The organism is Spirosoma koreense (genome assembly GCF_054777875.1).
On sequence record NZ_BAAHAC010000003.1, the window covers coordinates 57672 to 173014 of the forward strand.

A 115343-nucleotide genomic window follows, 5' to 3' on the forward strand; every position below is an offset into this window, starting at 1 on the left:
GCCCAAAAGAATGCCGAAGCGGAGCTGGGCGGGGGGCAGAAACGCATTGACGCACAGCACGCTAAAGGAAAACTGACCGCCCGAGAGCGGATTGCCCTGCTGGTTGATGAAGGGTCGTTTGAGGAAACGGGAAAGTTCGTTATGCACCGTACCCGCGACTTTGGCCTCGACAAAGAACATTACCTGGGCGACGGAGTCGTAACCGGCTACGGTACGGTCGACGGTCGACTGGTGTATGTATTTGCGCAGGATTTTACCGTTTTCGGCGGAGCGCTTTCAGAAACCCACGCCGAAAAAATCTGCAAGCTGATGGACCTGGCGATGCAGAACGGGGCACCTCTCATCGGGCTGAACGATTCGGGGGGAGCCCGGATTCAGGAAGGGGTATTGTCGCTGGCGGGTTATGCCGATATTTTTTACCGAAATACGAAAGCCTCAGGGGTTATTCCGCAACTGTCGGCCATCATGGGACCCTGCGCGGGGGGAGCCGTATACAGTCCGGCCATTACGGATTTTATTTTCATGGTCGAGAATACGAGCTACATGTTCGTGACCGGCCCCAACGTGGTCAAGACTGTTACGCACGAAACCGTTACGGCCGAAGAACTCGGTGGTGCCAGCACACACAGCACCAAGTCGGGCGTCACGCACTTTGCCTGCGCCAACGAACTGGTCTGTATTCAGCACATCAAGCAGTTGCTCAGTTACATTCCACAGAACTGCGAAGACGAACCGCCGATGCTGGCCTATGAATCCGCTGATGAAAATCGCCCGGCCCTGAATACGATTATACCGGATAATCCCAACCAGCCGTACGACATGCGGGAGGTGATCGAGGAACTGGTCGATGCGGGTAGTTTTCTGGAAGTGCACAAGGCTTTCGCCGAAAATATTGTCGTGGGATTTGCCCGAATCGGTGGCCGAAGCATCGGGGTCGTGGGTAACCAGCCGGCTGTGCTGGCCGGGGTGTTGGATATCCACGCCAGCACGAAAGCTGCTCGGTTCGTGCGGTTCTGCGATTGTTTCAACGTGCCGCTGCTGGTGCTCGAAGACGTTCCCGGTTTTTTGCCTGGCACCGACCAGGAGTGGAATGGCATCATCACCAACGGAGCCAAGCTTCTGTTCGCCTTTTGTGAAGCAACGGTGCCGCGCGTAACGGTCATCACCCGAAAAGCTTACGGGGGTGCTTACGACGTCATGAATTCGAAACACATCGGTGCCGACCTGAACTACGCTTGGCCATCGGCCGAGATTGCTGTGATGGGAGCCAGTGGAGCCGCCGAGATCATTTTCAAGCGCGAAATTGCCGAAGCCGACGACCCCCAGGCGAAGCTACAGGAGAAAGTGCAGGAATATACCGAGAAGTTTGCCAATCCCTACCGGGCCGCGCACCGGGGCTACATCGACGAAGTGATCATGCCCGACCAGACCCGTCAGAAACTCATCCGGGCTTTCCGGATGCTGGAAAACAAAGTTGCCAGTATGCCGAAGAAAAAGCACGGAAATATTCCGTTATAGGTTAATGGAGGAGTTATTACAATTTGTTAGTGAATCGCTGGACAAACATGGAATCGAGTACATGCTTTCTGGTAGCGTGGCCCTGAACGCCTATTCCATTCCACGTTATACACGTGATATTGACATTGTCATTGAACTCCGTTCGGAGAATTTTCCGGTTTTTGCTGACATATTTTTGGAAAGGGAGTGTTACTTCCATCGGGAAAGCGCCGAAGAGGAAGTTCGTCGGCGTGGGATGTTTAATATTATTGATTGGAAGTCTGGAATGAAAATTGATTTTATCATTCGAAAAAATGATGATTTTCAACAGACCGAGTTCGAACGGCGACAACGGAAAACGGTATTGGCTAATGTAGACTGCTGGATTATCTCACCGGAAGACTTGATTATCGCTAAACTCATGTGGATACAGGAACTTCAGAGTCAACAACAGCTAGATGATATTAAAAATCTACTGTACGATTACCCGTTGTTGGATAAATCCTATGTGACAGGCTGGGTTAAGAAAATGCAACTGAATGATTTTGGCCTTTTTGATCAATGAATGATACTCCCGATCATATCAGACGACTTTATTCGGATTTCATAATGAAAAAGTCTGATGAAGAACGTTTTCGAATGGGCTTTGAAATGGCTGATCTCGGACAACGAATGGTTGAAGAGCAGTTCCGGCAGCAATGTCCTGACTGGTCCATTGGGCAGCGTAAAGCCGCTGTTTTTGAGCGAATTTATCGAAATGATTTTTCCGTTGCTGAAATGATACGTATTAAGGCTGCCATTATGAATTTTTATCAGAACGTAAAAAAAGCCTGAACGTTATGGCAAACCAAGTCCCTAAAAAACCAGGTAGTTTATTGCGAACCATCCTAATCGGCCTGTTGATTATTTTCAGTCTGGCACTGCTGGTCGGAACGCTTACGGTCCTGTTTCCGTAATTAACCCACCGAAATGGCCTCTAAAATCACCGAACAGGCTTCCCGTATCTGGTTCTCCGTGATAATCAGGGGCGGGGCAATCCGCATCGAATTGTCGCAGAATAAAAACCAGTCCGTTATAACCCCGCGTTCGATGGCCCGGTCGATCACCGGTTTTAGGACCGCGAAGGACTCGAACTCGACAGCCAGCATCAGCCCCTTGCCGCGAACTTCCCGAATAGCCGGGTGTTTCAATAGGGCTTTAAACAACTGACCTTTGGCTTCGGCCTGCTCATGCAGGTTTTGCTCCCGGATGACCTGCAGCGTCGCCAACGAGGCCGCGCACGAAACCGGATGGCCACCAAAGGTCGTAATGTGGCCTAGAATTGGGTTGTGCCTGAATACGCTCATGATCTCCGTTGAGCTGATGAACGCGCCGATGGGCATGCCTCCGCCCATTCCCTTAGCGCACAGCAGCACATCCGGTACGACCGAAACCCCCTCGAATGCCCAGAACGTGCCGGTCCGACCAAAGCCCGTCTGAATTTCGTCGAAAACCAGCAGCGCACCCACCTCCGAACACCGCTGCCGAACGGCTTGCAGATAAGCCGCATCGGGTACGCGAACGCCCGCTTCGCCCGCTACGACTTCCATAATCACCGCAGCCGTGCGGGAGCTGATCTGCCCGATATCGTCCCAGTTTTGGTAGTGAATATGCCGGATATCGGGGAGGAGAGGGCGGTAATTTTGTTTGAACCGCTCGTCGCCCGAGAGCGACAAAGCACCCTGTGTAGAGCCGTGGTAAGCGTTGAAACAGCTAATGATTTCAGACCGGCCCGTATAGCGTTTCGCCAGCTTCATGGCACCCTCTACCGCTTCGGTGCCCGAATTCGTAAAGTAGACATTGTTCAGGCTAGTTGGCAGCGTACTGGCCAGCGCGTGGGCCAGTTGGGTCTGGGACGTCTGAACGTATTCGCCGTAGACCATCAGGTGCAGGTACTTGTCTAGTTGGGCCTGTATACCCTCCAGCACCTGCGGATGCCGATGGCCGACGTTGCTCACGCCAATGCCGGAGATAAGGTCCATATAACGCTGGCCCTCAGTCCCGAAAAGATAGACACCCTCCGCCCGTTTAATTTCCAACCCTAACGGGAAATCGGAGGTCTGAGCAATATGCTGAAAAAACAACTGGCGATGGGTAATCGTCTGCATTTGTTACTTATAGTACTGATTTCTGAAACCTAACACCCTCAACCATGAAAACAGTTCTTTGGCTGCTGCTTCTTGTGCCAGCGCTTCTACGTGCCCAGATGATCAAAATCTCTCCGGAAGATACCTACCGTAAGCATTCCTTCCTGCTGATGCGGGATGGTTCGGTGGTTCGGGGGCAGATCATCCGGCAGGATAGTTCCTTGGTCACGGTCAGGGTGCGGGGCGAACTGTCGTTTATCGAAGCGGATCAAATCCTTCGGATTTCTGCCAACCGGCCCGGAGATATTCCGCTCCCGGCCGATGCACAAACAACGCCAATAACCTATACGGTGTTTGTGTTTAAAGATGGGACGCAGGTAGAAGGGAAGTACGTTCGGCGCGACAGTACGATGATCACAGTCCGGAAGCGAAACGGGCAGCTGACGTATTTTGAGCCCGAACTGCTCCAGCGGATCGACACCATCCGCACTACATATTCTGGTGTGTCGGCCAGCAGCGGGCTGGGGTTTACGAATCGGTTTTCGCCCTGGCTGCTGACCGGGCTAACCGCCTACACGGCCGAAAAAGGACGGTTCTATTACCGCAACACCCTTGGGCTGATCAATGAATTCGACTTCGGTATCACTCGCCACTGGAGCGTTGGGGCTAGCTTCGTTACGCCCGTACCATATTTGGTGTATACGGATCTTTTTGTTTTCAACGGGTTTCTGGCAAACACGACTAAGCTGTTCTCGACCTTTAGCGTACCCATCGGCGATCGGTTTCGGTTCGGGCTGAATGCGCAATATCAGGATCTGCCCTTTACTGGCAATTTTAGGCGGGGGCCGCTGACATTTCAGGCGCTCGCATCTATTGGAACCCCGCAACGAAACGTAACGCTTGGCTACGGATTGGTCAATCGGGGAGCGCTACGCATCATGCAGAATTATGGACCGTATGGATATACTTATACGGACGTTCCAACCACTAGCCAGTCGTTCCTGACGCTCGGTATTATGCAGAAGGTAGGCCCTTTGCTGACGCTCATCAGTGATAACCGGATCAACCTGGGGAAATTTCTGTATTACGACAGCGACAGGATCGAGCGGGCGTCCGTATCTTTTGCGCTCCGGCTCGACCGGCGTCGGCACGCTTTCGATCTGGGCGCATATGGCCTAATTTATCGGGATAAGTATACATGGAATGATCACCAGGTGCGGGTTCTGCCGTATATTGGGTACAACCTGATTATCGGTCGCGATTAACCCAAACCTCTATGCACCACGTTCTACTGATTGGTCTACTGTTATTTCCGCTGCTGTCGTTCGCGCAGGACGATTATTACCAGCCGAAATCAACGACTGCTCCGCCCAGGCCGACCTATTCCATTCTGCTCAAAGACGGTACCCAACTCCGGGGCGAACTCATCCGTCAGGACAGTACGGAAGCGGTTATCCGGACTCCGAACCTGGGTGAAGTCCACTTGAGAAGCGATCAGATTGTCAGGCTGGAGCAGGTTGGCGCACAGGCCACCGGCGTTTACTTTCCGAATCTGTTTCCGCAAACGATGCGGCTGGCCCCAACGGCTTATTCTGCCGAACGGAATCGGTTCTATTACCGAAACTACCTTTTATATATGAGTCAGTTCGAGTACGGCATCACCGACAACTGGAGCGTCGGCACGACGTTTTACTCGTTTCTGCCGACAGCGCTGTTTAGCCTCAATACCAAAGTAACGGTGCCAGTAAGCAGTCGGGTTCGGGTGGGACTCAGTGCTCAATACGCGGCTGTTCGCCTGCCCGACATCTTTTCAGGACGGGTGCTGGCCGACATCGGGTACGTGCAGGCCCTGGCCACAACCGGCGACCGGCGGAACAATACGACCTTTGGACTCGGCTGGAGTATTGCCAATGGCGATGTGTCTGGCAATGTTATCGCCACCGTTGGCCTGGTTCGGAAAGTGAGCCCAAAACTGACCTTTATCAGTGAGAATTTTGTGCTCCTGGGCGGAAACGCGGTTGGCTTCGCGAGTATTCTATCGGCTGGCCTGCGCTTCGATCGGCAACGGCATGCGTTCGATTTGGCGGCTTACGTACCCGTCCTGGTGGGTTCGCGTAATGCGGTCTTAATTACGCTCATTCCGTTCGGAAGTTACCACCTGCGTATCGGGAAATAAAATCGTTCGTGTCGATTATCCGACGCGATACACGGATTTGCGCTACTTTTGCCGTTATAGTCAGACAATGCCTTCCTGTATGCCCGAACCACCGACCGATCTGCCACCATTTGTCCGCTCCTGGCCCCAGCTCTATGCCATTGTGATGGGGTGCCTGGTTGCCGAAATTGCCTTGTTTTATGGACTAATGGTCTGGCTATCATGAGCGTTCTGGACTGGGCTGTACTGGCGCTGGCGTTGTCGGGAATTGTGGTGTACGGCGTCGTGCGAAGCCGCGGAAATCAGAGCATGAATGATTTTCTGCTGGCGGGTCAATCGCTGCCCTGGTATCACGTCGGCCTGTCGGTGATGGCGACGCAGGCCAGCGCCGTCACGTTTCTGTCGGCACCGGGGCAGGGGTTTGCCGACGGCATGCGCTTCGTGCAGTTTTATTTCGGCCTGCCATTGGCCATGGTGGTGCTGTCGATTACGTTCGTTCCTATTTTCCACCGGCTAAAGATTTTTACGGCCTACGAATTTCTCGAAGATCGCTTCGATACGCGGGTCCGTACCCTGACGGCGGGCCTTTTTCTGCTCCAGCGGGGGCTATCGACCGGCCTGTCGATCTACGCCCCTGCCATCATCCTCTCCACGATTCTGGGTTGGAACATCTACTGGACCAATCTGCTGATGGGAGGAATTGTGCTCGTTTACACCGTAACCGGCGGCACAAAAGCCATATCGTACACCCACCTGCAACAGATGGCCATTGTGACGTTTGCGATGGCGCTGGCGGGTTACCTGACGGTTCGGATGCTACCCGATGGCGTCGGGTTCGTCGATGCGCTGCACGTGGCAGGCAAAGCCGGTCGCATGAACCTGATTGACCTCAAGTTTGACCCAAACAGCCGGTATAATCTGTGGTCAGGTCTGATCGGGGGCTTCTTTTTGCAGTTATCTTACTTTGGCACCGACCAGTCGCAGGTAGGGCGTTACCTGACCGGGCAATCGGTGGGGCAAAGTCGGCTGGGGCTGCTGATGAACGGGTTGCTCAAGGTACCCATGCAGTTTCTGATTTTGCTGGTAGGGGTGCTGGTGTTCGTGTTTTACCAGTTCAATCCGTCGCCGGTTTTCTTCAATAAGCAGGAAACGGAAGGACTGAAGCAGAGTCCATACGCCCGCGACTATCAGCTGGCCGAAATCAAACACCAGAACCTGACGGCGCAGCGGCAGCGGGCGGTGGCCGATATGCAGGCCGCCTTTCAGGCTGGTGACGAAGCCCGGCAGGAAACCGCCGGAACGGTGCTGCGCCAAACCGACGAAGCGCTGAAAGCGGTTAAAGACGATGTGACGAAACTGATCAAAAAAAATAATCCGGCCGCCGATACCAGCGATGTGAATTACGTTTTTCTGCGGTTTGTACTGGACTACCTGCCGCACGGCATGATTGGACTGCTGATTGCCGTCATTTTCAGCGCGTCGATGGGGTCGATTGCATCGGCTTATAGCTCGCTGGCGTCGACAACGGTGGTCGATGTGTACAAACGACTCATTCGAAAGGAGGGAAGCGACGCGCATTACCTGCACGCATCACGCTGGGCAACGATCGGCTGGGGCGTGTTCTGTATCATTGTCGCTCAGTTTGCCAACCAGTTCGGTAGTATGATCGAAGCGGTCAATATTCTCGGTTCTCTGTTCTACGGGGTTATTCTGGGAGTTTTTGTGGTTGCGTTCTACGTAAAACCCATCGGTGGGCGGGCGACGTTCTGGGCTGCAGTTGTCGCCGAAGGGCTGGTCTTTGCCAGTTGGTACCTGGACCTGACCGCATTTCTCTGGCTGAACGCAATTGGCTGTCTGCTGGTGGTTGGGATCGCCTGGCTCCTGCAGCGCACGGTATTCCGATAAAAGGAGTTGTTTAGGCTTTTGAACAAAAATGGCTTTGTCATTCCGACGAAGGAGGAATCTTAGAATAAATCAATCCTCAAGATTCCTCCTTCGTCGGAATGACAACGTTAGCCTCTGAATACTGATTGAGTACATGCCGAATGTAAAAGCTTAAACAGCCTAAAAATAAGAAAGCAGATCGAAGAGTCGATCTGCTTTCTTATACCGTAGCACCATTAGTTACGCTTTCGCTTTTTTCTTTCCAGCCTTCGGTGCTGGGGCTGCCGGTAACTTGGCCGTATATTCCGTGAGGCTTTTCTGGATGCCATCCTTAAAAAAGGCAAAGGCGGGATCGTTCGACGATTGTCCCAGCGTCAGCGCTTTCTGGGCCAGGGGAGCAGCTTCCGCGTAGTTGCCCATTTTGGCCAGAATCTGCGATTTGGTGTACAGATTCCGGAAGGTCTCTTTGGCGGCAATCGCCTTGTCGACCCAGGTCAGTGACTGCTCCAGATTTCGCCCTTTAGACACGTTATAGCTGGCAGCCGCCATAAGAACGTCCGGATCGTTGGGCTTCTCGGCAACGGCTTTATCGACATTGGCGGCTGCGTTGGCATTAACGTCGACTTTCAGGTCTGCATCGGCTTTGGCGTTGGCCCAGCGGAAATTCATTTTCGCCGTACTATCGGTCAGGTCGCTGAAGCCGATGGTGAATGTTTCAACCATTTCGCTGTTTTCAGCGGGCGTCAGACTGACTCGCAACGCATCTTCTTCCTGCTTGTAGGTTGCTTCCGTGCTGGTCTTGTTCTTGCTGAAAATGACGGTATAGCTACCGTCTTCGGGGATCGATAAAAGTGCATAACTGCCCGCGGGTAGCATCTTGCCGTTGACTTTCAGATCGGTCGTAGACGTAAACAGAGTCGGTCCGTTGGCACCCGTACGCCATACTTTTCCGGTAGGTACAAAATTGTCGGTAAAGGGTTGGCGACCTTTCAGACCAGGGCGCGAGTAGGATACGGTCACATCTGTGGTGCCAATCGTCTGCATAACAGTAGCACCAGGACTGGGCGAAGGCAGTTTGATCTGGGCAATAGCCAGTTTTGTGATCAGGCAAAGCACACTGGCGGTGAGCAAAGGTTTGTACATGTCGATGGGGTATTGAAAATTCGGCACCAAATTGCGGCTTTTTATGAACAAACCCAAGTATGCACCGCCAATCCCTGCTCCAGCTTCTTCGCCAGCACCAGCCTCTCGACGCCAACGAATGGGCCATGACCCAAGCCACGATCGCGTTTGTAGAAGCTAATCCAGCCGCTTTCGAACGTTCGTTACCGAGCGGGCACATTACGGGTTCGGCCTGGGTGGTCAGCCCCGATCGGCAGCAGGTTTTGTTGATTCACCACCGCAAACTCGACCGGTGGTTGCAGCCGGGTGGCCATGCCGACGGCGATCCTGACGTGGCAGCTGTGGCCTTACGCGAAGCGCAGGAAGAAACCGGGGTGACTTCGTTACGGCTAATTTTTCTCACCAGCGAACCGGTTCCGGCCGGGGAGTCACCTGCCATTTTCGATGTCGATATTCACCCGATTCCTGCCCGAAACGGGGTGCCCGAGCATCTGCATTATGACATCCGCTTTCTGTTGGAAGCTGACCCGGATGAGCCATTAGGTTATTCTGATGAAATTAAGAATATTCGGTGGGTTTCTGTCGAAAAGCTTAATATTTATACTAGTTCAACGTCTATTTTCAGACTTGCCCGTAAAATTATTGAAAAACTATAAATATAGTAGCTGTTTTTATTGTTTTATGTAGAACAGATTGTATAGATTTGTTTTACAACAAAACCTCAGAAACGGCCATGAAAATGTTAACCATTGTGCTCCTCGGCGCGAGCTTATTAGCGCTGTCAGGGCACGCCTACTCACAGGATCAACGAAGCGACGGGACGAACAAGCCGCTCAATAACCCGATGTATTCGACCAGTAACTATAAACACCCTAATATGGCAGCTGCGGCTCGTCGCTGGGAGAAGAAGGAAGGCGTACCGGTTCGGAAACCGTCGCCTAACGATGCGCAACTGGCTAATTACAAAAACCAGATGCCCGTTGCGCAGCCAGCTGGTGGCGTTACGGTCGATCATACGCCCTCGGCCAGTCTGGCCGACCGAAACTATAAAATCCAGCGGGTAAGCGAACCGGCTTCGTCCAGCGCTGGGAATGAGTATCTGGTTAAAAAGCAGAAGCGTAAAGCCGACTCGACTACCATCGGTGAATAATAATGTGTCGCGCCCAGCCGTGATTCATTAAAGACGATCCTGATAGAGCTGCAAGTTCTCAGCATCAAAACATACGAATCGAATCTCCTGAATGGAGGACGGTTGTTCCAGAAAGCGGTCGACAGTAGCCATGGCTACGTCGGCCGCTTTGCCTTTTGGATAGCCGTAAATACCGGTGCTGATGTTTGGAAAGGCAATACTTGCCAACCCTTGGCCAGCAGCAATTTCCAGTGCCCGGCGATAGCAGCTCGCCAGTAGGTCTGGCTCACCGTGGGAACCGCCCCGCCAGACCGGACCTACGGCATGGATCACGTAGTTGGCGGGTAACCGATACCCTTTCGTAATCTTTGCATCGCCGGTTTTGCAGCCGTGCAGCATCCGGCACTCGAATACCAAATCGGGACCGGCAGCGCGATGAATAGCGCCATCGACACCGCCACCCCCGAGCAAACTGGTATTGGCCGCGTTGACAATGGCGTCGATCGCCTGTTTGGTAATATCCCCCTGGATTATCTGAATCGTTGCCATGGCTCAAGGGTTTACGGCAGGACTGATGAAAGCTGCGGCATCCGGCCAATCCTGTACCCGAAACCGCGAACCATCGTCTACTGTTTTATTACTTTCAGGGTCCGTTTTCGGTCGCCGGAAACAAGCGTCATGACGTAAACGCCGGCCGATAATCCGAGGTTCGGTACCGCAACGGATGTCTGACTGGGCGTCGTATAGCGTTTTTGCCAGAGCACCCGCCCGGTTAAGTCGGTCAGCGAAGCATCGACTGGCGCACCGGTCGAGAGCCCCTCCAACTGGATGCTCAACGGTGCGTTGTCGCTGAACGGATTCGAGAAAATAAGCAGCGGTATCGACGCCGGATCGGTGGCTAACGGAGCCAGCGTCTGAGCTATGGTGGAAGCCCGCTCGAAATTCGGAATGCCATAGCCTAACTCGTTGTTGGGCGTGGCAAACTGGCTACCCGACCGACGCATAACCTCGGTAACCTGGGCGGCCGTCAGCTTCGGATACGCCTGCCAGAAACCCGCTACCAGCCCCGCTACCAATGGCGTAGCGTAGGAAGTTCCATTCCCTAGTCCTATAGTATTGGTGGCTAGCCCAATCACGACGCCCTGCCCACGAGCCGCCAGGTCGGGCTTTATTCGTCCATCCGCCGAGGGGCCGAACGAACTGAACGATGCCTGAATGCCCGTCTGGGTAACGGCACCGATAGCCAGCACGGAGGCCGCGTCGGATGGCACAGAGAGGTAATGCCAGGGCTTACTGCCATCGTTTCCAACGGCCACCACCACTACTATGCCGGTTTCGGTCGCAATCTGAGCCGCTCGGGTGCAAAGGGCGGTTTTTCCATCCAGGTTCTGATACGTATAACTGGCAGCCGTATTATCGAACTCGGTATAACCCAGCGATGAACTGATGACATCGACGCCCGCGCTGTCGGCATATTCAGCCCCCAACAGCCAGTTGGCTTCTTCAATCTGTTTCTCCGTGGGATCATCTTCCGTGCGAAGCAGAATGAACGACGCTTTATAGGCTGTACCGTACAGTTGTTTATCGGCTGTGGCGGCTATGGTCGATAGCACTTCCATACCGTGGGAGGCATCTTCGTAAACGCTGGTTTCCTTCGCCACAAAATCGTAGGTGGCCAGTACGCGTTTTTCGTCGAAGACCGGTTTCAGGAAACTCACGGTATTGGCATTTTGAAAGCCGGCATCCAGTATGCCGATCAGCATGCCTTCGCCGTGGTAACCCTGCTGGTGCATTTTATCGACCCCAATCTGGGTAATCTGATTGGTCGAGGTGCCGTAGTCCAGCGGGGTATCGGCAGCCCGTCGGGCCGAATTGGTCGCTTCGACGGATTTGATCCGGGGCTGATCGATGGGCCGTACGGCATTCAGCGCCCGCCCAAACTCCAGTCCTTTCACAAACGGTAAAGCCTGCACCGCGGCAATCGTCGCGTCGTTGGCTTCGACCAGCACGGCATTGAGCCAGCGCGAGGTAAACCAGACCGTAGCACCTGCCTGCCGAATCTGCGTGACGTAGGCTGGGTTGACGGGAAAGTCGCGCTCCTGCACCGCAATACTCTGTTTCTGACGACGCTGTATGGATCGGGTCGACAGAAACTGTTCCGGTTTGCCGACGCTATAGGGCGAGTTGGCTTTGTCGCGCAGTAAAACCAGGTACTTGCTTCCCTGCCCATACCCCACGCTCTGAACCAACAGCCACAGCCCGAGAATATAGCCGATCTTATTCTTTTCCATACGTCCGAATGCGGTACACTTGTCGAATCCCATAATCAATTTGTGAATGCCCCAGACAGGCTGGCGTAGCGGTGCAAAACTGGAGCTGTGTGCGTTCTTTGTAAATAAGCCCAATCTGACGGGCATAAACTTCAAGCCGTCTATCCTGCGCAGTCAGTGTCGAATCGTCCTGCGCCACGACCGTAGCGGTTTGGTCGAATGGTTTATCCAGTACGTAATAAACCTGCCCAACGTTGCGCAGTTCATAGTCGTCACGATCGGCTCCGTTTCGCTGGTTGCCGTTCCAGCTAAGCCGGTTCATGACAGGAAACACCAGTTTGACAAAATCCTTTCCGTTTTCGGCGCGGATCGCTTCGTCGTGAAAAAGCCGGACCGACCAGACCGAATCGGCCTGCCAGGGCTCTGTTTCTTTGGCTCGGCGGTAGCGCATCAGCCGATATGACTGCTGTCCCTCCACATCGCTGTACGCTTCGCCGATCTGCTCTTTCAACTGATAAGTTCGCTCGGTAGGCGCTGCGTTCAGGCGGTATTGCTGCTCCTGCACGTCGTAAATAATGTATCGGCCTGTTTCCAGCGGAAAATAGCTGCTATCGATCGTAACTGGTTCGGTTGTTGACGACTGACATCGAAAACAAACGAAAGCGACAACCAGAAGTGAGCCAATACGAACCGGCATAAGCTGAGAGGATATAAACGTTTGAAGATAATGGGTTTATACCGTGCGGACAAATTCCACGTCGTTCTGCAGAAAAGTACGCCACGGGGCGCCCTGATAATTCGCCGTTTGTGTCATCGGTGTATAAAGACGTCTCAGGAATATGAGCGTTTGAGGAGACGAAGGGTAGATAAGGATTTAGCTCGTACTTTGGCCGACATATAACGGATTATAGAACAGAAAAAAGGGGCTTTTTAATATTATGAATAGTAGTGCTCGTCTGATTAATTATGGGATATTGCCAGTGGCTGTTGCAACACCCAGAACTGGCCAGAATTTAGGTCTTTAAACGGCCGTCTTCTGACTCAAAAGAATCAAAAATATGAATTGATTTCCGGCTCCCTGAGCGACTTATTTACTTTTGCAACCGCCACCTGAATTATGTCAATACGGTAACTCTGTATAAGCCGGTTCCTGCTATCAAGCCAATCAATGCCCCTACCAGGATCTCCAGTAAGGTATGTCTTCCTAACACCAGTCTGGAGACTCCAATTAAGATCGAGAACCCCCCCATCACTAATCCCAAAGGTTGATTGATACTATAAATCGCCCAAGTCAGGAAAAAGGAAAGTGAGGTATGTAAAGACACTTTTAAATACTTATTTACCCCGTACGAACTAACAACCAACAGCAGGCCGCAGGCTGTTCCATAGGAAATGGGGCGGGGTTGATGAGTAGCAAACAAAAGTACTGTCATCAGAGCTATTGACCCAATCAGGACTGGATAGAATTGAGCGCGTTGTCTTTGATCGGACACATCAAAATCAGTGTACTGACCCCGCTTTACTTGTTGGTAATTATACCATGAGATCGGTATCACCACACCACCAAGTAGCAGTGCGGAGATGACCATGGCATTTCCGATAGGTAACCGTTGGAACGTTAGACAGAGGGCAAATAAGGAAATTGTAAGCAGAGGATGTCCTAGAATGGAGAGGGCTTTTGCTATGCGGTAGATAAAGGGGGAAACAGGTTTCATAAGTAAGCACGTTGGAGGACTACTAAACAGTAGGGGGCGAGTTACTGCTCATAAGTTTATCTTCAGGATCTTTTGTTATACTGTTACTAGTATGTTAATCATCCAATTGATTTACTTTTTTTCTTCGATGAGCCGCAGCCCCGATTTCGTATCTAGAAAGTAATGTCTATAAGTGCCCATTCCTGAAAAATAGGTGCTAAGCCAAAAGGCCTCTTCTGTTGAAGAAATTAGAGCACCTGTTGACCGTATATTGTTCAAACTGCTGAGAATGCGCTGATAATAGTAGCTCTTACCTAATTCAAAATGCAGATAAACTATTTTCCCTCTGGTCAGCTCAATGCCTATGCTGTCGATATTTGTTTCCAGTAATGTGCAGTTGCCAATTTTAATTTTTTTATCGGGGGCCTGCGTAATGATTAACGAATTGGATGGTAAGCAGTAAAAATAAACTTTGGCAGTCGGTTGACTTTGCCCAGCTATCTGATGAGTGTACGATACCAACAAATACAACACTATAGCTACTACCTTCATACTTACTTGTATAATTTATTATATGTTAGCCAAAGTACGGTAGTACGAGCTACATACTGTTTCGGTAAACGCCCGTTTCAAGGGATGGTTGCCGAACTTCTGCCAATGGCGTGAATTCGAGCTATCTCGATCTGAACTTGTTATCCGCACAGGCGGCTCTGGCTCCGCCCAACCGCAGTCGCAGACGGTCGTTACGGCGGACTATGTCCAATTTTCAGTGATACGCCTGAGTTTGTAAGGCGGATTTCTCTCAAATGACGGTAGCGGCCAAACGTGAATTATTGGATGACAGAAACAACTGACCACCCGTGTCGTACTTTTTGCAGAATTCCCCGATTCAGTGCAACGGCGATGGACATGATTAAAGCAGGCGTGTCCCGGTTCCAAATCGTGGCACGCTTGCCGGTAGCCTTTATTTTTCTTCACGCAAAAAGCTATATAATGAACAGAGGTTGCGGGGCAGGGCAGTTTGAAACCGCGCCATTCCCGCAACCCCTGCCCTTACCTTTCTGCCCGCTGCTATTTAAGCGTCAGCAAGTACCCGATGGTGAAGTTAGCGTCCCAATCGAAGACGAACTGGTTGCAGCCGGTCGCGTCGGCAATGGACTTGTAGATGTTCAGCCCGGCCTTCGACTTGGCATTGTCGAGTTTATAGGCCGATGGAGCGTCCAGAACAGTATACCGCTCTTTGCCTTTCCGGACTGACTTGGCCAGTTCGAACGGCACCCCGCCAATGATGAAACAGGTTTTGCGGTGATCGGAAGGGATTTGTTTGGCTTTTGCTTTGACTTCGTCATAAACGGTGCCATCGCTGGTGCCGCTTTCGAAATATTTCGCTCCATAGGTTTCCAGCGCCTTCGTCGAGCTACCTTCTTTCCACGAAATCTTGGTGTTCCCCGAACCGATGTCTGTTACGAACGAGTTGTCGTAAAATTCGGTCGGCAGTACTGCCCGCAAGCCCAGCGAGCCTTCCTGTTCCGGCGTAACGGTATTAACGACGTAGTTCAGTGATTTGAGCGCCTTGATAATCTTTTGCGTGACTTCGGCCTTGACGGCACCTGAACTTACCACAAACTGAATATTACGTCCGCTGACGCCAAAATCGAGCATTTTACCGATGTAGCTTTTCAGTCCCGACCGAATATCGGTATCGGTAGCCATGTTTTCCAGCACCAGGCTGTTGCCGAACTCAGCTTTTTCGAGCTTCCAGCGCTTCTGGTCGTCGATGCGAACGATGAATGAGTTGAACCCACTGGCTCCCAGCTCGACGACGCCTTTCAGTTGACCATTTTCTGGCTCCGGAGCCGTGTATGTAAACGCCGGCCCCGACTGGCTGCTGGAGGCTTCATCGGACGAGCCCGACGATGAAGACGACGCACTGGATTCATCGACGGATTCTTTGGCCGTTTCGTTGTCGGTCCGTGGCATGGTTTGCGACTCCGAATATTCTTTGTCTTTCGGCTGAAGCTTGCGGAGGGCTTCGTTGCCGCCGAAATAACGGAACGCGAAGAAAATGGCGGCCAGAATCAGGCCCGTGATAAGCAGCCGGCCGGCTACGGTTAAACGTTGCATGGAGTTATAATTTTGAATGAGTGAATGAGCGAATGTATCAATAAAAGCGGACGAGTGATTATTCGCTCATGCACTCATGCGCTCATTGTAAATTAATCGAGCAGGTTCCGGTAACCCGCGTCTTTGGCCGGATTGGGGCCGGTAATGACGGGTTGCGCAGGCGCGTCCAACTGGACCATCCTGAACTCACCTTTGTTGTAGGCTTCGAGCAGCGCTTCGCCCTTGTCGGACAAAATCCCGTTCTGAATATCGACGCCGTTGATGAAGTCCATCGATAAATCCATCGCCCGCTTCATCTCACCCAGCTTCATGCTCATATCGTCCTGAATGTATTCCATCGACTGGTCGAAATAAAACCGTTTGTCGGGGTCGCCTTTAAAAATGCTGACGGCCGTCTTAAGCGCACTGGAGCTTTCCTTGACGATCTGGTATTCGGTTTCTTTCAGGCGCACCTTAATTTCGGTTTCCTTGATGATGTAGTCGGCGCTCTGGTTTACTTTTTCCATGAATGCCAGCACCTGCTTCATATTCCGCTGCAATGGCAGCAGCTTCTCGTTCATTTCCTGCAGACCCGCGCCTTCGATGGTGGCCAGTTGGGCGGCTTCGCGCATGCCCGGCCGGTCGGTCAGCGAGTTAGCCTTGTTGGCTTCGGCAAATTTCTGCTTGATGGTTTCGTTGTTCTCGTTGATTTTCTTGTTCAGCTTCACCAGTTGCCCAGCCAGCGTGTTGATCTGGCCCTGCATCTTCTCGCGTTTCTCTTTCAGATCCTGAATGTAGATTTTCATAATCGCGATCGGGTTTAGTTGAATGACGGTTCCGGTGATACTCCGCATCAGCGATTTGAACAGGAAGAATATCGCCGTGCGAACATCTTTGCTCGTAAACAGAAAGATCAGCACACCCAGCGCGCCCAGCAGCAGCGCCAGTTCGAGAATGTTCGACGTAGCGCGAATCAGAAACTCGATGATTCGGTTGAAATAGACCAGGCCAAAGCCCGCTACGCCCGCTAGTACGATCATGCCCAGTACCCCTTCGGGGCGGCTCCAGAACGAACGCTTCTCGGGTTCTGCACCACCACCAAGTTGAGAAAAATCAGGAGTTGCCATTGTTTCGTTTTCGGTTTAAGGTTTTTGATGGTTCGTAGTTGGCTTACCTGTCGGTGTTGGCCAACCACGTAAAACTTATTTTAAGTAATGAGTCATTTTAGCGATGTCATCCTTGATCTGGCCCAGAAAGTGTGCGAAAGTCGTTTCGTAATTTTGCTGATTCTGCGTAATCTTCGCACTCTGCTGGCCGATGTCGCCGGTTATAGCCGACAACCGGTTGGTATTGGCGTCGATTTGTTTCTGAATCTCGACCAACTGCTTCGCCAGCGATTCGTTTTCCGCCTGAAGCCGCTTCTGTTCGTTCTGTAAGCCACCGACCCGTTCGGTTAAGGTCGCTTCCACGCTTTTTCCGAACGCATCGCGGTCTTTGTTCAGGGCTGCAATATACCCATTTGCCGTATTTGTCAAAGCGGTAACATCGGCCGGTCCACCCAGGGCTTTAAAACTAGCCCAGGCCGCCTGAAATTGTTTGTCTTCGGGCAAGCCCAGGTTCGTCAGGCTCCGCAGTGTTTCCCGAAACTCAAAATAATCAGGACCGGGTGGGTTATTCTGCGCCAGCACGTTCGCCAGATGTTCGGCAAACTTCGGGTCCACGGTTCCTGCCGGACTGCTGGTAGCGCCTTCTGCCGGGCGACCGGTCCCTGTTGGACTGACGGGTTGATCCGGTGCAGCAGCGGCTGGTCGGGGAACCACGGGGGCCGATGCGGCTGGTGGCGTGCCGGTTGAGACGGTTCCGGTTTCGTCGTCTTTGATGAAGAAACTCAGGATTTTACGACCGATTGATTTATCAGGTTCTGGCATAATTGTCTGTCGATTGGTGAAAGACGAAGCAATGTTACAAGGTTCTGTTCGATCCGACCGCATGGGTTTAAGCCGAACGGTTGCGGGACTTGACAAAATGTCGCAGGACAGGCCGAATGTTAACCAGTACAAACTTATTCAGCCTGCAGGTGGCCTGCCATCCGCTCCCGGAATTTTTCCACTTTCGGCTCGGAAACAAGATGGATATACAGGTTATACGGGTTATGGCGGTAATAGTCCTGGTGGTACATTTCGGCGGGATAAAAAGCCACGAATGGAACAACCTGCGTAACAATCGGCGCTTTGTGGTGCTGCTGTTCACGTCGAATGGCGGCTTCGATCCGGGCTTTCTCGTCGGGAGTTCGGTAAAAAACGACTGAGCGGTAATGCTTGCCCACGTCGGGCCCCTGCCGATTCAACTGCGTGGCGTCGTGACCGGCAAAAAAAGCGTCTAAAAGCACATCGTAGGAGATCACCGCCGGATCGTAATAGACCTGCACACTTTCGGCATGGCCCGTCTGATCCGTACTCACCTGTTCGTAGGTAGGGTACTCCAGGTCGCTACCCGCATAACCGGAAATGGCCGCATGCACACCTTTCAGCGACTTCATTTCTTCCTGCACCGCCCAGAAACAGCCACCCGCCACCGTAGCCACCGCTTCGCCCGGCCGCAAGGCTGGTAATGTGGCCGGATTGATGTCGATAACCGTACTGGTTTTGGTTTCCGGCTGCTGATTGCAGCGGCTGAAACCGACGAGTAGGGCCAGCAGGAGAACGGTACGGGCGAGTAATTTCATAGGAGCGGACTGTTCGTCAACAACAAAAAAACACCCGTCGATGTTGCGGCTTCAGCAATCCAGCCGTAAGTCCTTACCTTTGTCTAACCATTGCTTATCGACCAACGACTTATGACGTTAACGACGCTCGGTCTCGAACTGCCCACCGATCCGCGCTGGGTCAACATTGCCGAAATGAACATCGGCGAAATTCTGATCGACCATGCTTACTGCGAGCAGAAAGCCGCTTCGTCCTGCATTTCGCTGATTGTACAATACTCCGACAAAGCCGAACTGGTGGAGGTATTGACGCCCGTTGTGGCCGAAGAATGGGGGCATTTTCAGCGGGTACTCAAGGAACTGCGCAAGCGGAACATCCCGCTCGGCCGTCAGCGAAAGGATGAGTACGTCAATCAGTTGCGTACGCGCCTGCGCCGGTCCATCGGCGATCAGCAGGAACAATTGATGGATAACCTGCTGATGAACGCGCTGATCGAAGCCCGGAGCTGCGAGCGCTTCAAGCTACTGTCTGAGCACATCGCCGACGAAGGTCTGCAGAAGTTTTACCGCGAGTTGATGATCTCGGAAGCCGGACATTACCGCAATTTTATCGAACTGGCGGAGACGTATTTACCCGCCGAACGCGTTCGGGCGCGCTGGAAGGAGTTCCTGGCCGTCGAAGCCGACATCATGGCGAATCTGGAAGTACGGGGCGACCGGATGCACTGATCAACCGATTGACTTTTTTCGTTACATTTGAGGAAAAGGCTTACAAAACGACTCGTATGATGGAAATGCAGGTATTACCCTGGATACAGGATGACATAGCGATCGAAATCATTGGAAAGATGATTGCTGATCAGAATCGGTCACTTATAGCTGTGCTGGATGCATTTGAGAGCGTTGGTCTTGATGAGAAGAGCCACGAAGTGCAGGCCAATGCTGACTACCAGTTCCATAGCGGGCGAATTGCAGCACTTCAAGCCGAAATACGTCAAATCTATCGTGGAGACAACAAAGCTGAATTGATAGAGAAAGTGACGAATCAATATGCTCCTTACATCAAAGGACGATTGAAAACGCTTAAGTCGTTTGCATAATTGGCTATGCTATTGCACGAATTTTCTCCAAAAGAATTAGAAAGAGCAAAAAGACGGCTGACTGGACAACATCTCTTATCTAAGCCTATTTTCAACCAAACTCCGCTTGGAGTCCTTTTGGGTGGTCAGCCTGCTTCGGGAAAGACTCGTCTGTTTGAGTATATTCAACGAGCTAATCCTAAAATTGACTTTACTCCTATTAACGGAGATGAATATCGTCAATACCATCCCCGGGCGCAGGAGATAGAAGAAGAGTATGGCCAGGAGGCTCCCAAATATACTCAGGCATTTTCTAACACCTTAGTCGACTATCTGAAAGCAGAGTGTCTACGATTACGCTGTAATTTCATTATTGAAGGCACGATGCGTACCTATGCCGTCATCGAACGAACGGCATCTGAACTGAAAAAAGCTGGTTTTCAATGCGAGGCTCATGTGCTCGCTGTTGCGCGTGAGGATAGCCTGCTCGGCATATTTCAGCGATTTGAAGGTGATAAACAACGAACCGGCGTGGGGCGATTCTCGCCGATTGAAGTTCACGATGAAGCATACCGGCAAATTCCAATAAACTTGACCCGGGCGGACGCCAATCGGCTCATTGATCGTATTGTTGTTTACAGCCGCCAGTCTGATGGCCAGTTACAGGTTGGTCTGGATCATACCTACGTTCCTGCAAAACCTATTGATTTCGTACTTGAATTTGAGCGCCTTCGCCAGCCGGTTTTTGATCGGCAATTTTACCATCAACAATGGGTTGTGCTCAATGAATTAGCCCGTCGGCGGGGCGAAACAAATCTCGATTATCTGAGCCAAATCACCACGTTTATTGAACAGTTCAGGCAATAGTTCGTCGTCGTCAGGCGAAAGAATGACCCGGATGTGCTAAATTTGATGAACGACTAATGATACACAACGGTTGACTTTTCTTCAACAAACGGCCCAGCGTATTTTCGACACCCACGGCCCCAGCCTGAGCGACGTCTGGGTGATTTTGCCGACGCGCCGGGCCGTATCCGTTTTTCTTGACGAGCTGGCCGCACTCTCCGACCGCCCTTTTCTGGCTCCCCACACGCTGGCTGTCGATGATTTCATTACCCAGGCGGCTGATGTGCAACTGATCGATTCGGTCAGCCTGCTGTTCGAGTTATATGATGTCTTCCGGGAAATTGACCCGCTGGTTGAGTTCGAGCAGTTTATCGGCTGGGCTCCTATACTGCTGGCTGATTTCGACCGCATCGATCAGTATATGGTCAGCCCCAATGAACTGTTCAGTTATCTGACCGCTGCCAAAGCCCTCGAACGTTGGGAGGTAGATCGGCCCGCAACGGCGCAGCCCATCGTCGAAACGCCCGGTACCGCCCGGTATTTCAAACTGTTCGAAAACCTGCATACAGCGTACAATGCCCTACATCAGCGCCTGACAGAACAAGGGCTGGCGTATCGGGGGATGGCCTACCGGCTACTGGCGCAGAACGTCGAAACCCTGATCCGGGATAATCTGGCGTATGAGCGGGTTTATTTTGTGGGCTTCAACGCCCTCAGTCGTGCGGAAGAACAAATCATTCGCGTGTTGGTCGACGCGCAGAAAGCCGAACTGATCTGGGATGCCGACCGATATTACATAACTGACCCTCGACAGGAAGCGGGCGAGTTTTTACGGCAGTACCAAAAAAATGGCTGGTTTTTCTCGAAACAAAACCGGGAAGATCTGGCTCAACTGTCCAACAACCTGCTGGGCACCGAAAAAAATATCCGAATCGTTGGTGTACCCAACGCCAGCATGCAGGCTAAGGTAGCTGGTAAGCTGTACAGCGACTGGGGTGGGGTAGAGGGGAAAGGGCAGAGGGCGGAGGAGTATTCTACAGCCCATACGCTTACCCCTCTGCCCTCTGCCCCGCGCCTTAAAACCGCCATCGTACTGGCCGACGAAACCCTGCTGGTGCCGGTGCTGTACGCGCTCGACGAAAGTGTAACCGACCTGAACGTGACGATGGGGTTGTCGCTGCGGTCGTCGTTGTTGTTTACCCTGATCGATACTCTGTTTGAGATGCAGCGGACGGTGCACGAATTTCGGACCCGCGACGGCCGCGACCTGAAGATTCCCAAATTTCACCACCGTCACGTCGCCAAGGTGCTCAATCACCCGTTTGTCAAGCAGTATGAGCGCATCCGGGCATTGCAATGGCCAGGCAGCGTGTCGGAGTCAGGCGAGGTATTTCCGCCGGAGCCGCTGTTTCAGTGGATGGCAAAAGTGATCGTAAAAGACCAGCGCGTTTACCTGACTGAGCACGAACTGCTGGAACTAGGCCAGCATGATCCGCTGGTGCAGGTGCTGTTTGCCCGCTGGCCTAACGAGGATCCCATGAAGGCCATTCAGACCTTTTATAACCTGATCGAGCTGTTGCGCGATGTTTACCGCACCAGCCAGGATGCCATCGAGATTGAATACCTGTATTTGTTTTTTACCCTGCTCCGGCAACTGGAAGCCACGCTGGACCGGCAGGGGAGTGAGGGCATAAAGCGCAGGGCAGAGAGCATAGGGCAGAGGGCAGCTAACACATCAAATTCGTCTGCCTATGCCCTTTCCCCTCTGCCCCCGTCAACGCCCGTCACCGTACGCAGCTTTCGGCAGTTTCTGTACGAGCTGATTCGGCAGACGAGCATTCCGTTTACGAGCGAAGGGAAGAGTCCGCTTCAGATCATGGGCATGCTCGAAACGCGGGCGCTGGATTTTGACCGGGTCATCATACTGTCGGTGAATGAGGGCGTATTGCCCCAGGCGCGCCGACAAAACTCGCTGATCCCCTTCGACATTGCCGCTGAACTGAAGCTGCCCACCTATCGCGATCAGGAAGCGGTGATGGCGTATCACTTCTACCGACTCCTACAACGGGCCAGCGATATCGTGCTGCTGCACACCACGTCGACCGATGCCTATGGGAACAGCAAGGGCGAACCCAGCCGGTTTATCCGGCAGATCGAACACGAGCTGGTGCCCCAGGCTAAAGGCCGAATCCGGGTCAGCTACCCAACCGTACGTTTTGGGCAGCCTGGAGCCGCGCGCGTGGCCGACCTGACCGGGCTGACTGTGCCCAAAACGCAGGACATTCGCGAAAAACTGATCACTCTGCTGACTACGCGGGGCCTGTACCCCTCTTACCTGAACCAGTTTGTCAGCTGTTCCATGCGGTTTTATTTCAGTCGGGTCGTCAGCATCAGTGAGGAAGAAGACATTGAGGAGAAAATGGGCGCGGCCGAGTTCGGGAGCTGGCTGCATAAGGTTATGGAACGACTCGATGAAGACTACCGGCTGAAGAACCGGCCTATCGACGAGTCGATCATCAAGCAACTGCTGGAGGAAGAATTTGCCCGCTCGATGAAAGGGCGGGTCATTGAGTCGGGGATGAATCTGCTGTTGTATGAATTGGCGCAAAAACTCATGCTCGATTTTCAGCAAAAGCAGAATGCGTTGCAGGGCCTGGTGGTGATCAGTACGGAACAGACGCTGGAAACCACGCTGGATGTGCCCCTCGATGGGCATAAAACCCTCCACGTCCGGATCGCCGGGAAGATTGACCGGATCGAGAAGTATGGTGATCAGATTCGGATCGTGGACTACAAAACGGGTAAAGTCGATCTGTCGGACAAAACGCCCAAAGATTTACCGGAGAAACTGCTGAGCGATGGTCGGGAGGATAAAATGCGGCAGTTATGGCTCTATCGATACCTGACACTCAAGAACATCCGCGACTACGGAGGTCTGCCACGCGATAAGGCAAAGCAGGATATTTTTCCGGCGCAGGGACTCCCGGTCGAAGCGGGTTTTTATTCGTTTCGTGATATTTCGGGAGGCTTTAAAACCAACCCTGTACGCTTCGGCGATAACGACGATCCGGCTCAGTACATTCACGATTCGGAGGTATTGCTGCGGCAACTGGTTCGGCAGATTCTTGACCCGAACCAACCCTTTACGAAGACCGATCAGCTCGAAACCTGCCAATACTGTGATTTTAAGGGCATTTGCGGTCGGTGAGGTAGCGTAGGGTATAGGGGTAAGGGCATAGGGAATAGTCACTCCACCCTATGCCCTTACCCCTATACCCTTTCCCATACCCTACGCCAGCCCATAAAAAAAGGCTGATCGTAGCGCGATCAGCCTTTCCCGTTTGAATACAACCTGAATTGAAAAAAGTAATAATGCTTGCTACTCTGCCTTGGTAATAACGCACCAAAATTGGTAAATAAAAAGAATTAATACAACTATTTTACTAAAAAGATTGTGGCTGAATTAGACTTGTCCAGTGCACTGATAAATGTTTATTTAAAAACAAAGTTATAAGCCAGCGAGGCAATCGGGCTCGCAAAAATCTGCAGCTTATAGGCATTGGTTTTTCCGGCCTCGGTTTTAAAGAAAATCGAATAAGCGTTTTTATGGCCGTAGAGATTATAGATGGTAAAGGCCCAGCGCCCCTCCCAGCGCCGATGATGCATACTCGGATTGTAAATATTCCACGTAAAATCGAGTCGATGGTAGTCGGGTAACCGCTCGTTATTCCGCTGGCCATAGTAAGGATACTGACTGCCGTCGATAGTTACGTAACCCGTGGGGGCTGAGTAGGGGCGACCAGTGCTGTAGGCAAACGTGAGCCCAAAACTATTATGCCGGTCAACATCGATGGTCATGCTGGCATTGAGCGTATGCGGGCGGTCATAATTGGCCCGATACCAGGCTCCATTATTGACGCTCTGTTCAATGGTGGGTCCTTCATAAACCTGATTGAGCGTTCGGGCGTAGGTATAATTTATCCAGCCGGTCAGCTCGCCTTTTTTCTTGGAAATCATCGTTTCAATACCATACGCTTTGCTGCGGCCCTGGAGCAACTGCGTCTCGGGGTAGGGCTGGAGCAGAAAATCGGCGCCGGGCCGATAATCGATGATATGCTCGGTCGATCGCCAGTAGCCTTCGAGGGTCAGCTCGTAAATGTTTTCTTTGAAATTCAGAAAATAACCCGCCGTCAGTAACTGACTGACCTGGGGCCGTATGGTCGCGTCGGAGGTCTTCCAGCGCGAGGTGGGCAACGGCGTGGTCGTGTTGGTTACGACCTGCAGATACTGCCGCATCAGGTTGTAGCCAAACTTGAGCGACGAGTTCGGACCGAGCGTATAGCGGATGCCCAGCCGGGGCTCAGGCCCTCCGTACTGCCGGACAATCTGGCCGCTCCCATACCGTACTGAATCCGTTACCGAGAAATCGTCGCGGGTTTCGCCGGGCGCATAGTGCCGGACCAGCGCCGGACCCATCGACAAGAATTGCGAATACCGTAGCCCGACCGAAACCGCCAGCCGATCGCCCAGGCTGCGTTCGTAGTCGGCGTGCAAAGCTAGTTCGAGTGCGTTTTCGGTGGGTGTCGTTACGGGATTGACGCTGTCGCTGTGGCCCGGCAGCAACGAACCGGGCTCGATGCGGTAGTGCGTACCGGTCAGCCCAAGCTCCAGCTTCTGATTGGTTAACTGGTAGTTCAAATTGGACTTGATCTGTCGCTGCAGGACCGACGACCGCAGGGTGACCAGGTTACCGCTCAATTCCGATGACAGAATCTGCGGAACGTAGTGGACGTACACGCCCGTCGTTTGCATCGTCAGTCGGGAAGATAGGGTACGGAACCAGCGAGCCATGACATTGACGGTCTGGTGATCATACCGGGTGCTGATGCCGTTTACGTTGGGTAAGTTGGCCAGCAAATCGGTTTGGAACAAATCTTTGCTGGCGTAGCCCGTAACGGTCAGTGTATTGCGGTTGTCGATTCGCCAGAATGTCTTCAGCACAAGGTCGCCAAATTTGGCCCGGATATTCGCCAGCCGGTCAGACACGATGGGCAATAGAAAATCGTTGAAGGCTCCCCGTCCGGAAATGACAATACCGAACTTGCCTTTCACGATGGGAATATCGGCCGTCAGCTTGTTCGACACGATGCTTACTCCCCCCGATAAATTGAACTGATCCAGGTTTGGGTTGCGAAGCGATACATCCAGCACGGAGGCCGCCCGTCCGCCGAACCGGGCTGGTACGTTGCCTTTGTAGAGATCGACGGTGCTCAGTACATCGGGTGGAAACACCGAGAACAGGCCGAACATATGCGTTGGGTTGAAGATCGGCGTATCGTCGAGGAGAATCAGATTCTGATCGGTAGTCCCCCCGCGAATGTTGACCCCGTTGCTGGCTTCCCCCACACTCGACACACCGGGCAACATCTGTAACCCACGCAACAGATCGACCTCACCCAGCACCGCAGGAAGCTTTTTCAAGGCGGTTACATTCAACTGATTGACGCCCAGCAGCGGCTGCCGTACCGTCTGATCGAACCCTTTGGTCGTGACCACCACTTCTTCTAGCTGGCTTTCGACCGTAATCATCTTTACGTTTACGACCAGGTCTTCGGTGAGCCTGAATGCTTTTCGGACGGGCGTATAGCCAACCAGTCGGGCTATCAGGATATGGTCGCCGGATGGTAAATTGATTTCATAATGGCCCTGTTCATCGGTACTCGTTCCGGTTATATTTTTCCGGTAGTCGATCACGATCGTAACCCCGGCCAGGGGTCGTCCCGTGGCTGAATCGCGCACCGTACCACTCAGGTGCAGCATGAGCCCGGAACGGATCAGGGGGGCCTTCCGGATGCGGATAGCGTCGGTTTTTGGCGAATCTGCGGGCGTCGGCCTGCGAAAAGCTGCATCTTCCTTCGACTTCTGATCTGTTGTTCCGAGAGCCGGCCGGAGACTGCCCGCGTCCGAACCAGCCCTGGCGGTCAACCGATTCACTAGCTCTGAAGAAAATTTGGTCAAATAGCCCTGAGCGTCCAGCCAGGCGCTCAGGGAAGCCATCCAGACGGGAGTCGGATCTGATTGCGTGACGATGGCTGGCTTTGGTTTCGCATGCAGGTGCAGTTCCGCCGACCTACCGGCGGCTAACCAGTTGGTGCATAAACGGGCCAACCGAATGGCGGAGGAGTCACCGGTGGTCGTGTACCCAAAAACCGGCGGGGCGTCTGCAGGTACGTCGTTGGTGAGCGCTGATTCCAGATGCGGGTAGATGGACATCAGAAAATCGGGTCGGTAGGCTGCGGAATACTGTTGACCAATCCGTAAGACCATAGCTCCTCCCGTCGAAAAACCCAGCAGGCCAATTCGATCGGGGCGAATACGGAACTCGGAAGCATGTTGCCGAACGTAGTCGATGGCCTTCATGCCATCGGCCGTAGCCATTGGAAGAACCGCTGATAAATCCGTTCGGCTGGTATCGGACTGACTGGTTAAATTAGACGATTCCAGGCTATGAACCAGCCTGTACGTCAGGACAAAAGCGGCTATGCCTCTGCGGGTAAACTGGCTGGCGATATCGGTTCCGTCGGTATCCAGCAGAAGCGTACGGCCGTTTCCCCCCGGACAGATAATGACGGCAGTGCCAAGCGCCACGTCGGGCAAAAAAACCGTTATGGTTGGGGTTGTAACGTTTGAAAGAACGCGCTTATGGGTCAGGCTATCGGTGCGGACGATCGCTTTCCAGGTCCAGTTTTCGGAACCCGGAGCCTGGTCCGCGTAGAGTGGAATGACCGTCTGGCCGCAGACGAACCGACAGGGAATCAACCCCAAAAAAAGTAAAAAAAGAAATCGGCTCATTTCGTGGAGTAGGAAAAAGAGTACGGGTATGGCAATGGTTCGGTTCGTCCAGCTCTGAATAGGTTTTCGGGTAAACTGGCCGCTGCGTATCGATACCTTTCTAGCGATTCCAGCCCGGCGGCAACTGATCGGTTCGGGTGCGGCTTGGAATGCAGACCGACGAGGCCGAACTGGTTCCGAACGGGCTGGGATTACCCGGTAAAGACGATTCCAGCCGCGGATACCGGCCATTAATGGCGTAAAACAATCCCTGGAAAATGCCCGTAGTTACATCCTGTCGGTTGATCTTGTGGCTGCTCGCGGCTACCGATGCAGCTGAGAAATACCCCACTACATTCTCTGAGTTGTTGGCCGTATTTTTTACATTGCCGGAGATCGGGGCAGGGGGAGAATCGGCCAGCGTGCCGGTGTTCTGAACCTGGTCGGCAAACAGTTTATAGTACCGGTAAGCATTGGCCGACAACGACAACTGCTCCACCACGATCAGGGCCGGATCGCGCTGGTAGATCGGGATACTGGCGACTTTGTGGCCGGTCTGCACTTGCCCGTTGGTGTATATATCCGAAAAAACGTTGACGTCGGTGTTGTAGAAGATGTCCCAGCAAAGGCTGCGGCATGGATAATCGAGCAATAGTGTCGAACTCAGAGTTGTGTCACGCACGCAGCCCAGCACATCGATCGGCCCGGCTCCCACCGGACCCACGTCGACGATAACATATCGTCCCTGCTGGCAGGTAGCACACCAGAGTTGCTGTTCGTACAGCCGCCACCGCCACAGGTAAAAATTCCGTTCGCCGGCCGGGTCCTGAAAGTCGATGTAAATATCATTGGCCGGTACACTGGTGCCGTCGGCTGTTTTCTTCGGCCCCTGCGGGTTGAACTGATCGTATATTTTTGTGAGAGGAGGCACCGACGCCATCGTTTCGACCGACGATTCATACCGGACGCCTTCCTGGGTCTGGAAGCGAAGCTGATAGGTGTTGCCCACCTGGCCCCGAAAATCGGCCGGACAGCTGTAAACCCCCGGCTGGGTTTCGAGTAACGATACTGGAGTAGTTCCGTTGACCACGACGGAGACGCTGGCATGCTGAATAGGAATACTCACATTGGCGCTATCGGCAGAAGACCGCGACCGGCTGAGGCTAACCGTCTGAACTTCGTTGAGGTCGGTGATGATGCCGCTGACAACGACTAAGTTAGCATTGAGGGTAAGGCTGGGATCGTAGGCATCGATGCATTGGTGAAACCCGACCAGCAGTCCGAGCAGCGCGACATAGTGACTAATCCGGGACGTGAGAGATATGCGCATAAATCGATATAAGGCTTACTTTCTTCCACCACTGATGGTCGGGTAGCTTCCGGTTATGACGTTTCGCTGGGCCACGACGGGGCTGGATACTACCACGTCGCCCGTGGCGAAACTCCAGCGTTTTCGGCCCGTAGCCGCGTCGACAGCGTAAATATTTGTGTCGTTGCTGCCGATATATACCGTTCCGGCCGTAACCACCGGCGTCGAATAAATGTCGAAGTCTGTATTGAATCGCCAGCGCTGCTTACCCGTCAGCGCATCGAGCGCATAGAGGGCATGGTCGCGACTGCCGAAATAAACGACCCCACCAGCGACCACCGGGCTTCCGTACACAACTCCATTGGTCTGGAACGACCACCGGGCCTTTCCGGATGACTCCTCCAGCGCATACAGTTTGGTGTCGGCGCTCCCCACATAAACCAGTCCATTGGCCACGACTGGACTCGAATCGACTACGCTTCCGGCCTGAAAACGCCATTTCAGCTTACCCGTCAGCGCATCGAGCGCATACAGGCTGGCATCCTGGCTGCCGATGTATAAAGTTCCATTAGCGATTGCTGGACTGGAGAGAATGAAATATTGGGTGCTGAACCGCCAGCGTAGCCGACCCGTAGTGGCCTCCACTGCATACACCTGGTTATCCTGACAGCCGACATACACCATATCGTTGGCAACGGCCGGACTGGAATAGAGCCCCAGTGGGGCCGTGAAGACCCAGAGAAGGCTACCGATGGTGGCATCCAGGGCGTAGAGTCGGCCGTCCTGGCTGCCTACGTAGACAATCCCATTCGCTACGGCAGGGCTGGAATAAATGATACCACCCGTTTTGAAGGCCCACCGTTTCTGACCCGTCGTAGCGTCGAGGGCGTAGAGATTGTAGTCGTTGCTACCCACATACACCATGCCGTAAGCCACAATTGGGCTGGACTGAATGGAGGTGTCGGCCCGGAAGGTCCAGCGCCGGGTGCCGGTGGTCGTATCCAGCGCATACAGGGTATTATCGAAACTGGCTGCATATACCAGCGGAGCTGTCACCGTAGCAGAAGGGGGTGTTGTGACGGTGCCTGCCAGGGGGATAGTGGTTATCGGGGTCGTATCTATGGTAGACGGCCTGTCGCAGCCTGCCAGCGATAAGCTCAGCAAACTTATAGCGGCCCAAACGACCCGAAGTTCATAGAAACAACCTTTCATACGAAGAGTAAGTACTTTCCGCGGAAAAGATAGTATAAAAAGTGGATAAATAAGCGGTTAACCAGCGCTTAACGGCACAAAATGCTTCTGATTGAGCGGGAGATTTTCGGCGGTCCACTCGACGTCGCGGATAAAGGCCGAAGCCCGCACCGGGCAGTTGGCCACGCGGCAGTAATGGCAGCAGGCTTTTTCACAGGGGTCGGTATGTACAAAAATTTCGACCTCAGCCGCAAAGCCTTCTTTCAGGGTATCTTCAAAATGATGGACCTCGCTGTGCACCTGATTGAGGCCCCAGTAATATGGTAGGGTCAGGTGGCAGTCGATGTGGAGATCGGCACCGTATTTCTGTACCCGGAGATTATGCACGTCGATCCAGTTGCGGTCTTTTCGCGTGTTCAGAATGCCGACCACCCGATGGAGCGTCGGCACGTCGGTTTCGTCCATCAGCCGGGCTACCGACTGGCGGGCAATCTGAAAGCCGTTGTAAATAATCACCAGCGCCAGTAGAACCGAGAGCGTGCTGTCGATCCAGTGTTTGCCGGTCAGGTAGACAAGGGCTATGCCGATCATCACTACCACACTGCTGAAAGTATCGGTCAGCAGGTGTTTGCCGTCGGCGGTCAGCGCTGCGGAGTCGGTTTGCTGCCCCGAGCGAACGAGCCGCCAGCCCACGAAGGCGTTTGCGGCCGCCGTCAGGCCGATCAGCGCAAAACCCCAGTCGAGGTGACTGAGCACTTTAGGTTCAAAAAAGCTCAGGATGGCCTGCCAGATGATCACCAGCCCTGCCGACAAGATCATGGCTCCCTCGAAGCCCGATGAAAGAAATTCAATTTTGCCGTGCCCGTAAGGGTGATTCTGGTCGGGCGGGAGACCGGCTAGGTAGATGCTGTAAAAGGCAAACCCACTGGCAATGACGTTGACGATGGATTCGACCGCATCCGACAGAATCGCGGTTGAGTAGGTTAGAAAATAAGCCGTGAATTTCAGTGCCAGCAGCGCAATACTCAACCCTAGTGAGATGCCCATCCAGCGGTATTTCGTTTGTTGACTGGCACTCATGCGGCCCGATGAAGTAGCGTTGAATGCCGTAAAGGTAGTGATTTGACCGCGTATTTCTTCCCCGATGGCCAGTGAAAGCGTTTGCCGCCTGTGAGCTTGAAGGAAGTAAGCAGGAAGAAATTTAGTACAATGGTATGACCCCTTCAGGGTCACGTATCTATAGAACATTGACTTTGCTATAAATAGGTGACCCCGAAGGGGTCATACCAATAGTAAGAAAATAGGCCCAACGAATAACCTATTGCAACGCCATATCGGCCAGCTTATGGTCGCGGGCTGCGTAGCGTTCGCGGGCTTTGATGATCTGGTCGCTGTGGTCGCTGGCCCACTGACCCAGTTCGATCATCTGGCCCAGTAAACTACGGCCCAGCTCCGTTAACTCGTACTCCACGCGGGGCGGAATTTCGGCGTAGACCCGACGCTTAACAAGTCCGTCGCGCTCCAGCGTTCGGAGAGTAACGGTCAGCATACGCTGCGAAACGCCGTCGATCCGTTTTTTTAGTTCATTGAACCGCAGTGTTCCGGCATCGCCCAGGTGAAAGAGCGATAAGGTTGTCCATTTGTCGCTGAACCGGTCCAGAATAGTCCGGATGGGACACGAAGACATGGCATTTCCGGTATTCTGTAAAATAGTTGTCAATTTTTTTCGCAGGTCATCCTGCTGATCGTCAACAATAGTTCTGTCCATGTGCCTGACTTACACCCACATGCCTTCTTGTGGGCGGTTGCTTTACTAAATACCTTTGGGTTACCAAAAGTAACTAACAAATCATTAATAACCAGCTTACACGATGATTGCAATTACCGGAGCCTCTGGCCATTTAGGAAAAGCCACACTCGAATTTTTATTGACAAAGACAAGCCCGGAAACACTGGTTGCGCTGGTCCGGGATCCCCAGAAAGTGAGCGATCTGGCAGCCAAAGGCGTACAGGTCCGCGCGGGCGATTACAACGATCCCGCATCACTGGTGGAGAGCCTGGCCGGCGTTGATAAACTCGTGTTGATTTCCAGTAGCGAACTCGGCGAGGAACGCGTTCGTCAGCACGCCAACGTTATCAATGCCGCTAAAGAAGCCGGGGTGAAACAAATTTTTTATACCAGTGCGCCTAACCCATCGGCTGAAGCGCTCTTTACGCCCGCCATCGACCATTTTCGGACCGAAGCGCTGTTAACCGAATCGGGAGTTCCTTTCACCATCTTCCGCAATAATCTTTACCTGGAAGTACTACCCGGTATCATTGGCGACGCGGCCCAGTCGGGTAAGCTTTATTTTCCGGCTGGAGCAGGGAAAGTCAGCTTTGTTTCCCGAACCGATATTGCCGAAGCGCTGGCCAACGCGCTCACCAGCGACGGGCACGAAAACAAAATTTATGACATCGGCGCACCGGTTGCCTGGTCGTTCGACGATATTGTGGCCGCCCTCAGTCAGGATGGCCATCCGGTCGAATACATCGATATCCCGACGAGCGCCTATGAAGCGGAACTAGCGAAACACCTGCCTGCGCCGTTCGTGAAGATGTATTCAGGTATGGCCGAAGCCGTAAAGCACGATGATTTTAACGTACCGGATACGACGCTGGAAACCCTGCTGGGGCATGCCCCGATCAGCCTGCCAGATTTTCTGCAGAAGTAGACTGTATCCCGGACTTTAGTCGGGCCTGGCTAATAAAGAGCCGGACTAAAGTCCGGGATACAGTCTGTTGCTGTTACTTAACCGCTTTCGGATTCAGCCAGTTATTGCGGAACTGCTGCATGGCGGGGGTGACGGGCAAGCCCGAATTTTCATTCAGTTGAACCATCGTCGCGGGATTTTCGGCCAGCGTGACCGTTGCTGTTTTGGTGACTCCCCGGTGCAGATAGGCCAGTTGTACTCCGTCGCCGGGTTTGTGCTGGGCTAGCGCTGTCTGGAGCGCCTGGGTCGTCGTGGTGGCCTGACCATCTACTGCCGTAATCACATCATCGATGTCCAGACCGGCTTTGTACAGGGGTGTGTCGCGTACGGTTCCGGAGCCGACTACCAGGCCGTTTGTGGTTTCCGAATACCGGACATTCCCCATCCAGGCTTTTCCTTCCTGGGCTTTCTTCAGCGATAGGCCCGCCTTGGCTAGCAGTGAAACATAATCGATTGCTTCGTGACCGTAGATGTATTTGCTGAAGAAGGATTTAGCAAAGTCTGAACTCGTCATACCCGCCAGAACGGTCTGCAAACCATCGATCGTATAAGGCTGTTCCGGTTTGCCAAAGCGTTTCCAGACGGCCTGCATATAGGCATCGAGCGACAGGTTCCGCTGCCGTAATTCGAGGTCCAGCGCCAGGGCCACAGCCGCTCCGTAGAAATAATACGACGTAAACATATTGGCGTAGTTCGTTCGGTCGACCGATACCCCGGCATCGACAAAAACGGCATGGCAGCTCGCATCGATAGGCGAATAGTAGGTGCCGCCGGGCGTGTGCAGTTTGGCATTGATGATACCCGACAGGGTATTTGTATACTCGGCAACCGGCGTAAAGCCCGCCCGTACCAGCAGCAGCTCCCCGTAATACTGCGTGAATCCTTCGGCAAACCAGAGTTCATAACTCATGTTGCTCTTCTCGAAATTGAACGGTTCAAGGGTTTTGGGGCGGATGCGTTCGACGTTCCAGCAGTGAAAAAACTCGTGCGCAAACACGCCCAGCACGTGCTCCGGCCCCGTAAAGGCAATCGGTACGGCAATCATGGTCGAGTTGCGATGTTCCATGCCGTCGCCCCGTACGTACGGATTCAGGTTCGCCAGAAACGTATACGTGCCGAAGTCGTAGGTTGGAAATTCGCCGTAGACTGCGCCCGCCTGATCGACAATCCGGGCTATTTTCTTCGCGAATGAGTCGGCGGTCGAATCGGCTATGGCGGCTTCGAGTGCCACCCGGAACGTAATCGGCTTGTTGTCGGTATTGGTGCGCTTCCATTCCTTTATGGCCAGCTTGCCAATTTTGGTGGGCGAATCCATGAAGTACTGCAGGCCGGGCGCGGTAAACGTAAACCGATCGGCGGTCGGCACCAGCTGCGTGGCTACCACCCCCATGTTTTCACTCGGCAGGTTGAATTTTACCTCGATGGGCCGCTGATCGAAGCCTTTGACCCACATGAACGTAGCGGGCATATTCAGGTGAATGCTCTCCGGATCGATACCCATGTAGGTACCATCGGGGTAGTTTCCGAAGAGCGTATAGCGGATCGTTACGGTACCCTTGTGCGTCGGAACGGTGTACACGTCGCCTTCCGTCCGAACGACCGTCAGGGGCTGGTTCTGCTCGTTGACAGCCTGCACGTTATAGACGTTCTTGCCGAACTCGTGGGTCGCGTACCGACCCGGCGAGGAGCGGCTCATGCGGAAGGTGGCCGTTTGTTTCGGCAGTTGCGATACCGTCAGGCTGATCTGGGCTTCGTGGTGAGTGGCGTTCGGGAAAGAAACGTCGTACCGGATCGTTTGGGCATAACCGGCCTGAATCAGTAAACCGGAAAAGAGGAGTAGACCAGCGATTTTCATACCGGCGAAGGTAAGAAGATATTCCACGCGACGCCAATGGCCCATCCGCCGGAATCGTTTACAGGGCCGGGTGGTTTTTGGCTGGGTCGTCCAGCACCAGCACCCAATCCTGGCCATATCCCTGCGACGGTGGCGTAAATTGCTGCGGTTTCTGATTCGTGAACGTACCCGCCGACTGGGTTTTGCCGTGCGTGGGTCGAACCAGGTTGCTTTGACTGACTGGCCTGAAATCTTTCCCGGATTAACCGTCAGGGGGCGGGACGTCTCAGGTGCTTTACGTGGGTCATCTGATTGGCACTGGGCAGGTCGAGCGCTTCCTGCCAGTATATGTGTGGCCCATTGACCGACGGCCGTTTGGTGCTGTACATCTGCCAGATGTCATAACAGCCGTAAGTATGTCCGTGCGCGCCCGCAAACAGGTCCAGGTAGTCATACAGCCGCACGTCGTAGGCATTGGATGTGCCCAGGTCCTTCGCGTTGAAACAAACCGGATGGTCTTCGTAAATCAGCTCGGCATCTATCGTGGGCCTGGCTGGCTGCCGGTTATACGACACGGCGATGTTGGTACATGGTCGTAAACCGGCAGTGCCCGTTCTGGTGCATATTGAAGTCGAATCAGTCGTCGTCCTGAAACCATTTGGAAGCGCCCCCGTCCCGGCCATTGGGCTGCGGATGATACGACAGCAGCGCTTTCGCGGCTCCACCTAAGCCTTCCTGAATGCCCTGTGCCATGGCCCGCCAGATTGCCAGGTCCGTCGACCCGTCGCGCGGATTTCGGTCGCCACCCAGAATCCAGACGATGTTCTCGAGGTTTTTGTAGCGGTTGCCGACGTACTGGCCGTACGTCTTCGTATTGTCCGGGTTGAAAATTTCCGGCCCCTGGCCCCAGGTGCTTTTAAATACTTTATCCCCCAGGTCGGCAGAAACGCAATCACAATCCCGTACTGAGCCGCTTTGTCGACGATGTAGTCGACGTGCCTGAAATAGGCATCGTTAGGCGTGGTAGGGTTATCATTCAGGAGGGGCGTGTCGCCGTAGGGGTTGGGTTCTTTGAGTCCGTCGAACTCGGCCAGCGCAACGGCCTGCACCACTGTATAGCCCTGCTCGGCTCGGCGTTTGAGGTACTGGTCGGCTTCTTCGCGGGTGAGCCGGTGGAACAGCTCCCAGGTCGTATCGCCCAGCCAGAAAAACGGTGTCCCATCCTGGTGCACCAGGTATCGTTTGTTGTCGGAAACTTTTAGCCGCCCGTGAGCAAACGGTTGCTGCGCCAGCATCAGTACCGGCAGGCAGACGGGCAGGAATAAAAAATACGGTCTTCTGGTAACAGGCCTTTGTGAATTGGCCGTAAGCGTATATGTCTTCATCTTCATCAGAAGAGACATCTGGTTATGAATGGGTGAGGAGAGTTATCGAAGCAGTTCGGCGGGCAACTGACTGATTTTTCGAACCTGAATGTTACGGTAAAACACCTCGGCTCCTTCCGACTGGATCTGGATTTTTCCCCTGGTGAGTGGTTCCGCCTGCCCGTTGACCAGATGGCGCGTGTGAGTCAGCATCATATTGACCTTTCCGTTCAGGACGTGCAGGCAGGTGTCGCCGAAACAGTACAAATCCAGCGTATTCCACTGACCCGATGGTAATTCATTATCCAGGCTTTTCAGACAGGACCGACCAACGGGCGTTTTGTCCTGAAACGTAAGGAGTTGGCTGTCGGCCTGGTACACGTACTTGCCTTTTTCGTTCTGGCGCGCCGGAATGTCGGCCAGTACATTCATGACACCCCAATAGTCGCCCGTATCGCCTTCCTGAATCTGGTACTCGAACGATTCCATCCAGAGCATGGATGTGCCGTGCGCTCCTACACTGTGGTAGAGCAAACCGCTGTCGCGGGGCTGGTCGAGCTTCGGTGGCCATTTTTGCTTGCCCCATTTAAATTCCAGCCGTAGCTGATAATTCTCAAAGTCGGCCAGCGTGTTGATACCACCGAACGTTTCACCCGAAATCCGCAGGGCCGGTTTGCCATCCTCCGTTACGACCGAAAAGACATGCTTCGGGTCTTTGTTCAGGCCAATCGGGGCTTCCTGCTTATCCGCCTGGTTCGGGCGGTCGAGGTACGTTTCCCAGCCTGCCAGGTTTTTGCCGTTGAAGAGCGACTGCCAGGCAGCGGCTTTCGAGCCGGAGGGCTCAGTCAGAAAAGCCTCTGAAACGATGGCCAGCCAAAGGGTCAGGAAAAATAGCTTCATCGAGCGTAGGTATCGGTTGAGTTGCGTAAGACAAAGCCGGATAAGCGCCGTTAATACCCATCCATACGTGATAAGAGCGATGTCGACAACGCTTTTTAATTGCTGGTCAGTCGGTCGCGCTAAAATCGCAGAATGCTGAAAAAATAGAGTCGATGAACTGGCGAATGGCATTGAATTAAGGCAGAAAAGCTGAAATTTACCCCCGCTACGTCGGTTGGATACCCGTAACGCATTGATCGGTCAGATGCCTGTCCTGCTCCCATGGCGCTAGCACAACGACCTTAGCCACGTATAACAATATGCCCCATTTCTTACAGGCTGGCCCCGTGCGGGTTCGCTACGAAAACGGTTTCCTGCGGTACTTTTCTCACGGCGAGAACGAAATCCTGCGCATGATTTACTTTGCCATCCGCGATCATAATTGGCTTACGGCCCGTATTACGCTCACCGATGAAACCATAGAACAACACCCGGATTCGTTCCGGGTTCACTACAACTGGGCGACCGACGACCTGGGGATTCAGATGGCCGGACAGGTGACGATCCTGGGAAATTCGGCGGGGACGATAACGGTCGATTTTTACGGGAAAGCCCTGAATGCGTTTCAGAAAAACCGGATTGGCCTGTGCGTGCTGCACCCGCTGGAAGGTGTTCTGGGACAACCGGCAGAGTTGATTTCGCCCGACGGCCAGCTAACCAGTAGCCAGTTTCCGGTGTACATCAACCCGCATCAGCCGTTTCTGAACCTGCAGTCGATGCGCTGGCGACCGGCGTCCGGCCTGACCTGGCAACTCGATTTTTCGGGGGATATTTTCGAAACGGAAGACCAGCGCAACTGGACCGACGCATCGTTTAAAACCTATTCGACGCCGAATAACCTGCCCAAGCCCGTAGCCGTTTCGCCGGGCGATGAGTTTCGCCAGCGTGTTGATTTTCGCATTGCCGATCAAACCATTACCGACCCGGCTGCGGAAGCGCTGGTAAATATGCCAGAACGTATCGGCCCAGGCAAAACCAGATCGGCCCGGCCGCTGATTGGAGTCGGGCAGCGGACCGACGGGCCACCGCTGACCGATGCCGAAGCGGCTTTGCTGAGGCCGCTGAACCTGGCACACCTGCGCGCTGACGTGTTTTTCAGCCTGCCCGACTGGCAAATGCTGCTAACAAACGCCATTGCCGATGCCGAGCAACTGAGCATTCCGCTCGAACTGGCCGTTTTTTTTGGGAAGGAGCCGATTGTGGAATTAAGTACGCTACAGAATTTTCTGCGGGACAGCGCGGTGGCAGTACGCTCCGTGATCCTCTATGAAGCGGCTACGCTCACCACGTCCGACGCGCTGCTTCAGCAGCTTGTGCCCGTTCTGCGTACCGATTGGCCGACGGTGGCCATTGGTGGGGGAACCGATGACAATTTTGCGGAACTGAACCGCAACCCGTTCGATTTTGAGCAGGTCGATTTCATTACCTATTCGATTAACCCGCAGGTGCACGCCGTCGACGACCTGACGCTGCTGGAAAACATTGCTGGCCAGGTCGAGACCGTCCGAACGGCGCAACACATTAGCGGGAACAAGCCGGTGCATATTTCCCCCGTCACCCTGCGCCCGCGCTTCATAACCGTGGCCGGTACCGCTACCGAACGCCTGACCGTCCAGGCCGATCCACGCCAGACAACCGAGTTCGGGGCCGACTGGACTCGGCGAAGCCTGAATGCACTGACCGATGCGGGTGTAGCTTCGATCACTTACTATCAGTCGCACGGGCCGGGTGGTTTAGTTGATGGTGAAATTACCTTCCCGGTGTTTTCGGTGTTTGAGGAGCACCAGCGCAGCAACGTAGTAACGAACGATAATTGATATCTTAGGGACTCCCTACGCTTGTCGGTATCGGCCCCTGTTTTTGCCGGATTTACCCACCCGATGCTGCCAGAATCGGGTGTAGTTTTGCCTTGCCATCAATTAGAAACGGTAAACGACATGCAAAAAATCACCACGTTCCTGACGTTCGATAACCAGGCCGAAGAAGCCGCGAATCTGTACACGTCGATCTTTAAACACTCGAAAATCAACCGCATCAGCCGCTATGGTGATGCGGGTCCTGCCTCGGCGAGCCCCGTCATATCGGTTACGTTCGAACTGGATGGACAGGAATTCATGGCACTGAACGGGGGGCCTCATTTCCGGTTCGCGGAAGGTATTTCACTGTTCGTTAGCTGTGAGACGCAGGAAGAAGTCGATATGTTCTGGGAAAAGCTGTCGGCTGGTGGCGAACCCGGCCGGTGCGGCTGGCTGAAAGACAAATTCGGCGTATCGTGGCAAATCGTACCAACAGCATTAGGCCGGTTACTGGGCGACAAAGACCCCGGGAAAGCCCGGCGGGTCATGGAGGCCATGATGCAAATGAATAAGTTCGATATCAGGGCGCTGGAGCAGGCATAGTTTTATCGCCATTTGTAGTCATTGATTGAGCAACGGCGTCGGGTTGTTGCCTGGCTTGAGGTATCGCGGGTTAAACCCGCGATACTTTTAGTCACTCTTGAGTACGCTGGCTGGATTACTGCGGGCTGCTTTCAGGGTTTGCGAACCGATCAGCAGGGCGGCAATGACCATGACCACAAGGGCCCCTGTCAGCAACTCAGGCAAACGAATCGGCTGATGGTAGGCAAAATTAGTCAGCACTACTTTGTCGAAGAAGAAGTAGGTCGTCGGTAGGGCAACCAGCGTGGACATCGTCAGTAGCAACAGAAAATTCCGGCTCAGCAGGAAAATCAGTCCGCCATCGGTCGCGCCCAGCACTTTTCGGATGCTGATTTCTTTCAGGCGCGTTTCGGTGGTAAACACCACCATGCCAAATAAGCCCAGCGACGCGATGCAGATCGCCAGGAAGGTGATGAAGCCAATCACCTGCACCATAACCGAAAATTGTTTGTAGGCCTGCTCGATCTGGTCGTCGTAGAATTTGGCTTCGAGGGGGTGTATCTTATCGAATTTTCGCCAGGCACTCTCGATAGTCGCCAGGGTAGCCGGGTAGTCCGTCGATTTGATACCGACGTTCAGATAACTTTCTTCGGGCGAGTAGCGGAACGCCATCGGCTCGATCTTGTTTTCCATGGTTCCGTAATGAAAATCCCTAAGCACGCCCACGATGGCTAATTTCTTGTTGTCCATGGTGATAATTTCGCCCAGTGCTTTGATTGGATTCCGGTGCGCAATATCGAATCGTTTGAGTACCTGTTCGTTTACAATCACTTCGGTTTCGTCGCTTTTATCGGTGCGGGGTATAAAATTCCGGCCGGCGATGAACTTGTGATGATGCAACGGTAAATACTGTTCATCGACCGCATTGAGCCAGACCAGCGTCGAATCGTCCGGCTTTTTGTATTTCATCGACGTTCCATACAGGCTCCCCAGGCTAGTCACCAGCCGCGAGGTCGATATGGCGCTGATAGCTGGCATCCCGGCCAGCTCTTTTCGGAGCAGATTCGCTTTGTTGCCCTGCATCGAGATGTTCAGAATATTTTCGGTCGTAAAACCCAGATCGAACGAGAGGAACCCTTTATACTGGTTGTACCCGATAACAGTGGTGGTAATGAAAATTAGCGAAAAAGTATACTGGATGACAATCAGTGCTTTACGCATGCTGACATGCCGAAATACTTTGAGTGAAGACGAGTCTTTCAGAACCTGAATGGCTCGAATGCGGGAGAAAAACAGCGCTGGCAGGAAACCGGCGGTGATGCCGACTACCACGGCCAGCGCCAGAAAATACAGAAAAATCTGGGGCGACAGTTCCAGGGAAACCAATTGGCTTAACTCGGGCGCCAGACCCAGAAACTGACTTCTCAGGATCAGAAACAGACCGAACGAAAATACCAGCGCCAGCAAGGCAATGATAACGGATTCCATGATAAACTGCCCCAGCACGTGGCCTTTCAACGCTCCGACGATCTTTCGGATACCCACCTCACGTGAGCGCCGTAACGACCGGGCAATCGACAGATTGGTGTAATTGAAACAGGCCGACAGAATCACCACCAGGGCCAGCCCCGCCAGAATCCACACAACCACACCCGGTACGTTCGTGCCGAACTCATTGGAGTAGTGTTTACTCAGCGTGATCGCTGTCAACGGCTGCAACGACAGGGTAATCTTCTGATTCTTAATTCCTTTATTCTCAGCAGCGCTAAGCTGGTCCAGGTTTGCCTGTATGGTTTGCAGGTTGGCCCGGTCGGGCAAAAGCAGATACACATAGTTGGCATAAATGCTGTTCCAGGTCTGGAGCCCACCATCGGCATCGGCCGTTTGCCGCTCGGCCGTGGCGAGCGAAACCAGCGCGTCGAACCGCAGGTGCGACAGCCTGGGAATGTCTTTCAGAACCCCCGTCACGGTATAGGTCAGGGTATCGAACTGAACCGACTTGCCGAGCGCCTGGCTGTCGCCAAACAGTTTTTTCGCTGTCTTTTCGGTCAGTACCAGCGAGAACGGTTCGCGCAGGGCCGTAACCGGGTCACCCGCCACCATCGGGAACGTAAACACACGAAACAGCGATGGATCGGCCCACAGGGCTTTCAACGGAATGATCGTTTCATCATTGACTTTGGCGTCGCCGGAAAATTCCCGGCGCAGGATCGTGACGGCTTCGACACCCGGCACCGTTTCCCGGATTTTTTTGCCCGCTTTGATCGACGTAGACGCCAGCTCCATGACCGATTTATCGGCTGATTCTGTTCGGGTCAGGATCCGGTATATCCGGTGGCGTTTTTCGTGAAAGGTATCGTAGGAGAGCAAATCGACCAGAAACGCAATGACGAGTAACCCGACCGACATGCTGACGGCCAGACCGAAGACATTGATGAACGAAAAAAGCTTGTTGCGCACCAGGCTGCGCCGGGAGGTTTTAAAATAGCTGCCAATCATGATCCAGTGTATGAACAGGTGAAGGGGTTCGGGTTTGCGAAGGGTATAAAGCCGGAAAAATTTGAGCACATCCAGAATGTAAATCAGCCGGGCTTGCCGGAGGCCTTTCGTGTGCAGGTTCCGCTCAAAATATTCGGCCAGGTCGCCCTGCAGATCTTCTAGCAGCTCGGGGCGACAATACCAGCGGAGCAACCGTTGCGCCCAGCGGGGCGGACCGGGTGGGTCGGGCGGGGTGATCTTTCGATCCGTCGGCGCGTTCATAATGAGCCCTCCAGATTGAAGCCGGGAATGATTCGCCAGAGTCCTTCACGCACCTCTCGCGACTGTGTGAGGGCGACCTTGCCGGCATGCGTCACTTCGTAATAGCGCTTGCGTTTACCGCCCCGGGCGCTGGTCGCTTCGCCCATTCGGCTTGTCAACAGGCCCTTGTCTTCGAGCCGGTTCAGCACCGCATGAACGACTCCTAGTTTGGCCGTTCGGCCCGTATGCTTGCTCAACTCATCGCAGATCGCGACGCTGTAGGCATCGCTCACCAGGGCCGCAATGGTCAGCAACACTAGTTCTTCAAATTCGCCTAAGTTGGTTCCTTTCATGGGTAGTATGCCGTTGAGACGGTATTAACTCTGTAAATGTATGTAAAATGAATTGATTAATTCAGTATTTGTATGTAAAAAATAATGGTACGCTTTTTACCATTCTTAGATAAGAAGAAAAAGAGAATCCTCCCTGATGCCAGAAAACAGGCGAAATGCCGGTCCTTCAGCATCGGGGAGGATTTACCCCGCCATTTCAGCGCAGATTAACCGAAGACAGCGATGTGTTTCTGGAAAATAGCTTCGTATTTCGTAGCCAACGCGGTCTGGTTCGCGGCCTGGCAGGCTTCCACCACCGTCTGCAGTACGTATAGGTCCCCCGCCACATAGCGGCCCTGCCCGGCCCGGCTGCGGGCATACGTCAGATTCTGGTCGGCGCGGGTAACCAGCGTATCGGCAATGGTCAGGGCTTTCCGGGGCTCATTCACCGCAAACAGGAAGCGCACGTAGTTCGACGATATCTGGTCGTAGGGAATGCTCTTGTCGGGCATCACTTTCAGCGAATAATTCAACACCTCGCGGGCTTTGTCGATCTTTCCTTCGTGAAGAAGTTGCTCAGCCAGCCGGAAGAACGCGATGCGGGCCGAAATGACGGGTGGTCCTTTGTACGTCTCGTCGTAATACACATCCGGGTTGTCGAACTCCCGCCAGAAAGTTTTCTTCATCATGTTGGTGTACATGATGTCGGAGTTGACATAGCCCTCCGTTGCACCCGGCACGGCGACGGGCATCAGCCGGTAAGCATAACCTTCCAGTTGCATGTAGCTCTTCAAATTCAGATAATGATCGGTAGCCAGGGTGCTGGAGAAGTAAATCGGCCGTTTCCAGTTGTTGGTAGCGATCATGTCCAGCATGATCAGATCCGGCTTGAAAAGGTCTTTTTTGCCGATAGTCCACTGTAGGGTATCTTTCATAAACGGGCGCAGGGTAGGCGGGACGAAATTCGCTCCGTCGACGGCGACTTTGTCGATGGGCAGAAACAGCACCGACGAGGGCATAATATTGGTCATCTCGCCCGTCGTCAGAGGCACCTGAATGGCCGGACTGTTGGTTTTGACCAGGTTGATGTACTGCTTCAGATCGATACCGCTTTTGACGCCTTCGACTTCGTAGAACGGCACAATGTCGTTTTTACCTTTGTTGAACTGATCGAACTCCAGCGACATCGGTACAGCCTCGGACTCGTAGGTTTTTCGTTTCATCTGCTGGATGTACCACTCGGTGCCCAGCAGACTGAGGTTACACACCCGCACGTCGCGCCGGAATCCTTCTACCTCCTGCACGTACCAGAGCGGAAAGGTGTCGTTGTCGCCTTCGGTAAACAGGATGGCGTTAGGCGAACACGTATTGAGCATGTTCTTCGCGAAATCGACCGAGTGAAAGCGGTGATCCCGGTTGTGGTTGTCCCAGCTTTTGACGCACATCATGACCGGCACCAGCAGGCAGGCCCCGACAATCAATTCATTCCGCGGAATCAGCGACAGGCGCTGGAAAACGCTGCGTAGGGCGTTCGTCAGGGCCATGACACCCAGCCCCAGCCAGATGGCAAAGAAATAGAACGAGCCGACGTAGATGTAGTCGCGCTCGCGGGGTTCGGAGGGCGGGGAGTTGAGAAAGACCTGCAACGCAAGCCCCGTAAAAATGAAAAGTAAGCCAACGACCACAAAATCATGCCGACGGCGATTGTACTGAAACAAAATCCCGAACAAGGCCAGCACAAACGGCAGCATGTAAAAATTGTCGCGGGCTTTATTCGCTTTCAACAGGTCGGGTACTCCCTGATTCGATGACCAGGGCAGCAGGTAACTGGCACCCTCTTCGTCGCTCTCACGTCCGGCAAAATTCCACATCAGGTAGCGCCACCACATGTGCCCCAGCTGGTAGCTGAAAAGAAACTTCAGGTTATCGCCCATGGTGGGTTTTTGTCCTTCGGCTAGCCCGAGCATCTGCCGGTACAATTTCGGGTGGCTAAGCAGGCTGCTGTACACGCGCGGAAACAGCATCTCATCGCCGGGTGCGTAGATGTATTCGGGGTAATAATCAAAGATAACGTATTTGTCACCTTCGCGTTTCCAGATCGGCGCTCCTCGCTTCTGATCGATTGGGCGGGCGGTAAAAACGGGGCCGTACAGTAGCGAACGGCTCCCATATTGCTCCCGACTTTGATACGATCGGAAATTGAGCACATCGCCGGGGGCGTTTTCGTTGATCGGTGGATTGAAACTGGCCCGCACCAGTACCTGCAGATAGGAGGTGTAACCAATCAACAAAAACGCCAGGGTAAGCAGAGCGGTGTTCCAGCCCACCCGGTTTCGGCGAATCGACCAGCGAATACCGTATGCTAGCCCGGCCATCGAAGCGATGATGAAGAAAATCACCCCGGAATTGAAGGGTAACCCAAGCGAATTGACAAAGAACCGCTCCATCACGAACGCCAGCGCTGGCAACCCCGGAATGGCCGCGTTGATAACGCCCAGTACTAGCATCCCTAAAGTCAGCGCCATCACTCCACCCCAGAACGTCGGGGTTTTAACCTTGTGGAAATAATAGATCAGTGCCAGCGCCGGTAGAATGACCAGGTTCAGCAGGTGAACCCCGATGGAAAGGCCGACGAGATATCCAATAAAAATAAGCCAGCGGTTGGCAGCGGCTTCGTCGTCGATGCGCTCCCATTTGAAGGCGGCCCACACTACGATAGCGGTGAAAAACGATGACATGCCGTAGACCTCGGCTTCGACGGCCGAAAACCAGAATGTATCCGAGAAGGTGTAGGCCAGCGCGCCGACCGCCCCCGTACCGATCACCAGCAGCGTATCGGCGGTGGAGTACTCCCGCTCGGGTTTGGTCAACAGCTTCTGAGCCAGCATGGTGATAGTCCAGAACAGAAACGCGATGGTAAAGGCACTAGCCAGCACCGAGGCCATGTTGACCCAGTAGGCTACACTGGTCAGATTGCCGAACGAGAGCATCGAGAAAAGTCGGCCCAGGAGCAAAAACAACGGGGCACCGGGCGGGTGAGGCACCTGAAGCTTAAAGGACGAAGCAATGAATTCACCACAGTCCCAGAAGCTGGCCGTTCGTTCGACCGTCAGCCCGTATGTAACGAAGGCAATGACAAAAGTGAGCCATCCCGTGAGGGTATTCAGGCGTTTGAAGGAGCGCATAACGAGGTAGATTTTGCGATGGACGTTTGTGTAAGTGATCGGCCAAAGCTACAGAAAGAAGCTACCCAACAATGTTAAAAGGGGTTGTTAAAGTTTGTTAATAAGCTGCTGATAAACAGTCTATTAATTAGAAGAACCTGGGGCAGTTCTGTCGGTCGGCCGATCGGCTGCCGCTGGAACGCTACCTTCGGGAATGCTACTGTAGGAATTAAGACTCGTGTCGGTTATTTGGATATTTTGTAGACGCGCTCTACCCGTATATCTGTCATTTCGGCCCGCTGACTGACTGCTTCATTGCTCGTTTATGCCTATCAATAAGCCAGTTAGATAATCGACTGCGGCCGGTTAAACCCGTCGACGTATGATAAAAATGTTGTGGCAAGGGCATGGGCAGACTCAGGTTTTTGTATTTTTGCCAATTGGTTACGCTGCCTAGCTCCATCGCCCATGCTGTTTAACTCACTGCATTTCCTTTTCTTTTTCATCTTTATTACCCTGCTGTATTTCAGCGTGCCCCGGCGCACCCAATGGGTTCTCTTGTTGATTGCCAGCTGCTATTTCTACGCGGCCTTTATTCCGGCTTACCTAGGTATTCTGTTCGTCGTCATCCTGATCGATTACGTTTCCGCCCTCTGGATCGAGCGAACCACAGGTGTGGCCCGAAAAGTCCTGCTGATCGCCAGTCTGGCATCGAATATTGGCATTCTGGCTTTCTTTAAATACTATGACTTTTTCGCTGAGAACCTGACGGCGCTCTTTTCGCTGGCGGGTTCCGCTCAGGCCCTGCCTGCCTTAGATTCATTGTTACCCGGCATCGTGCTACCTATCGGGCTGTCGTTTCATACCTTTCAATCCATGAGTTATACGATTGAAGTGTACCGGGGTAACTACCCGGCCGAACGACATCTGGGTATCTACTCGCTGTACGTCCTGTTTTATCCGCAGTTGGTAGCCGGTCCGATTGAACGGCCTCAGAACGTATTGCCCCAACTGCACAGAACCTACACGTTCGATTGGGAGCGGGTGCGGTCTGGGCTGATGATGATGGGCTGGGGTTTGTTTAAAAAAGTGGTCATTGCCGATCGGTTGGCGCTGCTGGTCGACCCGGCCTACGCCGATGTGCGGCACGCCAACGGAGCTACGCTGCTGGTGGCGGTGTTTTTCTACGCCATTCAGATTTATTGCGACTTCTCGGGCTATTCCGACATCGCCATCGGTGCCGGTAAAGTGATGGGGATCAAGATGATGGAAAACTTCCGGACTCCTTACCTCTCTCAGTCTATTTCCGAATTCTGGCGTCGGTGGCACATTTCGCTCTCCACCTGGTTTCGCGATTACCTCTACATCCCGCTCGGGGGCAACCGGGTGTCGGCTGCCCGGGCAAGTCTGAATCTGGTCGTTGTTTTCGCGGTTAGTGGTCTGTGGCATGGTGCCGACTGGAAGTTCATCATCTGGGGGTTGTTGCATGGGCTGTATCTGGTGGCGGGGCAGCTACTTTCCCGGTATCGGTCGCCCGTGCTGAACACCGCCCAGCAGGTATACGAGCAGCGGGGTAGTCTGGTCGGCATGCGCCTGAATCAGGTGCTGACTTTTACGCTGGTGATGCTCACGTGGGTTTTCTTCCGGGCCGCCAATACCGGCGATGCCCTGCTGGTGCTTCGTAAAGTACTGACCTTTAGTTATGCCGATATGATTCAGACCGCGTTGCAGCCCGCCGAACTGGCCTTCTGTTTTCTGCTGATTGCCAGCCTGCTGGTAGAAGCGCGCTGGATGAATTTCATCCGACAGATCGATAACCGGTCGTTCTGGCTCATCATGCCGCTGCTGCTCTTCGTCTGTTATTTGTTCGGGGTCTTTACGGCCAACCAGTTTATATACTTTCAGTTCTAGTCGCGCTTATTATGATGCTTACCGTGCTAAAGTGGTTTTGCCTGGTACTGTCCGGAGCCATCCTTGTGGTTGGGCTGACACCGCCTATGCAACGCTGGCTCGATCAGCGCCACCTGATACCGAACCAGTATGTTCACGGGGATTTGTACAACATTACCAACTTACCTGAGTTTCGAGAAGCCGACTACAGCGCCCACGCGAATCTGACGGATGCCGATAAGCCCAAACAACATTACCGGGATGTGCATCTGTACACGATCGGCGACAGCTTCACCGATATCGATACGGGCTACTATGCGGGTGGCCGAAACGTTCACCGGTGGGTGGGCGATGGCGGGCCGGTCGTCGCGCCCCTGGATACGACCAAGACCAATATTCTGGTGATTGAATTTATTGAGCGGGTGCTACAGGAACGGATGTATCATCCTGACTTTGAGCGCATGTACATTCGGGATGGTATCGCTCAGGTAGCGCCGGAGCCAGCCACGCAACCAACTGCCGCTACCAGCGAAACGAAAGCCAGCAGTTGGCTATTTGCTCGTTTCGGCAGTGAAATCAACCAGCGGCTCGAATTCCTGTTGTTCAATAGCCGATTTTTTGTCTGGTTTAAAGAACTAAAGGCCGAAATCATGCTACACGTGTTCGGGCGTGTATCGGGTGCCGTTATCTCGCACGACCATCGGGCCATCTTTTATCAGCCTGAAGTCGACACCAACTATGTGCTCAGTGCTTTTCGGCCGATCTCCGATCAAAAACTCGATCTGCTGGTCAAAAATATGAACACGATCCGGCAGCATTACCTGCGGATGGGTTTCGATGAAGTGTACGTTGCCATGATTCCAAACAAAGTGACCGTGCTGGAGCCTACCTACGGGCATTACAACCATCAGATCGAGCGAATCGAAGCGAATCCCCACCTGGAAGCGCCGATCATATCGACAATCGATACTCTGCGTCAGCATCCGGAATGGTATCACCTCGGCGACGGTCACTGGAATAACCAGGGTAAGCGATTCTGGTTACGGCACGTAAATGCACTGGCCAGGCAATGGTCGAAAGAAAATAAGTAGTAGCGCAGACGGTCGGCCGCAGCCCTGGAAGCCCGCGCTACTATGAGTTCGTACTACTACGAATGAGTGCTGACCAGAGAAGGGTAGTCTACGGATGTATCCATCGCCCCGATCTTTTCGACCGATACCACCAGCGTAGCCAGCGCTTCTTTCGATCCTGCATCGATCATGATGACCCAATCGGTCTTCAGCACCCGGTGGGTTTTGTGGCCAATCGGGTCCTGGACGGGAGCCTTCGTGTCGTCTCTGCGGGTCAGGGCAATGTTGATAGAATCCCCCTCTTTAAACGTCGGTACGAAGCTAAAATAGCCGTCGGCTACAATGCTCGCAGCTCTGTTTGCCGCGTCGGGTTCGTAAAAAATAACTTTCAGGTTTTCGGATTGACTGCTCATCGGATCTTCGCTATGGAGATAATGGTAATTCCTTTCTAACTGCCTTCCGGGCTAAATGTTACGGTGTAACTGTATCGACCACAGTATATAAATGGAGTAAGCTATATACTAATTTTGACTTATTCCATTACTTTGCGAAGGACGGCTTGCCGGTATGAGCTGATGCAGTTGTACTAAAGAGGGCCTTTAGATAAGGAATTTGCCATAAAATGCTGGTTTTACTGTAGATTCGCATCTGTACGAGCCATTCGAAATGACTTGTATTTTTTTGGACTAAAGCCAGACAGCATATCGCTGGGCAACCTCTTTTTAGCCTGGGCCTGTTTATTCGCAGATCACCCAGCCTGCCGTTCACTACTTAATAGATGCATACCGTCAGGATTGCCTGTGTCTTTTTTTTATTGATACCACTGCGCGTATATGCACAACGCTACCAACCGCAGAGCCGATCCTGGAAGTGGGCCGCAACGGCTGAAGGGGGTGGGGTAGGTTCGGCTTTTTCGGCCAATGTCGAATACATACCCGTTCAGTTTAAGAAGAGCTTTGTTGTTCTCCGGGGTGGACTGGGGTACCTGGGTGCACGCTACAGCATGGCCACCGCCCCCCATTCGGTTTCCTGGAATATTTTGCTGAACGGGAAAATAAACGGTTGCCCGCCCCAGGTTCCGCTGAAGTCGTGGTTTGCCGAAGTCGGAGTCGGTGGCGCTTACCTGCTTGGATCAGCCACTACGGTCAATTACCTGTACGGGCCAATTGTGGGAGTTCGGCGCTATTTTTTGTTCAATGTGCGAACCACCGGCTTCTGGAAAGCGCAGTTGTGTCCCGTCGTGACAGACCATAACATCGTTCCCTGGGGGGGACTGGCAATCGGGATTGTACTGGATTGATACCTGTATTGGAGAGCCTGATGATGAAGCGTGCCCTGGTTCTGAACCAGGGCACGCTTCATCATCAGGCTCTCCGCCGTTTTATTACCGTAGCCGGGGCAAATACACCGTATCGATATATCGGGTGATGCGCCGAAAGGTATTAGCGGTCGCCTGCCGCCAGCCCCGCAGTACGACCGGCTCCGGCTTTAGGCCATAAGTCGGGCGGATTCCGGAGAGATTCGGGGTAGAGTAAGCATTGAGTGCCTGTCGGTAAGCAGCCAGGAGCCTGGCCACGTCAGGGCGATCGGTTAGGCGCAGGCGGTTCTGGTGCGGGAAAAAACCTTCGTCGGCATGCAGCAACCCTTTAAAATTGACGAACTGTAACGGCTGATTTTTCCCCGCTGGCCCGTCGACCACCAAATTAGCCGTTTCCGACCGGATCTGCCGCTCGGGCAGATTCCAGAGCGCAACGTGCCAGCCGGGGTTCCGTACGGTCACGACGTTTTGAAAATAAACCGGAACGTGCATCAGCCAGAGCTGGTCCAGACAGAAGCCCCCGCAAAAATCAACGTAAGCCCGCTCCCGCACCCGGTCGTCCCACCAGTTCAGCAGCCGGTCGGTTTCGGCCGAACGACGAAAACCCAGAAAATCGGAGCTATATAGGCCGACGTTCTGAAAAAACTTTTCATCGGGCCAGCAAACATCCTGCGGATTGTGGGTGATGAATGGAGTCAGCAACGCATTGGCCGAAGCCAGTTTCGCGTAAAGAGCGGCTGTCGAAGCCAGAAACTGGATATTCGGATCGGCATACAGCACAGCTTCCGCGTCGGGATATCGACGAAAAACTTCCTGAATGAAGACCGGTTTGATGGCCGCTGCAAACTCCGTCGGCGTATAGACGGCAGACAGGGCCGTTACCTGATCTGCCGATAAAAATTCGCTGACGGGCAGTATAGGATAGGAAGCCGTAAACCCGGCGGGCAGGTGAGTCGGGTCGTCGGCAAGTCCGATCAACACCGGGTTTGCATTGGCTTTCGCCGTATGATGAAGATAACTGTCGGCCAGCGCGAAAGCCTGGGGCAGTTGACGGAGGGTACAGATGGTTACAAGCACAGTGGATGCAAAACTACGTCATTCGAGGATATCGCCCAAAACCGCCAGGTAAGGTGCGTACCAGTTGGCCGATGCATCGGCGTAACGGTGGTAATTTCCAAGCCCTAAACTTTTCAGAACGGGAGCCAGCCGCAGCAGGCGGTTCGGCGGCAAATGTCCGCGCATCGTGAAGTGGGCCAGGCGCCGACGAAGCTGGGGAATACCTGGTGCATTGGCCGGGGTTCGGCTGACGAGCAGATCCCTGATTTGAAGCAGTTGATCCTGGCGGGCACGGAGCGGAGCCAGCTTCCCCGCCCGGCGCCGGGCGAACCGGTCGGTTAGCCGGACGGGTTCGGGGGCTTCCTGCTCCCGTACACCAATCTGCTGCTGAACGTGGGTGCGGTACAGCTGCAGGGGCTGATCGATAAACTGAATGACATTCTGACTTGCTGCCACCAGCGCAATCCAGCCGTCGTAGATATAACCCGACAGATTGGTCGGAACGGGCAGCACCGTTGGCAGAAACGATCGTCGAATGACCATCGCACAACCCATTACCCGGTTGCCGTCCAGCATCACCTCCATCGCTTCACCCGATTGCCAGCGCGTCTGAGCGCGTTTGTCGAACCGTACGACGCTCCAGAAGCGGCCCTGACGCTGGTCGAGGTGTTCGTCCGTTACCCAGGCATCGCAGAAAGCAACCTGAACATCGGGGTGCTGCACCATGTACGACGCCATCGTGCTAAGTTTTTCCGGCAGCCAGAAATCATCCTGATCGCAGACGAATATCAGGCCGCCGGTGCAGGCCGCTAAAGCCCGCTCAAAATTTTTGTTCGAACCCAGCCGCTCGGTATTGGGCAAAATACGAACCGGAAATGGGGCTTCGGCGGCCAACTGCTGAATAAGCTCAGCGGTGCCATCGGTCGATAAATCGTCGGAAATAACGATTTCGTCCGGGCGCGTCTGCTGATCGAGCAGGCTCTGCCACTGAGCCGGTAAATAGGCTTTGCCGTTATAGGTACAGAGCGCAATGGAAAGCGTAGGGCGTGTGGTGGTCATACCTCAGATTTGGTACCCGTAGCGGGCGAAAATAGGTCGCCAGTAGTCGGTGCCGTGGATGTTCCAGGCGTGGCAACCAAATGGTAACTGCCCATGGTTGTAATGTTCAACCGCCCATTGCGGAAAAAACTCGATCGAGAAGTGCAGTGCTTTCCGATAGCCCGGAATCCGGAGCCGGGGCCAGTAGCGATTTACTTCGATGCTCCAGAATACATCTTCGTGGTACTGATACATCGGAATGGCTTCGTATTCCGCAATTTTACGCTTGAACCGTTTCAGCCAGCGGAGCATGGACGGTACCCGTCGAAGGGTTAGCCCGCCATTTCCGACGCTGTTCAGGGTGATGATCTCGCGGGGTGTAATGCCATCCGGTTTTTTTAGGTTCGTCCAGGTGGCGATATGTTTGCGGAGGGTGAAGTCGAGCTGGTCGATCCAGCCCGTGAAGTCGCGGTCCCGCAGCCAGGGAGCACCAATGTAATCGTAGTTCTGTCGGCACCAGTAGGCCAGATCATCCCGAAAGACAAACGCGTCAAGTTGATGAATCAGCATATACTCCTGATCCGAAAAAGCCTGGTAAAACCCTTCGGAAAGCATCAGGCGGTTATAGCCCTGCACGTCGGTGAAGTAGCCGTCGTCGAAGGTGCGGACCTGAATGTCAGGTGCTATCTGGCGGTATGCCGACACATCGAGGGAGTGCGGGGCCGCCAGACAGAGTGGGTAATTACCTAAAACCCGGACACACTGGAGCATCGAAATGCGCTCATACTCCGTGAGTTGAGGCTTATAGACCGGCAGGATGACGTTGACGCGCACGGAAGAAGACGGGTTCATACAAGTTTAGGCTGACCAAGACGTTGTTCTACCGCATCCTGCACCCAGGCATACGGTAACTCGGCGCAGGGATGGCCGAAATCGTTCAGAATGGTTACTCCTTCGCCCCGCTTGTAACGACCCGAATAGGGGAGGTAGTCCACAAAATCAAACAATTTACCCAGCAGCAAAATCGCATCGGCTCCCATCGCATTGGCCATGTGGGCCGGACCGCTGTCGATGCCGATAAACAGCCGGGCCTGCCGGATCACTTCGGCCGTTTCGAGCAGGCTTAACTGCCCGCACAGGCTGCGAAACTGCGGATGCGGCTCCGTTACGGTCGGCGTCAGTCCAACTTCGATAATCGGGTAAGGGTAGGTAGCCGTCAACCACCGAACGAGTTTGTTCCAGTTTTCGGCGGGCCAGTCGCGCAGTACATGACTCGACTGGCAGTGAATGACGATCGGGCCGGCGGGCAACTGTAACCCTGCGATTTTCTCCCGAACGCTGTCGGGAATGTACATTTTCGGATCGGCGGTTAGGGCGGGTAGTCCGGCCGCCTGCGAGAACATGTAAAGCAGATCGCCCCGGTGGTAGTAGTTGTCGAAAGTCAGGCCAATCTGGTCGGCAATCGGATTGATCGGGTCCTGCGGGCAATAAGGACACTTGCGGTGCGAAATGTGCAGGTTATAAACGACATCGTAAATGCCCGACTCAAGCAACTGAACTCGCTCGCCCGGGCATTTTTCGACCAGAAAGCCATCCAGATTCGGATTGTGCCGAACCAGATCGACGAAAGCCGCCTTCACCACCCAGATGATATACCCGTCGGGATGACGCTGGCGCACCTCGCGGGCTACGGGTTCGCAGGCAATGATGTCGCCCATCTGCTCCGACAGAATGATCGCCACCAGGGGGCGGTTGCCCAACTGGCTTTTGATCTGTTTAAGCTCCCGGTATTTAGCCTTAAACGAGCGTTGCCGTTCGAGAATATGGGTTATTTTTTTGTACCGGTATCGCCATAGTTCCTGAAAACCGGGGCCCTGGGCAGCAGAACCAGCGATGTTAATACCTAACCAATTACTCATACCTGTTGGGATTCTAGCAGCGCAATAACTTGGTTGAATGGGTACTTCAGTAGTTTACGAACCCGTTGGTAACGGAACACGACGGGTGGTTTAATGTATACACAGGGGTACGTCCGGTACTGCTCGTTGTGGTTGGCAATGAGCCGCTCCCGGTACAGATCGAACAACGGCCGAACGTCGAGTCGCTGCTGTTCGGGCCGATCGACCGTACGGAGGGGTTTCCCCACCATTGTCCCCGAAGGACTGGCAAATCCGTATCGGGTCTGGTATTTCGAAATTTCGTTCGGGCGGTCGGGGTTATAGCCACTGAAATGAAAAAACTGTAGTGGTTCAGCCTTCTCCGATGGATTGAGCGGATTCCGGATCTGCCAGTTTCCCGCATCGGTCTGTGAGAAATGCCGCTCATGCAGATTCCAGTACGCTACGTTGTACCCCAGATGATGATCGATAAGCACGTTGTCGTGGTAAACCGGCGCAAAATTGACCCAGTGCTGATCGACAAAAAGTCCTTCGCACAAATCGATCCGGCATTCGTACACGAGTCGATCTTTCCACCAGTCGACAAACTGCCGGGCGGTGGCATCGTTCCGCAGGCCAATAAAACCCAGGTTAAAAATACCCGTATTCAGGTGATGCTGGTCGTTGGGCCGCTCCCAGTCGGGCGTAGGCGAGCAGGTGTGTGGCGTCAGCACCAGGCTATAGTGCGCCAGAGCTTCGTCGAGCTGATGCAGCGGTTGGAAAACGATGATGTCGGGGTCGAAGTAAATGACCGCCGTAGCGTCGGGATAAGTTTTGTAAAAATAATCGATGAAAAAAGGCTTGACCGCGGTGTTCAGCTCGGTAATGTCGTAGCGATCGCACATGGCCGCAAAATCCGGAATCCCAATCTTGTCGACTTCCAGCATCGGATAGGCTGGTACCAGTTCCGGCGGCAGATTCGCTGCGTCTAGTCGATCCACCAGGCCGATAACATACTGATAGTCAGGGTTGGTCTTTTGTAGTGAATCGCCGAGCGTTCGGGCCTGAGCCAGATAATTGATCGAACAGATGGTAAACGCGAGGGTCATAGCATAAGGGTAATGAATAATGGATAATGTACAATGAAGAATGAATGATGCGCAGTCTTTGGCTATCGAGAGAAGTGCCGGACTGCATTATCCATTGTACATTATCCATTATTCATTGACATATCAACGAGTCAGTTGGGTAAACAAAGTTACGAGAGTTTCGATGCTTTGGTGTGCCGGATGACGTTCCAGAATTTTCTGCCCGAGCCGCGTACCCAGTTTTTGGCGCAGATCGGGTTGCCGGAGCAGGGTTAACACCCGGTCACTCATGGTGGTCAGGTCGAGGTAAGGCACCACAAAACCACCATCGGACTCGATCAGTTCGGGCGCTCCTCCGGCACCGTCGAAGCACACGACAGGAACGCCACACAAGCCCGCTTCGAACACCACGAGTGGGTAGGGGTCTTCGCGGGAGCAAAGCACGAACACGTCGAAGCGGCTCATGTACCGCAGAACGTCCGGCGTGGGTGGAATCAGGTGAACGCGGTCGGCCAGTCCGGCTTTCTGACTATCAAGCAGCAGATCATCCCGAAGCGAGCCCAGTGGCACGCCTACCCAGACGAAATGAACCGGCGCCATCGGTTCGGCAGATGCCTGATCGATCACCTGCCGGGCCAGATTGACAAACAGATCGTTGCCTTTTCGCCACTCGGCATTGCCGCAGCCGCCCACGATGAGCGCGTTGGCGGGTAATCCCAGGGTTTCGAATAGGTTGGGTTGCTGGCGAGCCTGCTGTACGTTTCGCTCCAGCGCGGGTGTGTCGATCAGCGTATAGAGCTGAATCCGGGCAGGGTCGAAGTGATGTTGCTGTTCGTAATACTGAGCCGTGGCCTTCGAGACGGCCAGCATCCGGGTCGTTCGGCGAAGCAGATAGGCAAGCTCGTCGGGGCGGGTATAGATACGAACCGCCATAGCCAGTTCGTGCACGAACGTGATCACCGGAATTTTCTCCGGCAGGTTCAACTGACTGAACCAGCGGCTGCTCGTGACGGTATTGACCAGCACCAGATCGATCGAATCGAGCCCCAGTTGAGTACGGACCTGCTCTTGCCGGGTCTGGAGCTGCCGGGCATGAGCCGTTTCCCAGAGCCCCAGTTTTCCGAGTACTTTGTCGGCAATGGCTCCTACGATGTACCGGTCGGGTGACGGCCAGAGGGTAACGGGGCAAATGGCCCGGTACTCCTCCAGCAGCGGCCCGCCGTCGCCCAGCAGCAACCGCATCTGAATTCCCTCGGCTTTGAGCAGCCGCATCAGATTCAGTAAAACGAGCTGGGCCCCGGCGCGGTTGGCGTCGTGTCCGATTAATAAAATAGTCATCTGTTGGCACGGATCACCGGCTGTCGTTCGTCGGTTCTGCTGACAACGAACAAACGATGACAACCAGGGACGATCAACGACAACCCGCAACGAAATTAATAGGCTTCGTAACTGGGTTTAGGTAACTTTTTGGCTGGATTTCCCAGGTATAACCCCCATTCTTCGGTGTCTTTGTAAATGGCGGACGCCATCCCGACGAGTGTACCGGTCGCGATGTGCAGAAAATCGCGGATGGTGCTGTTGACTCCAAAAAAGCAGTATGGTTCAATGACGCAATGACCCGACATGACCACGTGTGAAGTAAAAAAGACGTGGTCCTTAATCTGCCCGTGGTGGCCGATGTGATTGCCGCTCCAGAGTACCACGTTGTTGCCGATGGTGGTAAAAGGCTGAATGGTATTGTCTTCGAGAATGAAGCAGTTCTCGCCGATCGGATTACCGAAAACGGTGGCTTTGGAACTGACGTACGAAATGAATTCGTACCCTTTGCCTTTGGCTTCGAGGTAGATCCGCTCCCGGTTGCGGTTCATGTTCCGACCCGTCATGGGGGCAAAGAACTTATACTCCTGCGGAGAAAACAGCGTTTCTACGTCTTCGAAAGCCACGAGTGGTAAGCCCCGGAACTCGGTCCCGGTCATGTATTCGCGACTGACGGTAAACGCCACCACTTCATGTTCTGAATCGTGGGTCAGGTAGAAGTGCGCCAGCTCGGCCGTATCCATTACCCCGAAAATGATAACTTTTGCCATGCGTTTTTGAAGGATGACTGATGTATCAGTCTGGGTTACACCAGTTCATACTCCCGCAGAAGTAACTGAACGGCAGATGGGTCATTAAACATCAAAATATCGATAATAGACAACCACGGGACAAATTCATTGCGAAACTGTGGGTATTCGACCCGGTTGGTTCTGATGAAATTCAATTCGATGCCGGCCTCGGTAAACGTTGGCTTGTCGTACAGCTCGGTACCCCCGATCGGGTTGATGTAACGGGTGGCGTTCTCCTGCCGACAAATATCCAGAATTCGCTCCTGCGCTTTCAGATCGGCATCGTTGTAGACTGAAGATGATTGAACCAGGCGGGTTTTGATACCCAGGTACTGGTTCAGCTCGATCAGGCTGTTGTACACCAGCTCGGCAATGGAACCGGTCGTAAAGTTGACAATATTTTCAGTCAGGGGCATCACCGTTTGGTAAAACGGCGCTTTCCGATAGCCCTGATCGATGGTTTTAAGCAGCTTGCTTCGCCATTTCGGATCGTCGGCCAACTGCACTTCGTTGATTCGTTTGTTCTGGCTTGCGTCTTTCAGAGGTACCGTAAACAGGTACTCCTGCCCGTTGATGAGCAGGCGGTTGCGGTTGATCCAGCCCCGGTTGATAAAGGCGACATCGTCGTAGAGTACGAACGTATCTACGGCGCTCATGAGCTGCATGTAGCCGATGTAAGGCAGGAAATACGGTTGCATGATAGCCAGCGTCATAGGCGTCATTACTTCAGTTTTCGTAGATAATAGTCCTCACCCGGTACGATGACGGCGTTCCGCATGGTCGTGTCGGTGCCTAAGCGCAAATCGCCGGGTTTTGGCGGCATCACGCTTTTATCGAAGAACAGGTAATCGGCATTTTTGGGAATGGGCTTCAGCCCCTGTTCGAACGGGTTGATCACAATCAGGCGTCGGGAGAGCTTCGGTCCGTAGAGCGGGTATTCGTAATCGTCGTTGATCGTGGCCAGCGCCACCGTTGCCTGGTCGGGTACCAATTCATCGAACCGTTTGTAGGGAACGTAAATATCCGGCCGGCCCAGTGTCATTTGCCGGATCCGGTCGGAGTCGAAGGCAGACGGATAATGTTTCCCGTCCAGGGCCGTCCAGGAAAACGGCAGCGCCCGTGTATTCAGAAAAACGCATAACAGCGCCGACAAACACCCTGATATCGTCACCAGCCCCACATACCCTTTCCAAACCGGTCGGCCAGAAACGTCGATCGATACCCGCGGACTGGTAAACAGCAGAGCCAGAAACGTAATGCCGAAGAGTCCCGTTTCGATGAAATACCGGCCTTTGAACGGGTCGTAAGGTGCCGAGTAGGAGAGAGCCGCAAAATGAAGCCCCAGCGCCAGGCCCAGAAAAAGGTGCGGAGTAGAGCGAACATACCCGATTAGTACCAGAAACAGAAGGGGGAAGATCAGCCCGAAACCGATAATGCCCCAGTATGGATTGGCATTGTAGAATACGAACCGCCGGTCGAAGGCAAAGGGTTGAATCGAAAAGTCGGTTTCTTCGTCCAGCCGCATGTGTAATTTGTCTTCCAGCACCACCAGCGGCTGCCGCATGGCGTGATTCACTTCCGCACCGACCGCCAGATTCCGGATGCCATCCAGATTGACGTGATCATAGCCGTAACGCACCACATTCCGGCTACCCTGTTCGAGCAGGTTTTTGAAGGAACCAGCCCGTTCGACAGACTGGTGTTTCAGGGCCGTAGGTGGACCGATCGGATGCCCGAAGACCTCCATATTCTTGAGATAACCGGTTGGGAGCGTCCACAAACAAACGCCCACGCCGATTGCCAGCGCCAGCCGCCAGGTTCGCCCAAAGGTGACGGACCAGGAGGGCGACAGGAAGACGGTATAAATCATGATGACGAATACCGAAGGCAACAGCAGCGCAAAGGTGATCTTATGCCCAAAAGCGATGCCAAAGGCCATGCCCGCCAGGTACAGGTAGCGGCTGTCTGGCCGGTTCTGACCGCTGGCCCGGTAGCTGAACAGCATATACAGCAGCACACTCAGGTAGGCCGTCAGCACGATATCGGTTTCGGTGGTGATGGCCTGCATCAGGAAATCAGGAAGCAGGGCATAAGACAGCGCGCAGAAAAAACTGGCCGACAGCCGGTTCTGACCGATGCGCTGAACGATTCCGAAAACCGAGACAATAGCCGTCCAGTAGCTCAGGTGATGGATGAATTTGAAGCCGTTCTCGAAGTGGCCGGTCATCAGAAATGAATAGATCTGGAGCGTGCAGACACTCTTGGGGTAGGTATCTATGTTCCAGTTCGTACCGCCGAAATGCCGCATGCTGCCCCGCTGGATGTACTGCATCACCCGGTTGAGGTGGCCGGTCATGCTGTCCCACTCGTTCGGAACGGTAACTAAGACCAGCAACAGGTTAGTGACGGCAATGACCGCTAGAGTAGCCAGTAAACAGGTAAACAGCAGCCGGGGAAAGGTGGCCAGTTGGCTAAACCACATCTGGGCGGTGGTCCACCGGTTCCGGGCAAGTTGCCGAACAGAAAAGCGGGGCTGAGCTGGCGTCAGGCGTCGAAGGATCGTACTCAGTACGGTAGCTGTAATAAATACCGAGCCGGCCCAGACGGGGGTGTTGGCGGTCAGATAAAGCGCCGAAAGCACAAAGCCCGTCAGAATAACACTCCCTGCGCCGAGTAAGAAACTGGTCAGCCACCATTCCGTCAGCGACGGTCGGCTGATGTAGGTGGCGAGCCGTCCGACGTAAAAAACAAACAGAAAAAGGGCAAGAAGATACAGTATAACCATACAGATTAAGACAGCGTACGGGTAGCTCGGATTGACCAGGAGTTGGCGCACGAAGGCTGGTCAGGCGCACGCGGGGCTACCCATGTAGATACGTGATACGATCCGCTCAGGACAGAACGACTGCAACAGCCTCATTGACGATCGCGGCAATCCGGTCGGCATCGGCTTCAGCCAGACCCGGATAGAGCGGCAGGCACAAGACCCGCAGGGAAACCTCTTCCGATATGGGGCAGGGCTGGGCCGCGCCAGAATCGGCCGTTAGCGCAAACGGCAAGGTATTCAGCGACGGGTAGAAATACCGGCGCGGAACGATTTCCTGGGCTTTTAACGAATCTACGACCCGCAACAGCGTTTCCTCCGAATCGAACACGACCGGATAATAAGCGTAGTTATACGTGACGCCGGGAGTAAGCGACGGCCGGGTAATCTTGCTGAAATCGAGCCGATCGTTGTAAAAGCCGAATACCTGTTTACGGGCAGCTATCAGCTCGGGCACCTTCGGTAGCACGCAGAGCCCCATGGCCGCATGAAGCTCGGAGTTTTTGGCATTGATACCGACACTGAAGTAGTCGTCGTTGCGGTGCCCAAACGAGCGGTAGAAGTGTAGTTTCTGAGCCAGTTCGTCGTCGTCCGTCACAATGCAACCCCCTTCGACGGTATGAAACACCTTGGTAGCGTGAAAACTGCAGGTACTCACGTCGCCGTAACTGAGAATAGAACGCCCGTTGTAAGTGGCCCCAAAGGTATGGGCGGCATCGTAAATGACTTTCAGCTTATATTTTTCGGCAATGGCCTGAATCTGTTCGATCTGACACGCATTTCCGTACACGTGGGTCGCCATGATGGCCTGGGTGTTTTCGGTAATGAGCGACTCGATTTTGTCGGGATCGATGTTATAATCGTCCGGTCGGATATCCGCAAAAACGGGTGTGCACCCTTCCCACAATAGCGCGTCGGTAGTCGCTACGTACGAGAAAGGAGTAGTGATAACTTCTTTGGTAATATCCAGGGCTTTGAGCGCCATCTGGAGAACGATCGTGCCGTTGGTGCAGAATTTCAGGTGCTTCACCCCCAGGTAGGCCTTCAACTCGGATTCCAGCTCACGGAGCAGCGGCCCGTCGTTGGTGAGGTGTACACGTTCCCAAATACCCTTTAGGTACTCGGTGTACTGGTCAAGGTCTGGCAGGTATGACTTCGTTACGTTGATCATTCGGCAGTAAACGGTTATCGATGAACAGTTATCAAAGGCAGACGGTCAGGGCACTATCGACTCGTCATGGATAACGGGTTCCGGTAAGGTTAAGTGGTCATATGGAACGGAAACTGGGGGCGGACAAAACCCGGCCATTTGCCATACCAGGCAATTCCCTCCCGATAGTCCTCTACGTCAAAGGTAAGACCTTCTTCCATAACATACAGGGGTGTAACCGTATCCTTTACGACCATAACCGAAATCGTGTAGGAGCCATCGTTCAGAAAATACCCCGGAATGGTACACTCGCCCGTAATCAGGCCTTTGTTGCAGGCCTGCGATTGTGTCCCGATGTTGAAGATACATTCGCCCGTGATCGAGTTCAGGTGGAGGCTCAGGTTCAGGTTGGCCCGGTCCATCAGGTTCCAGAATTCGAACCGAAGCTTCAGAGGAGTCCGTACATCGATGTGTGTCAGGCCATCCTGATACTCCGGCGTCAGTTCGAAGCGGTGAATCCGGACCAGGTCATTCCCCGGCGCTTCTTCAGGGTTGTCCCAGCGCCGGGCCAGCCGCGTCGTGGATACCTTGCTCAGGTACGACGCGATGACCTGATTGGTCTCGCCCTGTTCGATGAGCCGCCCTTTTTCAAAATACAAGGTTTTGTTGCACAGCGCCTGTACGGCAGTCAGGTTGTGGCTCACGAAGATAACGGTACGCCCACTGGCCGAGTTGTCCCGCATTTTGCCGAGGCTTTTCTTCTGAAACTCCGCATCCCCCACGGCCAGGACCTCATCGACAATCATGATTTCGGGGTCGAGGTGAGCCGAAATGGCAAACCCTAACCGGACGTACATACCGGACGAATACCGCTTGACGGGCGTATCAAGGAATTTTTCGACCCCGGCAAAGGCCACGATGGCGTCGAACTGGTTCCGTATTTCGCTGCGGGTCATACCCAGCAGCGAGCCGTTGAGGTAAATATTTTCGCGGCCTGTCAGTTCCGGGTGAAATCCTGTGCCCACTTCCAGCAGGCTGGCAACCCGGCCCCGAATGCGGACCGTACCGGTGGTAGGTTCAATGATCTTGCTCAGGATTTTGAGCATGGTGGACTTGCCGGCCCCATTGTGCCCGACGATACCTACCCGGTCGCCCTGTTCGATGGCAAAACTAACGTCGCGCAGGGCCCAGAATTCCTCGTGGGTAAGTCCATTTTCTTCTTTTTTACCGCCCAGCAGCGACCGCATGTTCTCCGTGAGCATATCCCGGAGCGTTGTGCCGCCTTTGCCTTTCTGGTGGTCAATGATGTATTGCTTACTTATATTTTCGACAGTAATAACAGACATGATACAGGTGGTCAACAGTCCGCCGTGGCGGTCAAAAGTTACTAGGTGATGGTTATTAGTTGACAGTCATCAGTACGATCGACTACCGACTATCCCCTGTTAACTCTACTAAATATCATCCACAAAGGTATTCTCCCGTTTCCGAAAAAAATAAAGCGAGAAGCCCAGGCAAAGAAACACGATGATGACAGCTCTGAGCAGGCTCTCGGGGTTGAAGTAGGCTTTTCCGCCGAGCAACGACCAGCGGAACCCTTCGATGATGCCCACCAGCGGATTCAGCATGTACAGCGAATACCACGATTTATCGGCGACTAACCGGCTGGTGTAGGCAATCGGGCAGGCGTAAAAACCGACCTGAACCAGGAACGGAATCAACTGACCCACGTCGCGGAAGCGGACATTGACTACGGCGAAGAACAAACCGAAGGCGAAGGCCGCCAGCACAGCCAGAAGAATGAAAACGGGTAAGAAAAGCAGATGCCAGTCGGGCATGAACCGGTACCAGATCGCCAGCAGAACGAACAATCCCAGCGATACCAGAAAATCGACAAAGCTAATGGCAATGGCACTCATCGGCATGATCAGCCGGGGAAAATATACTTTGGTGACCAGGTTGGCATTGAGGGTCACGCTGTTGCTGATCTGGGTGAAGGCGGTCGAGAAAAACGTCCAGACAGTAATGCCGCCCAGTACCATCAGCGGGTACGGAACACCAGGGTCGCCGGGCAATTTGGCGATCTTGCTGAACACGAACACCATGATCAGCATAGTAATCAGCGGACGGATGAGCCCCCAGGCCGTGCCCAGCACGGTTTGTTTGTAGCGTACTGAAATGTCGCGGATGGACAGGATGTACAGCAGTTCGCGGTTACGCCACAGATCGCGCCAGTAATGCCGCTCGGAACGGCCAGGTTGAATTATTACTTCGTGTGTTTTCAAAATCAGGTAGTCAGGTGTAACCTGGCCGAGGGGGCCGGGCATTCATTCAGTTGATACAGAAACCGGTGCGCTGGCGGAAAGGAGCATTTGCGCATCCGCGGCTCAGTCTTCCTTCATGATCGAGCGGTAGGTTTCGCGCAGGAAAATAACGATGATGGCCAGTACCAGACTGAGCGCAATACCGGCCTGCATCCCTACCGTAGCTTTTACTTCCATACTGAGCGGATAATAAACGGGCTTGATGATCGTAAAGAGGGGCGTTTCCCGAATGAGCGTCATCCGCATGTTATCCGCGCTTTGCAGCGCCTGGTAGTACAGACCCGTCAGGTAAGTCGAATTGCGGGTCAGCGTACTTTCCTTCATTTTGGCCTGGGCCACCACCATCAGCTGATTCTGGTCCATGTATCTGGCGAGCTGATTTTCGGTACCCGTCATCTTGCGCGCCAACGAATCGACCCGTTTCACCAGCAGGTCATACATCTCCCGGGTTTTTTTGGTTTGCTTGCGCTGGTAATCTTTCTCGATGGTCTGCAGGTGCTTGGAAATAAACGTAGCGGTCAGTTTCTCGTCTTCCATAAAGCCACTGATCTCGATAAACGACGATTTCCGTTCGGGCTGCTTAAGCGCAATTTCGGTAACGATCCGGCCGTAAATGGTCGCCATCGCATTTTGTTCCAGCTTGGTGTATTCAGCCGGCGTTTTAGCCCGCGAAAAGTAGAACGAGCGCATCTTTTCATCGTCCTCCCACTCTTTGTCGCGAATGCCACTGTGGCGGATGTAATAGTTGACCAGCAGGGTATCTTTCCCATTGATGGTATCGGTTTCCATCAGGGTTTTTTCTACTACGGGCCGCGAGGTGGCGTAGATCAGGAAGTTATCCCCCGTGAAAATATTCGCATCCGGGGCTCCGCCACCCAGACCGAAAGCACCCGCCAGCGATCCCAGATCGCCCAGTCCACCTCCTCCACTCGAACCGCCCCCCAGATTGAACAGGATCGACGCATTGTAGATAGGAGGTTTTTTGTGGGTCAGGTCATAGATGAACCCAATGACGCCCCCCACGATAACCAGTCCAATGAGGAGCAACCAGTTGCGCCGGACAACGTGTTTCAGCTCAAAAATGCGCAGGAGTACGGATTTGGGCGAAATCTGATCAGGCGGTAAGGGCTGTGCCGCTACCACATGATTGGATGTTTTTGTATTGGTTACGTCTTGAGAAGCCATAGGTTCAGATAAGACTAAGTAATGATGTAGCGTTCGTTTGGAGGTAATTCATTGGCTTTCAGTAATCTGTTCGCTTACCCGGCCTTTGATGGACGGCAGAGGGGGCTACTGATGGACCAACCAAACCCGAATATACCTGATTACTTATTATTTAACGCGGGTAATTAACAGGACTGTCGTAATCAGCGTCAGCAGCGAGCCGGCAAGGCCAACCGTTGAGCCCAGGATCTGCTGAGCCGTGAGCGGGCTTGAACTCCGCCGGGGAACGATGACTTCCGAACCGGGTTCGACCCGTGGGTAAATGTTGAAAAACATAAACTTCCGGGTCCGGTCTACCGAGCCGTTAGCGTACACGACGAACGAACGCCGGCGCTGCGATTTGGAGGTAAATCCACCGGCATCGGCAATGTAATCCTGGAAGCTGTGTCCTGACCGGTACTTGACCGTTTTAGCCAGTTGTACCTCGCCCTGAATCCGCACGGTTTCGAGCAGCTTCGGAATCCGCAGTACGTCGTGCTCCTGCACCAGAATATCCTCCGACGAACCCGGATTGGCCAGAATTCGCTTCAGGTTGATATCGATCGATTCGAGCCGGTTTTCGGGCGTTGTCATTACATTGGCTTCCACCACGGTTTTGTTCGTGTTGTCGGCAATGTCGTTGATGGCCATTTGCTTGCGGGCCAGTTCATCTTCGCTGAGGGTGATGGCCCGCAGCAGCGTAGCGCCTTCCACGTAGGCATAAGGCGTCAGACCGCCCGCCATCGTGATCAGATCCGAAACTTTCTGGTCTTTCGTCTGGATCGGATACAGGCCGGGCGTCATCACTTCCCCCTCGATACCAGCAAAAGTCTGGACGCGGTAGTTGGGCGACTGCCGGATAACGATCTGGTCGTAGGGCGCCAGCATAAACCGGTTCGCGTCGGAACTGAGCGACAGGTCGCGGTTGACATTAAAGTGGAAAACATCGGCGATTTTGGCCGTTTTTGAGCTCGGGTCGACGTCTTTTTTCCGGCGTATAATCTCGACCGAAGCGGCCGCGGCCGACTCCCGCAATCCACCGGCCCGCAACAACGCATCGTTCAGGCTCATGTTGGCCATGTAGGGCAGTACTTCAATTGGCTTGTTTACTTCGCCCTGCACGGAAATGCTGGCGGGTTCGGCCAGGTCGAAGCGCGAAGTGATAATCACCTGGTCTTCCCGTTGCAGTGGGATATCGGGTTCGGTGCCCGCCAGAATTGCATCCAGATTGACCGGAATATTTTCAATCGCCAGGTCTTCCCGCGTGCGGGTAATGTTCACCCGGCCCGTGAAGGCATCGCCTTTCAGGCCTTCGGCGCTGGCGATGAGTTTCTTCAGGGTGGGGTTGTTGTCGAGAGAATACTCGCCGGGCCGGTACACAGCTCCTTCGATCGTCAGCTTGTTTTCAAAACGGTCCAGGACCTGTTCCGACGTTACGAGGTCACCGTCCTGCATCACAAACGTTTTAAATTCAGGGGCCGTCACATCGATCACCTTCAGCTCGCGGTTGGTGACCCGCTGCACTTTCAGACGGCTCTTGTAGGCATTGGCCGAGAAACCACCCGAGTAAAACAACAGCCGCTCGAGGGTTTCGTCGGGCAGCATCTCGAAAATGTTGTTGCGTTTGACACTCCCGGCGATTTCGACCCGTTCCTGAAAGGTCGTGAAACGAATGTTATCGTTATCGAGCAGACGCAGGTCGTTTTTCTGAACCCCGTTCAGCAGGTAATCATACAGGTCAAGTGTAGCAACGACGCGGTTGTTACGGATGAGCTGAACCCGTCGGTACGAGCCGATGTCGTTGGGCCCCCCCGCCTGATAAATGGCGTTCATGGCCGTTGACAGCGACGAAAGGGTGTAGGTACCCGGATGAACCGCGTCGCCCGTTACCGTAACCCGAATGCTCCGAATTTCGCCCAGCGACAGTTCCAGGTACGTATTCTGCGGACCATAGGCCGATTTGCGTAGCCCGGCAAACTTGGCTGCCATCCGGCTCACTAGCCGCGCTTTGGCCTGCTCGATGGTAGAACCCGACACGAAAATGGGACCGATCCCGGTTCCACCGGTAATATAAACGTAGCCTTCCGGCGATACTTTCTGGGTAAAATTAGCTTCCGTATACCCGTAGAGCTGAATATTCAACTGGTCGCCGGGGCCAATGATGTAGTTTCGGGGAGTGGCTACGTTCAGGTTGGGCTGAAAGGTAGCCTGCATATTCGGATCGTTGAATAGCGCGTAGCCGAACACTTTCTGGCGGGCGGCATCCCGGGCGCGATCTTCTTCGCTTTTCTGTCCGTTCTCGAGGGTAGCCTGATTCGGGTCGGTGGGCTGGTTGGGGTCGGTCGCCTGGTTGGGATTGGCTGGATCGGCACCGTTGGCCTGGCCCGGAAGCTGGGAGTTGGCCCGGCCATTGGTGCCATTCTGTTGCCCATTGGTCTGACCGGTCCGCTGGTTGATCTGCTGTTGAACGCTGGCCGGCAAGTTGCTCGTGTTTACATTCGCCGGTGCGGCCGTGCCCCGGCCCGGCTGCGTGCTGGGGGCTGTAGTAGTAGGGGTACCGGCCCGGGGGGCTACGGTCGTTGAGGGGGCCGTTACGGCCCCACTGCTGGGCGCGCTAATGGCTCCTGGGCTGGCGGCACCCGGCACCTGGGCCTGAGCGGTCAGGCTCATGGCAGAAACTAATAAAATGGCGGGATGCAGGCTCAGCCGGGGCCTCAGAAAAGACAGAGTAAAAAGAAAATTTTTTAACGATAAGATGTGAATATTTGGCGGATTTTGCATATTTTTAAGATGTCGAACAAATCGGATCATGGGAAAGACTAAGCTCTGTATCTAACGATCTATCGGCCTGTATAGTACATAGGGCAGTTCAGCCGGCAAAGTAAGTGAACTTTTACTGGATTTTAAATAGTTTTTTGATCTAGCGGAAGTTTTCCGTAGCTAATTGGTCTGGGTATAACTTTTCCGATGTTTGACTGAAACACTTTTCGAAAGTTGCTCCCCATTTTAGTTTATTTGTTTTCAACTCAGTATGGTAGAATTACCTAATCAATCCGTTCAGTACAACGAAGATAGTATTCGCTCGCTGGATTGGCGCGAGCATATTCGCTTGCGGCCAGGCATGTATATTGGAAAACTCGGCGACGGAGCCGCTGCCGACGATGGGATCTACGTCCTGATCAAAGAAACCATCGATAACTGCATCGATGAGTACGTCATGGGCTTCGGTAAATCCATCGAAGTGCGGGTAAGCGATCATCGGGTCGAGGTGCGCGATTACGGCCGGGGTATTCCGCTGGGAAAAGTGGTCGAAGTCGTCTCCAAAATTAATACCGGCGGCAAATACGATTCCGGCGCTTTCCAGAAATCCGTTGGGTTGAACGGCGTCGGAACGAAGGCTGTGAATGCTCTTTCCAGTTATTTCAGGGTGCAGTCGTTCCGCGATGGACGCACCGTCTGGGCCGAATTTGAACGGGGGCTGCTGCTGCATCAGGGCGAAGAGCCTACCAACGAACGCAACGGGACGCTGATCTGTTTCGAGCCCGACGACACGGTTTTCAAAAATTTTCACTTCATCCCGCAGTTTCTGGAAAATATGATCTGGAACTACTGCTACCTGAATGCGGGGCTGACTGTCGTGTTCAACAAGCAGAAATATCTGTCTCAGAACGGGCTACTCGACCTGCTGCGGGATAAGACCAAAAAAGATGAAGATTCGCTACGCTACCCGATCATTCACCTGAAAGGAAGTGATCTGGAAATTGCCATGACCCACGGCAACCAGTACGGTGAAGAATATTATTCGTTCGTCAATGGGCAATACACCACCCAGGGCGGCACCCACCTGGCGGCCCTGCGCGAAGCCATCGTCAAGACTGTGCGGGAACACTTCGGCAAAGATTATGATCCGGCCGATATCCGTGGGTCGATCATTGCGGCCGTTAGCATCCGGGTACAGGAGCCGGTATTCGAATCACAAACGAAAACCAAACTAGGCTCGATCAACATGTCGCCCGATTCAGAAAGCCAGTCGGTGCGCTCGTTTGTGCTCGATTTCGTGAAAGAGCGTCTGGATAATTTTCTGCATATGAATCCGGCCGTGAAGGATGCCCTCAAAAAGCGCATCGAACAGTCGGAACGGGAGCGGAAGGAACTGGCCGGAATCAAGAAACTGGCAAACGACCGCGCCAAAAAAGCCAGTCTGCACAACAAAAAACTGCGCGACTGCCGCAATCACCTGCCCGACCTGAAAGCCGAAGACCGCTACCAGTCTACATTATTCATTACCGAAGGGGACTCGGCCAGCGGTTCGATCACCAAATCGCGGAACGTACAGTCGCAGGCCGTATTCAGTTTGCGCGGCAAGCCGCTGAACTGTTTCGGGCTGACGAAGAAAGTGGTATACGAAAACGAAGAGTTCAACCTGCTTCAGCATGCACTCGACATCGAAGACGGGCTGGATGGGCTTCGCTACAACCGCATCGTGATCGCGACCGATGCCGATGTAGATGGTATGCACATCCGGCTGCTGATGCTAACGTTCTTTCTGCAGTTTTTCCCCGATCTGGTGCGCAACGGGCATTTGTATATTCTCGAAACACCTCTGTTCCGGGTTCGAAATCCGAAAAATCACAAAGAAACCACCTATTGCTACTCCGACGAGGAAAAGCAGAGTGCAATTGACAAGCTGATGAAGGGTGGCAAAAAAGTCGAAATTACCCGCTTCAAAGGATTAGGTGAGATCTCGCCCGAAGAATTTGGGCTGTTCATTGGCGAAAACATGCGGCTGGAGCCGGTGATTATGGAGAAAGAAACCTCCATTGCCAAGCTGCTCAGTTACTATATGGGCAAAAACACGCCCGACCGGCAGCGGTTTATCATCGATAACCTGCGCATCGAGAAAGATATAGACGAGGCCGCGCTGGTATAAGTTCTTTGGTCGGCAGTCGTCAGTCATTCGTGATTTTAGTCGTTATTTGCAGCATTTTCTGCCACTGGCGACTACTCACAATTGATTGACGACCGCACGGGCGGCCCCGTTTTTATGACTTTAGAATCCCTCCGTAACAACATCGACGCCCTGGATGACCAACTCCTGACCCTGCTCAATCAGCGCATGGAGCTGGTGCGCCAGGTGGGCGAACTCAAACGCTCGACCAACACGGTCATTTACCGTCCCGAACGCGAAAAGCAAATCATCGATCGGTTGCAGGAGCAAAACAACGGCCTGCTCAATCGCCCGGCCATCGAAGCCATTTTTCTGGAAATTTTTGCCGTATCGCGCAACCTCGAATTGCCCGAGCGCGTGGCTTTCCTTGGTCCAGAAGGGAGTTTTACTCACCAGGCCGCCGAAAGCCGGTTTGGAGCGATGAGTGCCTACATGGCTTTGCCTACCATCCGGTCGGTGTTCGAGAGTGTCGAAACGGGGCGGGTACGGTTCGGGGTCGTGCCGATCGAAAACAACCAGGAAGGGGTGGTCAGCGAAGCCATCGACCTGTTGCTGGAGAAAGACCTGACCATTGCGGCCGAAGCGCAGATTCCCGTGCATTTTACCTTCGCCACGAAAGCTGAAAACCTGGCCGACATTACCCACATTTATTCAAAGGATATTGCATTCCGGCAGTGCAGTAAATTCCTCAACGACACCTTCGAAGGCCTCAAAGCGGAGCTGACGCCGGTCGAATCGACGTCGAAAGCAGCCAAACTCGCGGCTCAGAATCCGAACACGGCAGCCGTCTGCTCGCACATTGCGGCTAAGTTATTCGACGTGCCGGTACTCTTCGACAACATTGAAGACAGTGACCTGAACCGGACCCGCTTCCTGATCCTGGCGAAGAACTTCGTGAATCAACCCAGCGGGCGCGACAAAACCACGCTCATTGCGCGGCTGCCCAATACTGAATCGCCGGGCGTGCTGGCCGAATTTCTGCAGGAGTTCAACGCCCGCAGCATTAACCTGACCAAAATCGAAAGCCGGCCCCTGCGCGAAGGCGCTACATTCCGCTACTGGTTTTTGCTCGAATGCGAAGGCCACGCCAGCGATCCGGATTTGCAGGAGATTTTGAATCACCACGCGGCCGAGGTCAAGCTGTTGGGAAGTTACGTGCGGGTTGCATAGGGGCAAGGGCCCTGGGGGTTAGGCACTGATACTATAGCTAAAACGGTTATCCACATAAATGACTACGTCTGTTCATCAGTCGGCCCGCGTAAACCCCGAGCTGCACGTATTGCTGTTGCTGGCTCTCTTCTACGGATTCACTGCCATTTACATCCCGAAGGGCGGAGAAGATATCGGGTTCTGGATTCAATGGGCTCTGTATATTCAGGAACACGGCATTGCCCATATTTATGATCTATATACCCACCCGGTACCGGGCCAGCCGCCGAGTTTCCTGTATGGACCGTATTTTATGTACGTGCTGTATTTTTTCGAGCGCTGGCAGGGGTCCGTTGGGCAGATTTTAGAGAATATTCATAAGCTCAAGTTCATCGTCCTTGTTTTCGACATGGTTGGCATCTGGTACGCGCTGCGTTTCGTGCGCACGGAAGCTAACCGACCCTTCTACGCTTTATTCCTGATCTTCAATATTGGTTTGCTGTATAACACCATCACCTGGGGGCAGATCGATTCGACGATTACCTGCTTTACGCTGATGGCGGTGTATTATGCCTTACGCGGCCGGGTAGCCTGGAGCGCTGTCTGGTTCGTCATCGCGTTTATGATCAAGCCACAACCGATTGTGTTTCTGCCAATTCTGATGCTGCTCTGGTGGCCCACGATCGTCAGGCAACCGCTACGAACTACGCTGGTCGGCCTGCTGGGCGTTGGGTTCAGCGTCTTCATACCGATGATTCCGTTCATCCAGGCAGGAACGGTCATCGATTACCTGGCTATGCTGAAAGCTTCGCTGGATATCTATCCGGTCGTTTCCGTAAACGCCGGGAATGTCTGGAACTTTCTGCTGGAGGGTAATCTGAATACCCGTTCCGATAAACTGGTCTGGTTTGGGATGAACTACAAACACTGGGGGCTGTTGATGTTCGCGGTGAGTTACCTGGTGATTCTGTTTCCAATGATTCGTCAGTTCTTTCAGATAGGACGTGGCCAACGGACGCAGTATGATACCTCGACCATACTCCTGATTTCCGGATTGGCTCCGATTGCATTTTATTTCTTCAATACACAGATGCACGAACGATACGCGCATCCGAGCGTATTGATGCTGGCTGCCTATGCTTTCTCATCAGGCGATTTCGTTCCTTACGTGATAGCGTCGGTGGGTAACTTCGTGGTCATGGAAAAACACCTCAGGCTTTTTATCATCCGGCGGATTGGAGACCTCATCAGTCTCGAACAGGTGGCCATGATCTTTTCGGTGGTGCTGGTCTGGGGCGTCGTTCAATTGTATCGACAGAAACCAGCCATCAGGACCGAAACGGCGGTAACGTAATTGTGCCGAAAGCAAGCTTCAACGGTAGCCGTTACAAAGACGTCTTCAGAACGGAAACCTTTCGGCGGCACACCGGCTTTTACTGATAATCACTGCAGAAACAATGGATACGAACGAAAAAACCGATAAGATCGTCGAAGCCCGGATGAAACTCAAACGTCGCTTTGAGGAGAAAATGGCGCAGACACCTTCAATGACCGACGAGAAACCACGGGGCACCGGTCCAACGAACCGACATGGTATGCCAGCGGTTCCGGTTGGGCAGACCGTTACGGCCAAATGGCCCGTGCTGGATTTAGGCTATCAGCCCGCCATTCCGCTGGACAAGTGGCAGCTTAACATCGACGGAGCCGTAAATCAGCCCGTCCGGCTCAAATGGGAGGATCTGATGGCCTTACCACAGGTGGAAGATACCAGCGATTTTCACTGTGTGACGACCTGGTCCCGGCTGAATGTTCCCTGGGTGGGGGTCCGGTTTATGGACCTGGCCGCGCTGGTCGATCCGCAGGAATCAGCGACGCACATCATGTGCTACGGCTATGATGGGTATTCGACCAACGTTTCGCTCGAAGAAGCGCTCAAACCCGATGTGCTGCTCGTCCATACAGCCGACGGCCAACCCTTATCGCGCGAACACGGCGGGCCGTTGCGGATGATCACCCCGCAGCTTTATGCCTGGAAAGGCTCCAAATGGATCAAACGCATCGAGTTCCTGACGAAAAATCAACTGGGTTTTTGGGAAGAGCGGGGGTATTCGAACACCGCCTACCCCTGGCGCAACGACCGGTATTCCTAGGAGAGCCGCCATCCTTAGCGGCTCATGAGCGTCAGCAATCAACCGTTGGCAACATACCATCCGTCATGAGCCGCTAAGGGTTGCGACTCTACGATTCGATAAACCCGTAGCACAGCATGTGGCAGATGGTCATCTGGGCATCTTCGACGCGGCCGTAGTGTTCATCATCGATGACGATGGATTCGGTAGCCAGCTCGGCCAGTTTGCCCCGCTTGCCACCGACGAGGGCGATAGTCGTCAGCCCGTTCGTATTGGCCCATTCCACGGCTTTGACGAGGTTAGGCGAATTGCCGCTGACGCTCAGTGTCAGCACCAGATCGCCGGGACGGGCATAGTTCTGAAGCTGGCGTAGGTACACGTCTTCGTAAGCGTAATCATTACCGATCGCCGTTATCCAGGATAGGTTTTCGTTCAGCGAAAGACACCGGAACCGCTTGCCCATTCGGTCGGATGCGCTCTTGCCCAGGTCGGTGATGAAATGGGAGACATTGGATGCGCTTCCGCCGTTGCCGAAAGCGAACAGCTGGCGGTCTTCTTCCCAGCATTGGCGAATGAGTTGGATAAGGTGCTCGACCCGATCGAGGGGAATGGCGTCGTACGCTTTTTTCTGCCGGTCAATATAATTCTGAAAATAAGCCTGGTTCATAGGGAATTAGAAAAATAGAAAGTTGTCGGAATAATTTTGGCGGAGATAATCAGCCACAGACAGAAAAACCATCAGCTATTCTTCACCAGTTCCAGCGCTCCAACCGGCACCGCATCTTCGCCCAGCTTAGCCAGCAGAACGATCGGTGCGGGTTGGAAGGCCTTCATGACAAAACGGGGCAGTGCCTGCCGAACAGCGGCTCGCAAAGGCTCTCCAATGAGCGATAAACCACCGCCCAGTACGATAGCGTCCGGATGAAACAGGTGCGTCACGTGCGAAAGGCCGAGCGCCAGCACCGAGCCGATCTGCTCGATCAGCATGCGGGCCACCGGGTCGCCCGCTTCGTAAGCAGGGTGCAGAAACCGGGCCAGTCCGGCCGCTTTTGGTTTCGATTCGTCCGGTTCACCCGAATCGCCTTGGGCGACGGCCTCCTGTACCGCAATCCGGAGGGCGGAATCGTCGGGGAGTTGCGGAAGGAGCGTATAGATTTGCTGGTCGACTGCCCAGCCCGATATAGTCTGCTCGATCGTCTGCCCAGGCGAGGAATCGCTCGGCGGTACCAGCCACAGATGCCCGATTTCGGCTTCACCCGGCAGCGCGCCGTGATATAGCTGCCGATCGACCACCATACCGCCACCGACCCCACTACCGAGAGTAATGTAAAATACGTTCTTAAACCCCGAAGCGACTCCCTGAAGTGCTTCGCCAAGAGCGGCCACGTTGGCGTCATTTTCGACCCGAACCAGCGCCCCCGGAACCTGCTGCCGGAGCCAGTCAGCCAGCTCGAAGCCCGACCAGCCGCCAATCTGATGCGATGTGGCAATGCGGCCGGTTTGCCAGTCGACCGGCCCCCCGAACCCAACACCGATAGCCTGCGGGGACTCGGATAGTTGCTGAAGCGTAGTGGCGATGTGGGCCAGAATACCGGCTGCGCCCTGCGCGCGATCGACTGTATAGCGAAAGCGTCGGGCAATCTGGCCGGTAGTGGTGTTGGTAACTAACTGTAATTTGGTTCCGCCAATTTCAATACCAAGATTCATGAATTCGATAGCACCGATGAGGGCACGGGTCGGGTGGAGGACAAGTGTTCGGAAACCTCCACGGATTCGGGTCTGGTTGACGAATTGGGTAACAGATTGACGGTATCGTCAATAATAAATTCAGGGCGGCCTTTGATTTCGTTAAAAATACTGCTCAGGTATTCGCCCAGAATGCCAATTGTCATCATTTGAACACCGCCGAAAAATACGACAATAATCAATGTCGACGACCAGCCGTGCACAAGTTCATCGGGTTTAAATACCATGATATAGAATACCCACACCGACAGCAACAGCCCCACCAGCACGGCGGTTATACCCAGTGACGACGCAATGCGCAGCGGTTTGTTGCTGAAATACAGCAGACTGGTTCGTGCGAAGCGTAGCATTTTACTCAGTGGATATTTCGTTTCGCCCGCAAATCGTTCACTCCGCTCATAGCTAATCGGCTCCTGCCGGAACCCAACCCAGGTAATCAGCCCGCGAATGTATTTGTTTCGTTCGGGGAGTCGGTTGAAGGCGTCGATGACTTTGCGGTCGATCAGGCGGAAATCGCCCGTATCGAGTGGTAAAGGCACTTCCGAAAGGTAATTGATCGTACGATAGAACAGCTTGGAGGTCAATTTCTTAAAGGGTGTCTCACCCTGTCGGCTTTTCCTGACGGCATAGACGACATTGCAGGCTTTCGTCAGGTACACGTCGACCATATCCGGAATCAGCTCGGGCGGGTCCTGCAGGTCGGCGTCGATGATAACCGCCAGCTCACCCGAACACTGGGAAAGACCGGCCGACACGGCGGGCTGGTGACCGAAATTACGGGAAAATGACAGAATCTTCAGGTGTGGATCATGCAAAGCAAGTCGCTGCAGAATAGACAGCGTAGCATCCTTACTGCCATCATTGACAAAGAGTAATTCGTACTGCCGAAAATGGGTCTTCATGACCATCGTCAGCCGTCGGTAAGACTCCTCAATGACCTGTTGCTCGTTGTAGCATGGTATGATAACCGATGTATAATGAGTGTACATGGGGTTTCTTAGGATTATCAAATATATTGAAATCAATCACTAATCAATGCCCTAACTTGAGTAAACGGTTAATACTGATACGTTTGACAGGAAGAATGTTTCAATCGAAACAGGGTCAGACGCCCTGATGTATGCGTTTCGGCAATGGCGTCGGCGGGAATGTGGAGCCGGACGAACCCCGCATCGTCCGACAGAATATAGTTGTAACAGAAGGGCCGCTGTGCATTGGGCAGCTTCGCGTATTCGCGGGCGTAGCGGATATACGCCATACCGACCGGATGCTCCCGGTGCTGGTTGAGGGCACTCCAGTAATGATAAAAACCTGAATCGCCGACGGGGAAAAAACCGATGTTCTGCGCATCCGGTCCGATATGAGCCAGTAGAGGAGCGAAGGCATCGTAGTTTGACTGGTGGTTGGCAAAATAGGCCTGCGTACGGCTTTCAAACAGAATACTTTCTTCTTTGTCGTGTCGAAAATAATCCATCGAATCGAGCTTATCAAAAACCGCCGACCGGTCGCTATATCCGTACGATTGCCGCAGGGACAGACAATAGGGTGTCTCGATCGATTCGTAATAGGGCTGCAACACCCCATAAAACCGTTGCCGTTGCGACTCGCTGGAGGAACAGATATAGCGTGGCACATGAGCCAGCACCCGCTGGGCCAGGTAGCGGATCGGGATGATCATCTTGCTGGGGTTACCCAGCACGACCAGCAGTGACAGAACGTACAGCACCAGAGCCAGAAAAAAGCCCGTACGCTTCAGAACGGCTTCGTAGGTGTAGGCAATAGAAACGCAGCCAAGAGCGAAAAAGGGCATGTGAACCCGCGAACTGAACAACTGAAATTTAAAGACGCTACTATAAAGCACAAACCCGATAAGCGCCATCCCAAACAACAGCTTGGCCGGTCCGTGCCCGCGTCGGGTAAACAGAATTACGGCCATGATGAGCAGCAGGAAGAAATGGATCGTGTTGGGAGCCATATCTTCCTGCATCGAAAACCGAACGTGAAACCGATCCTTACTGATCGCCGGTTCTTCGAGTTTTACCCCCATCAGGCGGTGAGCACGCACGACGAGCGAGTCCATCTGCTGGTTGTACGGCAGATAGGGAGCCCCGACATGCAGCCCCGCGTTTTTGATGACGTTGGAAATGGAATAGGGAATAGAAAATTTGTCGACCGGAATTTTTTCAGTCGCCAGTCGGGAAGTATCTGTCGGACTCAGAATAGCCCCGAAAATGGCGTAGTTGCGCGCGAAGAAAGGGCCGAAAACCAGACAAAAAAGCAGCACGGCCCCGGCCAGAGTGACCAGCCCATATTGAAAACCCTGCCGACGAAGAATCTGAATGGCGAAATAAAGGACAAAGGGCAGGGCAAAAAACAGAACCGGGTATTTGGTAAAGCTGCCAAAGACCAGCGAGAGCAGACAACAGGCCAGGATGTACCAGACCGGCTGCCGAAGAAACTGATAGCCGAACAGCACAAAGCCAAGAAAGAAGAAACAGGCGACGTAATCATTCTGGGTCGTTGTGCTTTCGAACAGACCGATGGGCAGGCACGCCATCAGAATCCCCGCCAGCAGTTGGCCCCGATACGTCAGTCCCAGCTGCTTTGCCAGCAGACTGACGCTCAGCACCGACCCGAGCATGGCCCCGTACTGAATTACATTCGCCAATTGATCCGACCCCACGAGCAGAAACGTGTGCAGAACCAGGTATTCGGCAAACACGTTGTGGTATAACTGCTGGATGTGCATCGTGGGAAAATGATCCAGATTCTGATCGCTGAGCCAATACAGCACCCGCGTCAGGTGGTACATGTGCGAGTCGTAATTGTTCGGAGGAGCCAGCACCGCCAGCATCAGCAAGGGCAGGATGAGCAGAACGACGCCGGTATAGAGGAGAAAGCGGGACCGCCCATCGATACCCGTCAGCCGCAAAACGCCCAGCAACTCCCGGGTGATTTTTGCCAGGCCAGCCCAGCCACCGGCCGAGCGGAACAGCCAGCCGCAGGCGGCCATCGCCATCACCAGCCAGTAAAGCCTGGCTGTAAGGGGTGTGATGAGGTTGAAGGGAGAGAAGAGTTCGTTATAGGTAAAAATAAGTAACCCGTGCAGGATCAGGGTCTGGACGAAGGCGATTCGAATGGCCGTGTAGGGTCCGCTTCGGATTCTGTAATGAATGAACAGGCTCAGCGCACAGGCTTTGCAGGAGACAAGTAAAAGCAGGAAGTACATGGTGGGGTAGGTAAAAGAGAGGAGGGTGGAGAGCGGGAATCAGCGGGGAGCAGCCCGTTTCATCGTCGCGCGACCGAGGTAGATTTCATCGCCTTTGAGGTTAATGGTTGAATAAAAAGCGTACCCATTATTCACGTAGCGCAGCATGACCCGGCTTTTCTGGCCCGGTTGGGCGTACGCTTTCGTGGCCGCCACCAGAATCTGATTCCCATTTACGATCGCCCGTACGAACGGCAAATCCCGGGTTTTGAGTTGGTTGGCATTGTAGGTAAACCAGGTTTTGCCGCCGTCGTATGAGCATTCGGTGGCTTCGTTCAGGTACGTTTCTTTCCCGTCGAACAGGTCTTTGTGGTGGCCGAACAGCCGCCAGAGCCCGTGGATGTAATGTTCGTAGCAGGCATAATTCCGGTCGTTGCCCGTGCCCTGCATGTTGGGGTCGGTAGGGGCGGGCTGATCAGGCGTCAATTCATTATGGTCATCCCAGAACAGAGCACCATAGGCTCCGGTGAACCAGTAGAAAATAGCCATACCTTCGGCTATGGCGGGGGGCGCGGGGTGTTCGGCTTTGGCACTTTTGGGAAACTCGGCATTCTGGGTGTTGAACAGCCACTGCCAGGCAATCCGCTTTTTCGGCGACAGTTTCAGGTTGACTTCCTGCTCACCCAGCAGGGCCGCCAGCCAGTGACGATCGCCGTTGAGAACGTGCCGCGACGAATAATCCAGTTCGGGGTACAGGTAGTAGGTACCCGGCATGTAAAAGTCGGCGTAGTCGGCAATGGATTTACCGAGGATATCGTCGGGCATGCCACGTTGCCGACTGTCGGCCGTATGTTTGGCGGGCAAGGTGCAGAGCACATCGGCTTTGGCGGTATAGTCCTGCGCTTTGCAGAAACCGAAGCTGTTGTGGGGCGAGGGGTCGATGGAACCAAGTTCAGTCTGCGGGCTGGAACTTTCCTTGATGGTTTTCAGCATGAAGGTGTACAGATTCGCCTGCTCCTGTTCATCGTGAATCCAGTAATTATTTTCGATATCCAGCACGATGGTACCAAAGGTGCTGGCCCACCCGGTCGATGGGCAATCACCAAAGCCGATGCAGCCGCCTTTCAGTTCGACGCAGGCCTGGTAGAGGTTATTGCGGTTCAGGGCATCGTGTACCGTGGTTTTATAGATCACGTCCGACGCCTTGCTGTTGTCACCGGCCCAGGCCAGTTGAAAGCCGTCCCGGAAGTAATTCTGGTAAATGATGGACGACCGCTGGCTGATAGCCAGCTTGCTTTTCCAGCCCACCGGGGGGGCATCGTCGTGCCAGATTTCAACGTCCGGCACCATCCGGCTTTTATCGACCGCCGAAAAGCCGCGCCGGAACAATTTCGCCCGATCCTGCTGAACGAACAGGTTACGACCTGCGCCGTTGAAAATGATTTTTTTGGTGTTCGGCAGGTCGAAGTCGCCAACCACGTCGATGTTGTAATAGCCTTTGCGGGTAGTGGGCGTAAACGTCGAGCGGGGAGTAGGTACCAGAGCGGTCTGCGTCGGCAATGGCCCCTGCAATTCGACGGCTACCGGCGTAGGCGGAATACGCTGCCAGAACCAGAGGCCAGCACCCGTCAGACCTGTCGCAACCAAAACGGCAATCAATTTCATAGCTAACTTCACGGTGGGATGGGATTATCATGAATCGTACTCTTCGACAGGCTTGAGCGGTAGTAGCGCGGACGGTCAGCCGCGCTACTACCGCTCAAGCCTGCATGCTTTATTCATCGATATAACGCTTTGTAATGGGCTGGTACGAGTCGATGCGTCGATCGCGGAAATAAGGCCAAGTCGTGCGGTATTTTTCCGACAAAGCCAGGTCGACGGTCTGTACGTGAACCAGTTCCTGATCATGCGGGGCTAGGTACAGCAGCGAACCGAACGGATTGGTTACGAACGAGCCACCCCAGAACTGCTGGTCAGCCTCGCGCCCTACCCGGTTGACGGCCACCACGTGAACGCCATTGGCAATAGCGTGGCTGCGCTGGATGGTCTGCCAGGCGTTGTACTGCTCCTCGTTTTGTTTCGGATCGGGTTCATTGGTATCCCAGCCGATAGCCGTCGGGTAAAAAAGAATTTCGGCACCCATCAGCGACGTGATCCGGGCGGCTTCGGGATACCACTGGTCCCAGCAGATCAGCACGCCAATTCGGGCAAACTTGGTGTCGAACACTTTGTAGCCCAGATCGCCAGGGGTGAAGTAAAACTTCTCGTAATAACCCGGATCGTCCGGAATGTGCATTTTTCGGTACTTACCCAGGTAGGCCCCGTCAGCGTCCAGAACCGCTGTTGTGTTATGATACAACCCCTGCGCCCGCTTCTCGAACAGCGATGCTACGATCACGACGCCCAGCTCGCCCGCCAGGGCGCCCAGCCGCTCGGTAGTAGGACCGGGTATGGCTTCGGCTAAACTGAAATTATGATGATCTTCGATGTCGCAGAAATACAGCGACGTAAACAGTTCCTGCAAGCAGACAATCTGAGCGCCTTTCTGAGCTGCTTCCCGGATGCCACTGATGGCTTTCTGAATGTTGGCCTCGACATCTGCCGAGCAGCTCATTTGCACTAAACCGATATTGACCTTTTTAGACATGTGACAAAAATAGGAGGTTCCGGAGTTACAACCCGTATTCTCAACAAAAAAGCTTGCCGGGTGGGTTCTCAGGAAAAGGGTTTGAGTTTACGGTTAGATGTTCGTAGTTTGTTGCGCTGATGCGAGCGCTAAACCCCGAATGATATCTGTAAGACAATGGCTAATCTAATGACCTCCCGTAGAAATTTCCTGCATACGGCCGCCCTGACGAGCGCGGCTCTGACCATTTCGCCCAACGTACTCTGGTCGGCTACGCGCCCGGCGAAAGACCGACTGGGCGTGGCCCTGGTGGGGCTGGGTTATTATAGTACCGATCTGCTGGCACCAGCCCTGCAAAAAACTAAAAACTGCTACCTCGCCGGTATCGTAACCGGCACCCCGGCCAAAGCCGAGAAATGGAAAAAGCAGTACAACATTCCCGACAAGAACATTTACTCCTACCAGACCTTCGATCAGATCGCCAACAACCCGGATATCGACGTAGTCTATGTGGTGCTGCCGCCGTCCATGCACGAGGAATACGTGGTTCGGGCGGCTAAAGCGGGTAAACACGTCTGGGTCGAAAAGCCGATGGCCGTCACGACCAAAGAATGCCAGAACATGATCGACACCTGCGCCAAAAACAAAGTGTCGCTGGCGGTTGGCTACCGGCTGCATCACGAACCCAATACCCAGGAGTGGGTTAAAGGACTACGCGACGGAAAAATTGGTAAGATCCAGATGGTCAGCTGCTCGGCGGCTTATTATGACCAGCGTACGGACCACTGGAAGCAGAAGAAAGAGATGGGCGGGGGTGTCATGTACGACATGGGTGTTTATGTGCTGCAAGGCGCCCGACTGGCAACGGGCGAAGAACCCATTGCGGTTACGGCGCAACAGTATACCTCCCGGCCGGACGTCTACAAAAACGGTCTCGACGAAACGTCGATGGCGCAGCTGGTTTTTCCGAGCGGGGCGCGGGCGGCCGTACAGAGCAGCTACGGCATGAACATGAACTACCTGGACGTGACGGGCTCGAAAGGAACCCTGCGCGTAGAACCTTATTCGGCTTATAACGGTCAGCGGGGAATGTGGAACGGAGGGGCAAAAATCGAACACCCCTACGAAGTTCCCATGCAGCAGACGCTGCAGATGGATGACGATGCCGCATCGATCATGAACAAAAAACCGATGCTTGTACCGGGGGAAGAAGGCCTGCGCGACATCCGGGTGGTAGAAGCTATCTACGCAGCTGCCAAGTCGGGAAAGGAAGTAAAGATTAGTTAAAAATTTTGCTAGCCTTTGCTCCGAAAAGTGGCCTGGTGTGTAAGGACTTATCGAAGCTATGTTTTAGTTGTATTCTATAGTTGTTTGAATTGTGATATATAAAGTCAGATGGGGGATTTGGCAGGCCGGTCGCTTTTTAGTTACTTCGCCTGTCAACCCCGTCTGTGTATGCAACCCTCCGACTTTACGAACCTGTCTGCCGACCAGCAGCTCGATACCCTTTACTTCTCGGGTGACATCCTCGCCAACCGCTACGAAGGCGAACATATTTTCCTGCTTTATAACCTCCGCGATTTCTACGTCGAACTTCGGTACGACGCTTACAACAACGCGCTCCGTCAGGTGACGGCCTTCCGGGATACAAATCACCTGGAGCCGTATCTGCCGTATTTGAACTAAACAAGCTATCTGCTCGGCTGATTGATTTACTTATACCCGTGTGGGGCCGGTTTACTCATGTAGTTGTCTGTGCAGATCTCGCCCGGCCCGAACGATGATTTCGACAATGTCGGCTATGTCCTCTTTTGATGTCCTGAAGTTGACGATACAGGCTCGCAGGCAGTACGCTCCACCAACAACCGCGTTCGACAAAAATGCCTGTCCACCCTGCTGGAGGTCATTCAATAACGCTTCATTCAACCGATTCAGGTAGGCCTCCCGTTCCGGCGCAGGTATCACCGTGGGAGGAATATAGCGGAGTGTCGTGATGCTTAGATGCTGCGTAACGGCCTCCAGTTCGGCATGGTTACTGGCCAACTCGAACAGTAGTCTGGCCAGGGCAATATCCTCACCGATCATCTGTCGGTAACCCCGTCGGCCAACCTGTTGCAGGCCAAGCCATACTTTCAGCGCTCGGAAGCCGCGTGAATTCTGAAAACCATATTCATAATAATTTAGCGTCGCCCCTTCGTCTGGACTCGAAAAGTTGTAATAGACCGGATGCGAGCTGTAGGTCTCCAGCAAATGATTCGGATTTTTGACTAATGTACAGCCCGCTTCCAAAGGGCTGTATAGCCATTTGTGCGGGTCCAGGGCAATAGAATCAGCTTCCTGAATGCCTTCGAATACTTCGTTCAGCTCTGGAATGACGGCTGCCGGAATTCCGTAAGCACCGTCGATATGAAACCATAAGTCATACGTCTTACATATAGAAGCAATACCGTTCAGATCATCGACAACCCCCGTACTGACATTGCCGGCGGTTCCGATGACCATCATGGGCTGGTATCCTTCGCCAATATCCTCCCTGATGGTTTGCTCCAGAACGGTGTTATTCATTTTATTGTCGCTGCCGGTCTCAATCCAACGGATGGCATTAGCACCAAGACCAAATAAAATGGCCGCTTTTTCAATCCAGGTATGGGTTGTTTTGGAGCAGTAAACCAGCAGGCGCCGGGATGTAGCGGCTATTCCCTCTTCTTTTATGGCTTTGGGTGCCTTAGCGGTTCGGGCCGCGATAAACGCGGTGAAGTTGGCCATATTCCCACCACTGACCAGCAGACCACCGTAAGTCGGCGAAACACCGATCAATTCGGCCAGCCACCGAATGGTCTGTTTTTCGATTTCGGTAGCCATAGGACTCAGTACATTGGCACCTACATTCGGGTTTACGGTCGCAGCCAGCAAATCTGCCAGCGCGCCGATGGGTGCGGGCGAGGAGGTAATGTAGCCCAGGAATTTAGGGTGCCCGTTAAACAGCGAATGACTGAACAGCAGATCTGTAGCGGTTGCCAGAATGTCAGCCGGAGCCGTTCCGTCTTCGGGTAGGGATCGATTGCCAAGAAGCGTTTGTAACTGCCCGGGCGACTTGCCCGTCGTTACGGGTTTTTCCGGCAGGGCTTCCATAAAATCGGCAACGGCATCAATAAGCTGATAGCCAATTTTCCGGAATTCATCGGTCGGAATTTGAATGGGAGTCTCACGGGGCGTTGCCATACTGTTGTCTCGCTTACTGGAAATTAAATAAACGATACAATTCCGTGTCAACTCAATATGGTTTATTGATCGGTCTTACAATCACTGCCTGTAAGCCTTCCGATGCGCCGACAGCGCCAGCCATAAACAACGTCCGATGGTAATTTTTATCTTCAGAGAGTCGCTTTTCGGAAGCTCCAGCTCAGATTCCCAATGTCTGCCGTACCCGGTCGAGCCAGATGGCCCGCCCTTCGCAGGTCCAGTGCGTGTCGCTCTTCAGATAAACCGCCGAAGCGTTCTGGCGGAAAGCGTCGTAAGTATTGATGACCGGAACCCGTAGGGTAGGATCGGTCTGAATCCGTTCGATCAGGTGATTGTAAGCACCCCGGTTCGGTTCCAGAATGCTGGCTTTATTCGGAATCAGGGACAGATAAACCGCGTCAAAACCGAGTTTTCGGTACTGGTCGGCGGTGGCATTGATGTGGGCAACCAACTTACTGACTTCCTGATCGCTCAGGGGCGAAAACGACGAATTGAGCACTTTAGCCTTCGTCGTGTCGGTGTCGGAATGAAGAAAAACATGCCGCCGATCGTTCGATAGGCTGACGCTGGTATAGGCGCGACCGAACCAGTCGAGTGTGAGTTTCGCTTTTAGTTCCTTCACCCAGAACGCCCAGTCGCGGCTGAACAGCGCCGATTCGAGTCGCTCTTCGACGTCGGTTCTATGGAAATCGGCATAGATTCGTTTGTACCAGGCCGGGCGCGGAGTGGGTGTCTGGCTGGTGTCGGCTTCTACTACAAATTCGGTAACCGGCCGGGCAAAATGCTCGCGGACGTGCCGCTCTACTGACTCGATCAGCAGCACGTTTCGTTTGGTCGGATCAAGCTGAATGCGCTCTGGCCTCTCCCAGGCAACCCGATCGAAATGACTGACCCGAAAATCGGATTGACCCAGCCGCTGGGGTTCTGAAAAGCTGTCGCCGATGAGATAGAGATGCGTAGACGCCGTATCGCTAGACCGGTGCGACGGCGGACATTCGGGTTGCTTTACCTTGAATTGCGGCAGCGTCGAGAGTCGGTATAAATCTCCGAACCGGTAGTCGTCTACGATAACGTTTAGGCTATAAAGCCAGTGAGCCACTGTCGTTGACAAACCCGCTCCCCAGAAAATAAGAGCAATAACTAAAACCAGGTAACGTAAAATGCGCATAGGGCATAGGGGGTAGGGGTAAGGGCAGAGGGCTTAGGGGTAAGGGCAATAACCCCATGCCCTCTGCCCTTACCCCCATGCTATCGAATTCGGATACTGAACAATTGCACGGTTTGTCTGACACCACTGAGCACATAAATTTCATTCGTGCGCTCATCGAACTGCAAAGCTACCGGAAAATCGCCAGGAATGGGGCGGTCGCCGATAACCCCACCGTTCAGGTCATACAGCGTCGTAAAACCACCCGACTTGACGCTAACCACGTCGACCCCGGCGCCGAGCCGATGGTAGCGTACATTGTTCCGACCCGATTGGAGCGCGCGTACATCGAACCGGCGCTCGCCCTGCTGGTCGAGGATGGTTGCTTCGGTATCGGACGTACGTAGCAGCAGCCAGTTGGTTTGCTCTTCGTCTGGCAAAAGCCGGAACGAGGCCCGCCGAACCGGACGGTACAACTGCGTGCGCTGCGCAATCAGTCCGTTGCTATTCAGGGTAAGGAACTGACCTTCATCGGTAATGGTCTGAATTGTCGTCCGGCCAGGCGGTTGAAAGGCAGGCCCGACAAAATGAATTTCGGCTTCCTCTTCGCTCGTCCGTTCGATGCGGGCGGGAAAATGCGGGTATTGTTTCCCGTTTTCATGCCAGTGGTTCAGCACGCCATCGGCCTGAATGGCCAGGATATCCATCCCGCCGGGCGTTGCAATGACCTGAAACGGCAATTGAACCGGTCCTTTATGCGGGGCCGTCATCAGCCGTACGAAAGCGCGTCGCTGCCGGTCCAGTGCGTAGATATGCCCGTCGGTGTGAGCCGCCAGCGCCACCAGGTTGCGTTGCTGACTCCCGCGCGGTCGGGCCAGGAACGACACATCTAAGCCTTTGGGTAGCGGTATCGACTGGAGACTGAGCGTATTTCTGCGCGTAACCGGATCGGCAATATAGAGCGAGCGATCGGTCATGAACAGGTACTGAAGCCGACCGTTGTTTAGAAAATCGACTCCCAAAGCATTGCTACGAATCGGCCCATCCGTACGGCCCTGCACAAGCTGGTTCCCATCCGGAGTCATCAGCATCAACTGCCCGTCGGCATTCTGGGCAAAAAACTGAGTGGCATCAGTGCTCAGGTTGCCCGTGACAATGGGGGCCGACTGAAGCGGGGCAGGCAGGGTCGTTTTTTTCTGTAACAGAACTTTATTCAGAATCGCCTGGCTGGACCGGCGGGTGGTGCGTCCCAGGACTACCGTCGACTGAATATGTTCATTGCCGTAGCTGGCCTGATAGGCCATATTCTCCAGGTTAGCCAACGCCGGACTGCCCGTGGCCGGATCGACCTGGTCGAGCAGGTTTTGCCAGGCCAGTGGCCAGGTAGGCGGAATGGTGGTATGGGCCCGGTTTAGCCGAACGAACGCCGTGAAGTTGGCCGGGCGTAAGGTTGTGTTCAGCAATTCAGCCTGCCGCGGATCGGCGGACCAGATGGCTCCCCGCTGAAGCTGCTGCAAATAATCCTGTAGCGTTTCTTCGCTGCTCGCGACAATCAGGGAGGCCCCGTGCTGGGTAATCCAGCTTTGCGGGAAGCCCGAAAACAGGCTGCTGAACAGCGACGCAGGCAACTCCGGCACGTTGAGCTGTAGCAGTTTATGGCCCAGGTATACTTTGGGCGGAGAGGCTTTGGCCCCAGCCTGAAAAGCCGCCTGCTGAAAAGCGTTGGCCAGTTGTTTGCTATCCTGAGCGGTTAGAATGAATACCTGACGTACGGCTCCCGTCGAGGATTCCAGCCGGCACAACATCAGATCGCTGCCCAGTGACCGGTACAGGGGTTTGGTGGCAGATTGGATCTGGACGAAGCGGTCGCGTAGAAAATCGCTGGAAGCCGAACTCAACAGCCGACTTAAGGACCGACCGAAGCGGGGTGCGTCGCTGATACCGATGTGATACAGCGTAGCCGTGGTTTGTGGAATTAAATAGGCATGCTGAATGCGTCGGGGCGTCTGGTCTGAAAATAGCGCGGCTACGTCGCCCCGGTTGCCGATCTGGTCGGTGGCGTAGCCGATCAGGTGAGAAGGGGAGGCCGACCGGCGAAACTGAAGGGTTAGCTCTTCGGGTAGAAACAGCCGGACCAGCGAGCCCACGTTACTGAATAAGGACTGGAGGACTTCAGGCCGTACCAGCAGTGCGGCCAGGTGATCTGAATTAGCCTGAAACTGGGGTTCCGGCTGGGCGCGTTTGAGCGACTGGTGCATGCGCCGGGCTACGTTTTCCATCAGGATACCCGATACGCTGCCCACCAGAAAACCGTCGGTCAGGATAAACGAACCGACGGGGTCATTCGTCCGGGTGACTAGGTCCAGAATTTTTTCACCGGCGAAGGTGTGGTTCAGCACCCGATACTGACGCGGGTCGGGCCGGGTCAGCCGATCCAGAAACGGCTGGTCGCCGTCCGAAATCGGGATGTAGAAGATAAAGTCGAGGGTGGTTTTAGAAATCGAATGGAGCGAATACCGGACGTTGCGGCCTTTCACGAAACCCAGCACAGTAGCCGTATCGGCGGTGGCATACAGGAACCGGTCGAGCCGCTGGCGGGCTTCGTCGAAAACGGGTATCTGCCGCAACGACATTTCCGTTCGAAGCGCCCGGGCCGAAACCGTATCCTGGAGCCGGTCGCTGGCCAGCACCAGCAAAGCGCCGGGCGGAACCAGCTCGCCAACGGTATAGGTTGCCGGAAAGAGCCGTCGGTAGCCTAACCAGCCACCGACCAGCAGGAGTACCGCACCAATACCGATCCAGAGCGTTCGTTTCATAGTTCGAAAATAGTCAATAGTCGATAGTCGTCAGCCAATAGTCGTTTATGTTTCCTGAACAACTATTGACTGACGACTATCGACTATTGACTCACTCACTTATTTCCCCCACATCGCATTGGCTGTTTCGGGGAAAGGCATCGTTAATTCAGGTACGTTGGTAGCGACCCGGTTGGCCCACTCAACCCCCTGCATCAGCGAGTGATCCTGGTTGCTGACCTCGTATTTCCAGGCCCCGAACCGACCCCGCGAATAAATACCGAAAGGTTCCAGTTTCGGTAGAACAGCTTTCAGGATTCCGTCCCGCTCCACCGAGGGCGTCGGGTACCCGTAATCGAAGGCCATGTGGAAGGTCGAGATCACGTCGTCGGCCGATTCGATCAGCTGGTCTTCGATCAGCGCCCGGATGGTGTCGTTGATGAGGGTTTCGCGGTTAACGGGTTTAGCCGTCGACTCGCTCGTTTCGGTCATCAGCGACCAGTTCTGGTCGATGTCCGGCACGTTGTTGGGGCTGTAGTTCGAGAATACCGTTACCCGATAATAAGGGCTGTTGTATTCCGGGAAATACATCCAGCACATGGTTTTCAGGCTTTCTTTCGGCTTTCCTTTCAGGCCGATACCCACCACGTTGGTCGAGGAGTGTTTCAGACCCTGCGCCGTCTGAACGGTTTCCGGAGCCAATCCTTCGACCCGCTGCGTAAACAGATCGAGCGGCATCGTACTCATCAGGTATTCGTAGTGAATCTCTTCGCCACTCGCCAGCACAATTTTCTTTTCCGGCCCGATAACCCGCTCGACGGTGGCGTTGAGCTTGACGTACTCACGACCGACGAGGTCACCGACGGCTTCCCAGATACCGCCCGTACCGCCGTGTTTGGGGAACTGGAACGTGCTGTTGGGCCCCCACGAAAAATCGTCCTGATCGAAGATAATGTTTTTAGTAACCCGTTGGAGGTCCGTAACGGCCACCCGTTCGCCGACCCACACGGCGTTCATGTCTTCGGGAGGATACGCCCACACCTTGAAGTTGTAGGGAAACATGAAGGTTTCGGCCAGTCCTGCCCCGAACGTAGCCAGAATCCACTCGCGGAAATTGGCGGGTTTCTGGTTGTTGGGGAATTTGTAGTTGTGAATGATGCCTTCGAGGCACTTCCACATCGTTTCGGGCGTCAGGTACTTGATGTTGTTCTGAAACGGATACGGAACAAACCGGTTTTCGATCCAGACCCACGATTCGCGCTGGTGGCTGAGCCAGCCATCCGGGCCCAGGGCTTTCCGCATCAGGTCGTCGAAGTATTTATAGTGCGAAAACTGCACGTGGCCACCGACATCCCAGGTAAACCCTTTTTCATCGACGAAGCTCTTGGAGAGACCGCCGATGCGGTTTTCCTTCTCCAGCACGATGAAGTCCGTAATGCCCAGCTCTTTCAGGCGATACGCTGCGCCGAGGCCGGTTGGCCCCGATCCGATAATCACATATTTATAATTCATAGTTGAGTTGAATTCAATGTACGATGTAGGGTATAGAATGTAGAACGTAGCTAGCACAGATCGGTACATAGATCCGCCAAAAGCCTGGATCATCCACCCTGGTTCAGATAGCCACCTTCTTAGGCCGTAACCGGATCGGGTTGTTTGAGCGCTTTTACTTTACCGCTCAGTTCGAAGCGAAACTGCGCCAGTTCTTTAAAGCTCTGGATGCACACTTTCAGCAGTTTCCACCGAAGAATGGACACTGTGCCCGTTTCCCGTTCTTTGTGCGTGATGGGAATATCGAAGGTATTATAGCCCGCTTTTTTGGCCATGACCGCCAGAAAAATATTGGGCGCAAAAGGCGTTGGCGTAGGCAACTGCGCCAGTAGCTTGCGGAGGAAGGTACCCCGAATCAGCCGAAACGGAATGTTGCTGTCCATGATGTGGGTACCGTAGATCAGCGTGATGCTCCACCGCAGAATCCGGGTGATGACCAGCCGGGCGGGCGCATCGAAGCGCTCTTCGCGGTAGCCCAGAATAAACGGCGACTCGGCCCGTTTTGCCCACAATTTACCGAAATCGTTGGTGATGAACTGATCGTCGCTGTCGGTCTGAAAAACGTATTCCGAATCCAGGGCGACGGCCTGCCGGTAGCCGTTGACGACGGCGTTGCCGTGCCCGCCGTTGGGCTGGTGGACGACCATGAGTTTCGGATACCGATCTTTGATTTGATCTAAAATAGCCCCTGTTCGATCGCGAGAGCCGTCGTTGACAACAATCAGGCGGGTATTATCGGCGGGAAACTGACGGGTCAACAAATCGGTCCACTGTTTGACAACAGTTTCAATTACTTCTTCTTCGTTGTACGCCGGCATTACAATTGACAGCAGGAGGCTCATTCAGTGTACTTTAGGAGGTCGACAACGCGTCCGTCGCTCGTCAACAGGTTTAAACTAAGTTGCACAACGGGTTGTGCCAACGCGGATAGTTGTTTTATCAATACCGCAAATATAAGAAATTGTTGTTGGGGAAATGCCCCCGACCGGCCGGACATTATTTTGCGGAACGTTGGAGCAGGACTACGGGGGTAAATTAATAGGAAAACTTATCTTTCAGGCCGTTGATGGGCTTTTCGATCAGGTACCAGGAAACGGTGGCAATCAGGATGGTCAGGGCGAGGTAAAACATAAACGGGAAAAAATAGGAGCTGTGCAGAAACGGCAGCACATCTGTAATGCGACGCCAGGCCCGTACGGTAAAATGCGTGGGCTGTGTATGATATACGTTGAAGACGAAGTTATGGTAGAGGTACAGCCCGTAGCTGATCCGCCCCAGATACTGACTGACCGGATTTTCCAGTATCCACTGCATGATCCCGCCAAAACCCAGCACGGTCCGGCCGATCAGAAAAAAACCAAAGACCGAAGCCGCCAGCCGCTCCCACACTTCCGACACCACATTGTGATAACCCCTCGGCGAATCGATGGCGACCCAGTTGTTCAACAGACCGACCCCAATAACTCCCAGCAGGCTTAACCAGACCCAAAGAGACGGCTGGAAAAGCCGGACAAACCGGTCGCGCTGATACAGCCAGCCGTAGGCCATGAGCGCCCCCAGCCCGAAAGAGTCCAGACAGGTAGGCGTGGATACGTAACCGATAAACCAGGGTGCGTGTGCCCGGTACAACACGTAGCGGAGGGCCACACTGCCGACGATCATGCCTAGGCTCAGCAGCGGAATATACCGGCGCGGGATAAAAAACAGCAGCAGGGGAAAACAAAGGTAAACCTGTTCTTCAACCGCCAGCGACCACAGGTGATCGACCGTGCCGAGCCAGGTGTGATACAGGGCGATGTAGATGTTGGTGGCGTATAGCGCCAGCCAGGCAAACTTCTGCCGGACCGGTGGTTCGTTGATCAGTGCCAGTACGAACAGCGTCAGGTAATAGACCGGAAAAATCCGGATGGTTCGGCGGATGTAAAACGTTTTGAGGTATTTCGATAGCCCTCCGTTGGGTTTGTTGCGCAATTTATCCCGGCTCGAAAGCAGAATTCGGGTAATCAGAAACCCACTCAGCACGAAGAAAACTGTCACCCCCAGTGCTCCCAGCGCCCCCACTGGTAATTCGATGTGCGTCATCGTCCAGTGGTCGAAGAGGACCAAAGCGACAGCGATGAAGCGTACACCATCCAGCTGGATTATGTAATTTTTGTCTTTCTGAATGGTATCTATGGAGGGTGTTACCGTCGGCTGCATGAGACTATTCGATGATCTCGGTACGTTGAGTTAGGTTCAGAAATCGACTGGATTTTCCCGAAATCACCAGGCTATAAAGGTGTAAAAGTAATAGAACGATCAGTCATTTCAAGGTGAACCTGACCATTCCCATGGGTGATCACCCCAATTCGGTACGTCCCTGGTGCTAATTTTTCCTTTAAAATTCGAGCCTCGAATCGGGTCGACGTAAAATAATGGCTTAGTTCCGGCCAAGCCGCTGACGTAGTTCGCACGGGCTGGGCAGCGAATAAATACAGGCGGGCCGGGCTTTTCAGGAAGATATACGAACCGTTATCCGGCTGCCAAAGCGTAGGATTGACAGCGTCGACTTTGGCAAAGATATAAGCATTGGGTAATTCCTGAACTCGATCGACCGTCGTTGCGGTCGGGGCAGACACCCAGGCCGGGCGTGACCAGGAAGCCAGCTGCTGGCTGAATAGGGGCGGTTCGGTCGGTACGAAGACCTGCCGGGAACTGACCTGTTTTTCGACCGGGGTATTGGCCAGATAATTGATGTATTCAGCCCGAACACGCCGACGCTGATTGACGAGTCCTTCGAGACAGAAATAGTCCGAAATCAGGCTCTGCCCAACGCTCAGTAGCAGGTAGCCTGTGTAGTAAGGCCGAAGTTTCCGATTGGGCCACTGGTACAGGCAAAACAGGTAGCCGACACTGAGCGTCAGACCCGAATAAATTTTGTACCGGCTTTGCAGCATGTATAGCGGCCCGGCAAAGCCTACCCGCGAATAAACCGTCATGGCAGCCGTAGCCAGCAGAAACAGCAAGCAGCCCAGAAAGAAAGCACTGGGTTTGTCAGTAGTCACTAATCTGAATTGGCGAAAGCTGGTAAAGAGCGCAATTGTCGCCAGGGTAACCACTAAAATGCCCAGAACTGTTGCGAGTCCCAAGGTGGCGTCAACGGTCAGCAGACCGCTGCTCACATTCGCCGATGCATCGGCGAAACCACCCAGCAGCACAAAAAAAGCCTGAACCCAGTCGAGAAACGAGTAGCGAAACGGAGAGGGGAAAAAGCCGATCCGGTTGTACGAAACGAAATAGCCGACCAGCAAAAGTAAAGCGACTACACCCCATACAATCAGAAAACGCCAGCGACGCTGATAGGCCAGCATGATCAGGCCGACGATGAGCGCCAATGGGCCGTTGCCACTGGTAAACGTTGCCGCAGCTGCCAGGTCCAGAGCCAGTAGCCGGGTCGGTGGCGCATCGCGGGCCAGGGCATAAAATGTGCCGAAGGCAAAAGCAATCACCCAGAAATTCTGAATGGACGCCATTGCCCAGACGAGATTCTCGTAGGACTGAAGAGTGAAAACCAGAAACGGAACCGGAATGAAATACCGTAGGGGATAAGCCAATCGACGAAACTGCGCAAAGAGCACACCGACTACAACCAGCAAACCACTGACCCCGATGAGTGTCAGCCCGTAGTAGTTCAGGGTTCCGTTGAGTTTGGCATACCCGGCAAAGAGAAGCCGTGTCCAGACGATGCGGTGTTCCCAATGCTGATCGAACAGGTGCTTCAGTTTCTGACCCATCGGAATGCGCTTCAGCATCAGCAGGTGCTCCTGAATCTGAAAATCGTCCCAATAGGGTAGATTAACCGCATAGGTCAGCACGCTCCAGCCTACCAGTACGAGGGGCAGAAATCCAACCAGAAGCGGGTAAAAGCGCAGTCCGGCTGCCATAAGTTTACAGGACTAACAGACGAGGAGGATCGCGTCGGAGGCAAAAGTTACCAGTTTTTCTGGAAATCCCGACGAACCTGCGCTGTGGCGGTGAGGATTTGCTGGGTGGGTATTCGGTTGATGGCACCGTCGGGCTGAATGATTACCCGTTCGATCTGGTACGTACCCGGATCGAGGTCGGCTTCGGGAACCGAACCGGTGAACCCATTCCTGAACAGAGGAGCCAGGCCAACACCAGCTTTCCAGGCGGTGTTTACATGGGGTGTAGTCGGGTATAAGTAGAGTCGTTTAGGAGACCGCAGCAATAGGTAATTGCCGGCGTCGGGCCCCTGCGGATTGACCGAAGCCGTATCGGCCAGGATAAAATTGCCGGCTGTTTTCCCGATCGACGAGAGTGGTGCTGGTGTACCTTCGGCCAGCTGGTAAAAGGTGTCCACGATCGAGTCGTAGAAAGCGGGGGCGCTGTCGATCAGCCGGGCCGTCGTGGCATCGACGGCCGAAACAGGTCGATTGGTCGAATATGTCCAGTTAAACTGCAAATTGGTCAGCAGATACTGCCGCCACCAGATGGTTTCGTCCAGGTAAGCCCGGTAGGAGCCGGCCATCAGCAAAACACTGAACAAAAGCCCTCCCCGAAACGCCCATTTACGGACCGAGGCACGGGTGTGGATCAGCACAAAACTATAGCCAAGCGCCAGCAGTAGTAACGAGTAGAATTTATAGCGACTGGTAATGAGCGTGTTCAACCCAAACCCCACCCGCGACCAGGTGACCGTAGCGGCTGTCCCAAGCAGAAACAGCGCAGCGCCCAGAAAAAAGTGATCGAAGGAAGACAGCTTTTTCGTGACCAGGCTTTTTCTCAGGGTATACAGTCCGGCTCCCAGTACGAGAGCGGAGATAAAACTACCCAGCAAGAGACATTTCGTAAAAGCAGTGCCGCCCGGAAACGCTTCGGCGGCTGCCCCATTGAACGCCAGCCAGCCTTTCAGTAGTTCGACCACTGTGCCCCGGACGGGCGGGTTGCCCGCTGGTTTCTCGTAGCCCCAGAAATAAAGAATAAAACTGCCAATGGCTCCGCTGCTCCAGCGCATCAGATGGTTGCGGCTTGCGGGTTTTTTCAGCACCACCTGCAGGAGTAGCATGGCAAAACCCACCGGCCACAGCAGCAGCCCATTGCCGCTGGTCAGCGTGGCCGCAATCGCTACCAGCAAAGCCGCGACGATTTTATCGGTAAACGCCAGCAGGTAAATCGCCCAGAATACCCAGAGCATGACCGTGAAATTCTGTAGGGCGGCCATGCCCCAGAACATGTTTTCCCACTGCGAGAGGTTGAAGAGCAAAAAAGCAACCGGCGGCAGATATAGCCAACCATCGGCAGGCCGACTTTGCGCTCGATCCTGAACGGCAAGCGACCGGTCAAACACACGCCCGAAAACCAGCAGCAGCCCGACCAGACTCAGGTTGCCGACAACCATCAGATGCCGGTAGTTCAGTTTGCCGAACAGGTTGAAGTCCAGCCAGGTAATCAGCCGGTCATACACGATCCGGTGTTCGTTGTGCTGCTTGAAAAACTGGTAGGCCTTTCCCAAAACGGACGCTTCGGTATCGAGCTGTACCAGCAGATTTTTCAGTACATGGTCATCCCATTTGGGCACGTTGACCGCATAACGTGCCCACATATAGCCGAACACGACGATCGGAAGCAGCACGAGCAAGCCCGCTACCAACCGATCGGGTAGCCCGTACCGAGTCTGTCGTTCCTGCCGTATATGGGGTGAAGTAACCAAGCGAACAAAACTAATTGTAGGTAAACGAGGTAAGTTGGCGGGCAATGTTGGCTGGATCGAGTCCCGACAGTTGCTGGTGGTATTTCTGATCACCATACAGACCGTTCGGATACCCCTGTGCCGACAGACTGACAAACCGGCTTGGCGCGGCTCCGTCGGCCAGCAGTTTTACCGAAAGCTGCTGCGCCAGCCCACCCACCGACACGTGCTCTTCGACAACCAGCAGCGGTTTACCCGCCCAGCGATGGGCCAGCTCCGTTGGTAGGTCGAGTGGCAGATTGGTAGCCGTATACACGTCGAACTGGTTGGTTAACAGATCATCCTGTAGGGCTGTCAGCACATTGGCCGCCACCGGTCCCAGCGCCACGACCGTACCGATCGGCGCCGAACTGCGGACGATGTGTTTGAAGGAGCCGTGTGTTTCGGCTCCGTCGGGGGTGTTAGGCCCCGCCCCCAAGCGCAGGTACGTTGGGCGGCCTTCGGCCACGATCTGGTCCAGCATCGGCGCGACTTCATCGGCAAAGGCCGGAATGTAAGTGTTCACGTTCTGAAGACCGCTCAGACAGGCCAGGTCTTCGATGGTATGGTGGGTGCTCCCCATGATGCCGTAGCCGTACCCTCCGCCGTTGCCAACCAGAAAAACCGGCATTTTGTGCAGGCAAACGTCATTGCGGAACTGCTCCAGGCAGCGATAGACGATGAACGGGGCGATGCTGTAACAAAAGACTTTATAGCCCCGATAAGCCATACCAGCGGCCACACCCACCATGTTCTGCTCGGCTACCCCCGCATTGATAAAGCGCGGCCCCAGGGCGTCTACGACGTTTTCGAGCGCAGCATAACCCAGGTCACCCGTGATGAATACAATCTTTTCGTCTTCCCGCGCGATTTTTTCGATGGCGGCTGAAAATTCCTTTCGCATAATGATGAGTTCTGTTCGCTGTCGAATGAAGCTATTCTATTCGTTTGTCTGGCTGATGAACCCTAGCTTAGGGTTGAGTCATAGCCACTGAGTTTCCTGGTCTTACTTGCTCTTCCGCTGCTCGACCAGGGTGCTGATTTCGGCCGCTGTTTTGTACACGCGCGGACCTTTCCGAACCATCGTACGGATAAATTTCGGTCGTTTTTTGGTCTCCTCAAAAATCTTGCTGATATACTCGCCCAAAAACGAGATGCCCAGCAAGTTGATCCCGCCAAAGAACATCACCAGCACAATCACCGTAGATATCCCATACGGCGTGTTGGGGTCGAAGTTGAACAGTCGGGAGAGAATCTGCCAGACAATCCCCAGCATCGACAGGCCCGTCAGTACAAAGCCGGCGTAGGTCATCAGTTCGAGCGGGGCGAAACTGAAAGAAAAAATGGCTTTCTTGGCCCACCAGATATTTTTGGTCCAGTTATTGGTCGAAACGCCAAACATCCGTTCGGGCCGTACGTAATCGACGCCGGTTTGCCGGAAGCCCACCCAGGCGCGCAGGCCGCGCAGAAACTGTTCGGTTTCGGGCAGATCGACCAGCTCACGTACTACCTTCCGGTCCATCATCGAGAAATCGCCCGCATCGACCGGGATATTGATGTAAGCCGTCCGCTTGAAGAGCCGGTAAAACTGTTTGTAGAAAAAGTGAACGTGCGGAGCCATTTCGCGTTGCACCCGAACCCCATATGCTACGTCGAACCCCTGCTGCCATTTCTCGTAAAACTTCGGAATCACTTCGGGCGGGTCCTGCAAATCGCCATCCATCAGTACGACAGCGTCGCCCGTCGAAATTTCCATGCCGCTCAGAAAGGCCGACTGGGAGCCGAAATTACGCGAGTGTTTGATGGCAATGACGTTCGGGTCTTTGGCGCAGATGTCGTTCAGCACCTCATCGGTATTGTCGGGCGAATTGTCGTTTACGAAGATGATTTCGTACCGAACCTTCATTTCATTGAAGGTTTTTACCAGCCGTTCGTACATGTACGGAATGGCCTGAGCGTCTTTGTAGCAGGCAATGATCGGCGAAATGACCGGGTTGAGCGTCGGGGTTTGAAACGCCGGAATCACCCGTGTTTCATAGTCGTGCGAAGTCTGCCAGTCGGCGGTCCGGCGTAGTCCGTCGCCGAGGGAGGTCGTAGCTTTCCAGTGCAGATCGGCTTCGGCAGCGGTCGGGTCGCCGTACCAGTCGGCCAGGTCCCAGTTGCGGTTGTTCATACTGCCCCATACCGGTTCCTCAGTAAGTCCGAAGGTAGTGCGGGCCACATCGATCAGTTCGCGCATGGTGGTCTTCTGACCGGTTGCGATATTATACGAGCGCCCGCTGATGCGGCTGTCGACGTGCAGGGCCGCCTGTACGAAAGCCCCGACGCAGTCGTCGACATACACAAAATCGCGGCTGATATCGGGTGAAACCAGCGGGGGCAGCGATCCTCTCCGGTTTTCTTCAACGAGCCGGGGAATTAGTCGGTCGGGTTCTTCCCAGCCTCCATAAATCGAATACAGCCGAAGATTGAGGGTGTTCAGCTTATGAACTTTGGCGTAATATTCCAGCGTATAAGCCGCCGACACTTTCGACACGGCGTAGTGGCTGTTGGGCTCGACGGGGTCGGTTTCTTTCGGTGCCGTGCAGTTGAATCCGTATTCCGAGCTGCTTCCGGCGTGGATGTAGACCATCTCCGTAGTGCAGTTTTCCAGAATATTGACCGTTCCCAGTACATTCGTCTCGTAGGTCAGCCCGACATTTTTCTGCTTGCTATACGCCCCGTAGGCCGCCAGGTTGAAAATAGTTTTGGGCTTGATCTTTCCGAAAACGTCCTGCACCGAGGTGTTGGACAGGATGTCGCAGTGAATAATATTTTCGGCGGGTACGTCCAGCAGTTTAAGGCGCCAGGCTTTGGTGGCGTCGTGGGTGAGCGCGTAAACGTCCTTACGTACTCGGAAAAGTTGCTCAAACAAATTGGCACCGATGAAGCCGCTGGCCCCGAAAACGACAATGGGGCCCTTGAGTTGGTTGATGTCAGGAGGTAGCAAATTGGAAGCAGGCTGATTTATTCTGGCCGCAATTATACGCCAAAACGATTGGATATAACCTACGAATGGCTGGTTAATAAGGCAATGGTAATCCGCCTTCGGTTAAGCCTGGGTTTCGTGGGCGAGCAGATACCGTTCGTGTACGTCGGCCCGCGCCTGTTCATACTGCGCTTCGGTCATGGGCAGGTAGTGCCACTCAAGCCGGTTCTCCATATACGAAACTCCTTTGCCTTTGACCGTATGCGCAATGACTAGCTTGGGTTTGCCCGACTGATTGGCCGGATCGGTCAGCCGGTCGATGGTCGACAGCAGATCGTCTACCTGATGACCGTCGACTTCAACCGTCTCAAAGCCCATGGCTTGCCAGGTCTGTACGTCGGCGGTGTCGCCCAGCACGTGGGCCGTCTGGCCAAAGCCCTGCAAGCCGTTTTTATCGATTAAAATAATCAGGTTGTCCAGGCTATGCTGAATGGCGAAATGAGCCGCTTCCCAGGTCGTCCCTTCGTTGGTCTCGCCGTCTGACATGAGCACGAACACCCGCGAATCATCGCCCAGTAGCTTGCCGGCATGAGCGATGCCCACTCCGATGGGTAGGCCGTGACCGAGCGAACCCGTCGCAAACGGAATCCCCCGGTGTTTATTCGGAGCCGGGTGAGCGGGCAGGGTCGTACCGTTATGGTAGTAGGTAGCCAGTTCAGCATCCGAAACCTCGCCCATATAATTCAGGCAGGCGTAGAGCGAAGCCGCTGCGTGCCCTTTCGACAGCAGAAACGTATCCTGTTCGCGTTTGCGCAATAATAACGTAGCGATCATCAGATCCACGCAACTCAGCGAACAGCCAATGTGGCCGGCATGCGCCTGGTGGTAAAGACCCAGTATTTTAAGCCGCAGTTGCCCCTGAAGCGTTTGATAGTCGGTAAATTCGGTGGAGAAGCTCATGGCTGGTTGACGAAAATGAGGCTCAGTTGGGATCGCCGTAGCGGTAACGGCCTCCCTGAAAGTCAAAAATAGTAATTTTTTTATCCGTATCGCCTTTGACCAGCACAATCCGGTCCCGGTCGTTCGGATCGACGCGCTGGATGTACTGCGCATCTTTAGGCAGATAAACGTTCACCATCTGGGCATCGATAAGCGTAACCGGGGAAAAAGTGCTGTCGATTTTGGCGGAGTAAATGATGCGTTTTTTGTTCGGGTACAGGATCGTGTCGCCGGGGGCATACAATTCTTTCAGGCGCTGGGCCGAGGTCCAGTAAGGGTTCTCGATTCGTGGTTTGTCGAAATACGTGTATTTAGCGGCCCTGTCGGCATAAATGTCGCCCAGCAACTGAAGGATATGCACCGACTGAAGCAGCACCACCGCCAGCATCGGCAACCCAAACCACCAGCGCAGCTGGGCTAGCTGATAGAGCCCCATGGCTACGAATATGCAGACATACGGAAACGAAGAGCCCGAATAACGTTGGGTTATGCCGAAGGTATGGCCTGAGTTCCAGGCCGTATACAGTAGAAAGAAGGTGGGCATCACACTCAGCAGCAGCAACAGAACGACGACCCGTTTCTGGTCAACGGTGGTGCGGTCAACGACAAACCGGGCGATCAGATAAACGACTGATGGAGCCCCCGACAGGACCAGAAAGCGCAGGGGCGTAACGCTGTAAAAAGGCAACCCTGCCAGCAGAATAAGCGGAAAAGCCGCATACACCCAGGTCGGTGGCTTGGGAACCGTAAAATAGCGGTGCAGGATACCGGTAGCCACCACACCTAGCCCCAGAGCCGGAAGGGAGTTTCGCAGGCCCGCCAGTTGATTCCCCAGCCCATTGGTGAAAATAAATAAATCTGAAATGATTGGAATGGCACGGACGGTAATGTTGGGCAGGGTGGCAGGCAGAATAAGACCGAAACCAGTGCCTTTCGGATTGGTCAGGGCGATGTTCCGGTAGAAATTCTTCTGGTTCTCCAGGGTGAAAAACGTGTATTTGCCACCCCCGAAAACGAACCATAGCGAGACAAGCCCTAAACCCACCACACCCACCGCGGCCAGCGTAAACCAGGTCTGCCGGTTGCGCAGATAAAACAGCGCGTACAGGCCATGACACAGAAAAATGATGACGGCCAGGTAATGCGACAGGACCGCCAGGATGAAGACCACCCCGTAGGCCAGGTACAGCCCCGTCAATGACACCTGGCCTGGTCGAACGGAAGGACGAAAAGAACCCTGCGAACGGACCCGCTCCTGAATCAGCAGAAACAGGTGGGTAGCCAGCAACGTCAGAAAGATCGTCATCGAGTAGTTGCGGGCAATATGGCTGTAGGCAACAAAAAACGGCTCGATGGTCGCCACGGCGGCCGTTGTCAGCGCCAGAGTATCGACGGCCTGGCTATTGAGCGGACTACTACCCGCCAGCCGCCCTCCCGGCTGAAAATGCCGCCGGACAAATACGAACAGCAGCCAGACGATGAGTACACTGAAAATAACCGACGGCATCCGAAGCGATGCGTCGCTCAGGCCGAATACTTTCAGCCAGAGCCAGACCACCCCATAGTAGGCCGGGCTGTTGCCGATGTCGCCCCGGATATTGGCATCAATGAAATCGGCAAAGGTTTTGGGCTTCCAGAATTCGGCCGGGGTGAAGTATTTCTTGTTGAAGACATCGACCTGATTGGCTCCTTCCAGGCAAACGCTCTGGCTGATGAGCAGCGTCGATTTTTCGTCGAAATAAATACTATAAGTACCAACCCGATACAGGCGAAGACAAAGGGCCAGTACCAACAGGGCGCTTAGCAAAACTAGCGTAGTGCGGGATAATGGAGCGAACATTGCCCCAAAACTACGCGCAAAAACCGGGTTCTCATAGAATCCGGCTAAAATGGCCAATCCTACGCAGGTTCTCCATAAGACTCGATTACTTCGATTGGACCGATAATGTGGCGGTTAAACTCATCCAGTTCTTCGGCGGGAACCCATAACTCGTTGTGGATCGGTCCACCCACATTTTCAATCCTGTATTTTTTCAAATAGGCACTGTCGACCTCAAATTTTGTCACATATCCGTTTCCGTAAGCCGGTACGTTCCATTCGACCGTGATCTGCCGGGCATACGCAAGATTGGTTACGGGGTAGAAAATCGGCTGCTCGGGCAATCGGGGCGGGAAGGCTGTCCAGTTGGATTGCGCAATCAGGTCTAATTCTTTCTGACTGACAGGGCGGAATAATGTAGTGGTCATTGGACTGAAATAGCAGCCGTTGAATAAGCCTGCTTCAATTGGTAATAAATCCCAAGTTAGTGAAAACAAATTTACTGGATATTTTCACCTCATTCTGTTTGGCTATGTCTTATCCAGAAAATGACTTTCTGATATTTGGAAATCGCTCAATTACAAATCAATTCCTGAAACGAATGTCTTCCACTTGTCTGACTCAGCGATTTTTTTGATGGTTTGATTCCGCTCAATTAGAAAATTCTTCATATAGCGCTCCAGAACTAAAAAATTGAACGCCATGCCTAACAGTCCCATTGGTGACTCAAATGAAAAGATGTCTTTCATCAGCGTTCCGTAAGTCGTTTCAGAAAAATAGTGTTCGTGCTTTAGGGATTGGAAAGTACCTTGCAACATTTCGTCCATGAAGTAATCAAAACGCTTTTCGGCAGTGATTTTAGTGGTTAATGTTTGCCATATACCAAAGTGTTTGGCTTTCCAGGTCACCGTATCCCCCAATTTCATGATACCTTGGCGAACGCCACCAACAATGTGTTCGCCTGTCTTTTGAGTTGAAAGCTGATGTAAATCGACACTCAACGAAAGCTTATAACAGACTTCAGGCTTAGCATAGATAGGCGTTTCTAAAAACAGAACAGGCATTTTGCAAGGTTATTTGGACTGATCACTTCGCTACAAGACTGCAAAAAGTATGTAGCGAATTCCCATAAACAAAATAACTTATCGATAGGAAGGAGGTATACTAAAACCTTACAGCTTCAGGATCGTGAATTCGACCCGGCGGTTGAGCTTGCGCTTCTCTTCGGTCTCGTTGCTGGCTACCGGTTTGCTCGGCCCCCAGGCTTTTGTCCGGATGCGCTCCGGAGTAATGCCTTTACCCGTCAGGTACTCTTTAACCACCCGGACCCGATCTTCCGACAGTTTGATGTTCGGCTCCCAGTCGCCCTGATTATCGGTATGGCCCTCAACCAGCAGTTCCATCTTCGGGTGGGATTCCAGCATGCCTACGACCCGGTCCAGCTCTTCGTTGGCACCGGGCAACAGCGCCGACTGACTTTGCTGGAACAGAACCTCCCGCATCACGATTTTCTGGCCCGAGTCGATCCGGGCCAGGTACAGGTTCCGGCGAATGTCGCGAAAGCGTTTGTCTTTGCTCAGGTCGAGGGTTTCGGTGGTAGGAAAATAGCCTTCCTTATTGGCTGTCAGCACGTAGGTTTTCTGGGCAGGCAAAATCAGTTTGTATTCGCCCATTTCCGGACTATAATCGACTCGGGCCGTTTCCTTATGCTCGGCAAACAGGCTGGCTACCACCGAGGCCGCAATGGGTTTTTTGCTGGTGGCATCCAGCACTTGGCCCGATACAATGGCTACCGGATCGGGTTTGACGGCGGGCGGGAGTTTGAGCCGGAAAATATCATCTTCGCCGACCGATCCCGCGCGCGAGCTCAGGTACGCAAAATCGCCCGAGGCCGGAATCGTAAAATAGCCATCCCACTCCGGGGTATTAATAGACGGCCCCAGGTTTTCGGGTTCACTCCAGTTAGTCCACGAATCGTCGAGCCGGCGACTGACGAAAATATCCCCGTTACCGTAGCCTGGATGCCCAGCCGAGGTAAAATACAGCGTCCGGCTGTCGGCTGCCAGAAACGGCGAACTTTCTGAGTCGGCGGTATTGAGGATATTGCCCAGCGTGACGGGCTCCGACCAGGTGTTGTCGGGCCGCTGGTGAGAAATATACAGGTCGCGGTCACCGCGCGAGTCTTTGCGCTGTACCGCCAGAATAATAGACCGTCCGTCGGGCGAGACGCAGAACTCCAACTGATTTTTTTCGTGGAGATTGTAGTTGTTAGTGATCTTACACTCGACCGGTTGCGACCAGCCGGTTTTGGTCCGAACCGATTTTGAAATCCCGAACGACAGCCCTCCGCTGGGCAAATACACATTGATCAGGTAGGCAGTTCGACCATCGGGAGCCATGCCGCTAATGGCGTTATCGCCGGTGTTGTTGATGGGTGGGCCGATGTTGACCGCTTCGCTCCAGCCCGGCGAAGACCCGCTCCCCGGCTGCAGGGTCGAGTACCAGACGTCCTGCCGGTCGGCCGAGCCCATGTTTGCTTTGTTGTAGTTTCGGGTGAAGTAAAGCGTTTTGCCGTCAGGTGAGATGACGGGAGCCACTTCCTGCCCCGGCGAATTAATTGATTTGCCGAGATTTTCTTTCAGAATGTCTTTGGGAATGTTTTTCGACACGTTGACGCCAATCACAACGGGTTTGGTATCCTCTAAAATACCGATCGCATCGATCTGATTGATCCCTTTCAGCGCGGCTCCGTTGATAATGACTTTTAGCTGATGACACAGAAAGTCGGATTCTGTGGGCAGAACGCGCAGCAGCGGATCGGTTCGTTCCTGAATACCGGGAGCCTGGTAAACCAGGTGTTCCACGTTTTTGTCATCGTAGGCAAGAATCCGGATCACCGAGCCCGGATTGACATTTTCCGATACCACGATCTGCCGGGCCCGCATCGGTTTAGTAAACCCTACCTGAATCCATTCGTCCGCTGTACCATCAGGTTGCCGGGGCGCCCAGGCGCAGGGTGTTTCTCCAGGCGTTGGCCCCTGGCTGGGTGAGCCTAAAGCCTGAGAGGCTTTGTACCGCTCTCCGTACGGCCCGCCGTCTTTTTCCGACGATACCCCGACCACGCGACTTGCCCACTGAATGGATTGCGCCCGGCCTTTTGCACTAACTAGCATGACCAGCACGGTCAATAAAAATGACAGGACACTCCAGACTCGCATAACGAAGAAATGGCAGACGGTTGACAAATAGGAAGAAAACCGGCTCTATCTTAACGTAGAAACTCCCTGTTTAGATTGTCAGGTAATTTAAGAAAAAAACGTACGCATCCGACAAAAACATCTCCATCCTACTATCGGGGTGTCGGCAGGATGGGTGTTTAGGCGGCTATCAGAAAAATAGCCGTGAGCGACCGAACGGGCAGCGCCGGATGGCAAACAGGCGGTTAGTTCGTCAGAACCCGGTAGGCCCAGGGGGTAAGGGTGATGTTCATGGCGGGCTTCAGGTCCACCGATTCGTGGCTGAACACCTCGGTGTACGTGCCCGAAAAGCCACTTCCCCCCAGGGTAAACGTTTGGGTTTCATTGCTCAGATTGATCAGCACGATCACCCGGTCGTAATCGCGCTGCCGGTAGAACACATACACCTTGTCGTCGTGGTTGGTCGGAATTTTAATGGCTTTCCCGCCGTAAATACCATTCCAGAGGGCCCGGTTCCGGTGCTTGAGCGTCAGCAGGGTAGCGAAGAAATTGCGCTTCGGGTAGTCGCCCCAGTCAATGGTATCTTTCTCGAAAAAACTCAGGCGTTTGTTCAGGTTCGATTCCATGCCGTTATACACCAGCGGCATGCCTTCGAGAGTGCTGCTGAGAACCACAAAGGCATCGGCACCAGGGCCAAACGATTCGAGTAGAGTGCCATTATGAGTATTTTCGTCGTGGTTCTGCGTAAACAGCATCTGGTAATACCAGGCCGGAAACCGCTTTTGGTTGGCTTCGCGCAGAGAGTCGATTTTATCGGCTGTACGAGCCCCCTTTGCAATGGCTTTCATCATGTTATGCATGCTCCAGCCGTAGTTCATGTTAAAACAATGCTTGAACTGATCGGGCTCGTCTTCCCATTCCGACAGCATAAAGACGGTTTTGATCTTGTCGAGCTTCGGACGGACCTCCGCCCAGAAATCGGTCGGTACAAACCCGGCTACATCGCACCGGTACCCGTCGATACCGCATTCGCGAACCCAGTACAGCATCGCGTCGGTCATGCCCGCCCGCATGTCCGGATTATCGTAGTTCAGGTCCACCACATCCGTCCAGTCCGTGGGTTTGCCCGTTTTCGGATCGACCGGCGAGGTCATTTTTCCGTTGACCTGTGTATACCAGTCCGGGTGTTCTTTGATCCAGACGTGATCCCAACCCGTATGGTTAGCGACCCAGTCCAGAATAACGCGCAGGCCCAGCGCATGCGCCCGGTTGACCAGCGATTTGAAATCCGCCAGCGTGCCCAGATCAGGATTGATGGCTTTGTAATCGGCGACGGCGTAGGGGCTACCCAGGGTTCCTTTTTTATTTTTTTGACTGACCGGATAAACAGGCATAAGCCAGATGATATCGACGCCCATTTCTTTCAGGCGGGGCAATTGCTCTTCGACCGCTTTGAAATTACCCTGGGAGGAGAACTGGCGTACGTTGACTTCGTAAATCGTTGCGTTTCGAGACCATTCCGGGGCGGGTGGGGCGTTGGCGGCCGTCGTGTCCGATCTGGATACGGTCGTAGCCTCCTCCTGGTTGTCCGTAGATTTACGACAGGCCGAAATGAGGGTCAACAGACTCAGAAAGACGGCCAGATATGTTTTTTTCATGCAACTAGTTGTGCTGATTCGATAAGAAGTTAAGTATGGAGAAACGGTCAGGCTACCAGCGGCTGATGACTGTTTTTAAGTTGACGGATGGTTTCCAGCGGATCGGTTGCGCCAAATACAGAACTGCCCGCGACCAGGATGTCGGCACCGGCCTCTACCAGCGCCGAGGCATTGTTGAGACCAATGCCCCCGTCTACTTCGATCAGCGCCGATGCGTGATTGGCAAGCAGCAACTGTTTGAGCCTGGCAATCTTCCGGAGGGTATGTGGAATAAACGACTGGCCACCAAAACCCGGATTGACCGACATGATCAGGATTACGTCGATCTGCTCCAGCACGTCGATCAACCCTTCGACGGGGGTATGGGGATTGAGAGCCACGCCCGCCCGACAGCCCAGTTCGCGGATGTGCGAGAGGGTACGGTGCAGGTGCGTACAGGCTTCGTAATGAACATGAATGACCGATGCGCCCCCTTCGGCAAAGGCGTCGAGGTAGCGCTCGGGCTGGGTGATCATCAGGTGAACATCCAGGGGCTTCCGGCAGTGCTTCCGAACCGCAGCGAGCAGCGGAAAGCCGAACGAAATGTTGGGAACGAACTCGCCATCCATCACATCGAAGTGCAGATAATCGGCCTCGCTTTGGTTGATCAACTCCAGATCGCGTTGAATATTGGCAAAATCGGCCGCGAGCAGGGAAGGAGCAATAAGAGGTCGGTTCATGGTTGACTGCTAAATGGTAATGGGTTAATTCGTTGGAAAAGAAATAGTTGTTGAGTAATAGAGGACCAACGCTGATTTTTTTATCCTGTAAAACTACTATTTTTTTTGCTTGAACGCGGAAACAACCCCAATATTACCTACCGATTAAATGATATCCGGTTCTGCGAAAGGACGCCCCTCTCATAAAAGCGTCTTTTTCTCAAAATCATGCTCATTCGAACACAGAACCGGGTCTTCTTCGGTTTAGTACTTGCCTGTTGAAACAAACACTATGATACCCCAGGAACGCATTGCCGAACTGACCGACCGCCTGAATTATTATAACCATCAATATTATCAGAACAGCGTTTCGGAAATTGATGATTTTACCTTCGATAAACTGCTTGCCGAACTGACTGAGCTGGAAAAACAGTATCCTGAATTCCGCCGGCCCGACTCGCCTACCGTTCGGGTGGGCGGTACGATCAGTAAAGAATTTGCGACCGTCTACCACCGCTTTCCAATGCTGTCGCTGGGCAATACCTACTCAGAAGAAGACCTCGTAGAGTTCGATAAACGTGTGCAGAAAGGGCTGAATGGACAAACGTACGAATACATCTGCGAGCTTAAATTCGATGGGGTAGCGCTGAGTATGACCTACGAAAATGGGATTTTAGTCCAGGGGGCTACCCGTGGAGACGGCGTCCGGGGCGACGATATCACGAACAACATCCGGACTATCCGCACGGTGCCGTTGCGTATTGAGGAGCGTCGAGCAGAGGGCCACGGGCAGCGGGAAAAAGAGAAGGGCCAGGTCGCTATCAACTTCGAAGAGAGTAACCCTCTGCCCTCTGCCCCGCTCCCCACCATCCCCGCCCTCTTCGAAGTACGGGGGGAAGGGTTTCTGCCGCTGGCTGAGTTCGAGCGCATCAACAAAGAGCGGGAAGATATCGGCGAACCGCTCCTGGCGAATCCGCGGAATGCGGCCTCAGGCACGTTTAAACAGCAAGATTCGTCGGCCGTTGCCAAGCGTCGGCTCGACTGTTATCTGTATTCATTTCTGTCTGAACCAGACGTGTTTCAGACCCACGAAGAAAGCCTGATCGCGATGAAACAGTGGGGCTTCAATGTGTCGCAGACCTGGCGGAAATGCGCGAATATCCGTGATGTAATGCTGTTCATCAACGAATGGGAAACCCGACGGTACGAATTGCCGCTGGCAACGGATGGAATTGTCATCAAAGTCAACCGGTACGACCAGCAACGCGAACTAGGCTACACCGCTAAAAGTCCGCGCTGGGCCATTGCGTTCAAATACAAAGCCCTGGCTGCCAGTACCGTATTGAACGATATCCGCTACCAGGTGGGCCGTACGGGGGCCGTTACGCCCGTTGCGCTACTGACGCCGGTATTGCTGGCCGGCACCATCGTCAAGCGTGCTTCGCTGCATAATGCCAACGAAATCGAGCGGCTGGGGGTGATGCTGCACGATACGGTTTTTGTCGAGAAAGGTGGCGAAATTATTCCGAAAATAACGGGCGTCGATCTGACTCGGCGGACAGACCAGAGCCAACCGATCGTTTATCCTACGACTTGCCCGGCCTGCGGAACTCCCCTTGTCCGGAAGGAAGGCGAAGCCCACTTTTATTGCCCCAACGAACGCGGGTGCCCACCGCAGCGCCAGGCCCGGTTCGAACATTTTATCCAGCGTCGGGCCATGAACATCGAGAGCCTGGGCGAAGGGAAAATTGAAATGCTGATCGATCAGGGGCTGGTACAAACGCCCGCTGATTTGTATGACTTAAAGCCTGAGCAATTGCTGGGTCTCGAAAAAGTATTTATGGACTATGGCGACGGGTCGGAAGAAACGAGCAAAAAACGCGTTGTCAGTTTCCGCCAGAAAACGGTCGATAACATCCTGACCGCCATCGAGCGTTCCAAAGCACAGCCCTTTGCCAATGTGTTGTTTGCGCTGGGTATTCGGTATGTGGGCGCCACAACCGCCGAGAAACTCGTCGACTATTTCGGGTCGATGGATGCCATCATGAACGCCAGCCAGGAAGCCTTGCTGGCCGTGCCTGATACAGGTCCACGCATTGCCGAAAGTGTAGTCGCCTGGTTTGCCGACCCTGATAACCGCGAGTTCGTTGAGCGCCTGCGGGCGGCCGGATTGCAGTTGGCGGGTGAGAAAAAGGTGATTGAACCAGAAGGAAATACGCTCGAAGGCAAGACATTTCTGTATACCGGTACATTTGCTAATTTCAGCCGCGAAGAGCTCGAAAATCGGATTGCGGCCAACGGCGGTAAGCTGCTGAGTGGTATTTCCAAGAAACTAAATTACCTGATTGTAGGCGAAAACGCCGGACCATCGAAAGTGGAAAAAGCGCAGAAGCTCAACGTACCCATGATTGGCGAAGATGAATTCCTGGCGATGCTGGAGGTATAAGGATAAGTAGCCTGAATTTACTACTTTTGTGTACTTACTACACCCATCGAACCATGGAAGAAAACATTAGCCTTGACGATATCCGAAAAATACTGGCACGTACGGCAGAAATCACCGAACGAAATGCAAAGCTGATTGGCGATTTAGGGAACAAATTTGGGAGCTTTACCGAAGGCATGGCGTTTCCGGCGATGGAGAAAGTGCTGCGCGATCGGTTCGGCATGACCACCGTAACCATCCGGTACAAAACCCGTCGGGGTGGCGAAACCATCGAGATCGACGTACTCGGTATTGCCAATGGGGCCATCAATACGGTGGTGGTCGTGGAAGTGAAAAGTCATTTGAAATCGAGGGATATCGATCAGATGCTGGCAATCCTGCGCCGGTTTACGGATTTCTTTCCGGAGCAGAGCGGGAAAAAACTATACGGCATTCTGGCCTTTGTCGATGCGTCGGAACAGGTCATTCAGGAAGCCGAAAAAGCGGGCTTGTACGTGGCTCGCATTCACGACGAACTGTTTGAAATTCTACCCCTGAACGGCGTTTTGCCAAAAGACTTTTCGCAAGTCGATACGAAACAATGACTCCTGCCCAATTTCCCGTAACTTTGCCTGAATACATTCCCGTTTCCACTAATGGACACTCGTAGCCAGTACGGCAAATTTCACGGTGTAGGCGTTGCTATCGTGACGCCCTTCAACGCCGACCAATCCATTGATTTCGACGGCTTTGGCCGTCTGATCCGGCATGTCTCCGAGGGGGGAGTGCGTTATTTCGTCCTACAGGGCACAACCGGCGAATCGCCAACGGTAACCAAGCAGGAAAAAGCTCAGTTGCTGCAGTACCTCAAGGAAAATAATCCGAAAAACCTGCCGATCGTATTTGGCGTGGGCGGTAACATTACGTCCGAGGTCGTGTCGGGGATGAAAAATATTGATTTCGACGGGGTCGACGCCATTCTGTCGGTTTGCCCGTATTACAATAAACCGGGAAAACGGGGCGTGATCGAACACTTTACCCGCATTGCCGATGCCAGCCCGGTGCCCGTAATTCTCTATAACATTCCGTTCCGGACCGGCATCAATATGACGGCCGAAACTACCTGCGAACTGGCACAACACCCGAACATCATTGGGGTGAAGGAAGCCTCATGCGTGATTGAGCAGTGCATGGAAATCGCCCGCGATAAACCCGACGACTTCCTGCTGATCTCCGGCGACGATGTGCAGGGCGTTCCAATCATTAGCATCGGTGGCGTAGGCGTAATGTCGGTGATTGCCAATGCTTTTCCAGTTAAATTTTCGGGCATGATCGAAGCCGCTTTGCAGGGTGATTTCGCTTTCGCGCAGAAAGAACTCGGGCATTTCCTCCGGATCGATCCGCTGCTGTACGAAGAAGGAAACCCGGTTGGCGTGAAGAATCTTCTGGAGATTCTGGGTCTGACGACGGCTGAGGTGCGGCTGCCGCTAATGAAAGCTTCCGACGATCTAAGCGAACGCCAGAAAGCCGTTCTGCAACGCGATGGTCTGCTGGAGTTAGTCGCTCAGTAGAGCCGATAAAGATTCAATAAAAATGGCTCAACGCAACGGATGTGTTGAGCCATTTTTGTTTTTCTATAACTCTACCGCCAAGCCTGAATTATAGCTTGTAGAATCTGCATCAACGATTCCGTTTAGCCGGAAACGGTGCGTTTTTGTCATTCCGACGAAGGAGGAATATTAAAGGTTCCTGACTCTTGGCGAGGACACTCGTAAGATTCCTCCTGCCGCACCGGCGGACCGGTCGGAATGAACTGTGTCAAGAAACAAGAGCAAAGGCCGCTTTTTCATTGAATTTTACCCCTTGACTGGCCACGGCAAAACATTGACGAACTAATTTATGAGCCACCGCTATCAAGGCCACCAGCTTGGGCTTGCCCCCACTCACCAACCGATCATACAACGCTTGACAAGCTGGGTTAGCCTTCTTGGCCTGCATACTGGCCATGTACAACAGCTGACGAATCCGACTATTACCCAACTTACAAATGTGGGCTTTCCCTTTCACCGAGCTGCCCGACTCAAACACCCGGGGGGCTAAGCCCACAAAACTCACCAGTTGTTTGGCCGACTCAAAGCGGGAAAAGCCCTGACTGAGCACCAATAAACTCAGAGCCGTCTTGCGACCAATACCGGGAATGCTGCGCAGATTGGCATACAAACTGGCATAGTGGGTGGTAGCCAGTTGGTCGAGTTGCTTCTCCAGGGTTTGAATCTGCTCCTCCAGGTGATCCAGACTCTTTTGTAGGGATTGCTCCAGGATGGGATTGGGTACACCCGAGTGGGTAAAGGCCTCCTGCTGGTTACGCAGGGCGGTACGTTGCTTGATGTATTGCTCGAGTAAGGTCTGTAACTGAGCCAATTGGCTCATCAATAGACTGGGCGGCTGCCAAAGGGCAGGCCGTTGATTAGCCCCAAATTCGCTCAACAGTCGGGCATCGGCTTTATCGGTTTTGGTACGGCGGAGCCGCATTTGACTGAAGCGACGGATGATCAATGGATTGACCACACTGAGTAGCTGCTGGTGGTGGTGGAGATAGACGGCCAGGGGCAGGTAGTAGGGTCCTGATGCCTCCATGACCAGTTGGCAATTGGGGGGTAAGAGTGTTGTTAACTGCTCAAATCCGGCTGGTTGATTGGGCAGTAGATAGTCTAGGAAACCGCCCTGCGGCTGGGGGATGGCCAGTGTGAAACTGGCTTTGGCGATGTCAATACCTACATAGATGGTGTTCATAGGCGTAGTTAATTAGGAACGTTGGCCGCTGGTGCTTATCGATTCTTTATTCGGGCTGAAGGCCCCACGAACTGTTCAAGCTGGCGGTTACACGAACTCCGTCGGCGACTCGCATTCCGAGCGGTCTTGGAGACCCTTGACAAAAGATAGTCTACCGACGGAGGCACTCTAAAGAACGCATGCAAACATAGAATGACAAAAAACGATTCTGATAGCAAGGTTTGGTAAAAGGATAAGCAGGTTCATTCTAACAGAACTGCATTCAGATTAAAAGCCTATTAAATCTATAGTATGCATAAAAAAGCCGGGTTCTGACAGAACTCGGCTTGCTGGGTCAACGTGATTTTACCGTTATGGATTACTGCGGCCTCCGCCAAATAATTTGGAGATGAGCCAGATAACAATACCGATACCGGCAATAACCAGGATAGCGCCGGTCCAGGCACCCGCTTTGAAAATATCGCCAATGGCAGCGCAACTGGTTAGAAACAGGGTCATGAACATCGCCACGAAGGCTATAGGGAAATAACGCAACAGGGTTTTCATAAACGTTAACTGGTTTGAGTGTAGTACAAAACCCACGCGTCCTTCGGCGGATTTTCAAGTTTAACCGCCACCAACACAGTTTGTTTTCTGACCGGCCGTTAGATATTCCACCAGTAAGTCCACTTCAGGACCAGGGCCCGGTTTTTAACCGAAAAGAAGCCCGGCACATCCTGACCAATCTGGGCTGAATTGGGCAAATAATTGTCGGTATAAACCAGGAAAAAGTCGGATGCGGGTTTGTAGCGCCACTGAATCCGGGCGTTCAGGTTCATGTTCTTCTGCTGTTCGTTATACTGCAAAAAGGTGGTCAGATACAGTGTGTTCGTCACCGTAAAGTCGAAACGGGGGCTAATAAGCCAGAACGTCGTCTGGCCCCAGGGTTGCGGCAGGCGGATGTCGTTGTAGTTGATGTTGGCCGCCAGACTCACGTAGGGCTGGAACCGATAGCCGACATCGGCTATCAGGTTCAGCCGGGTGCCTTTGTCGTAATACCCACCGTAGCGCGTCGAAAATCCGTAGGTGAATACGCTCTGGGGCTTCGACACAAACTGGGTTCCCCAGGCGGTCCAGTAATGTTCGGTTCCGGTCGCCAGGGTTTCGCGGCCCGTATTGGTCGGGTCGAACGGCTGGAGGAGCCGGACGTAATCCGTGGCGGCCCAGGCACTCAGAACACTTCGGCTCCGAAACGTAATGGCGTAGCTGAGCATGCTTTCGTTGTCGCTCTGCCGCCAGGCCGGATCAAAAAAGTACGTAGACGTCAGTGTTGGGCCGTGGTTCAGCACGCTGCCCGCCGGTGGAAGAAACGTGTAGGCCAGCGTACCCATGCCCCGTTCGTAGCCCCGGCGCGGTACGTAACCCGCTTCGGCGGTGTAGTTCTTCCCGACCGATTCGACCTGCCCGCCAATGAGCCATTTGCGGCTGAAATACTGCAGGTTGCCGGCATAAACGGCGTCGGCTCCCGGCTGTTCGGGGCTGAACGACTTCACGTACAGCGCCTTTCCTGTCCATAAGTTGTTGGCCGAAGCCAGGTTGTATTCGAGCCCCAGGTTGCGGTTGAAGCGCGAATACAGGGTTTTGTCGGCCACATCCGCGTATGAAAGCGATTCTTTATTGACGAACATAAACCCGATGTTGGAGCGGGCCGATACCCGTCGCTGCAGGGCCACCACGGCGAAATTTTGCGCCGGAAGCCCGGTGGCCTCAACGCGCCCGGTCTCCATATCCATAATCCCGACCCGCCAGTCTTTGTTGAGTTTCCCGCTTAGCCGTGCCCCAAACCGAATTGGAACCCCCCCGAGCCCAATCCGGCGACTGAAAAATGGGCGGATCGTGGAATAGCCGAAGTTGGTAATCTGATCGCCATTTTCCAGGAAGAACTGCCGCTTTTCGGGAAAGAACAGCTCGTAGCGGTCCAGGTTCGTCACCTGCTGATCCACATCGACCTGCGAGAAATCCGGGTTGACAGTGAGGTCCAGGTTGAGCGACGACGTTACGGCCACTTTGGCGTCGAGGCCCGCATCGAAGCGACTCTGAGTCGGCACGCCATTCTGGTAATCCCGGTTCAGCCCGGTCAGCGCATACGGAATCAGCGAAATATTCGGACCGGGTTGTGGCGGGGGCTGATCCCAGATCAGCACACCCGTCAGCGCCAGCGAAGCCGTCGGAAACTGCCGCTGGATGGGTGTCCAGGACGATTTTTCGGTGGTCTTCAGGTCCTGACGTCCGAAATTGATGCCCCAACGGGTAATGCCTTTTTTGTAGCGGATGGTTTTAAACGGAATAGCCAGTTCGAGTACGTAACGGTCGGCGTAGTTTTGCACGACTGATTTCCATTTATTATCCCAACTCAGGTTGGCTTTACCGCCTTCGTAGAGCAACCCGTCCCACTGTGCACCCGCGGCATTCGTGCCGAAGGTGAATCCATTGGTCTGATCGTCGAAGGTGTCCATGAAAAAAATGAAGTTATCATTTTTCACGAAGGCCCAGTCTCGCCGGAGCGATTCGACCATGTAGGGGCCGGGTACGTAGCCGTGGAAACAAACTGCACTCAGGTAGATATTGTGATCGTCGTAGGCCATCCGCACGTCGGTACGAACACGGGCGCGGCTGGTATCCATCGGCAATACCATCCAGAAATCCGTCGCTACTTCGGCCGCCTGCCAGGCCGGTTCGTCTACCACACCATCGAGCACGATCGGCGACGTTGCGCGGCTAATGTGCAACTGGTAGCTCTCGTTTTTCTTTTGCGCCAGCAGCGACGAACGATCCAGCAAGAGAACAGCAATCGAAAAAATCAGGATAAACCTCACCAAATCAATAGGTTTAGAAAACTAGTCAATAAAGAACTTCAGGCGTCTTTTTTACCGCATCGGTGCATAAAACAAGGGAGGAATTTCAGGCCTATTTCGTCCGAAATTCCTCCCTGACTAATCTGGGGAAAACTAATTCCCAACCATGAATACCGCGTTGCCGAACAGGAGCTTGCCGTTGTACCAGAAACCCCGGAACAGCGGATCGTCGGCCAGGTAAACGATGCTGCCGCGCCCCGCGCTCTGAACCCCCATCAGCAGGGTATTTTTGAGTTTCTCTTTGGCGTTGCGTCCCGAAAACCCAGCGACGTAATTGTCTGCTTTCAGGTAACCGACGTTCCAGCCCGTTTTCAGGAAATCGAAGTTGTAAGCGTTCTGCACCAGGGTATAATACCCGCCCGACAGCCCAAAGCCAAGCGGATGGGTCGTGTCGATATTCACGCGGTAAATACTCCCCGGAATGTCGTCCGAAATGGCCGTTCGTTCGCGGTCACCGTAGATTTTGAGTGAATCGGTTGGGCTTTTCCGGCCCTTGCTGCCCGATTTGTCGGCATCGGCAGAACGCTCCTTTTCCTTGAGGTCAAACCCGTCCTTGTCGGCCAGGAACGAGGCTGCCCGTTCCATCGCAATCAGCTTGCCGCCCGACCGAACCCACTCTTTAATGGTCGACAAAACTTTATCGGTCAGAAACTTGCCGTAATTGTAGTTGGTCGGCAGGATCAGGACATCCAGTTTGTTCCAGTTGACATTCGCCAGTGTGTTGATGTCGAGCAGTGTAATCGGGTAATTGAGTTCCTGATCGAAAAAATGCCAGACTTCACCTGCCGAAGGCGGGGGCGTTCCGTCACCAATGACCAGGCCAACGCGGGGCGCTTTCAAACCCGTCACAAAGTCCGACCCAAAGTCGGAGCCGGTCGTCACGAAGCCCGTCTGAACCGGGGTCAGATCGGCACCGGTTTTTGCGGCTTCGGCCCGAACGACGGCGTCGAAGCGATCGCCCAGCCGCTCGTTGCCCGCCCGCGCTACAATGAGCGTACCCGAAGGGTACGTTTTGTTGTCCAGCTCGAAGGCTTTCTCAGCCGCCCGAACCCGTACTTTCTGCTTCAGCAGCCCCGCCAGCATCTGCACGGCCGGCAGCGACTGCCACCGCACCACATACGCATACGGGCGCTGGGCAGCCGACGACGAAGCCGACTGCGTAGCAGAAGCGCTTTGCGCGCCCGAACCCACAGCCGCGGGCCCCTTGCCCCCGGCTTCGATGCGCGTAGTCAG

At 53.8% G+C, this 115343-nt stretch carries 93 protein-coding genes and 1 pseudogene (2 of these 94 cut by a window edge); 28 read left to right on the forward strand and 66 right to left on the reverse strand.

Annotated features, from left to right (window positions below):
• The 3 genes in view from ACYVC2_RS03700 to ACYVC2_RS03710 are tightly spaced (at most 44 nt apart) and all read left to right on the forward strand, a layout consistent with a single transcriptional unit that may run on beyond the window.
• Positions 1-1518: the 3' portion of an acyl-CoA carboxylase subunit beta gene (locus ACYVC2_RS03700; RefSeq protein WP_461100938.1), read on the forward strand. 69 nt of this gene lie to the left of the window's left edge; the window shows 1518 of its 1587 coding nt (coding positions 70-1587); its start codon lies beyond the left edge, outside the window; it ends in the stop codon at positions 1516-1518.
• Positions 1519-1522: 4 nt separating this feature from the next.
• Positions 1523-2062 carry a nucleotidyl transferase AbiEii/AbiGii toxin family protein gene (locus tag ACYVC2_RS03705; protein ID WP_461100939.1) on the forward strand — a complete coding sequence of 180 codons (540 nt, stop codon included), beginning with the start codon at positions 1523-1525 and terminating at the stop codon, positions 2060-2062.
• A 44-nt stretch (positions 2063-2106) separates the two neighbouring features.
• Positions 2107-2331: a hypothetical protein gene (locus ACYVC2_RS03710; RefSeq protein ID WP_461100940.1), complete on the forward strand. Its 225-nt coding sequence runs from the start codon at positions 2107-2109 to the stop codon at positions 2329-2331.
• A 122-nt stretch (positions 2332-2453) separates the two neighbouring features.
• On the opposite strand, the gene ACYVC2_RS03715 is transcribed toward ACYVC2_RS03710, so the two are convergent.
• Positions 2454-3644, reverse strand: coding sequence for an aspartate aminotransferase family protein (locus ACYVC2_RS03715; protein ID WP_461100941.1), 1191 nt, complete (start codon positions 3642-3644; stop codon positions 2454-2456).
• 44 nt (positions 3645-3688) lie between these two features.
• On the opposite strand from ACYVC2_RS03715, the gene ACYVC2_RS03720 reads away from it, so the two are divergent.
• The 4 genes from ACYVC2_RS03720 (at position 3689) to ACYVC2_RS03735 (ending at position 7683) form a co-directional block, all read left to right on the forward strand.
• Positions 3689-4888 (forward strand): hypothetical protein, encoded by a 1200-nt coding sequence (locus ACYVC2_RS03720; protein WP_461100942.1) that lies wholly within the window; start codon positions 3689-3691, stop codon positions 4886-4888.
• An 11-nt stretch (positions 4889-4899) separates the two neighbouring features.
• On the forward strand, positions 4900-5799 hold the full coding sequence (locus ACYVC2_RS03725; protein ID WP_461100943.1) for a hypothetical protein: 900 nt from the start codon (positions 4900-4902) through the stop codon (positions 5797-5799).
• Between the two features lie 79 nt (positions 5800-5878).
• The gene (locus tag ACYVC2_RS03730) at positions 5879-6004 is read left to right on the forward strand and encodes a hypothetical protein (RefSeq protein WP_461100944.1); all 126 of its coding nucleotides are present in this window, start codon (positions 5879-5881) and stop codon (positions 6002-6004) included.
• Positions 6001-7683, forward strand: a complete 1683-nt coding sequence (locus tag ACYVC2_RS03735; RefSeq protein ID WP_461100946.1) for a sodium:solute symporter family protein — start codon at positions 6001-6003, stop codon at positions 7681-7683. Before ACYVC2_RS03730 ends, ACYVC2_RS03735 begins: the two co-directional genes overlap by 4 nt.
• Positions 7684-7902: 219 nt before the next feature.
• On the opposite strand, the gene ACYVC2_RS03740 is transcribed toward ACYVC2_RS03735, so the two are convergent.
• Positions 7903-8805 carry a DUF2911 domain-containing protein gene (locus ACYVC2_RS03740; protein ID WP_461100947.1) on the reverse strand — a complete coding sequence of 301 codons (903 nt, stop codon included), beginning with the start codon at positions 8803-8805 and terminating at the stop codon, positions 7903-7905.
• Between the two features lie 59 nt (positions 8806-8864).
• Here ACYVC2_RS03740 and ACYVC2_RS03745 point away from each other — a divergent pair, with 59 nt between their 5' ends.
• Positions 8865-9440 (forward strand): NUDIX hydrolase, encoded by a 576-nt coding sequence (locus ACYVC2_RS03745; RefSeq protein ID WP_461100948.1) that lies wholly within the window; start codon positions 8865-8867, stop codon positions 9438-9440.
• Between the two features lie 77 nt (positions 9441-9517).
• Positions 9518-9934 (forward strand): hypothetical protein, encoded by a 417-nt coding sequence (locus tag ACYVC2_RS03750; protein WP_461100949.1) that lies wholly within the window; start codon positions 9518-9520, stop codon positions 9932-9934.
• A gap of 27 nt (positions 9935-9961) precedes the next feature.
• Here ACYVC2_RS03750 and ACYVC2_RS03755 read toward each other — a convergent pair whose 3' ends face one another.
• The 9 genes from ACYVC2_RS03755 to msrA all read right to left on the reverse strand — a co-directional run bounded on the left by ACYVC2_RS03755 (position 9962) and on the right by msrA (position 18705).
• Entirely contained in the window at positions 9962-10462 is a 501-nt protein-coding gene (locus ACYVC2_RS03755; protein WP_461100950.1) for an O-acetyl-ADP-ribose deacetylase, read from the reverse strand.
• Positions 10463-10539: 77 nt separating this feature from the next.
• Positions 10540-12204 carry a S8 family serine peptidase gene (locus ACYVC2_RS03760; RefSeq protein WP_461100951.1) on the reverse strand — a complete coding sequence of 555 codons (1665 nt, stop codon included), beginning with the start codon at positions 12202-12204 and terminating at the stop codon, positions 10540-10542.
• Positions 12191-12880, reverse strand: coding sequence for a hypothetical protein (locus ACYVC2_RS03765; protein WP_461100952.1), 690 nt, complete (start codon positions 12878-12880; stop codon positions 12191-12193). The genes ACYVC2_RS03760 and ACYVC2_RS03765 overlap by 14 nt, the downstream gene beginning before the upstream one ends.
• 418 nt (positions 12881-13298) lie before the next feature.
• Positions 13299-13898, reverse strand: coding sequence for a phosphatase PAP2 family protein (locus ACYVC2_RS03770; protein ID WP_461100953.1), 600 nt, complete (start codon positions 13896-13898; stop codon positions 13299-13301).
• 111 nt (positions 13899-14009) lie between these two features.
• The gene (locus ACYVC2_RS03775) at positions 14010-14429 is read right to left on the reverse strand and encodes a hypothetical protein (protein WP_461100954.1); all 420 of its coding nucleotides are present in this window, start codon (positions 14427-14429) and stop codon (positions 14010-14012) included.
• A 519-nt stretch (positions 14430-14948) separates the two neighbouring features.
• Positions 14949-16001, reverse strand: a complete 1053-nt coding sequence (locus tag ACYVC2_RS03780) for a hypothetical protein (protein ID WP_461100955.1) — start codon at positions 15999-16001, stop codon at positions 14949-14951.
• Between the two features lie 92 nt (positions 16002-16093).
• Complete coding sequence (locus ACYVC2_RS03785) at positions 16094-17107, reverse strand: hypothetical protein (RefSeq protein ID WP_461100956.1); 1014 nt, start codon at positions 17105-17107, stop codon at positions 16094-16096.
• Between the two features lie 75 nt (positions 17108-17182).
• A complete protein-coding gene (locus ACYVC2_RS03790) occupies positions 17183-17908 on the reverse strand; it encodes a hypothetical protein (protein ID WP_461100957.1) in 726 nt (241 codons plus the stop codon).
• Positions 17909-18042: 134 nt separating this feature from the next.
• Positions 18043-18705, reverse strand: a complete 663-nt coding sequence (gene msrA / locus ACYVC2_RS03795; protein ID WP_461100958.1) for a peptide-methionine (S)-S-oxide reductase MsrA — start codon at positions 18703-18705, stop codon at positions 18043-18045.
• Positions 18706-18816: 111 nt separating this feature from the next.
• Here msrA and ACYVC2_RS03800 point away from each other — a divergent pair, with 111 nt between their 5' ends.
• The 4 genes from ACYVC2_RS03800 to ACYVC2_RS03815 all read left to right on the forward strand — a co-directional run bounded on the left by ACYVC2_RS03800 (position 18817) and on the right by ACYVC2_RS03815 (position 23817).
• Positions 18817-19413, forward strand: coding sequence for a MiaE family protein (locus tag ACYVC2_RS03800; protein WP_461100959.1), 597 nt, complete (start codon positions 18817-18819; stop codon positions 19411-19413).
• Between the two features lie 8 nt (positions 19414-19421).
• Positions 19422-19784 carry a hypothetical protein gene (locus ACYVC2_RS03805; RefSeq protein ID WP_461100960.1) on the forward strand — a complete coding sequence of 121 codons (363 nt, stop codon included), beginning with the start codon at positions 19422-19424 and terminating at the stop codon, positions 19782-19784.
• A 6-nt stretch (positions 19785-19790) separates the two neighbouring features.
• A complete protein-coding gene (locus ACYVC2_RS03810; RefSeq protein WP_461100961.1) occupies positions 19791-20630 on the forward strand; it encodes a zeta toxin family protein in 840 nt (279 codons plus the stop codon).
• Positions 20631-20700: 70 nt separating this feature from the next.
• On the forward strand, positions 20701-23817 hold the full coding sequence (locus ACYVC2_RS03815) for a PD-(D/E)XK nuclease family protein (RefSeq protein WP_461100962.1): 3117 nt from the start codon (positions 20701-20703) through the stop codon (positions 23815-23817).
• Positions 23818-24101: 284 nt separating this feature from the next.
• Here ACYVC2_RS03815 and ACYVC2_RS03820 read toward each other — a convergent pair whose 3' ends face one another.
• The 5 genes from ACYVC2_RS03820 to ACYVC2_RS03840 all read right to left on the reverse strand — a co-directional run bounded on the left by ACYVC2_RS03820 (position 24102) and on the right by ACYVC2_RS03840 (position 31708).
• Positions 24102-27461, reverse strand: a complete 3360-nt coding sequence (locus tag ACYVC2_RS03820) for a carboxypeptidase-like regulatory domain-containing protein (protein WP_461100963.1) — start codon at positions 27459-27461, stop codon at positions 24102-24104.
• Positions 27462-27561: 100 nt separating this feature from the next.
• Positions 27562-28770 (reverse strand): DUF4249 domain-containing protein, encoded by a 1209-nt coding sequence (locus ACYVC2_RS03825; protein WP_461100964.1) that lies wholly within the window; start codon positions 28768-28770, stop codon positions 27562-27564.
• Between the two features lie 15 nt (positions 28771-28785).
• The gene (locus ACYVC2_RS03830; RefSeq protein ID WP_461100965.1) at positions 28786-29961 is read right to left on the reverse strand and encodes a beta-alanine-activating enzyme beta-propeller domain-containing protein; all 1176 of its coding nucleotides are present in this window, start codon (positions 29959-29961) and stop codon (positions 28786-28788) included.
• A 57-nt stretch (positions 29962-30018) separates the two neighbouring features.
• Positions 30019-31020 carry a cation diffusion facilitator family transporter gene (locus ACYVC2_RS03835; RefSeq protein WP_461100966.1) on the reverse strand — a complete coding sequence of 334 codons (1002 nt, stop codon included), beginning with the start codon at positions 31018-31020 and terminating at the stop codon, positions 30019-30021.
• Positions 31021-31258: 238 nt separating this feature from the next.
• Complete coding sequence (locus tag ACYVC2_RS03840; RefSeq protein WP_461100967.1) at positions 31259-31708, reverse strand: winged helix-turn-helix transcriptional regulator; 450 nt, start codon at positions 31706-31708, stop codon at positions 31259-31261.
• 103 nt (positions 31709-31811) lie between these two features.
• Here ACYVC2_RS03840 and ACYVC2_RS03845 point away from each other — a divergent pair, with 103 nt between their 5' ends.
• Positions 31812-32654 (forward strand): SDR family oxidoreductase, encoded by an 843-nt coding sequence (locus ACYVC2_RS03845; RefSeq protein WP_461100968.1) that lies wholly within the window; start codon positions 31812-31814, stop codon positions 32652-32654.
• A gap of 73 nt (positions 32655-32727) precedes the next feature.
• Here the strand turns inward: ACYVC2_RS03845 and ACYVC2_RS03850 are convergent, their stop codons facing one another.
• From ACYVC2_RS03850 to ACYVC2_RS03870, 5 genes and pseudogenes are all read right to left on the reverse strand, one after another.
• A complete protein-coding gene (locus ACYVC2_RS03850; protein WP_461100969.1) occupies positions 32728-34548 on the reverse strand; it encodes a M61 family metallopeptidase in 1821 nt (606 codons plus the stop codon).
• A 58-nt stretch (positions 34549-34606) separates the two neighbouring features.
• Positions 34607-34753, reverse strand: coding sequence for a putative collagen-binding domain-containing protein (locus ACYVC2_RS03855; protein WP_461101336.1), 147 nt, complete (start codon positions 34751-34753; stop codon positions 34607-34609).
• 43 nt (positions 34754-34796) lie between these two features.
• A complete protein-coding gene (locus ACYVC2_RS03860) occupies positions 34797-35102 on the reverse strand; it encodes an apiosidase-like domain-containing protein (protein ID WP_461100970.1) in 306 nt (101 codons plus the stop codon).
• A gap of 61 nt (positions 35103-35163) precedes the next feature.
• Positions 35164-35930 (reverse strand): annotated as a pseudogene (locus tag ACYVC2_RS03865) (apiosidase-like domain-containing protein).
• Between the two features lie 24 nt (positions 35931-35954).
• On the reverse strand, positions 35955-36791 hold the full coding sequence (locus ACYVC2_RS03870) for a 3-keto-disaccharide hydrolase (RefSeq protein ID WP_461100971.1): 837 nt from the start codon (positions 36789-36791) through the stop codon (positions 35955-35957).
• Positions 36792-37090: 299 nt separating this feature from the next.
• On the opposite strand from ACYVC2_RS03870, the gene ACYVC2_RS03875 reads away from it, so the two are divergent.
• Positions 37091-38647, forward strand: coding sequence for a hypothetical protein (locus ACYVC2_RS03875; RefSeq protein WP_461100972.1), 1557 nt, complete (start codon positions 37091-37093; stop codon positions 38645-38647).
• Positions 38648-38767: 120 nt separating this feature from the next.
• Positions 38768-39229, forward strand: a complete 462-nt coding sequence (locus ACYVC2_RS03880) for a VOC family protein (protein WP_461100973.1) — start codon at positions 38768-38770, stop codon at positions 39227-39229.
• An 87-nt stretch (positions 39230-39316) separates the two neighbouring features.
• Here the strand turns inward: ACYVC2_RS03880 and ACYVC2_RS03885 are convergent, their stop codons facing one another.
• The 3 genes from ACYVC2_RS03885 to ACYVC2_RS03895 form a co-directional block, all read right to left on the reverse strand.
• Positions 39317-41968 (reverse strand): ABC transporter permease, encoded by a 2652-nt coding sequence (locus tag ACYVC2_RS03885; protein WP_461100975.1) that lies wholly within the window; start codon positions 41966-41968, stop codon positions 39317-39319.
• Complete coding sequence (locus ACYVC2_RS03890) at positions 41965-42300, reverse strand: PadR family transcriptional regulator (RefSeq protein WP_461100976.1); 336 nt, start codon at positions 42298-42300, stop codon at positions 41965-41967. The genes ACYVC2_RS03885 and ACYVC2_RS03890 overlap by 4 nt, the downstream gene beginning before the upstream one ends.
• Before the next feature lie 206 nt (positions 42301-42506).
• Positions 42507-45464 (reverse strand): glycosyltransferase family 117 protein, encoded by a 2958-nt coding sequence (locus ACYVC2_RS03895; RefSeq protein ID WP_461100977.1) that lies wholly within the window; start codon positions 45462-45464, stop codon positions 42507-42509.
• Between the two features lie 447 nt (positions 45465-45911).
• Between ACYVC2_RS03895 and ACYVC2_RS03900 the strand changes: the two genes are divergently transcribed.
• Entirely contained in the window at positions 45912-47354 is a 1443-nt protein-coding gene (locus ACYVC2_RS03900; protein WP_461100979.1) for an MBOAT family O-acyltransferase, read from the forward strand.
• Positions 47355-47365: 11 nt separating this feature from the next.
• Positions 47366-48424, forward strand: a complete 1059-nt coding sequence (locus tag ACYVC2_RS03905; RefSeq protein ID WP_461100980.1) for a hypothetical protein — start codon at positions 47366-47368, stop codon at positions 48422-48424.
• A gap of 56 nt (positions 48425-48480) precedes the next feature.
• On the opposite strand, the gene ACYVC2_RS03910 is transcribed toward ACYVC2_RS03905, so the two are convergent.
• Positions 48481-48816, reverse strand: a complete 336-nt coding sequence (locus ACYVC2_RS03910) for a hypothetical protein (RefSeq protein WP_461100981.1) — start codon at positions 48814-48816, stop codon at positions 48481-48483.
• A gap of 365 nt (positions 48817-49181) precedes the next feature.
• On the opposite strand from ACYVC2_RS03910, the gene ACYVC2_RS03915 reads away from it, so the two are divergent.
• Positions 49182-49703: a hypothetical protein gene (locus ACYVC2_RS03915; RefSeq protein ID WP_461100982.1), complete on the forward strand. Its 522-nt coding sequence runs from the start codon at positions 49182-49184 to the stop codon at positions 49701-49703.
• An 84-nt stretch (positions 49704-49787) separates the two neighbouring features.
• On the opposite strand, the gene ACYVC2_RS03920 is transcribed toward ACYVC2_RS03915, so the two are convergent.
• From ACYVC2_RS03920 to ACYVC2_RS03985, 14 genes are all read right to left on the reverse strand, one after another.
• The gene (locus ACYVC2_RS03920) at positions 49788-50798 is read right to left on the reverse strand and encodes a hypothetical protein (RefSeq protein ID WP_461100983.1); all 1011 of its coding nucleotides are present in this window, start codon (positions 50796-50798) and stop codon (positions 49788-49790) included.
• Positions 50799-50816: 18 nt separating this feature from the next.
• Complete coding sequence (locus ACYVC2_RS03925) at positions 50817-51836, reverse strand: glycosyltransferase (RefSeq protein ID WP_461100984.1); 1020 nt, start codon at positions 51834-51836, stop codon at positions 50817-50819.
• A gap of 3 nt (positions 51837-51839) precedes the next feature.
• Positions 51840-52667: a DUF5672 family protein gene (locus ACYVC2_RS03930; protein ID WP_461100985.1), complete on the reverse strand. Its 828-nt coding sequence runs from the start codon at positions 52665-52667 to the stop codon at positions 51840-51842.
• On the reverse strand, positions 52664-53734 hold the full coding sequence (locus ACYVC2_RS03935; RefSeq protein WP_461100986.1) for a glycosyltransferase family 9 protein: 1071 nt from the start codon (positions 53732-53734) through the stop codon (positions 52664-52666). The genes ACYVC2_RS03930 and ACYVC2_RS03935 overlap by 4 nt, the downstream gene beginning before the upstream one ends.
• Entirely contained in the window at positions 53731-54801 is a 1071-nt protein-coding gene (locus ACYVC2_RS03940; RefSeq protein WP_461100987.1) for a glycosyl transferase, read from the reverse strand. The genes ACYVC2_RS03935 and ACYVC2_RS03940 overlap by 4 nt, the downstream gene beginning before the upstream one ends.
• 123 nt (positions 54802-54924) lie before the next feature.
• Positions 54925-56118, reverse strand: coding sequence for a glycosyltransferase family 4 protein (locus ACYVC2_RS03945; protein WP_461100988.1), 1194 nt, complete (start codon positions 56116-56118; stop codon positions 54925-54927).
• A 95-nt stretch (positions 56119-56213) separates the two neighbouring features.
• The gene (locus tag ACYVC2_RS03950) at positions 56214-56867 is read right to left on the reverse strand and encodes an acetyltransferase (RefSeq protein ID WP_461100989.1); all 654 of its coding nucleotides are present in this window, start codon (positions 56865-56867) and stop codon (positions 56214-56216) included.
• Between the two features lie 35 nt (positions 56868-56902).
• A complete protein-coding gene (locus ACYVC2_RS03955) occupies positions 56903-57601 on the reverse strand; it encodes a WbqC family protein (RefSeq protein WP_461100991.1) in 699 nt (232 codons plus the stop codon).
• Between the two features lie 8 nt (positions 57602-57609).
• Entirely contained in the window at positions 57610-59673 is a 2064-nt protein-coding gene (locus ACYVC2_RS03960; RefSeq protein WP_461100992.1) for an ArnT family glycosyltransferase, read from the reverse strand.
• 106 nt (positions 59674-59779) lie between these two features.
• The gene (locus tag ACYVC2_RS03965) at positions 59780-60883 is read right to left on the reverse strand and encodes a DegT/DnrJ/EryC1/StrS family aminotransferase (RefSeq protein ID WP_461100994.1); all 1104 of its coding nucleotides are present in this window, start codon (positions 60881-60883) and stop codon (positions 59780-59782) included.
• An 89-nt stretch (positions 60884-60972) separates the two neighbouring features.
• Complete coding sequence (locus ACYVC2_RS03970) at positions 60973-62208, reverse strand: ABC transporter ATP-binding protein (RefSeq protein WP_461100995.1); 1236 nt, start codon at positions 62206-62208, stop codon at positions 60973-60975.
• 108 nt (positions 62209-62316) lie between these two features.
• Complete coding sequence (locus ACYVC2_RS03975; protein WP_461100997.1) at positions 62317-63147, reverse strand: ABC transporter permease; 831 nt, start codon at positions 63145-63147, stop codon at positions 62317-62319.
• A 102-nt stretch (positions 63148-63249) separates the two neighbouring features.
• Complete coding sequence (locus ACYVC2_RS03980) at positions 63250-64371, reverse strand: hypothetical protein (RefSeq protein WP_461100999.1); 1122 nt, start codon at positions 64369-64371, stop codon at positions 63250-63252.
• A 147-nt stretch (positions 64372-64518) separates the two neighbouring features.
• Positions 64519-67059, reverse strand: a complete 2541-nt coding sequence (locus ACYVC2_RS03985) for a polysaccharide biosynthesis/export family protein (RefSeq protein ID WP_461101000.1) — start codon at positions 67057-67059, stop codon at positions 64519-64521.
• Positions 67060-67420: 361 nt separating this feature from the next.
• On the opposite strand from ACYVC2_RS03985, the gene ACYVC2_RS03990 reads away from it, so the two are divergent.
• From ACYVC2_RS03990 to ACYVC2_RS04005, 4 genes are all read left to right on the forward strand, one after another.
• Complete coding sequence (locus tag ACYVC2_RS03990) at positions 67421-69319, forward strand: DNA topoisomerase IV subunit B (RefSeq protein WP_461101001.1); 1899 nt, start codon at positions 67421-67423, stop codon at positions 69317-69319.
• A gap of 114 nt (positions 69320-69433) precedes the next feature.
• The gene (gene pheA / locus ACYVC2_RS03995) at positions 69434-70507 is read left to right on the forward strand and encodes a prephenate dehydratase (protein ID WP_461101002.1); all 1074 of its coding nucleotides are present in this window, start codon (positions 69434-69436) and stop codon (positions 70505-70507) included.
• A gap of 58 nt (positions 70508-70565) precedes the next feature.
• A complete protein-coding gene (locus tag ACYVC2_RS04000) occupies positions 70566-71840 on the forward strand; it encodes a glycosyltransferase 87 family protein (RefSeq protein WP_461101003.1) in 1275 nt (424 codons plus the stop codon).
• A 103-nt stretch (positions 71841-71943) separates the two neighbouring features.
• On the forward strand, positions 71944-72636 hold the full coding sequence (locus ACYVC2_RS04005; RefSeq protein ID WP_461101004.1) for a molybdopterin-dependent oxidoreductase: 693 nt from the start codon (positions 71944-71946) through the stop codon (positions 72634-72636).
• Positions 72637-72724: 88 nt separating this feature from the next.
• On the opposite strand, the gene ACYVC2_RS04010 is transcribed toward ACYVC2_RS04005, so the two are convergent.
• The 6 genes from ACYVC2_RS04010 to ACYVC2_RS04035 form a co-directional block, all read right to left on the reverse strand.
• Entirely contained in the window at positions 72725-73282 is a 558-nt protein-coding gene (locus ACYVC2_RS04010; protein ID WP_461101005.1) for a D-sedoheptulose-7-phosphate isomerase, read from the reverse strand.
• 71 nt (positions 73283-73353) lie between these two features.
• On the reverse strand, positions 73354-74322 hold the full coding sequence (locus ACYVC2_RS04015) for an ROK family protein (RefSeq protein WP_461101006.1): 969 nt from the start codon (positions 74320-74322) through the stop codon (positions 73354-73356).
• Positions 74319-75350, reverse strand: coding sequence for a glycosyltransferase family 2 protein (locus ACYVC2_RS04020; RefSeq protein WP_461101007.1), 1032 nt, complete (start codon positions 75348-75350; stop codon positions 74319-74321). Before ACYVC2_RS04020 ends, ACYVC2_RS04015 begins: the two co-directional genes overlap by 4 nt.
• Positions 75351-75418: 68 nt before the next feature.
• Positions 75419-77590 (reverse strand): hypothetical protein, encoded by a 2172-nt coding sequence (locus ACYVC2_RS04025; RefSeq protein ID WP_461101008.1) that lies wholly within the window; start codon positions 77588-77590, stop codon positions 75419-75421.
• Positions 77591-77629: 39 nt separating this feature from the next.
• Positions 77630-79234, reverse strand: coding sequence for a hypothetical protein (locus tag ACYVC2_RS04030; protein ID WP_461101009.1), 1605 nt, complete (start codon positions 79232-79234; stop codon positions 77630-77632).
• A 109-nt stretch (positions 79235-79343) separates the two neighbouring features.
• A complete protein-coding gene (locus ACYVC2_RS04035; RefSeq protein WP_461101010.1) occupies positions 79344-80216 on the reverse strand; it encodes a carbon-nitrogen hydrolase in 873 nt (290 codons plus the stop codon).
• A gap of 168 nt (positions 80217-80384) precedes the next feature.
• Here ACYVC2_RS04035 and ACYVC2_RS04040 point away from each other — a divergent pair, with 168 nt between their 5' ends.
• Both ACYVC2_RS04040 and ACYVC2_RS04045 read left to right on the forward strand, forming a co-directional pair.
• Entirely contained in the window at positions 80385-81482 is a 1098-nt protein-coding gene (locus tag ACYVC2_RS04040) for a Gfo/Idh/MocA family protein (protein ID WP_461101011.1), read from the forward strand.
• 168 nt (positions 81483-81650) lie between these two features.
• On the forward strand, positions 81651-81881 hold the full coding sequence (locus ACYVC2_RS04045; RefSeq protein ID WP_461101012.1) for a hypothetical protein: 231 nt from the start codon (positions 81651-81653) through the stop codon (positions 81879-81881).
• A 51-nt stretch (positions 81882-81932) separates the two neighbouring features.
• On the opposite strand, the gene ACYVC2_RS04050 is transcribed toward ACYVC2_RS04045, so the two are convergent.
• The 17 genes from ACYVC2_RS04050 to rpe form a co-directional block, all read right to left on the reverse strand.
• Positions 81933-83417: a pyridoxal phosphate-dependent decarboxylase family protein gene (locus tag ACYVC2_RS04050; RefSeq protein ID WP_461101013.1), complete on the reverse strand. Its 1485-nt coding sequence runs from the start codon at positions 83415-83417 to the stop codon at positions 81933-81935.
• Positions 83418-83598: 181 nt separating this feature from the next.
• Positions 83599-84606, reverse strand: coding sequence for a hypothetical protein (locus ACYVC2_RS04055; RefSeq protein WP_461101014.1), 1008 nt, complete (start codon positions 84604-84606; stop codon positions 83599-83601).
• 80 nt (positions 84607-84686) lie between these two features.
• Positions 84687-87401, reverse strand: coding sequence for a hypothetical protein (locus ACYVC2_RS04060; RefSeq protein ID WP_461101015.1), 2715 nt, complete (start codon positions 87399-87401; stop codon positions 84687-84689).
• A gap of 99 nt (positions 87402-87500) precedes the next feature.
• Complete coding sequence (locus ACYVC2_RS04065; protein WP_461101016.1) at positions 87501-88892, reverse strand: protoporphyrinogen/coproporphyrinogen oxidase; 1392 nt, start codon at positions 88890-88892, stop codon at positions 87501-87503.
• A gap of 119 nt (positions 88893-89011) precedes the next feature.
• Complete coding sequence (locus tag ACYVC2_RS04070; RefSeq protein WP_461101017.1) at positions 89012-89773, reverse strand: glycosyltransferase family 2 protein; 762 nt, start codon at positions 89771-89773, stop codon at positions 89012-89014.
• A 193-nt stretch (positions 89774-89966) separates the two neighbouring features.
• Complete coding sequence (locus ACYVC2_RS04075) at positions 89967-91130, reverse strand: acyltransferase family protein (RefSeq protein WP_461101018.1); 1164 nt, start codon at positions 91128-91130, stop codon at positions 89967-89969.
• A gap of 71 nt (positions 91131-91201) precedes the next feature.
• Positions 91202-92854, reverse strand: a complete 1653-nt coding sequence (locus ACYVC2_RS04080) for a hypothetical protein (RefSeq protein WP_461101019.1) — start codon at positions 92852-92854, stop codon at positions 91202-91204.
• Positions 92855-92901: 47 nt separating this feature from the next.
• Positions 92902-94641 (reverse strand): hypothetical protein, encoded by a 1740-nt coding sequence (locus ACYVC2_RS04085; protein WP_461101020.1) that lies wholly within the window; start codon positions 94639-94641, stop codon positions 92902-92904.
• Positions 94642-94651: 10 nt separating this feature from the next.
• The gene (locus ACYVC2_RS04090) at positions 94652-95563 is read right to left on the reverse strand and encodes a transketolase family protein (RefSeq protein WP_461101021.1); all 912 of its coding nucleotides are present in this window, start codon (positions 95561-95563) and stop codon (positions 94652-94654) included.
• A gap of 102 nt (positions 95564-95665) precedes the next feature.
• Entirely contained in the window at positions 95666-97648 is a 1983-nt protein-coding gene (locus tag ACYVC2_RS04095; protein WP_461101022.1) for an NAD-dependent epimerase/dehydratase family protein, read from the reverse strand.
• A 102-nt stretch (positions 97649-97750) separates the two neighbouring features.
• Positions 97751-98587 (reverse strand): transketolase, encoded by an 837-nt coding sequence (locus tag ACYVC2_RS04100; protein ID WP_461101023.1) that lies wholly within the window; start codon positions 98585-98587, stop codon positions 97751-97753.
• A gap of 22 nt (positions 98588-98609) precedes the next feature.
• Positions 98610-100466 (reverse strand): glycosyltransferase family 39 protein, encoded by a 1857-nt coding sequence (locus ACYVC2_RS04105; protein ID WP_461101024.1) that lies wholly within the window; start codon positions 100464-100466, stop codon positions 98610-98612.
• Between the two features lie 59 nt (positions 100467-100525).
• Complete coding sequence (locus tag ACYVC2_RS04110) at positions 100526-100873, reverse strand: hypothetical protein (protein WP_461101025.1); 348 nt, start codon at positions 100871-100873, stop codon at positions 100526-100528.
• 150 nt (positions 100874-101023) lie between these two features.
• Positions 101024-101509: an SRPBCC family protein gene (locus tag ACYVC2_RS04115; protein ID WP_461101026.1), complete on the reverse strand. Its 486-nt coding sequence runs from the start codon at positions 101507-101509 to the stop codon at positions 101024-101026.
• Between the two features lie 108 nt (positions 101510-101617).
• A complete protein-coding gene (locus ACYVC2_RS04120; RefSeq protein ID WP_461101027.1) occupies positions 101618-103618 on the reverse strand; it encodes an OmpA family protein in 2001 nt (666 codons plus the stop codon).
• 269 nt (positions 103619-103887) lie between these two features.
• The gene (locus ACYVC2_RS04125; protein WP_461101028.1) at positions 103888-105300 is read right to left on the reverse strand and encodes an alpha-amylase family glycosyl hydrolase; all 1413 of its coding nucleotides are present in this window, start codon (positions 105298-105300) and stop codon (positions 103888-103890) included.
• Positions 105301-105347: 47 nt separating this feature from the next.
• Positions 105348-106019, reverse strand: a complete 672-nt coding sequence (gene rpe / locus ACYVC2_RS04130; protein WP_461101029.1) for a ribulose-phosphate 3-epimerase — start codon at positions 106017-106019, stop codon at positions 105348-105350.
• A 271-nt stretch (positions 106020-106290) separates the two neighbouring features.
• Here rpe and ligA point away from each other — a divergent pair, with 271 nt between their 5' ends.
• The 3 genes from ligA to dapA are packed head-to-tail and all read left to right on the forward strand — an operon-like array spanning position 106291 to position 109994.
• Positions 106291-108444, forward strand: a complete 2154-nt coding sequence (gene ligA / locus ACYVC2_RS04135) for an NAD-dependent DNA ligase LigA (RefSeq protein WP_461101030.1) — start codon at positions 106291-106293, stop codon at positions 108442-108444.
• A gap of 53 nt (positions 108445-108497) precedes the next feature.
• Positions 108498-109028, forward strand: coding sequence for a hypothetical protein (locus ACYVC2_RS04140; RefSeq protein WP_461101031.1), 531 nt, complete (start codon positions 108498-108500; stop codon positions 109026-109028).
• Between the two features lie 51 nt (positions 109029-109079).
• The gene (gene dapA, locus ACYVC2_RS04145; RefSeq protein WP_461101032.1) at positions 109080-109994 is read left to right on the forward strand and encodes a 4-hydroxy-tetrahydrodipicolinate synthase; all 915 of its coding nucleotides are present in this window, start codon (positions 109080-109082) and stop codon (positions 109992-109994) included.
• A 247-nt stretch (positions 109995-110241) separates the two neighbouring features.
• On the opposite strand, the gene ACYVC2_RS04150 is transcribed toward dapA, so the two are convergent.
• From ACYVC2_RS04150 to ACYVC2_RS04165, 4 genes are all read right to left on the reverse strand, one after another.
• Complete coding sequence (locus ACYVC2_RS04150) at positions 110242-111216, reverse strand: IS110 family RNA-guided transposase (protein WP_461101033.1); 975 nt, start codon at positions 111214-111216, stop codon at positions 110242-110244.
• A 351-nt stretch (positions 111217-111567) separates the two neighbouring features.
• Entirely contained in the window at positions 111568-111762 is a 195-nt protein-coding gene (locus ACYVC2_RS04155; protein WP_461101034.1) for a hypothetical protein, read from the reverse strand.
• A gap of 98 nt (positions 111763-111860) precedes the next feature.
• On the reverse strand, positions 111861-114071 hold the full coding sequence (locus ACYVC2_RS04160; RefSeq protein ID WP_461101035.1) for a carbohydrate binding family 9 domain-containing protein: 2211 nt from the start codon (positions 114069-114071) through the stop codon (positions 111861-111863).
• Positions 114072-114203: 132 nt separating this feature from the next.
• Positions 114204-115343 carry the final stretch of a M14 family metallopeptidase gene (locus ACYVC2_RS04165; protein ID WP_461101036.1) on the reverse strand. It continues 1458 nt past the right edge of the window, so the window shows 1140 of its 2598 coding nt (coding positions 1459-2598); the start codon falls outside the window, past its right edge; it ends in the stop codon at positions 114204-114206.

Excerpts from the sequence above, each read along its gene's own strand:
- ACYVC2_RS03725 (WP_461100943.1), top strand. The coding sequence starts at position 4,900 with ATGCACCACGTTCTACTGATTGGTCTACTGTTATTTCCGCTGCTGTCG.
- ACYVC2_RS04065 (WP_461101016.1), bottom strand. The coding sequence starts at position 88,892 with ATGAATTATAAATATGTGATTATCGGATCGGGGCCAACCGGCCTCGGC.
- ACYVC2_RS04035 (WP_461101010.1), bottom strand. The coding sequence starts at position 80,216 with ATGTCTAAAAAGGTCAATATCGGTTTAGTGCAAATGAGCTGCTCGGCA.
- ACYVC2_RS03890 (WP_461100976.1), bottom strand. The coding sequence starts at position 42,300 with ATGAAAGGAACCAACTTAGGCGAATTTGAAGAACTAGTGTTGCTGACC.
- ACYVC2_RS04005 (WP_461101004.1), top strand. The coding sequence starts at position 71,944 with ATGGATACGAACGAAAAAACCGATAAGATCGTCGAAGCCCGGATGAAA.
- ACYVC2_RS03770 (WP_461100953.1), bottom strand. The coding sequence starts at position 13,898 with ATGAAACCTGTTTCCCCCTTTATCTACCGCATAGCAAAAGCCCTCTCC.
- ACYVC2_RS04025 (WP_461101008.1), bottom strand. The coding sequence starts at position 77,590 with ATGTACTTCCTGCTTTTACTTGTCTCCTGCAAAGCCTGTGCGCTGAGC.
- ACYVC2_RS03830 (WP_461100965.1), bottom strand. The coding sequence starts at position 29,961 with ATGAAAGGTTGTTTCTATGAACTTCGGGTCGTTTGGGCCGCTATAAGT.
- ACYVC2_RS04030 (WP_461101009.1), bottom strand. The coding sequence starts at position 79,234 with ATGAAATTGATTGCCGTTTTGGTTGCGACAGGTCTGACGGGTGCTGGC.
- ACYVC2_RS04070 (WP_461101017.1), bottom strand. The coding sequence starts at position 89,773 with ATGAGCCTCCTGCTGTCAATTGTAATGCCGGCGTACAACGAAGAAGAA.
- ACYVC2_RS03825 (WP_461100964.1), bottom strand. The coding sequence starts at position 28,770 with ATGCGCATATCTCTCACGTCCCGGATTAGTCACTATGTCGCGCTGCTC.
- ACYVC2_RS03950 (WP_461100989.1), bottom strand. The coding sequence starts at position 56,867 with ATGGCAAAAGTTATCATTTTCGGGGTAATGGATACGGCCGAGCTGGCG.
- ACYVC2_RS03900 (WP_461100979.1), top strand. The coding sequence starts at position 45,912 with ATGCTGTTTAACTCACTGCATTTCCTTTTCTTTTTCATCTTTATTACC.
- ACYVC2_RS04125 (WP_461101028.1), bottom strand. The coding sequence starts at position 105,300 with ATGAAAAAAACATATCTGGCCGTCTTTCTGAGTCTGTTGACCCTCATT.
- ACYVC2_RS03905 (WP_461100980.1), top strand. The coding sequence starts at position 47,366 with ATGATGCTTACCGTGCTAAAGTGGTTTTGCCTGGTACTGTCCGGAGCC.
- ACYVC2_RS04150 (WP_461101033.1), bottom strand. The coding sequence starts at position 111,216 with ATGAACACCATCTATGTAGGTATTGACATCGCCAAAGCCAGTTTCACA.
- ACYVC2_RS03985 (WP_461101000.1), bottom strand. The coding sequence starts at position 67,059 with ATGAGCCTGACCGCTCAGGCCCAGGTGCCGGGTGCCGCCAGCCCAGGA.
- ACYVC2_RS04140 (WP_461101031.1), top strand. The coding sequence starts at position 108,498 with ATGGAAGAAAACATTAGCCTTGACGATATCCGAAAAATACTGGCACGT.
- rpe (WP_461101029.1), bottom strand. The coding sequence starts at position 106,019 with ATGAACCGACCTCTTATTGCTCCTTCCCTGCTCGCGGCCGATTTTGCC.
- ACYVC2_RS03765 (WP_461100952.1), bottom strand. The coding sequence starts at position 12,880 with ATGCCGGTTCGTATTGGCTCACTTCTGGTTGTCGCTTTCGTTTGTTTT.
- ACYVC2_RS04060 (WP_461101015.1), bottom strand. The coding sequence starts at position 87,401 with ATGAAACGAACGCTCTGGATCGGTATTGGTGCGGTACTCCTGCTGGTC.
- ACYVC2_RS03960 (WP_461100992.1), bottom strand. The coding sequence starts at position 59,673 with ATGGTTATACTGTATCTTCTTGCCCTTTTTCTGTTTGTTTTTTACGTC.
- ACYVC2_RS04045 (WP_461101012.1), top strand. The coding sequence starts at position 81,651 with ATGCAACCCTCCGACTTTACGAACCTGTCTGCCGACCAGCAGCTCGAT.
- ACYVC2_RS03965 (WP_461100994.1), bottom strand. The coding sequence starts at position 60,883 with ATGATCAACGTAACGAAGTCATACCTGCCAGACCTTGACCAGTACACC.
- ACYVC2_RS03990 (WP_461101001.1), top strand. The coding sequence starts at position 67,421 with ATGGTAGAATTACCTAATCAATCCGTTCAGTACAACGAAGATAGTATT.
- ACYVC2_RS03735 (WP_461100946.1), top strand. The coding sequence starts at position 6,001 with ATGAGCGTTCTGGACTGGGCTGTACTGGCGCTGGCGTTGTCGGGAATT.
- ACYVC2_RS03930 (WP_461100985.1), bottom strand. The coding sequence starts at position 52,667 with ATGAACCCGTCTTCTTCCGTGCGCGTCAACGTCATCCTGCCGGTCTAT.
- ACYVC2_RS03945 (WP_461100988.1), bottom strand. The coding sequence starts at position 56,118 with ATGACTATTTTATTAATCGGACACGACGCCAACCGCGCCGGGGCCCAG.
- ACYVC2_RS03845 (WP_461100968.1), top strand. The coding sequence starts at position 31,812 with ATGATTGCAATTACCGGAGCCTCTGGCCATTTAGGAAAAGCCACACTC.
- ACYVC2_RS04040 (WP_461101011.1), top strand. The coding sequence starts at position 80,385 with ATGACCTCCCGTAGAAATTTCCTGCATACGGCCGCCCTGACGAGCGCG.
- ACYVC2_RS03810 (WP_461100961.1), top strand. The coding sequence starts at position 19,791 with ATGCTATTGCACGAATTTTCTCCAAAAGAATTAGAAAGAGCAAAAAGA.
- ACYVC2_RS04020 (WP_461101007.1), bottom strand. The coding sequence starts at position 75,350 with ATGTACACTCATTATACATCGGTTATCATACCATGCTACAACGAGCAA.
- ACYVC2_RS03915 (WP_461100982.1), top strand. The coding sequence starts at position 49,182 with ATGCATACCGTCAGGATTGCCTGTGTCTTTTTTTTATTGATACCACTG.
- ACYVC2_RS03835 (WP_461100966.1), bottom strand. The coding sequence starts at position 31,020 with ATGAGTGCCAGTCAACAAACGAAATACCGCTGGATGGGCATCTCACTA.
- ACYVC2_RS03720 (WP_461100942.1), top strand. The coding sequence starts at position 3,689 with ATGAAAACAGTTCTTTGGCTGCTGCTTCTTGTGCCAGCGCTTCTACGT.
- ACYVC2_RS03885 (WP_461100975.1), bottom strand. The coding sequence starts at position 41,968 with ATGAACGCGCCGACGGATCGAAAGATCACCCCGCCCGACCCACCCGGT.
- dapA (WP_461101032.1), top strand. The coding sequence starts at position 109,080 with ATGGACACTCGTAGCCAGTACGGCAAATTTCACGGTGTAGGCGTTGCT.
- ACYVC2_RS03775 (WP_461100954.1), bottom strand. The coding sequence starts at position 14,429 with ATGAAGGTAGTAGCTATAGTGTTGTATTTGTTGGTATCGTACACTCAT.
- ACYVC2_RS04090 (WP_461101021.1), bottom strand. The coding sequence starts at position 95,563 with ATGCGAAAGGAATTTTCAGCCGCCATCGAAAAAATCGCGCGGGAAGAC.
- ACYVC2_RS03820 (WP_461100963.1), bottom strand. The coding sequence starts at position 27,461 with ATGAGCCGATTTCTTTTTTTACTTTTTTTGGGGTTGATTCCCTGTCGG.
- ACYVC2_RS03760 (WP_461100951.1), bottom strand. The coding sequence starts at position 12,204 with ATGGAAAAGAATAAGATCGGCTATATTCTCGGGCTGTGGCTGTTGGTT.
- ACYVC2_RS03970 (WP_461100995.1), bottom strand. The coding sequence starts at position 62,208 with ATGTCTGTTATTACTGTCGAAAATATAAGTAAGCAATACATCATTGAC.
- ACYVC2_RS03935 (WP_461100986.1), bottom strand. The coding sequence starts at position 53,734 with ATGAGTAATTGGTTAGGTATTAACATCGCTGGTTCTGCTGCCCAGGGC.
- ACYVC2_RS03910 (WP_461100981.1), bottom strand. The coding sequence starts at position 48,816 with ATGAGCAGTCAATCCGAAAACCTGAAAGTTATTTTTTACGAACCCGAC.
- ACYVC2_RS04075 (WP_461101018.1), bottom strand. The coding sequence starts at position 91,130 with ATGCAGCCGACGGTAACACCCTCCATAGATACCATTCAGAAAGACAAA.
- ACYVC2_RS03750 (WP_461100949.1), top strand. The coding sequence starts at position 9,518 with ATGAAAATGTTAACCATTGTGCTCCTCGGCGCGAGCTTATTAGCGCTG.
- ACYVC2_RS03870 (WP_461100971.1), bottom strand. The coding sequence starts at position 36,791 with ATGAAGCTATTTTTCCTGACCCTTTGGCTGGCCATCGTTTCAGAGGCT.
- ACYVC2_RS04080 (WP_461101019.1), bottom strand. The coding sequence starts at position 92,854 with ATGGCAGCCGGACTGCGCTTTTACCCGCTTCTGGTTGGATTTCTGCCC.
- ACYVC2_RS03715 (WP_461100941.1), bottom strand. The coding sequence starts at position 3,644 with ATGCAGACGATTACCCATCGCCAGTTGTTTTTTCAGCATATTGCTCAG.
- ACYVC2_RS03980 (WP_461100999.1), bottom strand. The coding sequence starts at position 64,371 with ATGGCTTCTCAAGACGTAACCAATACAAAAACATCCAATCATGTGGTA.
- ACYVC2_RS03840 (WP_461100967.1), bottom strand. The coding sequence starts at position 31,708 with ATGGACAGAACTATTGTTGACGATCAGCAGGATGACCTGCGAAAAAAA.
- ACYVC2_RS03925 (WP_461100984.1), bottom strand. The coding sequence starts at position 51,836 with ATGACCACCACACGCCCTACGCTTTCCATTGCGCTCTGTACCTATAAC.
- ACYVC2_RS04105 (WP_461101024.1), bottom strand. The coding sequence starts at position 100,466 with ATGTTCGCTCCATTATCCCGCACTACGCTAGTTTTGCTAAGCGCCCTG.
- ACYVC2_RS03780 (WP_461100955.1), bottom strand. The coding sequence starts at position 16,001 with ATGCAACGTTTAACCGTAGCCGGCCGGCTGCTTATCACGGGCCTGATT.
- ACYVC2_RS03880 (WP_461100973.1), top strand. The coding sequence starts at position 38,768 with ATGCAAAAAATCACCACGTTCCTGACGTTCGATAACCAGGCCGAAGAA.
- ACYVC2_RS03850 (WP_461100969.1), bottom strand. The coding sequence starts at position 34,548 with ATGAAAATCGCTGGTCTACTCCTCTTTTCCGGTTTACTGATTCAGGCC.
- ACYVC2_RS03730 (WP_461100944.1), top strand. The coding sequence starts at position 5,879 with ATGCCCGAACCACCGACCGATCTGCCACCATTTGTCCGCTCCTGGCCC.
- pheA (WP_461101002.1), top strand. The coding sequence starts at position 69,434 with ATGACTTTAGAATCCCTCCGTAACAACATCGACGCCCTGGATGACCAA.
- ACYVC2_RS04155 (WP_461101034.1), bottom strand. The coding sequence starts at position 111,762 with ATGAAAACCCTGTTGCGTTATTTCCCTATAGCCTTCGTGGCGATGTTC.
- ACYVC2_RS03875 (WP_461100972.1), top strand. The coding sequence starts at position 37,091 with ATGCCCCATTTCTTACAGGCTGGCCCCGTGCGGGTTCGCTACGAAAAC.
- ACYVC2_RS03955 (WP_461100991.1), bottom strand. The coding sequence starts at position 57,601 with ATGACGCTGGCTATCATGCAACCGTATTTCCTGCCTTACATCGGCTAC.
- ACYVC2_RS04055 (WP_461101014.1), bottom strand. The coding sequence starts at position 84,606 with ATGCGCATTTTACGTTACCTGGTTTTAGTTATTGCTCTTATTTTCTGG.
- ACYVC2_RS03740 (WP_461100947.1), bottom strand. The coding sequence starts at position 8,805 with ATGTACAAACCTTTGCTCACCGCCAGTGTGCTTTGCCTGATCACAAAA.
- ACYVC2_RS04120 (WP_461101027.1), bottom strand. The coding sequence starts at position 103,618 with ATGCTAGTTAGTGCAAAAGGCCGGGCGCAATCCATTCAGTGGGCAAGT.
- ACYVC2_RS03705 (WP_461100939.1), top strand. The coding sequence starts at position 1,523 with ATGGAGGAGTTATTACAATTTGTTAGTGAATCGCTGGACAAACATGGA.
- ACYVC2_RS03895 (WP_461100977.1), bottom strand. The coding sequence starts at position 45,464 with ATGCGCTCCTTCAAACGCCTGAATACCCTCACGGGATGGCTCACTTTT.
- ACYVC2_RS03755 (WP_461100950.1), bottom strand. The coding sequence starts at position 10,462 with ATGGCAACGATTCAGATAATCCAGGGGGATATTACCAAACAGGCGATC.
- msrA (WP_461100958.1), bottom strand. The coding sequence starts at position 18,705 with ATGAAATTACTCGCCCGTACCGTTCTCCTGCTGGCCCTACTCGTCGGT.
- ACYVC2_RS03790 (WP_461100957.1), bottom strand. The coding sequence starts at position 17,908 with ATGCCAGAACCTGATAAATCAATCGGTCGTAAAATCCTGAGTTTCTTC.
- ACYVC2_RS03745 (WP_461100948.1), top strand. The coding sequence starts at position 8,865 with ATGCACCGCCAATCCCTGCTCCAGCTTCTTCGCCAGCACCAGCCTCTC.
- ACYVC2_RS04015 (WP_461101006.1), bottom strand. The coding sequence starts at position 74,322 with ATGAATCTTGGTATTGAAATTGGCGGAACCAAATTACAGTTAGTTACC.
- ACYVC2_RS03940 (WP_461100987.1), bottom strand. The coding sequence starts at position 54,801 with ATGACCCTCGCGTTTACCATCTGTTCGATCAATTATCTGGCTCAGGCC.
- ACYVC2_RS04010 (WP_461101005.1), bottom strand. The coding sequence starts at position 73,282 with ATGAACCAGGCTTATTTTCAGAATTATATTGACCGGCAGAAAAAAGCG.
- ACYVC2_RS03785 (WP_461100956.1), bottom strand. The coding sequence starts at position 17,107 with ATGGCAACTCCTGATTTTTCTCAACTTGGTGGTGGTGCAGAACCCGAG.
- ACYVC2_RS03800 (WP_461100959.1), top strand. The coding sequence starts at position 18,817 with ATGACGTTAACGACGCTCGGTCTCGAACTGCCCACCGATCCGCGCTGG.
- ACYVC2_RS04100 (WP_461101023.1), bottom strand. The coding sequence starts at position 98,587 with ATGAGCTTCTCCACCGAATTTACCGACTATCAAACGCTTCAGGGGCAA.
- ligA (WP_461101030.1), top strand. The coding sequence starts at position 106,291 with ATGATACCCCAGGAACGCATTGCCGAACTGACCGACCGCCTGAATTAT.
- ACYVC2_RS04000 (WP_461101003.1), top strand. The coding sequence starts at position 70,566 with ATGACTACGTCTGTTCATCAGTCGGCCCGCGTAAACCCCGAGCTGCAC.
- ACYVC2_RS04050 (WP_461101013.1), bottom strand. The coding sequence starts at position 83,417 with ATGGCAACGCCCCGTGAGACTCCCATTCAAATTCCGACCGATGAATTC.
- ACYVC2_RS03710 (WP_461100940.1), top strand. The coding sequence starts at position 2,107 with ATGAAAAAGTCTGATGAAGAACGTTTTCGAATGGGCTTTGAAATGGCT.
- ACYVC2_RS04110 (WP_461101025.1), bottom strand. The coding sequence starts at position 100,873 with ATGACCACTACATTATTCCGCCCTGTCAGTCAGAAAGAATTAGACCTG.
- ACYVC2_RS04115 (WP_461101026.1), bottom strand. The coding sequence starts at position 101,509 with ATGCCTGTTCTGTTTTTAGAAACGCCTATCTATGCTAAGCCTGAAGTC.